General features: G+C 69.1%; 109 protein-coding genes and 4 pseudogenes. 74 read left to right on the top strand and 39 right to left on the bottom strand.

Annotated features, from left to right (window positions below):
- Window positions 1-317: 317 nt before the first annotated feature.
- From rplN to rplO, 10 genes are all read left to right on the top strand, one after another.
- On the top strand, window positions 318-686 hold the full coding sequence (gene rplN, locus JF781_RS15080; RefSeq protein ID WP_003403649.1) for a 50S ribosomal protein L14: 369 nt from the start codon (window positions 318-320) through the stop codon (window positions 684-686).
- A complete protein-coding gene (gene rplX / locus JF781_RS15075) occupies window positions 687-1,004 on the top strand; it encodes a 50S ribosomal protein L24 (RefSeq protein WP_008260626.1) in 318 nt (105 codons plus the stop codon).
- The gene (rplE, locus tag JF781_RS15070) at window positions 1,004-1,567 is read left to right on the top strand and encodes a 50S ribosomal protein L5 (protein ID WP_064937345.1); all 564 of its coding nucleotides are present in this window, start codon (window positions 1,004-1,006) and stop codon (window positions 1,565-1,567) included. The genes rplX and rplE overlap by 1 nt, the downstream gene beginning before the upstream one ends.
- A gap of 3 nt (window positions 1,568-1,570) precedes the next feature.
- Window positions 1,571-1,756, top strand: coding sequence for a type Z 30S ribosomal protein S14 (locus JF781_RS15065; RefSeq protein WP_003873499.1), 186 nt, complete (start codon window positions 1,571-1,573; stop codon window positions 1,754-1,756).
- A gap of 191 nt (window positions 1,757-1,947) precedes the next feature.
- Window positions 1,948-2,346 (top strand): 30S ribosomal protein S8, encoded by a 399-nt coding sequence (gene rpsH / locus JF781_RS15060; RefSeq protein WP_008260619.1) that lies wholly within the window; start codon window positions 1,948-1,950, stop codon window positions 2,344-2,346.
- Between the two features lie 11 nt (window positions 2,347-2,357).
- A complete protein-coding gene (rplF, locus tag JF781_RS15055) occupies window positions 2,358-2,897 on the top strand; it encodes a 50S ribosomal protein L6 (RefSeq protein ID WP_008260611.1) in 540 nt (179 codons plus the stop codon).
- 41 nt (window positions 2,898-2,938) lie between these two features.
- A complete protein-coding gene (rplR, locus tag JF781_RS15050; RefSeq protein ID WP_008260609.1) occupies window positions 2,939-3,307 on the top strand; it encodes a 50S ribosomal protein L18 in 369 nt (122 codons plus the stop codon).
- Between the two features lie 37 nt (window positions 3,308-3,344).
- The gene (rpsE, locus tag JF781_RS15045) at window positions 3,345-4,025 is read left to right on the top strand and encodes a 30S ribosomal protein S5 (RefSeq protein ID WP_225328661.1); all 681 of its coding nucleotides are present in this window, start codon (window positions 3,345-3,347) and stop codon (window positions 4,023-4,025) included.
- A complete protein-coding gene (gene rpmD / locus JF781_RS15040) occupies window positions 4,022-4,240 on the top strand; it encodes a 50S ribosomal protein L30 (protein WP_225328662.1) in 219 nt (72 codons plus the stop codon). The genes rpsE and rpmD overlap by 4 nt, the downstream gene beginning before the upstream one ends.
- Window positions 4,237-4,677, top strand: coding sequence for a 50S ribosomal protein L15 (rplO, locus tag JF781_RS15035; protein ID WP_225328663.1), 441 nt, complete (start codon window positions 4,237-4,239; stop codon window positions 4,675-4,677). Before rpmD ends, rplO begins: the two co-directional genes overlap by 4 nt.
- An 11-nt stretch (window positions 4,678-4,688) precedes the next feature.
- On the opposite strand, the gene JF781_RS15030 is transcribed toward rplO, so the two are convergent.
- A complete protein-coding gene (locus JF781_RS15030; protein WP_225328664.1) occupies window positions 4,689-5,627 on the bottom strand; it encodes an LLM class flavin-dependent oxidoreductase in 939 nt (312 codons plus the stop codon).
- A gap of 38 nt (window positions 5,628-5,665) precedes the next feature.
- Between JF781_RS15030 and sppA the strand changes: the two genes are divergently transcribed.
- On the top strand, window positions 5,666-7,465 hold the full coding sequence (gene sppA, locus JF781_RS15025) for a signal peptide peptidase SppA (RefSeq protein ID WP_225328665.1): 1,800 nt from the start codon (window positions 5,666-5,668) through the stop codon (window positions 7,463-7,465).
- Window positions 7,466-7,473: 8 nt separating this feature from the next.
- On the opposite strand, the gene JF781_RS15020 is transcribed toward sppA, so the two are convergent.
- From JF781_RS15020 to JF781_RS15010, 3 genes are read right to left on the bottom strand one after another with little or no spacing between them, the layout of a single operon-like run.
- Window positions 7,474-8,388: a class I SAM-dependent methyltransferase gene (locus JF781_RS15020; RefSeq protein ID WP_225328666.1), complete on the bottom strand. Its 915-nt coding sequence runs from the start codon at window positions 8,386-8,388 to the stop codon at window positions 7,474-7,476.
- Window positions 8,389-8,398: 10 nt separating this feature from the next.
- Entirely contained in the window at window positions 8,399-9,307 is a 909-nt protein-coding gene (locus tag JF781_RS15015; RefSeq protein ID WP_225328667.1) for a class I SAM-dependent methyltransferase, read from the bottom strand.
- Window positions 9,300-10,244 (bottom strand): class I SAM-dependent methyltransferase, encoded by a 945-nt coding sequence (locus JF781_RS15010; protein WP_225328668.1) that lies wholly within the window; start codon window positions 10,242-10,244, stop codon window positions 9,300-9,302. The genes JF781_RS15015 and JF781_RS15010 overlap by 8 nt, the downstream gene beginning before the upstream one ends.
- Before the next feature lie 97 nt (window positions 10,245-10,341).
- Between JF781_RS15010 and JF781_RS15005 the strand changes: the two genes are divergently transcribed.
- Complete coding sequence (locus JF781_RS15005) at window positions 10,342-11,118, top strand: SDR family oxidoreductase (RefSeq protein ID WP_225328669.1); 777 nt, start codon at window positions 10,342-10,344, stop codon at window positions 11,116-11,118.
- On the top strand, window positions 11,115-12,347 hold the full coding sequence (locus JF781_RS15000) for a zinc-binding dehydrogenase (protein ID WP_225328670.1): 1,233 nt from the start codon (window positions 11,115-11,117) through the stop codon (window positions 12,345-12,347). Before JF781_RS15005 ends, JF781_RS15000 begins: the two co-directional genes overlap by 4 nt.
- Here JF781_RS15000 and JF781_RS14995 read toward each other — a convergent pair.
- Window positions 12,344-13,006, bottom strand: coding sequence for an L-fuculose-phosphate aldolase (locus JF781_RS14995; RefSeq protein WP_225328671.1), 663 nt, complete (start codon window positions 13,004-13,006; stop codon window positions 12,344-12,346). The two genes, JF781_RS15000 and JF781_RS14995, sit on opposite strands and share 4 nt — an antisense overlap.
- The gene (locus JF781_RS14990) at window positions 13,003-13,983 is read right to left on the bottom strand and encodes an NAD(P)-dependent oxidoreductase (RefSeq protein ID WP_225328672.1); all 981 of its coding nucleotides are present in this window, start codon (window positions 13,981-13,983) and stop codon (window positions 13,003-13,005) included. The genes JF781_RS14995 and JF781_RS14990 overlap by 4 nt, the downstream gene beginning before the upstream one ends.
- 30 nt (window positions 13,984-14,013) lie before the next feature.
- Between JF781_RS14990 and JF781_RS14985 the strand changes: the two genes are divergently transcribed.
- A complete protein-coding gene (locus JF781_RS14985; protein ID WP_225328673.1) occupies window positions 14,014-15,384 on the top strand; it encodes an FGGY-family carbohydrate kinase in 1,371 nt (456 codons plus the stop codon).
- Window positions 15,385-15,687: 303 nt separating this feature from the next.
- On the opposite strand, the gene JF781_RS14980 is transcribed toward JF781_RS14985, so the two are convergent.
- On the bottom strand, window positions 15,688-16,737 hold the full coding sequence (locus JF781_RS14980; protein WP_308011564.1) for an IS110 family transposase: 1,050 nt from the start codon (window positions 16,735-16,737) through the stop codon (window positions 15,688-15,690).
- Between the two features lie 143 nt (window positions 16,738-16,880).
- Here JF781_RS14980 and JF781_RS14975 point away from each other — a divergent pair, with 143 nt between their 5' ends.
- Entirely contained in the window at window positions 16,881-17,555 is a 675-nt protein-coding gene (locus JF781_RS14975; protein ID WP_225328675.1) for a GNAT family N-acetyltransferase, read from the top strand.
- Window positions 17,556-17,569: 14 nt separating this feature from the next.
- Here the strand turns inward: JF781_RS14975 and JF781_RS14970 are convergent, their stop codons facing one another.
- A complete protein-coding gene (locus JF781_RS14970) occupies window positions 17,570-18,493 on the bottom strand; it encodes a class I SAM-dependent methyltransferase (RefSeq protein ID WP_225328676.1) in 924 nt (307 codons plus the stop codon).
- A 269-nt stretch (window positions 18,494-18,762) separates the two neighbouring features.
- On the opposite strand from JF781_RS14970, the gene secY reads away from it, so the two are divergent.
- The 8 genes from secY to JF781_RS14930 all read left to right on the top strand — a co-directional run bounded on the left by secY (window position 18,763) and on the right by JF781_RS14930 (window position 25,310).
- Entirely contained in the window at window positions 18,763-20,088 is a 1,326-nt protein-coding gene (gene secY, locus JF781_RS14965; protein ID WP_163712281.1) for a preprotein translocase subunit SecY, read from the top strand.
- On the top strand, window positions 20,085-20,630 hold the full coding sequence (locus tag JF781_RS14960) for an adenylate kinase (protein WP_225328677.1): 546 nt from the start codon (window positions 20,085-20,087) through the stop codon (window positions 20,628-20,630). Before secY ends, JF781_RS14960 begins: the two co-directional genes overlap by 4 nt.
- Before the next feature lie 2 nt (window positions 20,631-20,632).
- Window positions 20,633-21,436, top strand: a complete 804-nt coding sequence (map, locus tag JF781_RS14955) for a type I methionyl aminopeptidase (protein WP_225328678.1) — start codon at window positions 20,633-20,635, stop codon at window positions 21,434-21,436.
- A gap of 142 nt (window positions 21,437-21,578) precedes the next feature.
- Complete coding sequence (locus JF781_RS14950) at window positions 21,579-22,124, top strand: sigma-70 family RNA polymerase sigma factor (RefSeq protein WP_225328679.1); 546 nt, start codon at window positions 21,579-21,581, stop codon at window positions 22,122-22,124.
- A 30-nt stretch (window positions 22,125-22,154) separates the two neighbouring features.
- Window positions 22,155-22,874, top strand: coding sequence for an anti-sigma factor (locus JF781_RS14945; RefSeq protein WP_374109707.1), 720 nt, complete (start codon window positions 22,155-22,157; stop codon window positions 22,872-22,874).
- Between the two features lie 14 nt (window positions 22,875-22,888).
- A complete protein-coding gene (locus JF781_RS14940) occupies window positions 22,889-24,097 on the top strand; it encodes an NAD(P)/FAD-dependent oxidoreductase (protein WP_225328680.1) in 1,209 nt (402 codons plus the stop codon).
- 23 nt (window positions 24,098-24,120) lie between these two features.
- Window positions 24,121-24,687, top strand: a complete 567-nt coding sequence (locus tag JF781_RS14935) for a DUF4389 domain-containing protein (protein WP_225328681.1) — start codon at window positions 24,121-24,123, stop codon at window positions 24,685-24,687.
- On the top strand, window positions 24,684-25,310 hold the full coding sequence (locus JF781_RS14930) for a class I SAM-dependent methyltransferase (RefSeq protein ID WP_225328682.1): 627 nt from the start codon (window positions 24,684-24,686) through the stop codon (window positions 25,308-25,310). Before JF781_RS14935 ends, JF781_RS14930 begins: the two co-directional genes overlap by 4 nt.
- Here JF781_RS14930 and JF781_RS14925 read toward each other — a convergent pair.
- Together JF781_RS14925 and JF781_RS14920 are read right to left on the bottom strand one after the other, a co-directional pair.
- A complete protein-coding gene (locus tag JF781_RS14925; RefSeq protein WP_225328683.1) occupies window positions 25,297-27,813 on the bottom strand; it encodes an FtsX-like permease family protein in 2,517 nt (838 codons plus the stop codon). The two genes, JF781_RS14930 and JF781_RS14925, sit on opposite strands and share 14 nt — an antisense overlap.
- A complete protein-coding gene (locus JF781_RS14920; protein WP_225341278.1) occupies window positions 27,810-28,505 on the bottom strand; it encodes an ABC transporter ATP-binding protein in 696 nt (231 codons plus the stop codon). Before JF781_RS14920 ends, JF781_RS14925 begins: the two co-directional genes overlap by 4 nt.
- Window positions 28,506-28,595: 90 nt before the next feature.
- On the opposite strand from JF781_RS14920, the gene JF781_RS14915 reads away from it, so the two are divergent.
- The 5 genes from JF781_RS14915 to JF781_RS14895 are packed head-to-tail and all read left to right on the top strand — an operon-like array spanning window position 28,596 to window position 33,572.
- A complete protein-coding gene (locus JF781_RS14915; protein WP_225328685.1) occupies window positions 28,596-30,338 on the top strand; it encodes a thiamine pyrophosphate-binding protein in 1,743 nt (580 codons plus the stop codon).
- Window positions 30,319-30,966, top strand: a complete 648-nt coding sequence (locus JF781_RS14910; RefSeq protein WP_225328686.1) for an SRPBCC family protein — start codon at window positions 30,319-30,321, stop codon at window positions 30,964-30,966. Before JF781_RS14915 ends, JF781_RS14910 begins: the two co-directional genes overlap by 20 nt.
- Window positions 30,967-30,973: 7 nt before the next feature.
- Window positions 30,974-31,993: a 3-oxoacyl-ACP synthase III family protein gene (locus JF781_RS14905; RefSeq protein WP_225328687.1), complete on the top strand. Its 1,020-nt coding sequence runs from the start codon at window positions 30,974-30,976 to the stop codon at window positions 31,991-31,993.
- Window positions 31,993-33,057 (top strand): histidinol-phosphate transaminase, encoded by a 1,065-nt coding sequence (locus JF781_RS14900; RefSeq protein WP_225328688.1) that lies wholly within the window; start codon window positions 31,993-31,995, stop codon window positions 33,055-33,057. The genes JF781_RS14905 and JF781_RS14900 overlap by 1 nt, the downstream gene beginning before the upstream one ends.
- Before the next feature lie 8 nt (window positions 33,058-33,065).
- Window positions 33,066-33,572, top strand: coding sequence for a MarR family transcriptional regulator (locus JF781_RS14895; RefSeq protein WP_064942621.1), 507 nt, complete (start codon window positions 33,066-33,068; stop codon window positions 33,570-33,572).
- 82 nt (window positions 33,573-33,654) lie between these two features.
- Here the strand turns inward: JF781_RS14895 and mmsB are convergent, their stop codons facing one another.
- Genes mmsB through JF781_RS14880 form a run of 3 tightly spaced genes read right to left on the bottom strand, consistent with a single transcriptional unit; the run spans window position 33,655 to window position 37,244 of the window.
- On the bottom strand, window positions 33,655-34,533 hold the full coding sequence (gene mmsB, locus JF781_RS14890) for a 3-hydroxyisobutyrate dehydrogenase (protein WP_225328689.1): 879 nt from the start codon (window positions 34,531-34,533) through the stop codon (window positions 33,655-33,657).
- A 12-nt stretch (window positions 34,534-34,545) separates the two neighbouring features.
- A complete protein-coding gene (locus JF781_RS14885) occupies window positions 34,546-35,715 on the bottom strand; it encodes an acyl-CoA dehydrogenase family protein (protein ID WP_225328690.1) in 1,170 nt (389 codons plus the stop codon).
- A gap of 8 nt (window positions 35,716-35,723) precedes the next feature.
- Complete coding sequence (locus JF781_RS14880) at window positions 35,724-37,244, bottom strand: CoA-acylating methylmalonate-semialdehyde dehydrogenase (RefSeq protein WP_225328691.1); 1,521 nt, start codon at window positions 37,242-37,244, stop codon at window positions 35,724-35,726.
- 103 nt (window positions 37,245-37,347) lie between these two features.
- On the opposite strand from JF781_RS14880, the gene JF781_RS14875 reads away from it, so the two are divergent.
- Genes JF781_RS14875 through JF781_RS14850 form a run of 6 tightly spaced genes read left to right on the top strand, consistent with a single transcriptional unit; the run spans window position 37,348 to window position 41,807 of the window.
- On the top strand, window positions 37,348-38,772 hold the full coding sequence (locus JF781_RS14875) for an NAD(P)/FAD-dependent oxidoreductase (protein WP_225328692.1): 1,425 nt from the start codon (window positions 37,348-37,350) through the stop codon (window positions 38,770-38,772).
- Window positions 38,773-38,814: 42 nt separating this feature from the next.
- Window positions 38,815-39,366 (top strand): RNA polymerase sigma factor, encoded by a 552-nt coding sequence (locus JF781_RS14870; RefSeq protein ID WP_374109706.1) that lies wholly within the window; start codon window positions 38,815-38,817, stop codon window positions 39,364-39,366.
- Window positions 39,363-40,061: a Rieske (2Fe-2S) protein gene (locus tag JF781_RS14865; RefSeq protein WP_225328693.1), complete on the top strand. Its 699-nt coding sequence runs from the start codon at window positions 39,363-39,365 to the stop codon at window positions 40,059-40,061. The genes JF781_RS14870 and JF781_RS14865 overlap by 4 nt, the downstream gene beginning before the upstream one ends.
- Window positions 40,062-40,084: 23 nt before the next feature.
- Window positions 40,085-40,489: a cupredoxin family copper-binding protein gene (locus JF781_RS14860; protein WP_374109705.1), complete on the top strand. Its 405-nt coding sequence runs from the start codon at window positions 40,085-40,087 to the stop codon at window positions 40,487-40,489.
- Complete coding sequence (locus JF781_RS14855) at window positions 40,486-41,412, top strand: metallophosphoesterase (protein WP_225328695.1); 927 nt, start codon at window positions 40,486-40,488, stop codon at window positions 41,410-41,412. The genes JF781_RS14860 and JF781_RS14855 overlap by 4 nt, the downstream gene beginning before the upstream one ends.
- A complete protein-coding gene (locus tag JF781_RS14850; protein WP_225328696.1) occupies window positions 41,409-41,807 on the top strand; it encodes a hypothetical protein in 399 nt (132 codons plus the stop codon). Before JF781_RS14855 ends, JF781_RS14850 begins: the two co-directional genes overlap by 4 nt.
- Here the strand turns inward: JF781_RS14850 and JF781_RS14845 are convergent.
- The 9 genes and pseudogenes from JF781_RS14845 to JF781_RS14805 all read right to left on the bottom strand — a co-directional run bounded on the left by JF781_RS14845 (window position 41,728) and on the right by JF781_RS14805 (window position 51,775).
- Window positions 41,728-42,518 (bottom strand): annotated as a pseudogene (locus JF781_RS14845) (acyltransferase family protein). The gene JF781_RS14850 and the pseudogene JF781_RS14845 overlap by 80 nt on opposite strands.
- A gap of 58 nt (window positions 42,519-42,576) precedes the next feature.
- Window positions 42,577-43,713 (bottom strand): acyltransferase, encoded by a 1,137-nt coding sequence (locus tag JF781_RS14840; protein WP_225328697.1) that lies wholly within the window; start codon window positions 43,711-43,713, stop codon window positions 42,577-42,579.
- 125 nt (window positions 43,714-43,838) lie between these two features.
- Window positions 43,839-44,960 carry an acyltransferase gene (locus tag JF781_RS14835; RefSeq protein ID WP_225328698.1) on the bottom strand — a complete coding sequence of 374 codons (1,122 nt, stop codon included), beginning with the start codon at window positions 44,958-44,960 and terminating at the stop codon, window positions 43,839-43,841.
- Window positions 44,961-45,200: 240 nt separating this feature from the next.
- On the bottom strand, window positions 45,201-45,818 hold the full coding sequence (rfbC, locus tag JF781_RS14830) for a dTDP-4-dehydrorhamnose 3,5-epimerase (protein WP_225328699.1): 618 nt from the start codon (window positions 45,816-45,818) through the stop codon (window positions 45,201-45,203).
- A 1-nt stretch (window position 45,819) separates the two neighbouring features.
- Complete coding sequence (rfbB, locus tag JF781_RS14825) at window positions 45,820-46,815, bottom strand: dTDP-glucose 4,6-dehydratase (RefSeq protein ID WP_008260499.1); 996 nt, start codon at window positions 46,813-46,815, stop codon at window positions 45,820-45,822.
- 27 nt (window positions 46,816-46,842) lie between these two features.
- A complete protein-coding gene (locus tag JF781_RS14820; RefSeq protein ID WP_225328700.1) occupies window positions 46,843-47,709 on the bottom strand; it encodes an LLM class F420-dependent oxidoreductase in 867 nt (288 codons plus the stop codon).
- A gap of 20 nt (window positions 47,710-47,729) precedes the next feature.
- Entirely contained in the window at window positions 47,730-48,578 is an 849-nt protein-coding gene (locus JF781_RS14815; protein WP_225328701.1) for an LLM class F420-dependent oxidoreductase, read from the bottom strand.
- 36 nt (window positions 48,579-48,614) lie between these two features.
- Window positions 48,615-50,135, bottom strand: coding sequence for an ATP-binding protein (locus tag JF781_RS14810; RefSeq protein WP_225328702.1), 1,521 nt, complete (start codon window positions 50,133-50,135; stop codon window positions 48,615-48,617).
- A gap of 8 nt (window positions 50,136-50,143) precedes the next feature.
- Complete coding sequence (locus JF781_RS14805; RefSeq protein ID WP_225328711.1) at window positions 50,144-51,775, bottom strand: FAD-dependent oxidoreductase; 1,632 nt, start codon at window positions 51,773-51,775, stop codon at window positions 50,144-50,146.
- A gap of 305 nt (window positions 51,776-52,080) precedes the next feature.
- On the opposite strand from JF781_RS14805, the gene infA reads away from it, so the two are divergent.
- The 8 genes from infA (at window position 52,081) to truA (ending at window position 56,770) form a co-directional block, all read left to right on the top strand.
- Window positions 52,081-52,302 carry a translation initiation factor IF-1 gene (infA, locus tag JF781_RS14800; RefSeq protein WP_003418601.1) on the top strand — a complete coding sequence of 74 codons (222 nt, stop codon included), beginning with the start codon at window positions 52,081-52,083 and terminating at the stop codon, window positions 52,300-52,302.
- A 50-nt stretch (window positions 52,303-52,352) separates the two neighbouring features.
- Window positions 52,353-52,466 (top strand): 50S ribosomal protein L36, encoded by a 114-nt coding sequence (rpmJ, locus tag JF781_RS14795; protein ID WP_003879483.1) that lies wholly within the window; start codon window positions 52,353-52,355, stop codon window positions 52,464-52,466.
- Between the two features lie 174 nt (window positions 52,467-52,640).
- Window positions 52,641-53,015, top strand: a complete 375-nt coding sequence (gene rpsM, locus JF781_RS14790) for a 30S ribosomal protein S13 (RefSeq protein ID WP_066880444.1) — start codon at window positions 52,641-52,643, stop codon at window positions 53,013-53,015.
- Between the two features lie 6 nt (window positions 53,016-53,021).
- On the top strand, window positions 53,022-53,438 hold the full coding sequence (rpsK, locus tag JF781_RS14785) for a 30S ribosomal protein S11 (RefSeq protein WP_225328703.1): 417 nt from the start codon (window positions 53,022-53,024) through the stop codon (window positions 53,436-53,438).
- Between the two features lie 9 nt (window positions 53,439-53,447).
- Window positions 53,448-54,053, top strand: coding sequence for a 30S ribosomal protein S4 (rpsD, locus tag JF781_RS14780; RefSeq protein WP_067171969.1), 606 nt, complete (start codon window positions 53,448-53,450; stop codon window positions 54,051-54,053).
- A gap of 75 nt (window positions 54,054-54,128) precedes the next feature.
- Entirely contained in the window at window positions 54,129-55,172 is a 1,044-nt protein-coding gene (locus JF781_RS14775) for a DNA-directed RNA polymerase subunit alpha (protein WP_008260253.1), read from the top strand.
- 115 nt (window positions 55,173-55,287) lie between these two features.
- Complete coding sequence (gene rplQ, locus JF781_RS14770) at window positions 55,288-55,932, top strand: 50S ribosomal protein L17 (RefSeq protein ID WP_225328704.1); 645 nt, start codon at window positions 55,288-55,290, stop codon at window positions 55,930-55,932.
- Window positions 55,919-56,770 (top strand): tRNA pseudouridine(38-40) synthase TruA, encoded by an 852-nt coding sequence (gene truA, locus JF781_RS14765; RefSeq protein ID WP_225328712.1) that lies wholly within the window; start codon window positions 55,919-55,921, stop codon window positions 56,768-56,770. The genes rplQ and truA overlap by 14 nt, the downstream gene beginning before the upstream one ends.
- Here the strand turns inward: truA and JF781_RS14760 are convergent.
- Both JF781_RS14760 and JF781_RS14755 read right to left on the bottom strand, forming a co-directional pair.
- Window positions 56,767-57,393 carry a cutinase family protein gene (locus tag JF781_RS14760; protein WP_374109708.1) on the bottom strand — a complete coding sequence of 209 codons (627 nt, stop codon included), beginning with the start codon at window positions 57,391-57,393 and terminating at the stop codon, window positions 56,767-56,769. The genes truA and JF781_RS14760 overlap by 4 nt on opposite strands.
- 51 nt (window positions 57,394-57,444) lie before the next feature.
- A complete protein-coding gene (locus JF781_RS14755; RefSeq protein WP_225328705.1) occupies window positions 57,445-58,323 on the bottom strand; it encodes a cutinase family protein in 879 nt (292 codons plus the stop codon).
- A gap of 120 nt (window positions 58,324-58,443) precedes the next feature.
- On the opposite strand from JF781_RS14755, the gene eccB reads away from it, so the two are divergent.
- Window positions 58,444-59,814, top strand: a complete 1,371-nt coding sequence (gene eccB / locus JF781_RS14750; protein ID WP_225328706.1) for a type VII secretion protein EccB — start codon at window positions 58,444-58,446, stop codon at window positions 59,812-59,814.
- On the opposite strand, the gene mycP is transcribed toward eccB, so the two are convergent.
- The gene (gene mycP / locus JF781_RS14745) at window positions 59,782-61,092 is read right to left on the bottom strand and encodes a type VII secretion-associated serine protease mycosin (RefSeq protein WP_374109704.1); all 1,311 of its coding nucleotides are present in this window, start codon (window positions 61,090-61,092) and stop codon (window positions 59,782-59,784) included. The two genes, eccB and mycP, sit on opposite strands and share 33 nt — an antisense overlap.
- A complete protein-coding gene (gene eccD, locus JF781_RS14740; protein WP_304621381.1) occupies window positions 61,089-62,492 on the bottom strand; it encodes a type VII secretion integral membrane protein EccD in 1,404 nt (467 codons plus the stop codon). Before eccD ends, mycP begins: the two co-directional genes overlap by 4 nt.
- A 94-nt stretch (window positions 62,493-62,586) precedes the next feature.
- Between eccD and eccCa the strand changes: the two genes are divergently transcribed.
- The 9 genes from eccCa (at window position 62,587) to JF781_RS14695 (ending at window position 72,691) form a co-directional block, all read left to right on the top strand.
- Window positions 62,587-66,279 carry a type VII secretion protein EccCa gene (eccCa, locus tag JF781_RS14735; protein ID WP_225328708.1) on the top strand — a complete coding sequence of 1,231 codons (3,693 nt, stop codon included), beginning with the start codon at window positions 62,587-62,589 and terminating at the stop codon, window positions 66,277-66,279.
- Complete coding sequence (locus tag JF781_RS14730; protein WP_225341277.1) at window positions 66,276-67,517, top strand: type VII secretion-associated protein; 1,242 nt, start codon at window positions 66,276-66,278, stop codon at window positions 67,515-67,517. The genes eccCa and JF781_RS14730 overlap by 4 nt, the downstream gene beginning before the upstream one ends.
- 45 nt (window positions 67,518-67,562) lie before the next feature.
- Entirely contained in the window at window positions 67,563-67,880 is a 318-nt protein-coding gene (locus JF781_RS14725) for a WXG100 family type VII secretion target (RefSeq protein ID WP_225330420.1), read from the top strand.
- Between the two features lie 15 nt (window positions 67,881-67,895).
- Complete coding sequence (locus tag JF781_RS14720; RefSeq protein ID WP_225330421.1) at window positions 67,896-68,192, top strand: WXG100 family type VII secretion target; 297 nt, start codon at window positions 67,896-67,898, stop codon at window positions 68,190-68,192.
- Between the two features lie 262 nt (window positions 68,193-68,454).
- Entirely contained in the window at window positions 68,455-68,898 is a 444-nt protein-coding gene (gene rplM, locus JF781_RS14715) for a 50S ribosomal protein L13 (RefSeq protein ID WP_008260230.1), read from the top strand.
- A gap of 80 nt (window positions 68,899-68,978) precedes the next feature.
- Window positions 68,979-69,434, top strand: coding sequence for a 30S ribosomal protein S9 (gene rpsI / locus JF781_RS14710; protein WP_225330432.1), 456 nt, complete (start codon window positions 68,979-68,981; stop codon window positions 69,432-69,434).
- Between the two features lie 149 nt (window positions 69,435-69,583).
- Complete coding sequence (gene glmM / locus JF781_RS14705; protein ID WP_225330422.1) at window positions 69,584-70,918, top strand: phosphoglucosamine mutase; 1,335 nt, start codon at window positions 69,584-69,586, stop codon at window positions 70,916-70,918.
- Window positions 70,919-70,966: 48 nt separating this feature from the next.
- The gene (locus JF781_RS14700; protein WP_225330423.1) at window positions 70,967-71,293 is read left to right on the top strand and encodes a type VII secretion target; all 327 of its coding nucleotides are present in this window, start codon (window positions 70,967-70,969) and stop codon (window positions 71,291-71,293) included.
- Between the two features lie 3 nt (window positions 71,294-71,296).
- A complete protein-coding gene (locus JF781_RS14695) occupies window positions 71,297-72,691 on the top strand; it encodes a hypothetical protein (RefSeq protein WP_225330424.1) in 1,395 nt (464 codons plus the stop codon).
- 4 nt (window positions 72,692-72,695) lie between these two features.
- On the opposite strand, the gene JF781_RS14690 is transcribed toward JF781_RS14695, so the two are convergent.
- The 4 genes from JF781_RS14690 to JF781_RS14680 are packed head-to-tail and all read right to left on the bottom strand — an operon-like array spanning window position 72,696 to window position 74,991.
- Entirely contained in the window at window positions 72,696-73,736 is a 1,041-nt protein-coding gene (locus tag JF781_RS14690; protein WP_225330425.1) for an LLM class F420-dependent oxidoreductase, read from the bottom strand.
- Window positions 73,737-73,774: 38 nt separating this feature from the next.
- Window positions 73,775-73,900: a hypothetical protein gene (locus tag JF781_RS28445; protein ID WP_255641902.1), complete on the bottom strand. Its 126-nt coding sequence runs from the start codon at window positions 73,898-73,900 to the stop codon at window positions 73,775-73,777.
- 10 nt (window positions 73,901-73,910) lie between these two features.
- Entirely contained in the window at window positions 73,911-74,750 is an 840-nt protein-coding gene (locus JF781_RS14685) for a dienelactone hydrolase family protein (protein ID WP_225330426.1), read from the bottom strand.
- A 43-nt stretch (window positions 74,751-74,793) separates the two neighbouring features.
- Window positions 74,794-74,991, bottom strand: a complete 198-nt coding sequence (locus JF781_RS14680; RefSeq protein WP_225330427.1) for an Rv1535 family protein — start codon at window positions 74,989-74,991, stop codon at window positions 74,794-74,796.
- A gap of 444 nt (window positions 74,992-75,435) precedes the next feature.
- Here JF781_RS14680 and glmS point away from each other — a divergent pair, with 444 nt between their 5' ends.
- The 14 genes from glmS (at window position 75,436) to JF781_RS14610 (ending at window position 89,950) form a co-directional block, all read left to right on the top strand.
- Complete coding sequence (glmS, locus tag JF781_RS14675; RefSeq protein ID WP_225330428.1) at window positions 75,436-77,310, top strand: glutamine--fructose-6-phosphate transaminase (isomerizing); 1,875 nt, start codon at window positions 75,436-75,438, stop codon at window positions 77,308-77,310.
- Between the two features lie 113 nt (window positions 77,311-77,423).
- Window positions 77,424-78,317, top strand: a complete 894-nt coding sequence (locus tag JF781_RS14670) for a DUF4436 domain-containing protein (protein WP_225330429.1) — start codon at window positions 77,424-77,426, stop codon at window positions 78,315-78,317.
- Between the two features lie 65 nt (window positions 78,318-78,382).
- Window positions 78,383-79,102 (top strand): rhomboid-like protein, encoded by a 720-nt coding sequence (locus JF781_RS14665; protein ID WP_225330430.1) that lies wholly within the window; start codon window positions 78,383-78,385, stop codon window positions 79,100-79,102.
- 66 nt (window positions 79,103-79,168) lie between these two features.
- A complete protein-coding gene (locus tag JF781_RS14660; RefSeq protein WP_225341276.1) occupies window positions 79,169-80,590 on the top strand; it encodes an NAD(P)H-hydrate dehydratase in 1,422 nt (473 codons plus the stop codon).
- A 21-nt stretch (window positions 80,591-80,611) separates the two neighbouring features.
- Window positions 80,612-81,994 carry a glutamate decarboxylase gene (locus tag JF781_RS14655; protein ID WP_225330433.1) on the top strand — a complete coding sequence of 461 codons (1,383 nt, stop codon included), beginning with the start codon at window positions 80,612-80,614 and terminating at the stop codon, window positions 81,992-81,994.
- Window positions 81,995-82,097: 103 nt separating this feature from the next.
- A complete protein-coding gene (gene alr / locus JF781_RS14650) occupies window positions 82,098-83,273 on the top strand; it encodes an alanine racemase (RefSeq protein WP_225330434.1) in 1,176 nt (391 codons plus the stop codon).
- Between the two features lie 52 nt (window positions 83,274-83,325).
- Entirely contained in the window at window positions 83,326-84,381 is a 1,056-nt protein-coding gene (locus JF781_RS14645; RefSeq protein ID WP_225330444.1) for an alpha/beta fold hydrolase, read from the top strand.
- Window positions 84,368-84,880 (top strand): tRNA (adenosine(37)-N6)-threonylcarbamoyltransferase complex ATPase subunit type 1 TsaE, encoded by a 513-nt coding sequence (locus tag JF781_RS14640; protein ID WP_225330435.1) that lies wholly within the window; start codon window positions 84,368-84,370, stop codon window positions 84,878-84,880. Before JF781_RS14645 ends, JF781_RS14640 begins: the two co-directional genes overlap by 14 nt.
- Window positions 84,877-85,503: a tRNA (adenosine(37)-N6)-threonylcarbamoyltransferase complex dimerization subunit type 1 TsaB gene (tsaB, locus tag JF781_RS14635; RefSeq protein ID WP_225330436.1), complete on the top strand. Its 627-nt coding sequence runs from the start codon at window positions 84,877-84,879 to the stop codon at window positions 85,501-85,503. The genes JF781_RS14640 and tsaB overlap by 4 nt, the downstream gene beginning before the upstream one ends.
- Window positions 85,500-85,967, top strand: coding sequence for a ribosomal protein S18-alanine N-acetyltransferase (rimI, locus tag JF781_RS14630; RefSeq protein ID WP_225330437.1), 468 nt, complete (start codon window positions 85,500-85,502; stop codon window positions 85,965-85,967). The genes tsaB and rimI overlap by 4 nt, the downstream gene beginning before the upstream one ends.
- Window positions 85,964-86,989, top strand: a complete 1,026-nt coding sequence (gene tsaD / locus JF781_RS14625; RefSeq protein ID WP_225330438.1) for a tRNA (adenosine(37)-N6)-threonylcarbamoyltransferase complex transferase subunit TsaD — start codon at window positions 85,964-85,966, stop codon at window positions 86,987-86,989. Before rimI ends, tsaD begins: the two co-directional genes overlap by 4 nt.
- Window positions 86,990-87,227: 238 nt before the next feature.
- Window positions 87,228-87,530 (top strand): co-chaperone GroES, encoded by a 303-nt coding sequence (groES, locus tag JF781_RS14620; protein WP_007167930.1) that lies wholly within the window; start codon window positions 87,228-87,230, stop codon window positions 87,528-87,530.
- Between the two features lie 139 nt (window positions 87,531-87,669).
- Entirely contained in the window at window positions 87,670-89,289 is a 1,620-nt protein-coding gene (gene groL / locus JF781_RS14615; protein ID WP_225330439.1) for a chaperonin GroEL, read from the top strand.
- Between the two features lie 88 nt (window positions 89,290-89,377).
- Window positions 89,378-89,950: a carboxymuconolactone decarboxylase family protein gene (locus tag JF781_RS14610; RefSeq protein ID WP_225330440.1), complete on the top strand. Its 573-nt coding sequence runs from the start codon at window positions 89,378-89,380 to the stop codon at window positions 89,948-89,950.
- A gap of 132 nt (window positions 89,951-90,082) precedes the next feature.
- Here JF781_RS14610 and JF781_RS14605 read toward each other — a convergent pair whose 3' ends face one another.
- The 3 genes from JF781_RS14605 to JF781_RS14595 are packed head-to-tail and all read right to left on the bottom strand — an operon-like array spanning window position 90,083 to window position 91,975.
- A complete protein-coding gene (locus JF781_RS14605) occupies window positions 90,083-90,733 on the bottom strand; it encodes a DUF1345 domain-containing protein (protein ID WP_225330441.1) in 651 nt (216 codons plus the stop codon).
- A 54-nt stretch (window positions 90,734-90,787) separates the two neighbouring features.
- Entirely contained in the window at window positions 90,788-91,201 is a 414-nt protein-coding gene (locus tag JF781_RS14600) for a hydrogenase (protein ID WP_225330442.1), read from the bottom strand.
- 45 nt (window positions 91,202-91,246) lie between these two features.
- Window positions 91,247-91,975, bottom strand: a complete 729-nt coding sequence (locus tag JF781_RS14595; protein ID WP_225330443.1) for a superoxide dismutase family protein — start codon at window positions 91,973-91,975, stop codon at window positions 91,247-91,249.
- A 479-nt stretch (window positions 91,976-92,454) separates the two neighbouring features.
- Between JF781_RS14595 and JF781_RS14590 the strand changes: the two are divergent.
- Window positions 92,455-92,949, top strand: a pseudogene (locus tag JF781_RS14590) (GreA/GreB family elongation factor); the annotation flags it as partial.
- A gap of 101 nt (window positions 92,950-93,050) precedes the next feature.
- Here the strand turns inward: JF781_RS14590 and JF781_RS14585 are convergent.
- Complete coding sequence (locus tag JF781_RS14585; RefSeq protein WP_020823504.1) at window positions 93,051-93,353, bottom strand: WhiB family transcriptional regulator; 303 nt, start codon at window positions 93,351-93,353, stop codon at window positions 93,051-93,053.
- Window positions 93,354-93,716: 363 nt separating this feature from the next.
- Here JF781_RS14585 and JF781_RS14580 point away from each other — a divergent pair, with 363 nt between their 5' ends.
- From JF781_RS14580 to JF781_RS14570, 3 genes are all read left to right on the top strand, one after another.
- The gene (locus JF781_RS14580) at window positions 93,717-94,547 is read left to right on the top strand and encodes a hypothetical protein (protein ID WP_225341275.1); all 831 of its coding nucleotides are present in this window, start codon (window positions 93,717-93,719) and stop codon (window positions 94,545-94,547) included.
- A 90-nt stretch (window positions 94,548-94,637) separates the two neighbouring features.
- Window positions 94,638-95,216, top strand: a complete 579-nt coding sequence (locus tag JF781_RS14575; protein ID WP_225330464.1) for a sigma-70 family RNA polymerase sigma factor — start codon at window positions 94,638-94,640, stop codon at window positions 95,214-95,216.
- Window positions 95,203-95,832 (top strand): anti-sigma-D factor RsdA, encoded by a 630-nt coding sequence (locus tag JF781_RS14570; protein ID WP_308011604.1) that lies wholly within the window; start codon window positions 95,203-95,205, stop codon window positions 95,830-95,832. Before JF781_RS14575 ends, JF781_RS14570 begins: the two co-directional genes overlap by 14 nt.
- A 10-nt stretch (window positions 95,833-95,842) precedes the next feature.
- Here the strand turns inward: JF781_RS14570 and JF781_RS14565 are convergent, their stop codons facing one another.
- Window positions 95,843-96,256, bottom strand: coding sequence for a DUF5319 domain-containing protein (locus JF781_RS14565; RefSeq protein WP_007773416.1), 414 nt, complete (start codon window positions 96,254-96,256; stop codon window positions 95,843-95,845).
- 220 nt (window positions 96,257-96,476) lie between these two features.
- On the opposite strand from JF781_RS14565, the gene guaB reads away from it, so the two are divergent.
- From guaB to JF781_RS14550, 3 genes are read left to right on the top strand one after another with little or no spacing between them, the layout of a single operon-like run.
- Entirely contained in the window at window positions 96,477-98,072 is a 1,596-nt protein-coding gene (guaB, locus tag JF781_RS14560; protein WP_225330465.1) for an IMP dehydrogenase, read from the top strand.
- A 7-nt stretch (window positions 98,073-98,079) separates the two neighbouring features.
- Entirely contained in the window at window positions 98,080-99,207 is a 1,128-nt protein-coding gene (locus tag JF781_RS14555; RefSeq protein WP_225330466.1) for a GuaB3 family IMP dehydrogenase-related protein, read from the top strand.
- A 54-nt stretch (window positions 99,208-99,261) separates the two neighbouring features.
- Entirely contained in the window at window positions 99,262-100,998 is a 1,737-nt protein-coding gene (locus tag JF781_RS14550; RefSeq protein WP_225330467.1) for a GMC family oxidoreductase N-terminal domain-containing protein, read from the top strand.
- On the opposite strand, the gene JF781_RS14545 is transcribed toward JF781_RS14550, so the two are convergent.
- The gene (locus tag JF781_RS14545) at window positions 100,995-101,897 is read right to left on the bottom strand and encodes a TauD/TfdA family dioxygenase (protein WP_225330468.1); all 903 of its coding nucleotides are present in this window, start codon (window positions 101,895-101,897) and stop codon (window positions 100,995-100,997) included. The two genes, JF781_RS14550 and JF781_RS14545, sit on opposite strands and share 4 nt — an antisense overlap.
- 61 nt (window positions 101,898-101,958) lie before the next feature.
- Between JF781_RS14545 and JF781_RS14540 the strand changes: the two genes are divergently transcribed.
- The gene (locus JF781_RS14540; RefSeq protein ID WP_225330469.1) at window positions 101,959-102,534 is read left to right on the top strand and encodes a TetR/AcrR family transcriptional regulator; all 576 of its coding nucleotides are present in this window, start codon (window positions 101,959-101,961) and stop codon (window positions 102,532-102,534) included.
- On the opposite strand, the gene JF781_RS14535 is transcribed toward JF781_RS14540, so the two are convergent.
- From JF781_RS14535 to JF781_RS14525, 3 genes and pseudogenes are all read right to left on the bottom strand, one after another.
- Window positions 102,528-104,894: a glycoside hydrolase family 65 protein gene (locus tag JF781_RS14535; protein ID WP_225330470.1), complete on the bottom strand. Its 2,367-nt coding sequence runs from the start codon at window positions 104,892-104,894 to the stop codon at window positions 102,528-102,530. The two genes, JF781_RS14540 and JF781_RS14535, sit on opposite strands and share 7 nt — an antisense overlap.
- Window positions 104,891-105,713 (bottom strand): annotated as a pseudogene (locus JF781_RS14530) (beta-phosphoglucomutase family hydrolase). The gene JF781_RS14535 and the pseudogene JF781_RS14530 overlap by 4 nt, the downstream one beginning before the upstream one ends.
- A 12-nt stretch (window positions 105,714-105,725) precedes the next feature.
- A pseudogene (locus JF781_RS14525) lies at window positions 105,726-106,207 on the bottom strand (hypothetical protein); the annotation flags it as partial.

Here is a 106,207-nt window from a genome sequence, read left to right as displayed (position 1 = left end):
CGACGCGCGGTTGGCCCGGCGGCCCCCGTCGGCGACCTGCTCCTGGCCCGCCGTCTACGGTCCCGACGACGATCCGCCACCGTTTTAGGTGCGCAATCTCCTCATCTGCATCGCGTCCTGGCAGAATTTGGCTCTGAGCTGGTCGTCCCCTAGACTCTAGGGGTTGCCTTGGGCAGACCTCGGCCGGTGCGAATCGGCCCCGCGTGCCTTTCGGTGACAAAGACCGCGCACGTCAGGTTTTTTGGTGGGTCATGCCCGCCGAATGCCCACTCAGGTGGGTCTCCTGCCGTGCACACGCAACCAGGTCAGGAGATCGAGTGATTCAGCAGGAATCGCGGCTGAAGGTCGCCGACAACACCGGCGCCAAGGAGATCTTGTGCATCCGTGTGCTGGGCGGTTCGTCGCGACGCTACGCCGGCATCGGCGATGTCATCGTCGCCACCGTCAAGGACGCCATCCCCGGCGGCAACGTCAAGCGTGGGGATGTCGTCAAGGCCGTCGTGGTGCGCACGGTCAAGGAGCGCCGGCGTCCCGACGGCAGCTACATCAAATTCGACGAGAACGCCGCGGTGATCATCAAGCCCGACAACGACCCGCGCGGGACGCGCATCTTCGGGCCGGTCGGCCGCGAACTGCGCGAGAAGCGATTCATGAAGATCATCTCGCTGGCTCCGGAGGTTTTGTAGATGAAGGTCAAAAAGGACGACACCGTCCTGGTGATCGCGGGTAAGGACAAGGGCGCCAAGGGCAAGGTGCTCAAGGTCTACCCCGAGCGCAACCGGGTGCTGGTCGAGGGCGTCAACGCGATCAAGAAGCACACCGCGATTTCGACCAACCAGCGCGGAGCCCAGTCGGGCGGAATCGTCACCCAGGAAGCCCCGATCGACGCCTCCAACGTGATGGTCGTCGACTCGGACGGCAAGCCCACCCGTGTCGGCTACCGGGTCGACGAGGAGACCGGCAAGCGCGTCCGCATCTCCAAGCGCAACGGCAAGGACATCTGATGACTACTGCAGAAAAAGCGCAGCCGCGCCTGAAAGAGCGCTACCGCAACGAGATTCGCGATGCGTTGCACAAGGAGTTCGGCTACGGCAACGTCATGCAGATCCCGACGGTGACCAAGGTCGTCGTCAACATGGGTGTCGGCGACGCCGCGCGAGACGCGAAGCTGATCAACGGGGCCGTCAGCGACCTGGCGCTGATCACCGGGCAACGGCCCGAGATCCGTCGCGCCCGCAAGTCCATCGCGCAGTTCAAACTGCGTGAGGGCATGCCGATCGGCGCGCGGGTCACCCTGCGCGGGGACCGGATGTGGGAGTTCCTCGACCGCCTCACCTCGATCGCGCTGCCCCGTATCCGCGACTTCCGCGGCCTTTCGCCCAAGCAGTTCGACGGTGTCGGCAACTACACGTTCGGGCTGGCCGAGCAGTCGGTGTTCCACGAGATCGACGTGGACAAGATCGACCGGGTCCGCGGCATGGACATCAACGTCGTCACCTCGGCGACGACCGACGAAGAAGGACGGGCGCTGTTGCGGGCCCTCGGCTTTCCCTTCAAGGAGAACTAAGCGATGGCAAAGAAGGCACTGGTCAACAAGGCCGCACGCAAGCCGAAGTTCGCGGTCCGCGGCTACACGCGCTGCAACAAGTGCGGCCGGCCCCGCGCGGTCTTCCGCAAATTCGGCCTGTGCAGGATCTGCCTGCGCGAGATGGCGCACGCGGGCGAGCTGCCCGGCGTGCAAAAGAGCAGCTGGTAACAGCCGAAACCCCCAGACCAACTCAGAAAAAGTGCGCGACAGGCCCGGACCGGGAACCACCGCGAGGAAGGTGACAGACACTGTCATGACTGCGACATCGACGATGCAGAGCGCAGCGATGAAGAGGAGTGGCGCTCGATGACTGCGACAGCGACGATGCAGAGCGCAGCGATGAAGAGGAGTGGCGCTCGATGACTATGACGGACCCGATCGCAGACTTCTTGACCCGTCTGCGCAACGCCAATTCGGCGTATCACGACGAGGTGACGTTGCCGCACTCGAAGCTCAAGGCCAACATCGCCCAGATCCTCAAGAGCGAGGGCTACATCAGCGACTACCGCACCGAGGATGCTCGGGTCGGCAAGTCGCTGATCGTTCAGCTCAAGTACGGGCCGAGCCGGGAGCGCAGCATCGCCGGTTTGCGCCGCGTGTCCAAGCCCGGTCTGCGGGTGTACGCGAAATCCACCAATCTGCCGCGCGTGCTCGGCGGCCTGGGTGTGGCGATCATCTCCACGTCCTCGGGTCTGCTCACCGACCGCCAGGCAGCCCGGCAGGGCGTGGGCGGCGAAGTCCTCGCGTACGTGTGGTGAGGGGGTAAGAGATGTCGCGTATTGGTAAGCAACCGGTTCCGGTTCCCGCCGGAGTCGACGTAACGATCGATGGCCAGAAGGTCTCGGTGAAGGGGCCCAAGGGCACCCTGGATTTGACCGTGGCCGAGCCGATCACCGTGGCGCGCAACGACGATGGCGCGATCGTGGTCACCCGCCCCAACGACGAGCGGCGCAACCGCTCGCTGCACGGGCTCTCGCGCACCCTGGTGTCCAACCTGGTCACCGGCGTGACGCAGGGCTACACCACCAAGATGGAGATCTTCGGCGTCGGTTACCGCGTGCAGCTCAAGGGCTCCAACCTCGAGTTCGCGCTGGGCTACAGCCACCCCGTGGTGATCGAGGCGCCGGACGGCATCACGTTCGCCGTGCAGTCGCCGACGAAGTTCACCATCACCGGGATCGACAAGCAGAAGGTCGGCCAGATCTCGGCGAACATCCGCCGTCTGCGTCGCCCCGACCCCTACAAGGGCAAGGGCGTGCGCTACGAGGGTGAGCAGATCCGCCGCAAGGTCGGAAAGACAGGTAAGTAATCATGGCGCAATCACAAGCTGGCACCGCCGCGCGAAAGCCGGTGGGGCAGAGCGTATCCGCGACCCGGCGCGTCTCTCGGCTGCGCAGGCACGCCCGGCTGCGCAAGAAGATCGAGGGCACCCCGCAGCGTCCCCGGCTGGTGGTCAACCGGTCCGCGCGACACATTCACGTGCAACTGGTCAACGACGAGAACGGGACCACTGTGGCCGCCGCGTCGTCGATCGAGGACGACGTGCGCAGCCTGCAGGGGGACAAGAAAGCCCGCAGCGTGCGGGTGGGCCAGCTGATCGCCGAGCGCGCCAAGGCCGCCGGCATCGACAGCGTGGTCTTCGACCGTGGCGGATACACCTACGGCGGACGGATCGCGGCGCTGGCCGATGCCGCACGCGAGAACGGATTGCAATTCTGATGACTGAGAACGTGTACACGACTGGAAGGACCGCATAATGGCGGAGCAGCCGGCCGGCGGACAAGGCGCCGGCGACAGCCGTGACTCGCGCGGTGACCGCGACAGCCGCGGTCGGCGCGGCGAGGGCGGTCGTGGCCGCGACCGCGACGGCGACAAGAGTAACTACCTGGAGCGGGTCGTCGCGATCAACCGCGTCTCCAAGGTGGTCAAGGGTGGCCGGCGATTCAGCTTCACCGCGCTGGTGATCGTCGGTGACGGCAACGGCATGGTCGGGGTCGGCTACGGCAAGGCCAAGGAAGTCCCCGCGGCCATCGCCAAGGGCGTCGAGGAGGCCCGTAAGGGCTTCTTCCGGGTGCCGCTGATCCGCGGGACCATCACGCACCCGGTGCAGGGTGAGGCGGCCGCCGGAGTGGTGCTGCTGCGCCCGGCCAGCCCGGGTACCGGTGTGATCGCCGGCGGCGCGGCCCGCGCCGTGCTGGAATGCGCTGGCGTGCACGACATCCTGGCCAAGTCGCTGGGCAGCGACAACGCCATCAACGTGGTGCACGCGACCGTCGCCGCGCTCAAGCTGCTGCAGCGCCCCGAGGAGGTCGCGGCTCGTCGCGGCCTGCCCATCGAGGACGTTGCCCCGGCCGGAATGCTCAAGGCGCGACGGGAAAGCGAAGCGCTGGCCAGTGCCGCGGCACGTGAGGCGCAGATTTCGGGGACCCAACCATGAGCAGTCAACTGAAGATCACCCAGGTGCGCAGCACCATCGGGGCCCGCTGGAAGCAGCGTGAGTCCCTGCGCACCCTGGGTCTGCGACGGATCCGTCACTCGGTGATCCGCGAGGACAACCCACAGACCCGCGGCCTGATCGCGGTGGTCAGCCACCTCGTCGAGGTGGAGCCGGCCGAGGCGAAGGCCGCCGGCACCGGAGGTAGCAAGAAATGACGATCAAGCTGCACGATCTCAAGCCCGCGCGCGGGTCGAAGACGGCCCGCACCCGCGTCGGTCGCGGTGAAGGCTCCAAGGGCAAGACCGCCGGCCGCGGCACCAAGGGCACCAAGGCGCGCAAGAACGTGCCGGCCACCTTCGAGGGTGGACAGATGCCGATCCACATGCGGCTGCCCAAGCTCAAGGGGTTCCGCAACCGGTTCCGCACCGAGTACGAGATCGTCAACGTCGGCGACCTCAATCGGCTTTTCCCGCAGGGCGGTTCGATCGGCGTGGACGAGCTGGTGGCCAAGGGCGCCGTTCGGAAGAACTCTCTGGTCAAGGTCCTCGGCGACGGCAAGCTGACCGTCAAGGTCGAGGTGACCGCGCACAAGTTCAGCGGCAGCGCACGCGAGAAGATCACCGCCGCCGGCGGTTCGGCCACCGAGCTGTAGGCCTCGCGCAACTACGTCAGCCGCGGAATCACTTCGGCGGCAAGGCGTTCCATCTGCTCGCGGTTCTCGCCGACCCCGGTGCCGACGGGATTCAGTAACAGCATCTGCGCCCCGGCGTCGATGACCTCACGCAGCCCGCGGGCCACGTCGTCGGGGGTGCCCGATACCGGCACGTCCTGCACGCCCGGCATCGGCCCGTAGATGCGGTCCAGCCCGGCGAGCACACGCTCCCGGGCCCTGCTGGCGTCGTCGTCAACCGTCAGGTAGACCCGCTTGGCGATGGTGAACCCGGCGGCGTCCTTGCGCTGCGCGTCGAGCTCGCGGCGCACGACGCCGACGGCCCCGGCGAACGCCTCGGTGGTCGACGAGCCGGCGCCCAGGAACGAATCGCCGTGCCGCACGGCGCGGGCCAGCGCTTTGGGGGCCAGGCCCCCGAACCAGATCGGCGGGTGCGGCCGCTGCACCGGCTTGGGCGCAATGGGCAGGTCGTCGACCTCGCGGAACCGGCCGTGGAACGTCACCCGGGGCTCGTCGGACCAGGCGGCCTTCATCAGCTCCAGCCCTTCGGTGAAATACGAGATGAAGGTGTCCTTGTCCACGCCGAAGGCGGCGAATTTCCGCCGACCGCCACCGGGCGCGACACCCACGTCGAGGCGGCCGTGGCTGAGTCGGTCGACGGCCGTGATCGCCGAGGCCAACTGCAGCGGCTCGTGCAGCGACGTCACCAGCACGCCGACGCCCAGGCGCAGCCGCTCGGTGCAGGCGGCGCAATAGGCCAGCAGCTCGAGCGGGGCCAGCAGCGGCGCGGGTCCGATTATCTGTTCGAGCACCCAGCCGCCCTCGAAGCCGAGCTCCTCGGCGCGGGTGAGGAAGGACCGCAGGCCCGCGGCGTCGAAAGCCTCGCCGGAACCGTCGTAGTCGAACTGCGGAATGGCGATGGAAAACCTCACCGGACCACCGTACGGTGGCCGCTCGGTAGTCTGCAGGCATGTTCGCTTTCCTGCCCTCGATACCCGGCTTGTCAAAAGGGGCGGACGACCTCCGCGCGCTGGCCGACCGGGTCGACACCGCCCGTCATCACGGCGTCCCCAACGGCTGCGTGCTCGAATTGGATTTGCGCTCGGTGCCGCCGGAGACGACGGGCTTCGACCCGCTGGCGATGATCACCGGGGGGAGCCGACAGGTATCGCTGCGCGACACGGTGTCCGCGATCTACCGGGCGGCCGAGGATCCGCGGGTCGCCGGGCTGATCGCCCGCGTGCAACTGACGGCATCGCCGTCGGCCGCGGTGCAGGAGCTGCGTGAGGCCATCGTCGCGTTCACCGCCGCCAAGCCGTCACTGGCCTGGGCCGAGACCTACCCGGGCACGCTCGGGTACTACCTGGCCTCGGCCTTCGGCGAGGTCTGGATGCAGCCCGCGGGAAGCGTCGCGCTGATCGGCTTCGCCAGCAACGCCACCTTTTTGCGCGACGCGTTCGACAAGGCCGGCATCGAGGCCGAAGTCGTCGCGCGCGGCGAATACAAGTCGGCGGCAAACCGTTTCACCGAGCACGGCTTCACCGAGGCCCACCGCGAGGCCGTCACCCGGATGCTCGAGAGCATCCGCGAACAGGTGTGGCAGGCGGTCGCGCAATCACGCAAGCTCGACGCTGCTGCCCTGGACGCCCTGGCCGACCGCGCGCCGCTGTTGCGCGAGGAGGCCGTGTCCTCGGGGCTGGTCGACCGGATCGGATTCCGTGACGAGGCCTACGCCCGTATCGCGGAACTGGTTGGGCCGCAAGACCATTCAGGAGACGATCCCGACGAGGACGAGCCACCCCGGCTCTATCTGTCGCGCTACGCCGGTGCGGCCCGGCCGCGGTTGATCCCGTCGGTGCCGTCGGTACCGGGTCGCCGATCCAAGCCGACGGTCGCCGTCATCAACGTCGACGGCACGATCGTCGACGGGCGTGGGGGACCCCAGTTCCTGCCGTTCGGCTCCTCCACCGTCGGCAGCGACACTATCGCGCCCGCGCTGCGGGAAGCCGCCGCCGACGATTCGGTGTCCGCGATCGTGGTGCGGGTCAACAGCCCCGGCGGCTCGGTCACCGCGTCGGAAACCCTGTGGCGCGAGGTGAAAAGGGCCCGCAAGCGCGGCAAGCCGGTGGTGGCGTCGATGGGGGCGGTCGCCGCCTCGGGCGGCTACTACATCGCGGTGGCGGCCGACGCGATCGTCGCCAGCCCGGCGACGATCACCGGGTCGATCGGCGTGCTCACCGGCAAGCTGGTGATCCGTGATCTGCTGGGGCGGTTGGGCGTCGGCTCGGACACCGTGCGCACCAACGCCAATGCCGACGCCTGGGCGATCGACACACCGTTCACGCCGGAGCAGCGCGCCCACCGGGAGGCCGAGGCCGACCTGCTCTACGCCGACTTCGTGGAGCGCGTCGCCGACGGCCGCAACCTGACCAGAGATGCCGTAGACCGGGTGGCGCGGGGCCGGGTCTGGACCGGCGCCGACGCGCTGGAGCGGGGCCTGGTCGACGAATTGGGCGGGTTCCGAACAGCGCTGCGTCGCGCGAAAATCCTTGCCGGACTGGACGAGGACGCCGACGTGCGCATCGTCACCTACCCGGGCGGCTCGCTGCTGGACATGCTTCGCCCCCGGGCCTCCTCGCAACCGGCCGCCGCGTCGCTGCCCGACGCGCTGGGCGCGCTGCTGGGCCGCACCATCGGCGGCATCGTGGACAACGTCGATCGGTCCTTCAGCGGCGCCAACGCTTTGTGGGTGGGGCCCTGGCGGCTCTAGGGTTTCAGCTAGCCGGCGAGCTTGCCGCTGATGAAGACGATTTCACCGAGCGGGTCGTCGTTCTCCGGGGCGGGCACGTCGAAGCCGCCGCGCTGGAAGAGCTCGGTGCGGGTGACGCCCTCGGCCCGCCACCCGGTGCTCGACAGGTAGTCGACGACGTGGTTGCGTTCGCCGGCGTAGACCAGTGACGCCATGTCGATGTCGACGCCGTGGTCCCGGAACGAGCCGGACATCTCCCGCACCTTCTCGGCGTCGAAATCCACGATGCCGGGCACGAATTCGGTGGCAATGGTGCTGCCGGGCGCGCTGAGCGCGGTGATGTTGTCGAACAGCCGGTCCTGGGCGTCCGGCGGCAGGTAGATCAGCAGGCCCTCGGCCAACCACGCCGTCGGTGCCGCCGTATCGAAGCCGGCGTCCTTCAGCGCGGTGGGCCAGTCCGCCCGCAGGTCGATGCCGACGGTGCGCCGATCGGCGGTCGGTTCGGCGCCGATGCCGGCCAGCGTCGTCGTCTTGAACTCGATCACCTGCGGCTGGTCGATCTCGTAGACCACCGTGCCGTCCGGCCACGGCAACCGGTAGGCGCGCGCGTCCAGGCCGGAAGCCAGGATCACCACCTGACGCACCCCGGTGCCGACGGCGTCCATGAAGTAGTCGTCGAAGTACTTGGTGCGCACCGTCATTCCGTCGATCATCGCCTGAATCCGCACCGTCGAAGCGTTCTCGATCGCATCGATGTCGAGCTCGCCGTCCATCATCTTGGTGAAGAAATCCACGCCGACCGCGCGCACCAGTGGTTCGGCGAACGGATCGTTGATCAAACCCCGCGGATCCTTCGTCGCCATCGCGCGCCCGGCCGCGACCATGGTCGCGGTGGCGCCGACGCTGGACGCCAGATCCCAGTTGTCGTCGTGAGTGCGTGGCATGCAAAGAACCTTACTTGAGCGTCGCGGCGACGTAGCTCAGGTCGCCGAAGGTGGCCGCCATCTCGTCTTCGGGATACTCAAACCCGTTGCGGGCGTACAGCTCCCGGGCGGGATGCACGCTCACCTGCCAGCCGTGGCCGTTCAGGTAGTCGACGACGACGTTGCGCTCGCCCCGGTAGAACAGGTCGGCCGCGTTCAGGTTGAAGCCGAAGCGCTGCCACCGCTCGGAGATGCGGCGCAGGCGCTCGTCGGAGAACGCGTTGGCGTCGGGCACGTGTTCGGTCGCCACCCGGCTGCCCGGCGCGGACAGCGCGGTGACGTTGTCGAACAGCCGGTCCTGGGCTTCGGGCGGCAGGTAGGGCAGCAGCCCCTCGGCGCTCCACGCGGTCGGTTGGGTGACGTCAAAACCGCCCTCGCGCAAGGCCGCCGGCCAGTCGTCGCGCAGGTCGATGCTGATCGTGCGGCGCTGCGCGGTGGGGGCGGCGCCGAGGCCGGCCAGCGTGTCGGTCTTGAAGGCGATGACGTCGGGCTGGTCGATCTCGTAGACCACCGTGCCCGCCGGCCACCGCAGGCGGTAGGCCCTGGTGTCCAGGCCGGAAGCCAGGATCACCGCCTGCCTGATGCCCGCGTTCGTCGCGTCCAGGAAGAAGTCGTCGAAAAACCTGGTGCGCACCGTGATCTGCTCGGCCCGGGCCCTGCGGTTGAACAGCGGATCGTCCTCGAAGTCGATCTCCCCGTCGATGATCCGGATGAAGGGATCCAGCCCGACGGCGCGGACCAACGGCTCGGCCAGCGGATCGTCGAGCAGCGCATCGGGTCCCTTCGACGCCACCGCGCGGGAGGCGGCGACCATGGTTGCCGTCGCCCCCACGCTGTGTGCCGGTCCCCAGCTGTCGCCCTCGGCGCGCCCCTCACTCATAGGTGCCGCTCGTGTAGAGCATCTCGCCCATCCGCATGTCGTCGTCGCTGAGCGGGTCAAGCCCGTTGGCGGCGAACAGATCCCGGATGCTGGCGCTGTTCAGGCGCCACCCGTGCGCGGCCAGGTAGGGGGCCGCCTCGTTGCGCTCGCCGAAGTAGACCAGTCCCGCCATGTCGAGGTCGAAGCCGTGCGCACGCCAGCGTTCGGAGATCGCCTGCATGCGCTCCTTGAGCTTCTCGTCGTCGCCGGGCTGCGGGTTGGGCGCGCTCTCGGTGGCCAGCCGGCTGCCCGGCGCGGACAGCTCGGTGATGGTGTCCAACAGGCGATCCTGGGCGTCCGGCGGCAGGTAGCCGAGCAGGCCCTCGGCGCTCCACGCCGTCGGCTGGGCCGGGTCGAATCCGGCATCTTTCAGCGCCGCGGGCCAGTCGTCGCGCAGGTCGATGGCCACCACGCGCCGCTCGGCGGTGGGGGCGGCGCCCAGCTCGGCCAGCGAGCGGGTCTTGAATTCGATGACCTGCGGCTGGTCCACCTCGTAGACCACCGTCCCGGCCGGCCAGGCGAGGCGGTAGGCGCGCGCGTCCAGCCCGGAGGCCAAAATCACCGCCTGCTTGATCCCGCCGTTCGTGGCGTCCAGAAAGAACTCGTCGAAGAACTTGGTGCGCACGGCCATGTTGTCGGCCATCCGCGACATCGCCCCGGCCGATCCCACAGTGCCGTCGTGGACGTCGTTCAGCTCGGCCGGGTCGAGCTCGCCGCTCGCCAGCCGGGAGAGCAGGTCGACCCCGACCAACTTGACCAGCGGCTCGGCGAACGGGTCGTTGATCAGCGGGCGCTCGGCGCGGGTCGCCATCGCGCGGGCCGCCGCGACCATGGTGGCGGTCACGCCGACGCTGGAGGCGAGGTCCCAGGTGTCGCCCTCGTACCTGGTGGAAGTCATGGTTGTGCCCCTATCGGAGGTAGTCAATCTAATACTTAGCCGATATAACAAGCTTCCCCCACTGTACGCTTCCCGGGATTCGCGGCAACCTTTACTGATGGCGTACGAGCCGGCGGGCAAGCGGGTGTTGATCACGGGCGCCTCGTCGGGATTGGGCGCGGCCCTGGCCCGGCGGCTGGCCGGCGGGGGCGCGGTGGTCGGGCTGATCGCGCGCCGCCGGGATCGGCTGGCCGAGGTCCTGGCCGACTGCCGCCGCGCCGCCCCGGGGTCGGCGATGTGGGTGGCCGACCTGGCTGAGGCCTCCGCGCTGCGCGACCTGGCGGCGGCCGCCTGGGCCGAGCTCGGCGGCATCGACGTGCTGATCAACAACGCGGCCACCCCGAAGCGGCGGCCGGTCACCGCGCTCGATCCCGACGAGGTCGAAGACGTCATGCGGGTCAACTTCTTCGCCCCGGTGCGCCTGACGCTGGCCCTGTTGCCGCGGATGCGCGAGCGCGGCACGGGCATGATCGTCAACGTGTCCAGCGTGGGCGGCCGGCTCGGAATAATCCACGAAAGCGCCTACTGCGCAGGCAAATTCGCGCTATGTGGGTGGAGCGAGGCGATGGCCGTGGACCTGCACGGTTCCGCGATCTCGGTGAAGCTGATCGAGCCGGGCCCGGTGGACACCGAGATCTGGGATCACCCGGGCAGCGAGGAACCCCTCTACCGGGGGCCCAAGGTCGCCGCCGAGGAGGTGGCCGACGGGATCATCGCGGCCCTGGGCGACGAGAAGTTCGAGCACTACCTTCCCGACATGAAGGCGGTCGTCGACGCCAAGAACGCCGACCTCGACGCGTTCATCGCCGGAGCGGCCGGGATGGCTGCGCCATGAGGGCACTGGTCTACGGCGTGCCGCCGGAGCCCTTCGAGGTCCCCGAGCGCGCCAACGCGCTGACCCAGAATCTCGCCCGCACTCCGACCGCGCTGCGCGTGGTGCCGGATCCGCATCTGCCGCACGGGGATTGGGTGCTCACCCGGCCGCGGCTGACCGGCATCTGCGGGTCGGATTCCAAGCAGATCCTGATGGACTTCGGCGAAGGCGACGCCGACAACGCCATGTCCGCGTTCTGTTCGTTCCCGCAAGTCATGGGCCACGAGGTGGTCGCCGACGTCGTGGCGCTGGGCCCGAGGGCGCGCGGCCTGCAGGTGGGGCAGCGGGTGGTGCTCAACCCGTGGCTGTCCTGCGGGCCGCGCGGCATCGCGCCGCCCTGCCCGGCGTGCGAGGCCGGCGACTACAGCCTGTGCTGGAGCTTCACCGACGGCGACATCAAGCCCGGCATCCACACCGGCGTCTCGGCCGACGTGACGGGCGGCTACGCCGAATTGATGCCCGCCCACGACAGCATGCTGTTCGCCGTGCCGGACTCGATTCCCGACGAGATGGCGGTGTTCGCCGACCCGTTCTCGGTGTCCCTGCACGCGATCACCCGCCACCCGCCGCCCGACACGGGCTCGGTGCTGGTGTACGGGGCCGGTTCGCTGGGGTTGTGCGCGGTGGCGATCCTGCGGGCGCTGTATCCCGGTGTGGCCGTTGCCGTGGTGGCCCGCTTCGGCGCACAGGCCGAGTTGGCGCGCCGGTTCGGCGCCGCCAAAGTCCTTGCGCACGAGCCGCGTTCGGACCTCATCGAAGAGCTCGTGGCGTGGGGCGGCGGTCGGTTGCGCCGGCCGCTGCTGGGTCTGCCGATGGCCCACCCCGGCGCGGTCGATGTCGTCTACGACACGGTCGGCAAGCCCGAGACCTTCGAGGTGGGCGTCCGGGTCCTGCGCTCGCGAGGGACCCTGGTGAAGGCCGGCGTCCACGCGCCCGGCCGCTGGGAGGACAGCCCGCTCTACTTCAAAGAGATCTCCCTGGTGGGCTCGAACGCCTTCGGCGTCGAGGAGGTCGACGGGCAGCGCAAGCACGCCATCGCCCACTACCTCGACCTGGCCGGCGCCGGACGCATCGACCTGCGCCCGATGCTCACCCACACCTTCGCGTTAGAGCGTTGGCGCGACGCGTTTTTGGCGATCGCCGATCAGGGCGAGAGCGGCGCGGTGAAGGTCGGGATCGATCAGCGCTAGGCGTTGGCGCGCAGATAGCCGTAGACCGCGGCGAAGTTGCGGTTGACGTCCTCGGGGATCGGCACCGGGCCGCCGAGAGCGCGTGCGCCCCAAACGATTTGGGCGGTACGCTCCACCAGCGCGGTGACGTGCAGGACCTTGTCCGGCCGGGGTCCGACGGCCACCAGCCCGTGGTTCGCGATCAGCGCGGCGGCGCGGCCCTCGAGTGCGGAGACCGCGTTGGTCCCGACGTCGGGGGTCCCCGACGCGGCGTATTCGGTGCACCGGACGTCCCCGCCGCAGTACACCGCGAACTCGTCGATGCAGGCCGGGATCGGCTCGTGGGCGATGGCGAACATGGTGGCCCACACCGGATGACTGTGAATGACGCTGCCGATGTCGTCGAAGGCCCGGTAGCAGGCCAGGTGCAGCTGCATCTCCGAGGACGGCGACCGGCCCTCGGCCGCCTGCAGCACGGAGCCGCCGGGGTCGACCAGCACGAGGTCGTCGAGCTGCATGTCGCGGTAGTCGACCGACGACGGGGTGATGACGATGTTGCCGTCGGCGCGGCGCGCCGAGATGTTGCCTGCGGTGCCCTCCACCAGGCCCCGGCGCAGCATGTCCTTGGCCGCGTCCAGCACCGCGGTCTCCGCATTGTCGACGCATTTCACGGACGTCATCGCCTCAGCACCTCCGGGTTGACGATATGGGCGGGCGCGTCGCCGCTCAACAGCGCTTCGAGGTCGTCGGCCACCATCTGCGCCTGCCGGGCCTCGGTGTTCCAGGTGGCGCCGCCGATGTGCGGTGTCAGCACGACGTTTGCCATCCCCACCAGTGGATGGTCGGCCGGCAGCCATTCGCCGACGAAGTGATCCAGGCCCGCGGCGGCCACCTTGCCCGCGACCAGGGCGTCGACGAGCGCGTCGGTGTCGTGCAGCTGGGCGCGCGCGGTGTTGAGGAAGACCACGCCGTCGCGCATGGCCGCGAACTGGGCGGCGCCGATCATGCCGGCGGTGTCGTCGGTGACCGGCGCGTGCAGGGACACGATGTCGGCCTCGGCCAGCAGCTCGTCGAGGCCGTGGCGCGCGTCGGGGTTGTACGGGTCGTGCGCGATGACCCGTAGGCCCAGCCCGGACAGCCGCCACTGCGTGGCGCGGCCGACGGCCCCCAGGCCCACCAGCCCCGCGGTGAGTCCCGCGATCTCGCCGCCGCGGAAACGCTGATAGGGGATGCTGCCGTCGCGAAAGATGTTGCCGCTGCGCACATCCGCGTCCGCCGGCAGCACGTGGCGGGTGGCGGCCAGCAGCAGGGCCACCGTCATCTCGGCGACGGCGTCGGCGTTGCGGGCCGGGGTGTTCAGCACCGGGATACCGGCAGCGGTGGCCCCGGCGACGTCGACGTTGTTGGGGTCGCCGCGGGTGGAGGCGATCGCGCGCAACCCCTGGGCGAACACCGGGCCGCGCACCGAATCGCTTTCCACCACCACGATTTCGGCGCCCTCGCTCGCGATCCGTTCGGCCAGCTGCTCGGCGCTGTAGATGCGCAGCGGGGTCTGTTCGATCCAGGGGTCATAGATCACGTCGGCCAGCTCCCGGAGCTTGGCGAAGCCCGGCCCCCGCAGCGGCGCCGTGACCAAGGCGCGCGGTTTAGACGTCACGAGTGCCAATGCTGGCGTACGGTGACGCGCGTGTCACGTAAAGACGTCACAATCGGCATCGACGTCGGCAGCACCGCGGTCAAGGCGATAGCCGCCGACGCCGACGGCAACGTGACGGCGCGGGTGCGCATTCCCCACGAGCTGCGGGTCCCGGCGGCCGACCGGCTCGAGCACGACGCCGACGAGGCGTGGCGGCGGGGGCCGTCGGCGGCCCTGAACGAACTGGCCCACCGGACCGATGCCGCGGCGGTGGCCGTCTCGGCGATGGTGCCGTCGATGACCGCCGTCGACGCCGCGGGCACGCCGATCACGCCGGGGCTGCTGTACGGCGACGGCCGGGGCCGTACCCCCGGCGGCCCGGGCCCACAAGCACAGCCGCTGCCCGCGCTGGGCGAGGCCGCCGAGTTCTTGCGCTGGACGGCCGCCCAGGCGCCCGAGGCCGCCGGCTACTGGCCCGCGCCGGCGGTGGCCAACCACGCGCTGGCGGGCCAGGCCGTGATCGACATCGCCACCGCCGCCACGGCGTTCCCCTTGTTCGACGGGACCGGCTGGGACCCCGCCGCGTGCGCCGAGCGGGGCGCGCGCGCCGAGCAGCTGCCGCGGGTGGAAAGCATGGGAGCCGTCGTCGGGCAGGTGCGCGGCACCGGCGCCGCGCTGGCCACCGGCGCCATCGACGCGCTGTGCGAACAGATCGTGGCCGGCGCCGACCGCGACGGCGACGTGCTGGTGATGTGCGGCACCACGCTGATCGTGTGGACGACCATTTCCGAGGCCCGGCAGATGCCCGGCCTGTGGACCATTCCCCACACCACGCCCGGCAAAAGTCAGATCGGCGGAGCGAGCAACGCCGGCGGGCTGTTCCTCGGCTGGGTGGATCGCGTTGTGGCACAAGCGGATCCGACGGCCGTCGAACCCGGCCGCATCCCGGTGTGGGCGCCTTACCTGCGGGGTGAGCGCAGCCCGTTCCACGACCCGGACCGCCGCGGCATGCTCGAGGCGCTGGATCTGACCCACGACGCGGCCGCGGTGCGGCGGGCCGCCTACGAGGCCTCGGGCTTCGTGGTACGCCAGCTGATCGAACTGAGCGCCGCGCCGGTGTCGCGCATCGTCGCGACCGGCGGCGGCACCCGGGTCGGGCCGTGGCTGCAGGCCATCGCCGACGCCACCGGGCGCCCCGTCGAGGTGTCCGCGGTGGCGGAGGGGGCCGCGCTGGGGGCGGCCTTCCTGGCGCGCATGGCGGCCGGCCTGGAGACGACGATCGCCGATGCGGCCCGGTGGGTGCGCACCGAGCGCATCGTCGAGCCCGATCCCGCCTGGGCGGCCGCCGTCGAGGACCGCTACCAGCGGTTCCTGCAGATGGCAGACCGCCGGTGTAGCGCGGTGGCACCACCGCCGTTCTGATATGGGGTGTTGCTTTGTCAAGTGGCAGGGTGAAGCGGCGGCCACGACCGTCGTCGCGGCCGCCGCTTCGTTGGCCCGATAGAGTTTGACGCGGCGTCGTGTCGACGCTGGGTCAGTCTGATATGCGCGGGTTGGTTACCGCAGGACGGGACTTTCGGCATGAGCGGTTCGCTGGTCTAGGGTCGAGGGTCTAGGGTCGAGGGTAGATGCGTTGCGCTGCAATGTATCTCCTCATAGAACTGACGCGTGTCGCTCAGTCAAACGCTTTGCCTGCGTCGTCTCTGTCGGGACAATTGTGGTTACTTAGCCGTCGAGAACGGCCACCGACCAGCACCAGCCGGCCAGTTCACGAGCGATCGCGGCGTTGGCGATCACTGGCCGTTTGTGACGCTGATCGAAGCGGACCCAGCGGGTATGCAGGCGTCGATTGGCGGCGTGACTGCGCGCCCGCAGGGCAGGTGTGGCCGTGGCCCAGCGGCGTCGCAGACGTTGGCTGGGCCGATAGGGCTTGCGGTGATGCCAAGCCGACTCGATCAGCAATCGACGGACATGACCATTGCCGGTCTTGGTCAGCCCGCCCTGAGCGCGTGTATCGCCAGAGGAATACTCCGTAGGGACCAGGCCGACGTAGGCGCCGATCGTACGGCCGGTGAAGCGGGTCCAGTCACCAATCTCGACGGCCAAACCGAATGCAGTCAGTGTGGAGATTCCTCGCAGGCACTGCAGGCGGCCGGCGACGCCGGTGAACTCCGAGTCGGCGGCCATCTCGGCGATCGCGTGATCGAGCCTGTCGCGGCGATCAACGGTGGCCAGCATCGCATCGAATGCGGCGTCAAACGCCGCCTGCTGGCCGACATTGCCGAACTGCTGTTGACGTAACCATTGTTCGTGTTTACTCGTCCAGGCTTCACCGCCGTGGTAGATAATCCCTTGCCGCAGAAGCAGTTTCGATATCCGGTGGCGCGCGCTCATCAGATCGCCGCGGCAATCCTCGCGAGCACGGACCAGATCTCGGGCAGACTCTTGGGCCGGCGAGGGAATCGCCACGCACACCACTTCGCCCAGATGAAGGAGCCGGGCCAAGTGCCGCGCATCACGCGCATCGGTCTTGACCCGATCGCCAGCGGGCCGGATCAGCTTCGAGGGCGCCAACACCGGGCAGTCGATCCCGGCCGCGAGCAAAGCCCGCGCCAACCCAAATCCCGTCGGTCCCGCCTCATACACCGCATTGACCGGCCCCGGCAACGACCGAGCCCACTCGAGGATCTCCCCGTGGTGCGGAGTCATCCGGCGCTCGATCACCTCGCCGGTCTCACCATCCAACGCACACCCGAACACCGATCGTGCGTGCACATCCAAGCCAACACTCGTACGCTGACGTATCACTGGGGCCTCCCAAATCTGTGGCTCTACCGGCCAGGACCCACTTCCTGACGGCAACCCACGATCACATTTGAGCGAGGCCCCAGCCCACCCATACCGTCTAGGCTGGTGCAATGACCGACCACGACCGCAAAGCCACCCGCCGAGAAATCGCCGACGCCCTGTCGAAAGCCGTGGAGCGGCGGCACGAAATCGCCGACGCCATCGTGGAATCAGAGAACAGGGCGGCCGCGGTCGAGGCGATCGTCCGGTTGCTCGACACGTCCCACCTGGCCGCCGAGGCGGTGATGGGCATGTCGTTCGATCAGCTCACCATCGACTCGCGGCGCAAGATCCTCGCCGAACTCGAAGACCTGAACAAGCAGCTGAGCTTCACCCTGGGCGAGCGCCCGGCGAGCTCGGGGGAGACCCTGGAGCTGCGGCCCTTCTCCGCCGCGACCGACCGCGACATCTTCGCCGTGCGCACCGAGGAGATCGGCGCGGCCGGCGACGGCTCCGGTGGGCCGGCGGGCAACGTGGACGACGAGATCCGCGCGGCCTTAGGACGCGTTGACGACGAGGAGGCCGCGTGGTTCGTGGCCGTCGACTCGGGCCAGAAGGTCGGCATGGTGTTCGGCGAACTGGTCCGCGGCGAGGTCAACGTGCGGATCTGGATTCACCCCGATTACCGCAAGCGGGGCTACGGCACCGCCGCGCTGCGCAAGTCGCGGTCGGAGATGGCGTGGTGTTTTCCCGCGGTCCCGATGGTCGTGCGCGCGCCCGCGGCCAAACCCCCCGCCGAGCGCTAGGCGCGGGATCGCGGTTACGAGCCCAGCGTCGCTGTGACCGAAACGATGTTGGGGTGCTGCGCCGTCTCGTCGTCGTCGGGAAATTTCAGGCCGTAGTCGCCGAACAGGTCCCGGCGCGGCCGGGTGGTCACCTGCCACCCGCGGCCGGTGAGATAGTCGACGACGTTGCTGCGCTCGCCGTCGAAGAACAACCCCGAAAGGTCGATGTCGCAGCCGACTCTGGCCCACCTGTCGTTGAACTCCCGCGCGCGTTGCGACATCGCCGTCCCGTTGTCGGGGTGATATTCGGTGGCCAGCTTGCTCCCGGGCGCGCTGAGCGCCGTGATGTTGTCGAAGAGCCGGTCCTGCGCGTCGGGCGGCAGGTACATCAGCAGGCCCTCGGCGCTCCACGCCGTCGGTCGGGTCGCGTCAAAACCGCTGCCGCGCAACGCCGCCGGCCAGTCCTCGCGCAGGTCGACGCTGACGGTCCGCCGGTCCGCGGTGGGGGAGGCGCCCAGGCTGGCCAGGGTCGCGCTCTTGAACTCGACGACCTTGGGCTGATCGACCTCGTACACCACGCTGCCGGGCGGCCAGCCCAGCCGGTAGGCGCGAGCGTCGAGGCCGGCGGCCAGGATCACCGACTGGCGGATCCCGTCGCGGGCGGCATTGAGGAAGAAGTCATCGAAGAAGCGGGTGCGCACCGCCATCGAATCGGTCTCCAGCGCCAGGTCCTTCGCGCCGCCTCCGGACGCCTCGTCGGCCTCGGACTCGGTGACCTCACCGTCGACCAGGCGGCGGAAGAAATCCAGGCCGACCGCCCGCACCAACGGCGCGGCAAACGGGTCGTTGATGATCGGATTGGTCCCCCCGCTGGCCAGCGCGCGGGCCGCGGCGACCATCGTGGCCGTGGCGCCGACGCTCGAGGCCAAGTCCCAGCTGTCTTGGTCAGCGCGTGTCATACTGCTCCCGAGTTACTTAGCAAGTGCAACGAGCCAGACGCACTCTACGCCCATCGCCTGACGGGTTGCTGTGCTTTTTCCTGCGTCCCGCGGCCGTCGCAACCGATGCCCGGTCGGAGCCTTTCCAGCCGCCGCCGGAAAGGCCCTGACCGGACCTGACCGGACCAGCTGTTAGTCTCGTACACGGTTCGACGCGCGACGCCGTACGTCCTGGCCTGCGGGAGTTGGGCGCGTGATGCAGGAAACCCCCGGCTGCGCAGGAGGAAGAGTTGCTTTCCGCTTTCATCTCATCGCTGCGGACAGTCGACCTGAGACGGAAGATCCTCTTCACGCTTGGCATCGTCGTCTTGTACCGGGTCGGCGCCGCGCTGCCGTCCCCGGGCGTCAACTATCCGAACGTCCAGCAGTGCATCAAAGAGGCCAGCGGCGGCGCGGCCGGACAGATCTACTCGCTGATCAACCTGTTCTCCGGCGGCGCGCTGCTCAAACTCACCGTGTTCGCGGTGGGGGTGATGCCGTACATCACCGCCAGCATCATCGTGCAGTTGCTCACGGTGGTCATCCCGCGGTTCGAGGAGCTGCGCAAGGAAGGCCAGTCCGGCCAGGCCAAGATGACGCAGTACACCCGCTACCTGGCGATCGCGCTGGCCGTCCTGCAGGCCACCAGCATCGTGGCGCTGGCCGCCAACGGGGGGCTGCTGCAGGGCTGCTCGCTCGACATCATCGCCGACCAGAGCATCTTGACGCTGGTCGTCATCGTGTTGGTGATGACCGGCGGCGCGGCGCTGGTGATGTGGATGGGTGAGCTGATCACCGAGCGCGGCATCGGTAACGGCATGTCGCTGCTGATCTTCGTCGGCATCGCGGCCCGCATCCCGGCCGAGGGCAAAACCATCCTGGACAGCCGCGGCGGGATGATCTTCACCGCCGTGCTCGTCGCCGCGCTGATCATCATCGTCGGCGTGGTGTTCGTCGAGCAGGGCCAGCGCCGCATCCCGGTGCAGTACGCCAAGCGCATGGTCGGCCGGCGGATGTACGGCGGCACCTCGACGTATCTGCCGCTCAAGGTCAACCAGGCCGGTGTTATCCCGGTGATCTTCGCGTCCTCGCTCATCTATATCCCGCACCTGATCACCCAGCTGATCCGCAGCGGCAGCGGCGGTGTCGGCAACAGCTGGTGGGACAAGTTCGTCGGCAGCTACCTGTCCGACCCCAGCGACCCGGTCTACATCGGCATCTATTTCGGGCTGATCATCTTCTTCACGTACTTCTACGTGTCGATCACCTTCAACCCCGACGAGCGCGCCGACGAGATGAAGAAGTTCGGCGGGTTCATTCCCGGCATCCGGCCGGGCAAGCCGACCGCCGATTACCTGCGGTTCGTGCTGAGCCGGATCACCCTGCCGGGCTCGATCTACCTCGGCGCGATCTCGGTGCTACCCAACCTGTTCTTGCAGATCGGCAATGGCGGGGCGGTTCAGAATCTGCCGTTCGGCGGCACCGCGGTTTTGATCATGATTGGCGTGGGCTTGGATACGGTCAAGCAGATCGAGAGCCAGCTCATGCAGCGCAACTATGAAGGGTTCCTCAAGTGAGAGTGGTTTTGCTGGGGCCGCCGGGAGCGGGCAAGGGAACGCAGGCGCAGAAGCTCTCCGAGAAGCTGGGGATCCCGCAGATCTCCACCGGTGAGCTGTTCCGCAGCAACATCGAAAACGGCACCAAACTCGGCCTGGAGGCCAAGCGCTACCTGGACGCCGGTGACCTGGTGCCCTCGGAGCTGACCAACCAGCTCGTCGAGGACCGGTTGAGCGATCCGGACGCGGCCAACGGCTTCATCCTGGACGGGTTTCCGCGGTCGCTGCAGCAGGCCAAGGCGCTGCACGAGATGCTCGAACGCCGCGGCACCGACATCGACGCGGTGCTGGAGTTCCGGGTCTCCCAGGACGAGCTGCTGGCGCGACTCAAGTCGCGTGGCCGCGCCGACGACACCGACGACGTCATCCTGAACCGGATGAAGGTCTACCGGGACGAGACCGCGCCGCTGCTGGACTACTACCGCGACGAGCTCAAGACCGTCGACGCCATCGGCACCATGGACGAAGTGTTCGCCCGCGCGCTGCAGGCGCTGGGCAAGTAACAATGACCCCGCTGGCGCGGCTGCGGAGTCGCAAGGTGGTGCCGCAGCGCAGCGCGGGCGAACTCGACGCGATGGCCGCGGCGGGCGCGGTCGTGGCGGCCGCGCTGCAGGCCGTCCGCGCCGCCGCGGTTTCGGGAGTGTCGACGCTGAGCCTGGACGAGATCGCCGAATCGGTGATCCGGGACGCCGGAGCGGTGCCGTCGTTCCTGGGCTATCACGGCTATCCCGCGTCGATCTGCGCGTCGGTCAACGAGCGGGTGGTCCACGGAATCCCCTCGGCCGCAGAGGTTTTGGCGCCCGGAGACCTGGTATCGATCGACTGCGGCGCCGTGCTGGACGGCTGGCATGGCGACGCCGCGATCACCTTCGGGATCGGGATCCTGGATGCGGCCGACGACGCGCTGTCGCAGGCCACCAAGGAATCGCTGGAGGCCGGGATCGCGGCGATGGTGCCCGGCAACCGGTTGACCGACGTCTCGCACGCCATCGAGATGGGCACGCACGCGGCCGAGGCCCGCCACTCGCGGGCCTTCGGGATCGTCGAGGGCTACGGCGGCCACGGCATCGGCCGGCAGATGCACATGGACCCGTTCCTGCCCAACGAGGGTTCACCCGGGCGCGGCCCGCTGCTGGCCCCCGGGTCGGTGCTGGCCATCGAACCGATGCTGACGCTCGGAACCGGCAAGACCGCGGTGCTCGACGACCAGTGGACGGTCGTCACCACCGACGGCTCGCGCGCGGCCCACTGGGAGCACACCGTCGCGGTCACCGAGTCCGGGCCGCGCATCCTGACGCTGGGGGCCTGAACGAGCCGCGATCGCAAGCGCGTAGGGGTTGGGGGCCGTTGAACCTCGCCGCGATCGCAAGCGCGGCGAAGCCGGGCGCGGCGGGTCGCGGCCGTTGAACCCAGCGCCTGGTCGGCTCGTTTAGTCGGCAGGAGGTGATCGAGTGGCTCGTGTGGCTGGCATTCGGGGTGCGTCAGCGGCTGCCGAAGCCGCTCTGATGAAGGCGCTCTACGACGAACACGCCGCGGTTCTGTGGCGGTACGCGCTGCGCCTGACGGGGGACACGAGCCAGTCCGAGGATGTGGTCCAGGAGACGCTGCTGCGGGCGTGGCAGCATCCCGAGGTCGTCGGGGACACCGAACGCTCGGCGCGGGCGTGGTTGTTCACCGTCGCCCGCAACATGATCATCGACGATCGGCGCAGCGCGCGGTTCCGCAACGTCGTCGGTTCGACCGACGTCTCGGGGGCGCCCGAACAGTCCACGCCGGACGAGGTCAACGCGGCGCTGGACCGGTTGCTGATAGCGGACGCGATGGCCCAGCTGTCCGCCGATCACCGCGCCGTGATCGAACGGTCCTACTACCGCGGTTGGACCACCACACAGATCGCTGCAGACCTCGGCATCGCCGAGGGAACGGTGAAGTCGCGACTACACTATGCGGTGCGGGCGTTGCGACTCACTCTGCAGGAACTTGGAGTTACCCGATGAGGGGCTCCGAATGCTTGAGGGGTGAAGGACATGGATGAAATGAACACGCCGGTGGCCGATATCGGCCCTCCCGAAGACCGCTACGCGATGTGGGATGCCGCATACGTGCTGGGATCGCTGTCGGCCGCGCAACGCCGCGAATTCGAGACGCACATGGCGCACTGCCCGGCCTGCCGGGCGGCGGTCGCCGACCTCAGTGGTGTGCCGGCCCTGCTGTCGCAACTGGGCCGCGACGACGTGGCCGCGATCGACGAGTCCGGCCCGGCGCCGGAGATGTCCGAGGAGTTGCTGCCGTCGTTGCTGGCCGCGGTGCGGTGGCGCCGGCGCCGCACCCGGGTGGTGACCTGGGTGGCCTCCGCCGCCGCGGCCGCGGTGCTGGCGATCGGGGTGTTCGTCGGCCTGCAGGCGTGGTCGTCGACTCCGGCCCAGCAGGTGACCGTGTCGGCCGAGCCGATGGCGCAGGTCGGCACCTCGCTGCTGACCTCCAGCGTCCAGGTCAGCGGCCAGCACTGGGGGACGTCCATCACGCTGCGGTGCGTGTGCCTGGCCCCGCTGAACGCGCACCATGACACGCTGGCGATGGTCGTGGTGGGCCGCGACGGCAGCCAAACCCGGCTGGCGACATGGGTGGCCGTGCCCGGCCACACCGCGACGCCCGCGGGAGCGATCTCGACCCCGGTCGACCAGATCGCCGCCGTGCAAGTGGTCGCCGCCGACAGCGGCAAGGTGTTGTTGCAGCGTTCGCTGTAGAGATCGGAGCCAGCGTGTTCGGGCGTCCGCTTCGGGTGCTGGTGGTGGGCGCCGGCGTGGCCGGCATCTCCGTTGCCCGCGGCTTGATGAGGGACGGACATGACGTCACCGTTTTCGAGCGGCGGCCCGACGTGCGGGCGGCCGGCGGTGCGGTGACGATCTGGTCCAACGGCGAGACGGTACTGAACCAGCTGGGTGTCGACATGGACGGCGCCGGTCGGCTGCTGGCCATCGTGCGGGCCGTGACGTCACGGGGTCGCCCGCTCGCCACGCTCGACGTGACCGCGATGGTGCGGCGGCTGGGCGCGCCCGTGCGGATGGTTCCGCGCCGAGTATTGCTGGAACGCCTTCTCGACGGGTTTGACGCCGAGCGCATTCGGTGCGGCTCGCGGGTGATCGCGGTGAGCAGTACGGACGTCGGCGTCTGCGTGGAGTTCGGCGACGGCACGGTGGCGGATGCGGACGTGGTGATCGGTGCCGACGGTCTGCACTCGATGGTGCGCAATTACGTTGGCGCGCAAGACGCGAAGCCGACCGGCTGGTGCAGTTGGCAGGGCCTGGCCACTGCCCCGGAGATCGCGGATTCCGATGCCGCACTCATGATCATCGGTGCGCGCGGAAACCTCGGCCTGTGGCCCGCCGGCGGGTCGGAGGTGCAATGGTGGTTCGATCTGCCGTGGTCGCATGACTTCGTCAGGCCGCCACGCCCGATCGAAATGATCCGCAGCCATTTCGCCGGATGGTCCGACTCGGTCGACCGGGTGCTCACGACATTGAGCGACGACGACTTGGCCGGCTCGCCGTTCCCGCATTTCCGCCATCCGATTCCGGGCCCGGGCCACGGCCCGGTGACGTTGCTCGGCGACGCCGCGCACGCGATGCCGCCCACCCTGGCGCAGGGGACCAACCAGGCGCTGCTCGACACGATGGTTTTATGCAAGGCGCTCAGGGATTTTCGCAGCGGGACCAACGGCGGCGCCGATGTCTCGGCGGCGCTGCGGTGGTATGAGAGGACCCGTCGGCGCAAAGTCATGGCCGTGTCCTGGGTGGCGTCGCTGCCGGTGTCGCATGGTGAGTTCGTGCTGCGACCGGCCGCGCTGATCTCCGACCGGCTGCAGGCCCGCGCGCTGACGACGTTTCTGCGCCTCACGAGTCACCGCCGGATGTCCGCTGAAATCAGCCGAAACTTGGGGGTAGCGGCGACGGTCCCGTCAAGCCCGTGAACAGCCCGGCCGATTCCGTAAGAGTGCGAGGCGATTTCGACGCGCCTTCCCGCTGGCTCTGGCTGGTGAAGTGGTGCGTGCTGGCCGTGCCGCACTACCCGATACTGATACTGCTCTACCTGACATATCCGTTCACGACGGTGGCCGCCGGCGTGGTCATCTTGTGCACCGGGCGATATCCACGGCCCCTCTTCGATTTCAACGTCGGCGTGCTGCGCTGGTCGTGGCGGGTGATGAACTACCGCTTCCCGATGAACAGCACCGACAGGTACCCGCCTTTCACGCTGGCGTCGCGGCCCGACTATCCCGGTGATCTTGCGGTCGACTATCCCGAGCGGCTGAAAAACGGGACGGTGCTGGTGAAGTGGCTGCTCGCGATCCCTCAGATTCTGCTGTGCTGGTCGATGGAGGCCCCGCTGCAGGTGCTGTGTGTCGTCGCCGCGCTGACGCTGTTGTTCACCGGGACGATCCCGCAGGGCATGTTCGATCTGCTGATGGGCATCGTTCGCTGGCGATACCGGGTGGCGGTGTACGTGTCGTTGATGCGCGACGAATATCCGCCGTTCCGAATGGATTTGGGCGGACGATGACCCTCCGAAATGTGGTGTTCGCCTACGTGTACCGATTCGGCCAGCCGGTTTTCGACCGGCTCTTCTACCACCGGTACCGACGGGCGGCGCTGAGCAACGCGACCGGCCGGCTGTTGATGCTCGGACTGGGGCCGGGCACCGACTTGATGTTTCTGCCCGACACGGTGACGTCGGTCGCCGCCGTGGAACCCCAGGCGCCCTTCCGGCGGATGGCCGCCAGGCTCGCCGGGCGCCGCGGCATCGCGGTCGACGTCGTCGAGGGCACGGGTGAGTCGATTCCCTTCCCGGACAACTCTTTCGATTCCGTCCACGTCGGGCTCGTGTTGTGCTCGATCGACGATGTGGCCGCAACCCTCGGCGAGATCCGGCGGGTGCTGGTGCCCGGGGGCAGGCTCGTGGTCCTCGAGCACGTGCGCGGTGACGGCGCGACGGGCCGGCTCCAGGATCTGATCGCCAGGCCGTGGTCGTGGCTGGCCGGCGGTTGCGAGCCGAACCGGCGCACCCTCGAGGCCATCGCCGCGGCCGGATTCGACACCGCCGCGCTGCGCAGCATTCCGCGGACGCCGGTGCCCTTCCCGTGCAAACCCCATCTGCAGGGATACGCCACCGTCACTCGACGCTGACCGCCTCGATGATGGACAGGCGCGCCGCGCGCCGCGCCGGTGGCACCGAGCCGAGCAGGCTGATCGCCAGCGCCCCGAGCGTGAAGGCAAGCGCCAGCGGGCTCAGGTGAAAGCCGACTTCGAAATTCATGATGTCCCCGCTGATGCGGCTGAACAACCACTGGTCGGTCAGACCGAGCGCCAGCCCCAAAACGCCGCCGACGACGCCGATTCCGGCCGCCTCGGCCAGCACCATCCGCAACGCGAAGCGCCTGCTTGATCCCATGGCGCGCAGCACGCCGATCTCGCGGCGGCGTTCGGTCACCGAGAGCGTCAGCGTGTTGAGCAGCGCGACCGCGGCCACCGCCACGACGATGACCCACACCGCGTTGGCGATGAACATGCTCTGACGCAGCGGGGCCTGCAGCCCCGCCAGCGCGGTGGGACCGTCGTACACGTGGTTGGGGGGCGGCGCCGCCTCGCGGACGCTGGCCAGCAGTCGCTGCCGATCCACCCCTGGGGCGGCGGCGATTTGCAGCGTCGTCGCCGCCGGGCGGTCGAACCAGGCCCGCATGTGATCGAGGTCGATTCCGACGGTGCCGATCACGGTCGCGAAGAACGGCACCAGGGCCAGCACGGCCACCGACCGCGGGCCGTGCGGCGTTTGCAGCCGCAGTTGGTCGCCGGCCCGGACGTGCAGGATGGTGCCCAGGTTCTGCGTGAGCACCACGCCGCGGCCGGCGAGCGCCTCGGCGCGCACGCGTTCGTCGAGCGCACGGAAGAGCGCGTCGTGGCTGCCGGGGGAGAACCCGTCGAGCAGGACGCGGGTGCCCCCGACGACGGCGAACCCGAATGCGCCCTCGGTCACCCGTGCCACGCCGGGCGCAGCGGCGACCTTCGCGGAAAGCCCCTGCGGCAGAACGTCGGTGGGGTAGCTGTCGGGCGCGTCCGCGCTCACCCACACGTCGGTATCGGTGACCGGGGCAAAGATGTCCCGCGCGGATCGGATCATGTCGGCGTTCGTGCCCGTGATCACGATGGTGGTGAGCACCCCGATGAGCACCGTCATCACGGTCGCCCACACCCGGCGCGGCGCACGCTGGATCGTCGCCGCCGCCAGCGCCCCCGACGATCCGAACAGTCGCGCCGTCGCCGCCGCGGCTTGGACGAGGGGCGCGGTGAGCGCGAAGCCCAGGGCGATCTCGGCGCCCAACACCGCGGCCATCGCCACGACGGCGTAGCTGCCGCGCTGGCCGGTGACGACCAATGTCGAGGCCGCGAACACCGCCGCGGCGCCAAGCCCACTCGCGATGCGCAGCCATCGGGGAACACCGTCGGCCGCCGAGGCCCCGACCGGCGCCAGCGCCTCGATCGGCGAGACCTTGTACACCTGCCGTGCCGCCATCGCCGAGGCCGCCGCGCTGGTGAGCGCCGTCGCCGCGACCGCCAGCGGTATCGCATAGCCGGGCAGCCAATACTGCACGCGGGCCTCGAGACCTTGCGTCATCGCCGGGGGCAATCGGCCAATCGCGATGTGGCCCGCCACAATTCCCATGCCGGACCCGATGGCTCCGCCGATCAGGCCGAGAATCGCCGCCTCCGCCAGCATGTCGCCGACGATGGTGGCGCGCCGCCCGCCAATCGCGCGCAACATCGAGATGACCGGCCGGCGCGCGGTGATCGCCATCGTCATCGTGGTGTAGATCAAAAACGCGCCGACCACCAGTGCGACCGCGGCGCCCAGCAGGGCCATGTAGTTCATCAGCTTGACGCCGTCGCCGGCCCTGGCCGTCCGAAAGCTCGGGGCCGCGACGATCGCACGGCCGTGCACGGCCGCGGTGACCGCGGAGCGGACTGCGCCGAGGTCGGCGCCCGGCTTCGTGGTGATCAGTATCGAGTCGAGTTGGCCGGTGCGGCCGGTGGCGTTCTGCGCCAAGGCAAGTGGCGCAAGCACGTAGTGCCCGCCATTGAGGTCCGCGTATCGCTTGCCCGCGAGCACGTCGGTCACCGTGACCGATGCCGAACCCAGTTGAAACGCCTGGCCTTTCGCGTAGCCGACACGGGGTCCGACCTGGACGCCGGACGGCGTCGAGGACAGCGCCTGCACGGGCCGGGCGACCACGTCTTTGAGGGCACCACCCAGGGCGGCGGTGCTGGCGTCGGCGCCCAGCAGCAGCACCGGCCCCGACGGCGTGGAGGCCGACGTCCGGATCATCGGCGCGGCGGTGGCGACGCCGGGTACGGCGGCCACGTCGGCCAGTATCGAGTCGGGGAATCCGGCGTCGGTGATGCCGGACACCTCGAGCGCGGCGACGCCGGCGATCCCGTCGGCCAGCCGGCCGACCGATCCGGTGATCGACCCGAAGATGCCGAAGATCGCCACCAAATACATTGCCGAGACCGCCATTACGGCGATCGACGCGAGCGTGCGGCGCCGATGCACGGCCAGCTCACGCAGGCTGAACACGCGCAGCCTGCTCGCCGTAGCGGTGATCGTAAAGCCGCGCCGCGCCCCGGGTTTCACCCCGCGACCGCCATGACGTCCGAACCGACCCGACCGTCCTGCAGCGTGATCACCCGGTCGGTGGCCGCGGCCGCGTCGGCGTTGTGGGTCACCATCACGACCAGCCGGCCCCCACCGTCCTCGTGCGCCACCTCGGCCAGCAGCGCCAAAATGGACGCGCCCGTCGCCGAGTCCAGGTTTCCGGTCGGCTCGTCGGCGAGGATCAGCGGCGGATTCATCATCAAGGCGCGCGCCACCGCGACCCGCTGCATTTGGCCGCCGGACAGTTCCGCCGGCCGGTGCCGGGTTCGGTTGCCGAGCCCGACCCGGTCCAGCAGCCGGATGGCATCCGGCTTGGCCCGGCCCAGCCGGACTCCGTCGAGCAGCTTGGGGATCGCCACGTTCTCCCAGGCCGACAGCGTCGGCAACAGGTTGAAGAACTGAAAGATGAAACCCACCCGCTGATGGCGGAACCGCGACTGCTGTTCGTCGCCGAGGCGGCCGATCTCCTCACCGTCGAAGGCGATCGACCCGGCATCGGGGGAATCCAACGCGCCGAGCAGGTGCAGCAACGTGCTCTTGCCCGCCCCGGAGGGCCCGACGACCGACACGAACTGCTCGTCCGCCAGCCGCAGGCTGACGCCGTCGAGTGCCCGCACCGTTTGACCGCCGACCCGGTACCGGCGCATCACGTTGCGAAGTTCGATGGTCATTCAGACATCACGATGACCGCCGGTGAACGGTTCATGTACCGGGCGTAGACGACGATGAACCGACCGCGGGGCTACCTCGTTTCTTCAGGCATGCTTGGCAGGTGCCGGGTGGTCGACCACATCGTCGGGCACCTCGCGGCGATCGGAGTCGATCACATCTTCGGTGTGGACGGCGCCAACATCGAGGACGTGTACGACGCCGCGCACCTTTGCCCCGACATCGACGCGGTGCTGGCCAAGCACGAGTTCTCCGCGGCCACCATGGCCGACGGGTACAGCCGTAGCGGGGCCGGCGTGGGCGTGGTGGCGGCGACCTCGGGTGGGGGCGCGCTGAACCTCGTTGCGGGTCTGGGCGAGTCGCTGGCGAGCCGGGTTCCGGTGCTGGCGTTGGTCGGCCAGCCGGCCAGCACGATGGACGGCCGCGGCAGCTTCCAGGACACCAGCGGCGCGAACGGATCGTTGAACGCCGAGGCGTTGTTCTCGGCGGTGTCGGTGTTCTGCGAGCGGCTGCTCGCGCCGGGTGACATCGTCTCGCTGCTGCCCCGGGCCATCGCGGCGGCGCGTGCCGGGGGGCCGGCGGTTTTGTTGCTGCCCAAGGACATTCAGCAGGCGATTCTGGAATGCGGCCAGAACGGGAGGCCGGTCGATGGCCTGCGTCCCATCGGCAACCCGGACTCGATCGCCGAAATGCTGCGCGACGCCAGCGGCCCGGTGACCATCATCGTCGGCGAGCAGGTCGCCCGCGACGACGCCCGCGTCGAGCTCGAAGCCCTTCGGGCGGTGTTGCGGGCGCGGGTGGCCACCGTGCCCGACGCCAAAGACGTCGCCGGCACACCCGGTCTCGGATCGTCGTCCGCGCTCGGGGTGACCGGCGTCATGGGTCACCCGGGTGTGGCTGAAGCGGTGGCCGGCAGCGCCGTGTGCCTGGTCGTGGGCACGCGCCTGTCGGTCACCGCGCGCACCGGGCTGGACGACGCTCTGGCGGCGGTGCCGACGGTCTCGCTCGGGTCGGCGCCGCCGTATGTTCCATGCCCGCACGTGCACACCGACGACCTGCGCGGCTCGCTGCGCATGCTGATCCAGGCGCTGTCCGGTCCGGGACGGCCCGCCAAGGTGCGGGTGCCGGGCACGTTGCGGCGCACCGAATTGAAGCCCCCGCCCTTCTCCGGGCCGGGCGTGCGGTACCGCGACGCCATGGCGGTGCTGGACGATGTCGTGCCCGACGGGTCCGACATCGTGGTGGACGCCGGCAACACCGGCGCCGCGGCGATCCACTATCTCCCGGTGCGTTGCGGCGGCAGGTTCGCCGTCGCGCTCGGCATGGGCGGCATGGGCTACAGCTTCGGCGCCGGGATCGGAATGACGTTGGGGCGCGCCAACACTGGCCGGCCCGCCGGCCGCACCGTGGTGATCGCCGGCGACGGGGCGTTCTTTATGCACGGCATGGAGGTGCACACGGCCGTGCAGTACCGGCTACCGATGACGTTCGTGCTATTCAACAACAACGCGCACGCCATGTGCGTGACCCGCGAGCAGCTGTTCTACGGCGACCTGTACAGCTACAACCGGTTTCGTCCCAGCCGGCTGGGTGCCGGTCTGGCGACCATGTTCCCGGGCCTGGCGGCGGTGGACGCCAGCGACGTCGACGGGTTCGCCGCGGCCATGGGTGCGGCGCTCGACATCGACGGTCCGGCCGTGGTCAGCGTCGAGTGTGCCGCCGACGAGATCCCGCCGTTCGCACCATTTCTTACCGCCGCGCCCGCCAAAGACGCTGCCGTGGACCAGATTTCATTTTCTAAGGAGAACCGCACCGATGTCGCTGCCAGCGCTTGAAGATATCCCCGACCTCATCGATGGGGTCACCCGCATCGAAACCAGCCCCAGGGAGAAGGTCACGCCGATCATCATGGACATGATGCGGTCGGTGTACCCGCACGACCAGGTCTTTGGGCAGTACTGCACCGTCAACGATTACGTCGACTGCCCACCCGACGAGTTGTACGAGTACATGGCCGACACCCGCAGCCTGGAGGAGTGGACGTACAGCCTGCGCGGGTTCACCCCCACCGACGAACCCGGATTATGGCTGGCGCACGACAGGCTCGGCTCGGAAACCGAGATCTACACGCGCACCGTCGTCAACGCGCAGGCGCGGACCGTGGACTATCACTGCGCCTGGGATCAGGGCAAGCATCTGTGGATGATCTACCTGATGCGTGTCGTCGACGCCCAGGCCGTCCTCGACAAGCCGGGATCGGTTGTGCTGTGGACGAATTGCCATCACCCGTTCTACGACCACAACCCGTACCCGGAGACCGCTCCGGCTGCCCGGCCCGTATGGGTCGGCGACTTCTGGGACATGTTCGCCGCCGGCCATCTGCTGGAGTTGCGCAATCTCAAGGCGATCGCCGAGTACCGCCACCGCAACGGCCTGCCGGTGACGCCGCTATGGATGAGATGAGCAGGCCATGGGTAAGCCGAGCGTCAGCCTGATCGACGTTTCCACGTATCTGCCGGGCGACCCGATCCCCGCCGAGTACTACGCGCGATTCGCCGAATCCGACGGCCTGCGCGACAACGTGATGTTCCGCGCCCCGAAGTTTCGCCATCACGTCGGCGCGGACGAGAGCTCCGTCGACATGATCGAACGTGCCGCCCACGGCCTGATCGAACGGCACGGCCGTGACGTCGTCGAGGGGGCCGACGTGCTGATCACCCACACTCAGGTGCCCGACATGGCGTTCTACGGCCAAGGTGGCAGCATCGCGCATCGGCTGGGCATGCGGCCGTCCTGGGTGCTCGACCTGAACAACGGCGGCTGCGCCGCATTCGTGTTGGCGCTCAACGTGGCCCGTACCTTGTTGTCGGCGGGCGCGGGGCGCACGGCCCTCATCGCCATCGCACAGAACGCGGCCGGGCAATTCTTCGATCAACCGACCATCCGCCGCAAGGCGCAGTCGGCGGTGCCCGGCGACGGGGCCGCGGTGGGACTGGTCGCCCTGAGCGAACAGTCGCCCATCCTGGACGTCGAATGCCGCACCTACGGTGAGTATGCCGGCGAAATGACGCTGTCCTACGACCCGCCGCGCAAGTGGTGGCAGGCCGGCCCCGGCGAGGGCAGCATCGGTTTCACCGAGAGCAAGGTCACCAAGGTGCTGGCCCGCGGCAACCGGCAGGTTCCGGAAGTGGCGCTGGCGGTCTGCGACCGAATCGGGTTGGCCGCCAAGGACATCGACCTGCTGGTCACCAACCAGCCGAACAGGGTGTTTCTGCGCAATTGGCGTGACGCGCTCGAGTTGCCCCCGCAACGCCATCGGGACACCTTCGACGAGTGCGGCAACCTGTTCGGTGCCGGGATCCCGATCAATCTGGACCGCGCGATCGCCGACGGCCAGCTGGGCGCCGGGCACGTGGTCATGATGGCGGCCTTCGCGCATGCCGGCGACTTCGCCGGCGCCGCCGCGGTGCGCTGGGGCGGGCGAGGCTGATGCACGCCGCCCCGGCCGCGGTCGTTGGCCCGATCTGCGATGGTCTGCCCGACGCGGTGGATCCGTTCGCCCTGTCGCTCAACGAGAATCCGTTTCCACCGCTACCGGCGGTACGTTCGGCGTTGATCCGGTCCGTTTCCGCGGCGAACCGGTATCCGGACTTCCTGCCGGAGCGGTTGCGCGGCTTGATCGCCGGCCATATCGGCGTGCCCGCCGACCGGGTGGTGCTGGGCGCCGGGGCGACGGGCGTCGTGTTGCAAGCGCTGCAGGCACTGACCGCGCCGGGCGACACGATCGTGATGGCGTCGCCGACGTTCGACGGTTATCCGATCGTCGCGCAACTGGCACGGCTGAACTCGTCGCTCGTTGCGCTGGACGCACACGGCCACAACGACCTCGACGCGCTGGCCGACGCGGCCGCCACCGCCCGCGCGGTGGTGGTGTGCCGGCCGCATAATCCGACCGGCACGCTGGAGCCCGCGGCCGCCGTTTTCCGGTTCCTCCGCCGGGTGCCGCGCGACACCGTCGTGCTGCTCGACGAGGCGTATATCGAGTTCACCGCTGCCGAGCACCGATTCGACGTCGCGGCATTGGTCACGCGTTTCCCCAACGTGGTGGTGGTGCGAACCTTTTCCAAGGCCTACGGCCTGGCGGGGCTGCGGATCGGTTATGCGGTGGCGTCCCGCGAGCTGGCGCCGACGCTGTGGACCCAGCAGGTGCCGTTCGGCATCGCCATCACCGGCTTGCTCGCGGTCGCGGCGTCGTACGACGCGGAAGGCGAACTGCTGCGGCGGATCCGAATGATCACCGCCGAACGCCGCTACCTCCGGATGCGCCTGAGCGCACTGGGGATATACACGCCCGACGCGCACGCGAATTTCATGTATCTGCCTTCCGAACCGGGTGGGCGGTATCCGCCGTGGCGCGACGTTTTCGGCGACGATGCTCCACGCGTGCGGTATTACCCGGACGGCGCCGCTCGGATCACCGTGGGCGGCCGGGCATCGACGACGGCGGTGCTGTCGGCGCTGGGAATGGCCACGCTCGGGCTCCAAGTGCGGTAAGAAGGGGCGTGGCCGACTCACGACCCGACAAACGTGATCCGATCGCCGCGGCGCGGGCCAACTGGGAGCGCGCCGGGTGGGGTGACGTGGCGCCGGGCATGGTCGCGGTGACGTCGGTGATGCGCGCGCACCAGATCCTGCTGGCCCGCGTGGAGACGGCGCTGCGGCCCTACGACCTGAGCTTCTCCCGGTACGAATTGCTGCGGCTGCTCGCGTTCAGCCGTTCCGGGGCGCTCCCCATCACCAAGGCCTCCGACCGCCTGCAGGTCCATGTCACCAGCGTGACCCACGCCATCCGCCGGCTGGAGGCCGACGGGCTGGTGCAGCGGGTTCCGCATCCCACCGACGGGCGCACCACGCTGGTGCAGATCACCGACCTGGGCCGCTCCACGGTCGAGGACGCCACCGTCACGCTCAACAAGCAGGTGTTCGCCGATCTCGGGATGTCCGACGCCGAATCGCAGGACCTCGCGTCGTCGATCGAGACGCTGCGCCGCAACGCCGGCGACTTCTGAGCTCGTCTTCCAGCGCGCCGAACGTGGAGTTGTTGCGGCGAATCGGCTTATTTCCCACCACAAGTCGACGTTCGGCGCACGGTCAACGCAGCGTCTCGATGATCGCGCTGAAGTCCTTGTCGCCGTGATCGGCAGCGAATTTCGCATAGATCTCGGCGGCGTGGCGGCCCAGCGGGGCGGCCGAACCGGTGGAGGACACCGCGTCCATCGCCAGGTGAAGGTCCTTGTTCATCAGCGCGGTCGCAAACCCCGGCTTGAAGTCGTCGTTGGCCGGCGAGGTCGGGACCGGGCCCGGCACAGGGCAATTGGTGTGCACGGCCCAGCAGTTCCCGGTCGCGCCGGTGATCACGTCGAACAGGGACTGTGCCGACAGCCCGAGCTTTTCGGCCAGGACGAACGCCTCGCCGATCGCGATCTGCTGCACCGCCAGCACCATGTTGTTGCACACCTTGGCGGCCTGCCCGGCCCCGGCCGCCCCGCAGTGGATGATCTTGCCCGCCATGGGTTCCAGCACCGGCCGCGCCCGTTGCAGGGCCGCCTCGTCACCGCCCACCATGAACGCCAGCGTCCCCGCGACCGCACCCTTCACCCCGCCCGACACGGGCGCGTCCAGCTGGGCAACCCCGCGCGATTCCGCCAGCGCATGCACCTCGCGGGCATCGTCGACCGAGATCGTGGAGCTGTCGATGAACAGCGCACCGGGTCGCGCCGCGGGCAAAATCTCCGCGTAGCAGCGTTTCACCGACTCGCCGTTGGGCAGCATGGTGATGACGACGTCCGCCCCGGCCACCGCGTCACCGGCGCTGTCGAAGCCGGCGACGCCGGCCGCGGCCGCCGCGGACAGCGCGGCGGGCACCGGATCGAAGCCGCGCACCGCATGGTTGGCCGCAACGAGGTTCGACGCCATGGGCCCGCCCATGTGGCCCAACCCCAGGAAAGCCACGGTCAAGTGCTCGGTCATCTGAAGACCCTTCTATGCGGTTGCTGGAGAAGCTCTGAACCGTGCGGCTTCTGCCCGACCGATGACCACTCGCATGATTTCGTTGGTGCCTTCCAGGATTCGGTGCACCCGCAGGTCGCGCACGATCTTTTCCAGACCATACTCGCGCAGGTAGCCGTAGCCGCCGTGCAGTTGCAAAGCCTTGTCGGCGACCTCGAAGCAGGTGTCGGTGACGTAGCGCTTGGCCATCGCGCACAACTCGACCTTGTCGGAGTCGCCGGTGTCCAGCGCATTGGCCGCCCGCCACAACATCATTCGCGACGTCTCGAGGCCGGTCGCCATGTCGGCCAGGGTGAACCGGATGGTCGGTTCGTCGAGCAGGGACTTGCCGAACGCCTGCCGATCGCGAACATAGGCTCCGGCCTTGTCGGCGGCGGCCTGGGCGCCGCCGAGCGAACACGCGGCGATGTTGAGCCGGCCGCCGTTGAGGCCGTTCATCGCGATGCCGAATCCGGCGCCCTCGCCGTCTGCGCCGCCCAGCATCGCCTCGGCGGGCACCCGAACCCCCTCCAGGATCACCTGCGCGGTGGGCTGGGCGTGCCAGCCCATCTTCTCCTCCAGCGCACCGAAACTCAGCCCGGGAGTTCCCTTTTCGACGACGAACGCCGAGATGCCGCGCGGGCCCTCGCTGCCGGTCCGGGCCATCACCACGTAGACGTCCGACGCGCCCGCGCCCGAGATGAACTGTTTGACGCCGTCGAGCACATAGTCCGAGCCCTCCTTGACCGCACGGGTGCTCAACGCGCTGGCGTCGGAGCCGGCGCCCGGCTCGGTGAGGCAGTAGCTGGCGATGACGTCCATCGACGCCAGCCGCGGGACCCACTCCTTGCGCTGTTCGGCGGTGCCGAACGTGTCGATCATCCACGCGCACATGTTGTGGATCGACAGGAACGCGGCGGTGGTGGGGTCGGCGATGGCCAGCTGCTCGAAGATGCGGACCCCGTCGAGCCGGCGCAGCCCGCTGCCGCCGACGTCGTCGCGGCAGTAGATCGCGGCCATGCCGAGCTCGGCCGATTCGCGCAGCACGTCGGTCGGAAAGTGTTTGGCCGCATCCCATTCCAGGGCGTGCGGGGCCAGGCGCTTGGCGGCGAACGCGGCCGCCGTCTCGGTGATCACCCGTTCGTCGTCGTCGAGGGTAAACATGCGCGACCCTAATCCATTGTGGGAATGACGAATTCGGCGCCGTCCTTGATGCCGGACGGCCACCGCGACGTCACCGTCTTGGTCTTGGTGTAGAAGAGGATCGACGACGGCCCGTGCTGGTTGAGGTCGCCGAAGCCGGAGCGCTTCCAGCCGCCGAAGGTGTGGTAGGCCACCGGCACCGGGATCGGCACGTTGACACCGACCATGCCGACCTGCACGCGGGAGACGAAGTCGCGGGCGGCGTCGCCGTCGCGGGTGAAGATGGCCACGCCGTTGCCGTACTCGTGCTCGGACGGCAGCCGCAGGGCCTCCTCGTAGTCGTGGGCGCGCACGATGCACAGCACCGGCCCGAAGATCTCGTCGGTGTAGATCGACATGTCCGGGGTGACGTGGTCGAACAGCGTCGGCCCGATGAAGAACCCGCCCTCGAGGTTGGCGTCACCGAAAGTCAGGTCGTCGCTGGCGCGTTCGCGACCGTCGATGACCAGTTCGGCGCCTGCGTCGACACCCTGGCCGATGTAGTCGCGCACCCGCGCCACCGCGGCCTCGGTCACCAGCGGGCCGTAGTCGGCCTTGGGGTCCAGGCTGTGGCCCACGCGCAGGTTGTTGATCCGCTCGATGAGGCGGGCCCGCAGCCGGTCCGCGGTCTGGTCGCCGACCGGGACCGCGACGCTGATCGCCATGCAGCGCTCACCGGCGCTGCCGTACCCGGCGCCGATCAGCGCGTCGACGGCCTGGTCCAGGTCGGCGTCGGGCATCACGATCATGTGGTTCTTGGCGCCGCCGAAGCACTGCGAGCGCTTGCCGGTGGCCGCGGCCCCGGCGTAGATGTACTGGGCGATGTCGGAGCTGCCGACGAACCCGACCGCCTGGATGTCGGGGTGGTTCAGGATCGCGTCGACGGCCTCCTTGTCGCCGTGCACGACCTGGAACACGCCCGGCGGCAGGCCCGCCTCGACGAAGAGTTCGGCGAGGCGCACCGGCACCGACGGGTCGCGCTCGCTGGGCTTGAGCACGAACGCGTTGCCGCAGGCCAGCGCCGGGCCGGCCTTCCACAGCGGGATCATGGCCGGGAAGTTGAACGGGGTGATGCCCGCGACCACGCCGAGCGGCTGGCGCAGCGAGTAGACGTCGATGCCCGGTCCGGCGCCCTCGCTGTACTCGCCCTTGAGCAGGTGCGGGATGCCGATGGAGAACTCGATGACCTCGATGCCGCGCTGGATGTCGCCCTTGGCGTCGGCCAGGGTCTTGCCGTGCTCGCGCGACAGCAGCTCGGCCAGCTCGTCGTTGTGTTTGTTGACCAGCTCGATGAATCGCATCATCACCCGCGCGCGGCGCTGCGGATTCGTTGCGGCCCAACCTTTTTGGGCCTCGAGAGCCGAGGCCACCGCGGCGTCGATGTCGGCCTGGCCGGCCATCGGCACCTGCGCCTGGACACCCCCGGTGCTGGGGTCGAAGACGTTGGCGGTGCGGCCGGACTGGCCGGCGGTGCGCCGACCGTCGATGAAGTGGGGAATCTGTGTGGTCATGGGGCCCTCGGATGTGGTTGACGCGCTTAAGCGGATACTTGCATATCCTAGTAACCCGGTTCGGGCCTTGGCAAGGCGGGTGGCGGGCTAGCCTGACAGCGGTATGCACACCATCGAGGCCGACTACCTGGTGGTCGGGGCGGGCGCCATGGCCATGGCGTTCATCGACGCGCTGGTCACCGAGGCCTCAGCGGCGGAGGCCCGCGTCGTGGTGGTGGACCGCAACCACGCGCCCGGCGGGCACTGGACCATGGCCTACCCGTTCGTGCGGCTGCACCAGCCCTCGGCGTTCTACGGCGTCAACTCGCTGCCGCTGGGCGCCGACACCATCGACCAAGTCGGTTGGAACCAGGGCCTTTACGAACTGGCGACCGCCGGCGAGATCTGCGCCTACTACGACCACATCATGCGAGGGCGGCTGCTGCCGACCGGGCGGGTCAGCTACTTCCCGATGAGCGAATACCTCGGGGACGGCCGGTTCCGCACGCTCGCCGGCGCCGACTACACCGTCCGGGTGGCGCGCCGCATCGTCGACGCCACCTACATGCGGGTCACCGTCCCCGCGATGCGCCCGCCGCCCTATCGGGTCGCACCCGGCGTCGACTGCGTCCCGCCCGGCGACCTGCCCCGGCGCGGCGCCTACGAGCGCTACGTCATCGTCGGGGCGGGCAAGACCGGCATCGACACCTGCCTATGGCTACTGGGCCACGGCGTCAAGCCCGACCGGCTCACCTGGATCATGCCCCGCGATTCCTGGCTGTTGGACCGCGAGACCATGCAGCCCGGTGCGTTGTTCGCCGAGAAGATCAAGGCCAGCTTCACCGCGCAGCTGCGCGCCATCAACGACGCCGCGTCGGTGCCGGATCTGTTCGCCCGCCTTGAGGAGGCCGGCGTGCTGCTGCGGATCGATCCGGCGATCCGTCCCGCGATGTACCGCTGCGCCACCGTCACCCGGCTCGAACTCGAGCAGCTGCGACGGATCACCGACGTGGTGCGCATGGGCCACCTGCTGTCCATCGAGGCCGACAAGATGGTCCTCGACCGGGGCGCCGTGGCGGTCAGCGGCCGCGAGCTCTACCTCGACTGCACCGCCGACGGCGCCGAAAAGCGGGCCGCCACACCGATTTTCGATCCCGGTCGCATCACCCTGCAAAGCGTGCGCGGCTGCCAGCAGATCTTCAGCGCCGCGCTGATCGCTCACGTCGAGGCCGCGTACCGCGACGACCCGCTGAAAAACGAGCTCTGTGTGCCCCTGCCGCATCCGGACACCGACGTCGACTGGTTACGGCTGGCCTTGGCCGATTACAGCAACCAGCTGCGCTGGTTCGACGACCCGGACCTGATGTCGTGGTTGTCGACAGCGCGCCTCGACCTCTTCGGTCACCTGATCGGCCACCTGCTGCCGTCGGCGTCGGCGAAGCCGCGGGTCCGCGAGCGGATCCTGGGCATCGCCAAGTCCGTATTTTCCGCCACCGCCACCAAGCTCGACCGGTTGATGGCCACCGAAGCCGCGCTCGCCGCGCGCTGACCCGTGTAACCCGAGCCGGTATTTATCGGGTGAAGGAGGCATGTGGCGGCAAGAAACGAGCCCGTCGGGCCGCGACCCCTGCGCGCGGTGCCCGGCGGTGGCCATGAGGCCGGCTACCCGGACTGGGAAGCCGTGTACTCCGACAACGTCGGGTGGGTGTACCGCACGCTGTTCGCGCGCGTCGGCAACAGGACCGACGCCGAAGACCTCACCGCCGAGGTGTTCCTCGCCGCGCTGCGTCCGCTGCGCCTGACCGTGAGCGTGGCCGAGGTTCGCGCCTACCTGCGGACCACGGCCAGGACGGTGCTGGCCGCACACTGGCGCGAGACCCTGGGACGGGAGATAACCTCGATCGAGGACATCGAACAACCAGCCGACAGCGAGGAGGCGATCAGCACCGCACCGCAGCGCGTGGCCCGCGTCCTGGACAGCCTGCCGGAACGCTATCGCCAGATCTTGGAATCGCGCTTTCTGCACGGCAATTCGATCAAGGAGTCCGCCGCGGAACTCGGAATCAGCGTGCCCAACGCCAAAGTGCTCCAGCACCGCGCCCTGCGGCTGGCGGCGCAGGTCAACGACGGGGACAAGCAATGAATGCGCGAGGGCTGCGACGCTATGTCGACGATCTGTTGCGGGGGCGCCGTCCCAGGCCGTTCGCGCCCGACGACTTCGAGGCGGCGCAGCTCCGCACGGCCATCGAGCTGCGGGCCGCCCGCGGCGGGGACGACGCGCCCCGCCCCGAATTCCTCTCCGATCTGCACCGCCGCATCGGCGAGCAGATGTCAGGCACGCCAACGGAAACGGCGCCCGTGCGCGCCAGCACGCGCCGCCAGGTCATCGTCGGAACCTCGGCCGCGGCCACGGCCGCGGTTGCCGCGGTTTCCCTCGATCGCGCCGTGACCGCCTCCCGACACGGGCAACCGCGTGCCCCGGATAGCGCGGCCGGTCAACTCACCCCCAACGACGGAAGCTGGCAGCGCGTCGCGTCGAGCTCGGACGTGCCCGACGGGGTCATGCACGCCTTCGATCTGGGTTCGGTGACCGGATTCGTCCGGCGCATCGACGGCAAGGTGCAAGCGATCTCGGGGGTGTGCACCCATCAAGGGTGCAAGCTGTGGTTCGACGCGCCGGATGACACGTTGCGCTGCCCCTGCCACACCACGTCGTTCTCGCCCAGCGGTCAGGTGCTCACCCACCAGTTGCCGATCGCGCCAAAGCCGTTGCCCGAGCTGATGGTTCGTGAGGTCGGCGGGGTGATCGAGGTGTTCGCCCCGGTGCGCCCGACCTGATGGTGTAACCCGCCGCCCTATCTGTGGGCATGGATATCGCCATGCCTCGAAGGCTTTGGGTGGCCGCGCTGGCCGCGGGTGTGCTGTTGTCTGCCGGTTGTGGCCGGTCGCGGCCCGCGGCGACCATCCCCGCGCCCACCACCGAGATGTCGATCACCGCGCCGCTGCCGCCCGCGGGTGCCAACCAGGTCACGATCGACGGCTTCGCATTCGCGCCGCCCACCCTGACGGTGCCCGCCGGGACCACCGTCACGTGGACCAACCGCGACGAGGAACCCCATACGGTGGCCGCCAGTGACGGCTCATTCCACTCACCCGGCATGGGAACGGGAGCCACCTTCACCCATACCTTCTCCGCCCCTGGGACTTTCGATTATGTCTGCTCGATTCACCCGATGATGCGCGGCACCGTGGTGGTGACGGCATGACCCGCGACGATGCCATGACCCGGCGCCAGCTGCTGCGGCATACGGCGTGGTTCGGGGCGGCGGTCGGGTTGACCGTGGCCGGGGGCGAGGTCATCTCGCACGTCGCCGGGGAAGCGGCAGCTGTGCGCCCGCCCATCCAGCCCACACTGCGCTTCGCCCAAATCAGCGACAGCCATCTCGGTTTCACCGGTGCGCCCAATCCGGGCGTCGCCGCTACCTTCAGCGAAGCGATCGACAAGGTCAACAACCTCGGCTACACACCGGATTTCGTCATCCACACCGGCGACCTCACCCACCTTTCCAGCCCCGAACAGTTCGACCAGGCCAAGCAGATGATGAGTGACCTGAAGACGCCGCACGCGTTCACCGTCCCCGGCGAGCACGACTCCGTCGACGACGCGGGACAGAAGTACCGAAACGCCTTCGGCGCGGGCACGGTTGGTGACGGTTGGTACAGCCTCGACGTCGCCGGCGTGCACTTGATCGCGCTGGTCAACACGTTGAACCTGCGCAAGCTCGGTCATCTGGGGGTGGATCAGTTGCAGTTCGTCAAGAAGGACGTCGCCCGTCTCTCGAGTGATACTCCGATCATCGTGTTCAGCCACGTCCCCCTGTTCGCGATGTACCCGCAATGGGGCTGGGGCACCGACGATGCCGCCCAGGCGCTGAGTTACCTCCGCCGGTTCTCCTCCGTCACGTGCCTCAACGGCCATGTCCACCAGCTGTTTTCCAAAACGGAAGACAATGTGACTTTTCACAGCGGGACGACCACCGCCTACCCGCTGCCGCGCCCCGGTGACGGACCGGCGCCCAAGCCGGTGACGCTGCCGGCCGGCAAGCTGCGACACGCGTTGGGGATCCGCGAGGTCAGCTACGCCAGGGGAGAGACCGCTCTGGCTCTGAAGGAGCGGACGTTGCAGTGATCGGCATCTTTGTCCGCCTCGGCCTCGCCGCATCGTTGGCCATCAGCGCCGTCGCCCACGGCTACCTGTATACCCATGGCTACCAACACATTCCGACCATCGGCGCCGGATTCCTGATACAGGCCACTGTCTCGTCGGCGCTCGCCCTGCTGATTGCGGCCGGCGGACCCGGGTGGCTGCGCTGGGCCGGTGCGGCAATGGCCGCCGGATCCCTGGTCGCCTTCGCGCTGTCGCGGACCGTGGGGCTTTGCGGCTTCGCCGAAACGGGCTGGGAGCCGTCGCCTTACGCGGCGATCAGCACCGTCGCTGAGCTGTTCACCCTGGCGCTGTGGTGGACGGACCGTCGCCTCCGGCTTCGGCGGAGACCGACCACTTCTCTTTCAGCCGGCGCTTGAGTGCCATCGACGGCTTTTCGATGAGGAACCAGCTTGCCGCGGCCAGCGGCAGCGTGGCCACCGCGGCGACGACGAACAGCACCATCGGCTGCAGACGTGCGAGCCCGCACACGGCCAGCAGCTGCTGGGTCGGGAACGCGTAGATGTAGACGCCGTAGGACAAGTCGGTGCGCAGCACCGGGCGGCGGTCCTTGAGCAGGGAGCCGGACGCGATGATCGCGTAGGCCAGCGGGAGAGCGGCGACCAGGGACCACAGCGAACCGTTCCAGAGCCCGGAATGTGGTACACCCCTTGGTGTTCCGCCGATATCGAGATGGACGTAAGCCACCCCGATGTTTTTCAGGACGTATTCGAGCGGCGCGCCGGAAGACACGAGCTTGCTCACCGAACCGCCCTGGATCGCCACGCTGAGCGGGGCGAAGACGAACGCCGTCATGATCAGGCAGACGTAGTAGCCGGGCAGGATGCGCAGGGCGCGGGAGGTCAGGTAGTCACGTATGTGCGGGTCGTCGAGCCAACTCCTGGTGATGAGGAACCCCGAGATCGCGAAGAACCCGTCTACCCCTATCGAGAAGAGAAGTTGCAGTGTCGCTGCGGGCGGCAAGCGATCCGTGACGGGCAGCAGTGCCAGAGCATCACCTCGGCAGCCAGCAGCAGCCGCCACGCATTCAGCGCGTTACATCGCGCATCGAATACTTGCCCGAGGGTCATTGGCCTCCGCCTATCGTTTCACCCCGCGGCATCGAACGGGATACCGATCGCTATCGGGTCAGGCGTTGCCCGGGGCCTCCGGAGCCGGCCCCTCGGCCATGACATCGGCCGTGCTGACGGGGAGGGCTTCGTCGGCGCTGGACGCGACCGGGGCGGACCACTTGCGCCGAAGGCGCCGTTTCAGGGACATCGAGGGCTTCTCGATGAGGAACCAGCTCGCCGCGGCCAGCGGCAGCGTGGCCACCACCGAGACGACAAAGAACAGAGGCGGATACAAACGCGTCGCGAGACCACAGACGGCCAGCAATTGCTGGGTCGGGAATGCGTAGATATAGACGCCGTAGGACAGGTCGGTGCGCAGCCTCAACCGTTCGCTCTTGAGCAAGGAGCCCGAGACGACGACGGCGTAGGCGAGCGGCAGGGCGCCGACCACCCGGTAGTCGGGCAAGAACCCGGCCGCCGCCACGATGACGACGCAGACCGCGACGAGCGACCAGCGGGCGGGGATCACGTCTCGCCATTGATACATGACGGCTCCGGCCGAAAACATGATGGCCGCGCGCACGGCAAGCTGCGGAATGGTCCATATCCCGGGAAATGTCAGGGGCGGCAAGACCAACGCTCCCAGTGTCGCCACCGCCAAAACCGCCGGCGATACCCAGCGACGATTGCCCAGTCCCGCCAGGCCGATAGCGGCAACGAACAAGTAGCACAGCAATTCCCAGACCAACGACCACATCGAGCCGTTCCAGGTATTTCCACCCGGTAGATCGTGCAGTGTTCCGTCGATCGTCGGCTGCAGATAGGCGATCGCACTATTTTTCAGGACGTACTCGAGCGGCGCGGCGGACCCCAGCAGCTTGGCGGCCGACCCGCCTTGAATCGCCATACTGAGCGGGGCGAAAACGAACGCGGTCACGATCAGGCAGACATAGAAACCGGGCAGAATGCGAAGGGCGCGGGCGGTCAGGTAGTCACGCAGGCGCGGGTCGGTAAGCCAACTCCGGGTGATCAGGAACCCCGAGATCGCGAAAAACCCGTCCACACCCACCGAGAAGAAAAGCTGCAGAGTCGACTTCGGGGGCATGTGTCCCGTGATCGGCCACGAATGAAACAGCATCACCTCTGCCGCCAGCGCCAGCCGAAGCGCGTTGAGCGCGTTCCTTCGCGGATCGAATACCTGTCCGAGCTTCATCTGCCTCCGGCCCTCGTTACGCCACGCGCCACGGCGCCATCGTATCGGCCAGAGGTCGGTGGTCGGTGACAACCGGTAAAGCCGGTGGAGCCGTCACGTGAGTCCGTGGGCGGTAGCGACCGAACTCACGCGGCGCCCGTGGCCTCCGGCGGCAGCACCATCGCTGCTTCGGGGGCACCCGCAGCTTTTCGTTTGAGCCGCGCCTTCAGCGACCTCGCCGGCTTTTCGACGAGGAACCAGCTCGCCGCGGCCAGCGGCAGGGTCGCCGCCGCCACGGCGAGACAGAACACGAACGGATTGAGGCTGAGCAAGCCGAGGACGGCCAAAAGCTGTTGCGTCGGGTACGCATAGATGTACATGCCGTAGGACACGTCCGTGCGTAATCTCAAGCGCTTGTGGTGCAGCAGGGAGCCGGAGACGACGACGGCGTACGCCAGGGGGACGGCGGCGACCACCCGGTAATCGGGCAGCTGTCCGGCCAGCAGCACGATGACCACGCTCACCGCGACCAGCGACCACCGCGCGGGAATGACATCGCGCCATTGATACAGCAGCGCTCCCGCCGCGAACATGATCGCGGCGCGGCACGCGAGGAAGATGATGACGGCTCCCACGTTGCCGGTCGGCCGATTGAACACCTCGGGAAAGGTGACGGGCGGCATCATCGACGCCCCGATCGCCGCCACCACCAAAATCGTCGGGGAAACCCACCGGCGGTTGGCGAGTCCGGCCACACCGATGAGGGCAACGACCAGATAGCACATCACTTCCCAGAACAACGACCACAGCGAGGCGTTCCAGATACCCGCGTTGGGAATGTCGTGCGGGGTGCCGCCGACGTCGGGCTTGAGCCACATCACCGCGATGTTCTTCAGGACGTATTCGAACGGGGCGAACGAGAACAGCAGCCTGGCCGCCGATCCGCCCTGGATCGCCACGCTCAGCGGGGCGAAGACGAACGCGGTCACGATCATGCAGACGTAGAAGCCGGGCAGGATGCGAAGGGCGCGGGCGGCCAGGTACGCGCGCAGCCGCGGGTTACTGATCCAACTTGCCGTGATGAGGAAGCCCGAGATCGCGAAGAACCCGTCCACGCCGACGCAGAGCAGCAGCTGCAGAACGGCCCGCACCGAAGGGAGATGACCCCGGATCGGGTAGGTGTGCCAAAAGATGACCTCGCCCGCGAGCGCCAACCGCCACGCGTTGAGCGCATTGCTTCGCGGATCGAACACCTGCCCAAGCTTCATCGGCGGCTCCCGCCAATCAAACAGGGCGTCCTCGGCATCATCGGCGCAATCCTAGCGCCACGGAACGCCGAACATTGCCGCTTTACGGCACCGGTCCAATTCGGCGGACGCAATGGAAACGTTAATAGATATACGTCTAATAGGCAGGTCAGGCGGCGAAAACAATTTCACGCGCCGCGAGCACGAAGAATGGTGCGGGATAACGCACGTCGCCGCAATGGGCGGCGCCGATCACCCGCGTCAATTCGTGGGCTCCGTCCGCAAACCGTCGATGAACGCCTGCGTCTCCTCCCAGGTGGGAAGCAGGCCGGAGGCGCACACTTCGTCGAAGCTGGGGGCCGCGGCATCGCGGTCGGACAGGTTCGGCGGTGCGCCGCCCACCAGTGGCCAATCGATTCCCAGCGCCGGATCGGTTGCGCAAATCGTGTGTTCGCGTTGCGGGTTGTATTCCGCCGAGCACAGATACATCACCGTCGAATCGTCTTGCAATGCCAGGAATCCGTGTCCGAGGCCTTCGGAGAGGTAAATCGTCCTGTGCTCGGTGTCGTCGAGCAGCACCGAGTCCCACTGTCCGAATGTCGGTGAGCCCACCCGGATGTCGACGACGACGTCGAATACCGCGCCGCGCACGCAGGTCACGTACTTGGCCTGGCTCGGCGGTACCTCGGCGAAATGCAGTCCGCGCAGTACGCCCGCCGATGACACCGAGCAATTGGCCTGCCGGACGTCCAGCCGGTGACCGGCGAAGGAGCTGAATCCCTTGTCGGTGAGCCATTCGAAGAAATGGCCGCGCGAATCGCCATGAACGGCGGGGGTGATCTCCCAGGCCCCGGGGATCTTCAGTTCGCGAACTTTCACGTCACTGCCCACGCTCTTCGTAGCGGGCTTCCGAGGCGTCTTTCAACGGACGCCACCACGATTCGTTCGCGCGATACCAGTCGATGGTCTCACGCAGCCCCTCCTCGAAATCGGTATGCTTTGGCGCCCAACACAATTCGTCGTACAGCGTCGACGGGTCGATGGCGTAGCGCAGGTCGTGGCCGGCGCGATCGGTGACGTGGTCGAAATCGTCGGGTTCGCGGCCCATCATCTGCAGCAGCGTCCGCAAGACGGTCAGGTTGTCGCGCTCGCCCTCGGAGCTGATCAAATACGTGCGACCGATCTCGCCCTTTTCGAGGATGCGCCGCACCGCGCTGTTGTGGTCGTCGACGTGGATCCAGTCGCGGACGTTGGCGCCGGCGCCGTACAGCTTGGGCCGCCGCCCGGTGAGCACGTTGGTGATCTGTCGCGGAATGAACTTCTCGACGTGCTGATACGGCCCGTAGTTGTTGGAGCAGTTCGAGATCGTCGCGCGCACCCCGTACGACCGCACCCAGGCCCGCACCAGCATGTCGGCGGCGGCCTTGGTCGCCGAATACGGGCTGGACGGGTTGTACGGCGTCGCCTCGGTGAACCGCTGGGGGTCGTCGAGCTCCAGGTCGCCGTAGACCTCGTCGGTCGAGATGTGGTGCAGCCGCACACCGTAACGTCGCACCGCTTCGAGGATGGTGAAGGTGCCGACCACGTTGGTGTGCAGGAACGGCTCCGGGCCCTCGAGCGCATTGTCGACGTGGCTCTCCGCGGCGAAATGCACCACGGCGTCGGATTCGGCGACCAGCCGCGACACCAGTTCGGCGTCGGTGATGTCGCCGACGACCAGCTCGATGGCGTCCTCGACGCCGGCCAGCGACTCGCGCCGGCCCGCGTAGGTCAGGGCATCGAGCACGGTCACGGAGTCCTCGGGATGCTCGCGAACGGTGCTGTGCACGAAATTGGCGCCGATGAAACCAGCGCCGCCGGTGACCAGTAACCGCATGCCCCAAACCCTAACCGAGCCGATCGGTCAGTTTGTGGCAGTTAGCCCCAGAGCGCCGGCCAATTCGGTCAGCGCAGGTAGCAGCGTTTCTTCGGAATAGCCGCCCAGGACCTGGATGGCCACGTGGTCGGCCCCGGCGTCCAGATGCTCGCGCAGCCGGGCCGCGATCGCCTCGGGGGTGCCGTGGGCGACCACCGCGTCGATCAGTCTGTCGCTGCCGGGCGTGCGCACGTCGGCCTCGGTGAACCCCAGCCGCAGCCAATTGTTCACGTAGTTGCTCAGGCCCAGGTAATGCTCGACGGTCTGGCGGCCGACCTCGCGGGCGCGCTCGGCGTCCGTGCTCAGCACCACCTTGTGCTCGGGCGCCAAAAACACTGCCCCGCCGAGCAATTCGCGCGCCTTGGCCGTGTGCTCCGGGGTGGTCAGGTAGGGGTGCGCGCCCGCGCTGCGCTGCGCTGCGAGGCGCAGCACCCGCGGCCCGAGGGCAGCGACCACCCGACGGCTGGTCGGCACCAGGGCCGCGTCGAGCTCGTCGAGATAGGAGACCAGGGCGTCGTACGGCTTGACGTACTCCTGGGTGTGCTCGGGGTGGCCGACGCCGACGCCGAGCAAAAACCTTCCCGGGTGGCCGGTTTCGATGCGGTGGAACGCCTCGGCGACCGCCGGGGCCGGTGCCGACCAGATGTTGACGATTCCGGTGGCCAGGTGCAGCGACGTCGTCCGCGCCAGCGCCGGATCGGCCCAGGACAGGCCCGCATCCGGCGAGCCGCCGATCCAGGCGGCGCCGTAGCCCAGCGATTCGATCCCCGCGGCCAGCTGGGGGGTGATGGATCGGGTCGGCAGCCACACGCCGAACTGGCCCAGGTCGGGCTTGAGCGAAACTCCCTCGGTCATTCAGCTCCCCCTACGAGTCGTCAGGACGGATTCAATCCCAGTGGGCCCGCCAGTTCGGCCAGCGCCGAGACGAGGTTTTCATCCTTCGTCAGGACCTGCACGGGGACGTGATCGGCGCCGGCCTCGAGATGCTCGGAGAGCCGCGCCGCGATCTGGTCCGCGGTGCCATAGGCCACGACCGCGTCCACCAGCCGGTCGCTGCCCGGCCGGGTGACCTCGTCTTCGCCGAAACCCAGCCGCTTCCAGTTGTTTCGGTAGTTGGCGAGATTGAAATAGACGTCGAGCGCCTTGCGGCCGACCGCCCGGGCCTTGTCGGCGTCGGTGGTCAGAATCGCCTTGTGCTCGGGGGCGAGGAAAGCCGACGGGCCGATGATCTCGCGGGCCCGCGCGGTGTGTTCCGGCGTGGTCAGGTAGGGGTGCGCCCCGGCGGAGCGCTCCGCGGACAACTTGAGGACGCGCGGGCCGAGCGCGGCGACGACCCGGCGGTTGGCGGGCACCCCGTAGTCATCGAGCTGCTTCAGGTAGTCCGCCAGGGCGTCGTAGGGCTTGCGGTACTCGGTGTGGGCCTCGGGATGGCCGACGCCGATGCCGAGCAGGAAGCGTCCCGGGTAGGCCGCCTCGATGCGGTGGAAGGATTCGGCCACCGGCTTGGCGGCCGCGGTCCAGATGTTGACGATGCCGGTGCCCACCTGCAGCGTCGTCGTCGCTTCCAGGAGGGGTTCGACCCAGGCCAGCTCGGCGGGCGGCGAACCGCCGACCCACACGGCCCCGTAGCCCAGCGCCTCGATGTCCTTGGCCTGCTGGGGTGTGACGCCGCGTCCGAACGATCCGAACCGGCCGAGATCGGGCTTGCTTGGTGCATCGGTCATGGTGTTCCCAACCGGGCGCGGTGCGGCCCTATTCCACTATTCCGGCGCTGCGATGTCCTCATCGAGGTCGGCGACGGCGACGCCGGCGGCGGGCGGCTCCAGCGGCAGCAGCACGATGAATCGGGTGTCGCCGGGCGCCGATTCCACCCGCAGGTCCCCGCGGTGCTTCTTGACCACGATGTTGAACGCCAGGTCCAGGCCCAACCCGGTGCCTTCGCCGAACGGTTTGGTGGTGAAGAACGGCTCGAAGATGTGCTCGCGCACGTCCTCGGGGATGCCGGGCCCGGTGTCGCAGATCTCGATGCGGGCCAGGCTGTCGCCTTCCCGGCAGGTGCGGATGGTCAGAGTGCCGCCGGTGTCGCGCATCGCGGCGATCGCGTTGTCGATGATGTTGGTCCACACCTGGTTGAGATCGCCCGGATAGCACGGGATTTCGGGAAGCGACTGGTCGAAATCCTTGACCACGGTGACGGCGTGCGAGTTTTTGGTGCCGTCCTTGGTCAACCGGTCGGCGAACATCACCAGCGTGCTGCGCAGCAGATCGTGCACGTTGGTCACCTGGAACGGGGCCCGATCCATCTGCGAATACTGCTTGGCGTCGGCGACCAGCGCCGAAATCCGTTTGCTGGCTTCCAGAATCTGATTCATCAGCAGCTCGCTCTCGATGGTGTAGTTGATCCATCGGATCGCCTGCTCCGCCGATGTCGACGCGAGCTCCTCGCTCACCGCGGAGATCCGCTCCAGCCAATCGGTGTCGATGCCGCCCTCCACGAACGTCGGCGCGATGTCCCAGCCGCCGTCGATGCCGTGCTCTTCGAGCCAGTCGCCGACGGCGTCCTCGCGGTCGGAGGTCTCGAGCGCGCTCAAATGCTGCGAGGCGGACTTGGCGACCTGCTCGGCGACCCGCTCCTGCAGCCGCACCAGGGCGCTGAGCGCCTCGGGGGAGACGGTGCCGTCGGCGAGCATCGCCAGCTTGTGCCGCATGCTGGCCACCCGTTCGCGCAGATCCGACGCGGCCCGCGCGATTGCCGCCGCCGGGTTGTTGAGCTGATGGGTCAGCCCGGCCGACAACCGGCCCAGCGCCAACAGCTTCTCCCGGTTGTCGATGATCCGGCGGGTCCGGTCGGTGCCGACGGCGATGCCGTCGAGCAGGTGGACGGCCATCGGGAACTGGTCCTTCATGAACCGGGCGAAGACCGGCGCGTCCATCACGAAGAACCGCGACGGCCGGGTGACGTGCACCGAGGCGTCGTAACTCTTCTGCTTCCCGCCGGTGAACGCCCGCCAGGCCCCGCAGTACACGCCGCGCTGCGAGGTGCGGTTGGTTTCGATGTCCTGGCCGCCGGAGAGCTTGGACATCATCAGCTCGCCCTCGATCAGCACGTAGAAGCAGGTGGCGGGTTCGCCCTCGACGCAGATCGGGCCCGGTTCGTAGTTTTCGATGTGGCCCGCCGCGCACAACACCGCAAGCTGCTCGTCGGTGAGCGCCTCGAACAAAAACAGGCTGCGCAGCTCGTCGGGCTCGCAGGGGACCTTGATGGATTCGGCGCCGGCCATCGCCCCTCCTAGCTCTCGGCCAGGTAGCGGTGGACCAGCATCACGGCCATCGACCCTTCACCGACGGCGGCCGCGACCCGCTTGGCCGACGTCGAGCGGACGTCGCCGGTGGCGAACACCCCCGGCACGCTGGTCTCCAGGTGGTGCGGCGGACGGTCCAGCGTCCAGCCGCACACGTTGCGCAGGTCCGGGCCGGTCAGGATGAAGCCGTGGTCGTCGCGGGCCAGCACCCCGTCCAGCCAGTCGGTGCGCGGGGCGGCCCCGATGAAGATGAACATCCGGCCGCAGGTGACGTCCTCGGTTTCGCCGGTCCGGTTGTTGACCAGGCTCAGCTGCTCGAGGTGGCCGTCGCCGGTGGCGCGCTGCACCTCGGTGCAGGTCAGCACGTTGATCTTGGGGTTGGCCTCGATCTGCTGGATCAGGTAGTGGGACATCGACGCCTCCAGCGAGGGCGCGCGCACCACGATGTTGACCGACTTGGCCGTCCGCGACAGGTACATGGCGGCCTGCCCGGCCGAGTTGGCCCCGCCGATCACGTAGACCTCTTCGCCTTCGCACTCCGAGGCGATGGAGACCGCCGCCCCGTAGTGGACGCCGCAGCCGGTCAGCTCCGCGCATCCCTCGGCGTCCAGCTGGCGATAGGCGACGCCGGTGGCCAGGATGACCGCGTGCGCGTCGATCGAGCCGCCGTCGGCGAGGCGCACGGTGCGCTTGGACCCGTTCACCTCGAGGGCGGTGGCCTTGCGGGCGGTGATCAGTTCGGCGCCGAACTTTTCGGCCTGCCGGCGGGCCCGGTCTGCCAGCTGGCCGCCCGAAACCCCGTCCGGGAAGCCCAGGTAGTTCTCGATGCGCGAGCTCTGCCCGGCCTGACCGCCCGTCGCGGTGTGCTCGATGAGCACGGTGCGCAGCCCCTCGGAGGCGCCGTACACGGCGGCGGCCAGGCCCGCGGGCCCGCCGCCGACCACGATCAGGTCGTAGAACTCCTGCGACGGTGTGGTGGTCAGGCCCAGGGTCTCGGCCAGCTGCGCGTCGGTGGGCTCGACGAGGGTGTCGCCGCGCTGGGTGACGACCACCGGCAGCCGCAGGCCGTCCTCGCCGGCGGCGCCCAGCAGCCGCTCGCCGGCGGGCTCGTCGGCCATGAACCAGCTGTAGTAGAGGCCGTTGCGGGCCAGGAAGTCGCGCACCTGCCAGGACCGCGCCGACCAGCGGTGCCCGATCACCTTGGTGTGCGGGATGGGGTGCTCGGGCGCGGCCCGCCAGGCGTCCAGCAGCCCGTCGATGACGGGGTAGAACTTCTCCTCCGGCGGGTCCCACGGTTTGAGCAGGTAGTGGTCCAGGTCGACGACGTTGATCGCATCGATGGCCGCGTGGGTGTCGGCGTAGGCGGTGAGCAGCACCCGGCGCGCCGCCGGATACAGGTCCATCGCCTGCTCGAGGAACTCGATGCCGCTCATCTGCGGCATCCGGTAGTCCGCGATGAGCAGCGCCACCGTCTCGCCGCGCAGTTTGAGCTCCTTGAGGGTGCCGAGCGCGTCGGGCCCCGACTCCGCGCGCACGATCCGGTGGTCCTCGCCGTAGTGGCGACGCAGATCGCGCGCGACGGCCCGCGAAACCGACGGATCGTCGTCGACGGTGAGCATGACGGGCTTGCGCTGCGGTGCGGTGTCTGCGGGGCGTGCGGGTGTATTCACTGGCGTTAAGTATGCGCTCGTCAGCGGGCGTGTGGGAGGTCGAGCGGGCGGCCCCGCGTTCCACCCACAGCGATTTTGGTGGTGGCCGATGACCAGGTATCGTGGAACGACGGTGCGACCTCCGCGCCGACTTTTTGTGTGTCCAGTCCTAGGAATGTCCTGTCACCGGCTCACGTTGCAAGTCGGTGTGCCATGTCGCGCCGGTCTGGGCGCAGACGACAACGAGACTAAATGACGAGGATTCTTAACTAGTTATGGCCAAGAAAGACGGCGCCATCGAGGTCGAAGGCCGCGTGGTCGAGCCGCTGCCCAATGCGATGTTTCGCATTGAGCTGGAGAACGGTCACAAGGTGCTTGCCCACATCAGCGGCAAGATGCGGCAGCACTACATCCGCATCCTGCCGGAGGACCGGGTGGTGGTGGAGTTGTCTCCCTACGACCTGTCCCGGGGCCGCATCGTGTACCGGTACAAGTAACAAGCCCGATCAGAACAACCTACGAATAGACAGAACAGGATCGAACAGCCGTGAAGGTGAACCCGAGCGTCAAGCCAATCTGTGACAAGTGCAGGGTGATCCGTCGGCACGGGCGGGTCATGGTGATCTGCTCCGATCCGCGCCACAAGCAGCGTCAGGGCTGATGCCGCCGCGCCGTTGAGGCGCCCCGCGCTACCAACACCACAACTGAATGCAGACCTCCCAGTACCACTGAGCGAATACGTCGCTCACTCACGCCCGGACGGAGGCCGGGCCCCGGATAGATCGGGAACGGACTGGGATCAGACCTCCGCCTAGAAAAAGAGGAAACGCCACCTATGGCTCGACTAGTAGGCGTCGATCTGCCGCGTGACAAGCGGATGGAGATCGCGCTGACTTACATTTTCGGCGTCGGCCGGACCCGTTCGAACGAGATTCTGGAAGCGACGGGGATCGACAGGAACCTGCGCACCAGGGACCTCACCGACGACCAGCTGACCCACCTGCGTGACTACATCGAAGCCAACCTGAAGGTGGAGGGTGACCTGCGCCGCGAGGTCCAGGCCGACATCCGCCGCAAGATCGAGATCGGCTGCTACCAGGGCCTGCGGCACCGCCGTGGCCTGCCGGTGCGCGGCCAGCGGACCAAGACCAACGCGCGCACCCGCAAGGGGCCCAAGCGCACCATCGCCGGCAAGAAGAAGGCCAGGTAATCAGCCATGCCACCAGCCAAGAAGGCAGCGTCCGCCCCCAAGAAGGGGCAGAAGACCCGTCGCCGGGAAAAGAAGAACGTCCCGCACGGCGCGGCGCACATCAAGAGCACCTTCAACAACACGATCGTGACGATCACCGACCTGCAGGGCAACGTCATCGCCTGGGCGTCGTCGGGCCACGTCGGGTTCAAGGGCTCGCGGAAGTCGACGCCGTTCGCCGCGCAGCTGGCCGCCGAGAACGCCGCGCGCAAGGCGCAGGAGCACGGCGTCAAGAAGGTCGACGTGTTCGTCAAGGGCCCGGGCTCGGGCCGGGAGACGGCGATCCGGTCGCTGCAGGCCGCCGGTCTGGAGGTCGGCGCGATCTCCGACGTCACTCCCCAGCCGCACAACGGCGTTCGCCCCCCGAAGCGCAGAAGGGTCTAGGAGATACTCATGGCTCGTTACACCGGACCCATCACCCGCAAGTCGCGCCGGCTGCGCACCGACCTCGTCGGTGGCGACCAGGCGTTCGAGAAGCGTCCCTACCCGCCCGGCCAGCACGGCCGCGCGCGGATCAAGGAAAGCGAATACCTGCTGCAGCTGCAGGAGAAGCAGAAGGCCCGCTTCACCTATGGCGTGATGGAAAAGCAGTTCCGTCGCTACTACGAAGAGGCCGTGCGGCAATCCGGCAAGACCGGTGAAGAGCTGCTGCGGATCCTGGAAAGCCGGCTCGACAACGTCGTGTACCGCGCCGGGCTGGCGCGTACCCGCCGGATGGCCCGCCAGCTGGTCAGCCACGGCCACTTCAGCGTCAACGGCGTGCACGTGAACGTCCCCAGCTACCGGGTGTCGCAGTACGACATCATCGACGTGCGGGACTCCTCGCTGAACACCGTGCCGTTCCAGATCGCGCGGGAGACGGCGGGCGACCGGCCGATCCCGAGCTGGCTGCAGGTCGTGGGGGAGCGTCAGCGCATCCTCGTCCACCAGCTGCCCGAGCGGGCCCAGATCGACGTGCCGCTCACCGAGCAGCTCATCGTCGAGTTCTACTCGAAGTAAGTGACTTTCGGGCCGGCCGGCCCGAAAACCTAACGGCATCAAATAGCGGGTGCCGAGAAGGAGAAGAAGAACACCATGCTGATCTCTCAGCGACCCACACTGTCAGAGGAAGTCCTCACCGACAACCGCTCCCAGTTCGTCATCGAGCCGCTGGAGCCGGGATTCGGTTACACCCTGGGCAATTCGCTGCGGCGGACGCTGCTGTCCTCGATTCCGGGCGCGGCCGTCACCAGCATCCGCATCGACGGCGTGCTGCACGAGTTCACCACTGTGCCCGGCGTCAAAGAAGACGTCACCGCCATCATCTTGAACCTCAAGAGCCTGGTGGTGTCCTCCGAGGAGGACGAGCCCGTCACGATGTACCTGCGCAAGCAGGGCCCGGGTGAGGTCACCGCGGGCGACATCGTGCCCCCGGCCGGCGTGACGGTGCACAACCCCGACCTGCACATCGCGACGCTGAACGACAAGGGCAAGCTCGAGGTCGAGCTGGTCGTCGAGCGTGGCCGTGGCTACGTGCCGGCCGTTCAGAACCGGGCATCGGGCGCCGAAATCGGCCGCATCCCAGTCGATTCCATCTACTCGCCGGTGCTCAAGGTCACCTACAAGGTGGACGCCACCCGTGTCGAGCAGCGCACCGACTTCGACAAGCTGATCCTCGACGTCGAGACCAAGAGCTCGATCAATCCCCGCGATGCGCTGGCGTCGGCGGGTAAGACCCTGGTCGAATTGTTCGGTCTGGCACGCGAACTCAACGTCGAGGCCGAGGGCATCGAGATCGGGCCGTCGCCGGCGGAGGCCGACCACATCGCGTCGTTCGCGCTGCCGATCGACGACCTGGACCTGACGGTGCGGTCCTACAACTGCCTCAAGCGCGAGGGTGTGCACACCGTCGGCGAGCTGGTGTCGCGCACCGAGTCCGACCTGCTGGACATCCGCAACTTCGGTCAGAAGTCCATCGACGAGGTGAAGGTCAAGCTGCACCAGCTGGGCCTGTCGCTCAAGGACAGCCCGGCGAGCTTCGACCCCTCGCAGGTCGCGGGCTACGACGTCGCCACGGGCACCTGGTCTACCGAGGCCGCCTACGACGACCAGGACTACGCGGAAACCGAACAGCTGTAAGGCCGTCCGGTGACGATGCGGCCGTGCGGCGGCCGCTGAGGAACCGGACACCGATAACAGAAGCCGTCCCGGTCCTACCTGATACGGGGACCGGCCCCAATTAGGAGAAGTCGCAATGCCCAAGCCCACCAAGGGTCCTCGCCTCGGCGGGTCGTCATCGCACCAGAAGGCGCTTCTGGCCAACCTGGCGACATCGCTGTTCGAGCACGGCCGGATCAAGACGACCGAGCCCAAGGCGCGTGCGCTGCGGCCGTATGCGGAAAAGCTGATCACGCACGCGAAAAAGGGTGCGCTGCACAACCGTCGAGAGGTTCTGAAGAAGATCCGCGACAAGGACGTGGTGCACACCCTCTTCGAGGAGATCGGGCCGTTCTTCGCCGACCGCAATGGCGGCTACACCCGGATCATCAAGGTCGAGCCGCGCAAGGGCGACAACGCGCCCATGGCCGTGATCGAGTTGGTGCGGGAGAAGACGGTCACCTCCGAGGCCGATCGGGCTCGGCGGGCGAAGGCCTCCAAGAAGACTGACGCTCCTGTCGCGGCAGCGGCGGCGCCTCAGGCGGCCGTCGAGCCGGAGGAAGCCGTCGGCCCGACGGCCGGGGAAGCCACGGCCGAGGCCGAGGAAACCAACGCCCAAGAGGCCTCCGACGAGCCGACCAAGGCCCAGGCCGAAGCCGAAGACAAGGCCGACAAGGCCGTCGCCGCAAGAGCCGAAGCCGAGGCCGCCGAGAAGGCGAACGACGAGGCTGACGAGAGTTAGCGAGGACGTCCGTCTGCGGCTCGATATCGCCTACGACGGAACAGGTTTCGCAGGCTGGGCAGCTCAGACCGGCCAGCGTACCGTGGCCGGGGTTCTCGACGAGGCGCTGACGACCGTCTTTCGCACGCCGGTGCGGCTGCGCGCGGCGGGTCGCACGGATGCGGGGGTCCACGCCACCGGGCAGGTGGCCCACGTCGATGTGCCGGCCGCGGCGCTGCCGAACGCGTATTCGCGTACGCCACACGCCGGTGAGGCCGAGTTTCTGCCGTTGCTGCGCCGGCTCGGCCGCTTCTTGCCCACCGACGTCCGGGTGATCGAGATCGCCCGCGCCCCCGCGGGTTTCGACGCCCGGTTCTCCGCGCTGCGACGTCACTATGTGTACCGGCTGTCGACGGCGCCGTGGGGCGTGCAGCCGCAGCAGGCCCGCTACGTCACCGCCTGGCCGCGCCCCCTGGACGTCGAGGCGATGACCGCCGCCTCGCGGGACCTGTTGGGATTGCACGACTTCGCCGCGTTCTGCCGGCACCGCGAGAATGCCACCACCATCCGCGACCTGCAGCGGCTGGAGTGGACGTGCGACGGTGACTCGATCACCGCGCGGGTCAGCGCCGACGCGTTCTGCTGGTCGATGGTGCGCTCACTGGTCGGAGCGCTGCTGGCCGTCGGCGAACACCGGCGTCCCGTCTCCTGGTGCCGCGAACTGCTCGGCGCCACAGCACGATCCAGCGACTACGCGACCGCCCCGGCGCACGGGCTGACGCTGGTCGGCGTCGACTACCCGCCCGATGACCAGCTGGCCGCGCGCAACCTCATCACCAGGGACGTGCGCTCGCGCTAGACCCTCGCCGCGGCGAAACTCGCGGCCTTGTTGGTCAGTCCGGGCACGTAGCTCAGATGCGACGCCCACCGCAGGCCGCCCGAACAGATCGGGTCGCCCGGGTTGCACAGGTCGATGGTCTTGCCGTCGAAATTGGGGCTCAGCGCGCTCATCAGGTTGCCCGCCCGGCCCGACGGATTCCCGAAGAGGGCGACGGCGGCGACGTGATCGGCGGCCGCGGGCGGCAGCGGCTTGCGAAACCCGAGGCCGGACACCGGTGCGGCCGTGACGATGTCGATGACGGCGGCGCCCTGCGAGTATCCGCCCAGCACCAGCTTGGTGTTGGGGCAGTTCACCGCCATGCGCTGGATGTGGCTGCTGGCGTCATTGGCGCCGTCCGCGGCGGCCAGGAAGTCTTTGTCGGCCGGGTAGTTCACGCCATATGCGCCAACGCTTTTGCGGGTCTGCTCGCGCAACGAGCTGACGAACGCCCCGCCCACCTTCCCGACACCGGGCGCCTCATCCGTTCCGCGGGCAAAGACCACTTCTACGCCGGGGCAGGACGCCGATGCGCGGGGAACCAATTGCGGGGCAACAAATAACGCTGCCCCCGCGAGCAATCCGACGCCCAGCCCTAAAGGGATAAGCCTCACACAGAGATGTTAAGCGCGCGTTGATAACCCGCCGGTAACGATTTAGACGAGAGGTGCTTGCGGTACGGTCGTGGCCGGCCCGGGCGCCAGCGGCGCGGGGGCCGGGGCGGTGCCGGTGCCGCCGTGGATCGAGGGGCCCGACCCGGGCGGGGTCTGCCCGTACACCGGTGTCTGCTGGCCGTAGCCGGGCTGGCCCGGGACCTGCGGGCCGGCACCCGGGAAGGACGGGCCATAGCCGGGCACCGACTGGCCGGCGCCCACGAGCTTGGACGCGACGAACGCCGCGGCCTGGGTGGTGTAGACGGGGACGTAGCCCTCGGTGTGCCCGCTCCACTCGTTGCCGGGGCCGGCGTGGCAGATCGGGTCGTTGGGGTTGCACAGGTCGATGGCCTTGGAGCCCAGCAGCGCGCTCTGGCTGGGCAGCGTGCCGCCGGCGCGGTCGGCCACGTCGCCGAAGGTGGCGACGGCCGCGATGTTGTTAGCGTACTGCGGCGGCAGCGAGCTGCCCCAGTTGATGCCGCCGATGGGGACGCCGGCCACGATGTCCATCACCGACGCGCCCTGCGAGTAGCCGCCGAGCACGATCTTGGTGCTCGGGCACTTCTCCACGCTCTTCTTCACGCGATCGATGGTGTCGTTGGCGCCGTCACCGCCGTGCAGCTGCAGCTTGCTGGCGGCGTAGTTCACCCCGTACGGCAGGATGTTCAAGTTGGTCTGCTGGCGCAGCGAGTCCACGAAGGCATCGCCGACCCGGCCCAGCCCGGGGGGCTCGTTGGTGCCGCGGGCGAAGATGACCTCGACGTCCGGGCAGTCATCGGCGGAGGCCACCGGGAGCGCGACCGGCGTGGCGAGCAGGCCTGCGGCGGTGACCAGGGCGGAAGCGCCCAAGCCGATGAGGCGAGCGGCGCGGTGAGTTTTCACCGGGCAATTTTACCCAATTTCCGCCGCGGCGAAACTCCTGCGACCTGTGGATAAGCGCTGCGACGCGGCCGACCGGCGGCCTACCGTGAGCCCAACGGATTTCGCAGGGTGGGGGGATCAGTGCCGCGTCAGCCGACCACGTGGCTGCGCGTCAGCGCTCACCGGTATCTGCTGCGCCGCCTCGAATGCGCGTTGCTGGGCGAGACGATGTCTGCGGGCGGTCCTCGACCGCGGATGGCGTCGGCATCGCTGGCAGCCGGCGGTGTGCTGACGGTCCTGGCGCTGGCCGGCTCCGCGCTTCTGGGTTTGCTGAGACCGCACGTTGCGCTCGATCGGGCGCAGGTCGTGATGGCCCGGGAATCGGGTGCGCTGTTCGTTCGAGTGAACGACGTCTGGCATCCGGTACCGAATTTGGCGTCCGCGCGGCTCATCGCGGGGACGGCCGCCACCCCGCAGCCGGTTCGCCAGGCCGACCTGGAGGGTGGTAAACGCGGTCCGCTGCTGGGCATTCCGGGCGCACCGCAATTCGTCGGCAGGCCGCTGTCCGCGCAGGACCTGGCCTTCTCGATTTGCGATAGCGCCGGTGCCAGCGGCACGACGGTCATCGTCGGCCACGTCGCCGGCAACGCAGTCGCCCGCTTGCCGTCCGGGCAGGCCGTCCTGGTGGCTCCCGCCTCGGGTTCGCCGGCCTACCTGCTCTACGACGGGCACCGGGCCATCGTGGACCTGGCCGATGCCGCGGTCGTGCGCGCGCTGCGGCTCGAGGGCCGCGCGCCTCAACTCGTCTCGCAAGCGTTGCTGAACGCCGTCCCCGAGGCGCCGCCGATCTCGGCCCCCCGGATCCGCGGCCTGGGCGGCGCCGCGCCCGGGCTGCCGGGATTTCGCGTCGGCAGCGTGCTGCGCGTCACACGCGCCGACGGTGACGAGTATTACGCGGTGCTGGCCGCCGGCGTGCAGCGGATCGGCCAGGTGGCGGCCGACTTGATGCGCTTCGGCGGCTCCCAGGGGCCGGTCAATCCCGTCACCGTCGCGCCCGAGGCGATCCGGGCCGCTCCTGTCGCGGCCGAGTTGCCCGTCGCCGGTTTCCCCGACCGGGCGCCGACGCTGCCCGAGTCCGCCGGCACGTTATGCGCCAGCTGGGAGGGCGGGCGAGCGGGGGTGGCTTTGCTGGCGGGTAACCGGCCACCGGTGCCGCCCGGTCAGACGACGGTGACGCTGGCGCAGGCCGACGGCCCCGGCCCCGCGCTGGACAACGTGTCCGTGCCGCCCGGGCGCAGCGCCTACGTGCGGGCGGGTGACAACTCCGGGACCCGGTACCTCATCGTCGACACCGGGGTTCGATTCGCCATCCGCGACGACGACGCCGCGCACGCCCTCGGCCTCGCCGAGGCGACCGCGGCGCCCTGGCCGGTTCTCACGCTGCTGCCGGCCGGACCGGAGCTGAGCAGACGCGGCGCCTCAATCGCCCGCGACGTCGCGGGTTCCCCGTAGCCGACCCCTGACCGCGCCGGCGGCCAGGGCGACCGCCAGCGCGGCGAGACAGATCGCGGCCCCGCGCACCGCGGTGTCCCGGGCGCGGCTATCGCGCGGTGGGATCGTCGCCGGCGACCCCGCGAGCGGCGGCGCGGCCGGCGGCTTATGGGCATTGGCCGGCGCACCCGTCCCGGTGCTGACCGCGGCGAGCGGATCGATGGTGCCGTTGCCGACGAGCGGATCCCATCCGGCGGGCGGATGATGCGCCGTCGACTCGATGCGCTGCATCACCTGGCGCGCGGTCAATGCCGGGAAGCGGGCCCGAATCAGCGCGGCCAGACCGCTCACCACCGGGGCGGCGTAACTCGTGCCCGACACCGGATCGGGCGCGAGGGAGGTCACCGCCTCGCCGGGCGCGGCGACATCGACCCACGGCCCGGCAAGGCTGAAGGCCGACGGTGCTCCATCGGCGTTCACCGAGCCGACGGTCAGCACATAGTCGTCGTACCACGCGGGACTGACCACGACCGTGATGGTCTGCCAGGTCGCATCCGGCCGCTGCGGCGGGCACTGCGCGCCGCCGCCGGTATTCCCCGCCGCCGCGACGACGACGGCATTTTTGACATCGACGGCGTAGGCCAGCGCGGCACCCAGCGCACGGTCGTCGAGTGCGGCGGCCACCGGCACGCACGCAACCGAGGAAATGTTGATCACCGACGCGCCGAGATCCGCGGCGGTCCGAACCGCTTTCGCCATGGTGTCGACGTCACCCACCCCGGCGCGGGACCGGTCGCTAGCGGGCGCGAACTTCGCGCTGGACTGCCGGATGCTGATCAAGGTGGCTTCCGGCGCGATCCCGCTGAAGCCATCGGACTTGGAATCGGCTGTGGCCGCGATGATTCCCGCCACCAGCGTGCCGTGCGCGTCGCAGTCCTGTGTGCCGTCGCCGGTGGACACGTAGTCGCCGCCGGGCACCACGCCGGGCAGCCGTCGGTGCCGCGCGATTCCGGTGTCGACGACCGCGATCCGTTGTCCGGCGCCGCGGGTGAGGTGCCACACGTCCGAAAGGTCGAACGCCCCCGGCGGCTGGTTGCGGCCCGGCGCCGAATCGACGGTCAGCGCCGCGCAGACCTCGCGCTGCACCGTCGGCCGTGGCGGCGCCGGCAAGGTGGGCTTGGGCAACCACTTGTCGTCGACGCCGGGGGGCGAAACCGCCTGCGCCGGTGGCGTTCCGAACGCGGGGAGCATCGCCAGCGCCGACACCGCCAGCACGCGCCCGACGTGCGAGGACCTCACGGGAGATTCAATCCCCGGACCGCGCCGTAGAGTCCGCCTATCCAACACGCCAGCGGGACCAGTGCCGCCCACGCCAGCCACTCCAGCATTTCGACGCATCGGAGCACGACGGGCGAGGTTGGTTTTGCGGCGAAGCCGAGGTACATCGCGGCGGCGACCAGCGCCGTTGCCGCAGCGAGCTTCGGACCGTGCAGCTGGAAGCGCAGGGCGGTGACAGCGAATATCGTTGCCGCGGTTACGAGTCCACCGGCAGCGAAGCCCAGCATCCTTGCGCGTTCGCCGGACCGGGAGCGCAGCAGCAACAGCGCGGCGGTGGCGGTCCCGAACGCCAAGCAGGACAGGCGCGGTGCACCGGCGAGCACGGTGACGACCGCGCCGGCACCGGCGGCTGACGACAGCCCGGCATACAGGCTCACCAACCACCGGTCGGCGCTAAGCGCTTGCTCGGGCACCCACGCGTCGCTAGGGTCGACGACGTCCGGCGTCGCCCATCGGGGCGATAGCCGCGCCAGCGCGATGGATACGCGCGGTGCCGCCCCGAGCAGCCCGAGGGATACCGCCCCCGCCGCCGAAGCGATGACATGGCAAGGCGCGCCGGTGATCGCACCCGCCAGCGCCGCCGCGGCGATGACCGCCGCGAAGCACGCGGTCGCCGTCAACGCGACGACACCACAGCCCGACAACCGCATCGCCAGCACGGAGGTGACGCCCGCCGCCGCCGCGGCCAGCAATACGTGGGAAACGCTTGGAGCGCCGGGCACTGCCACAAACCCGGCCACCGCCGCGAACTCGGTGGCGATCACGCTCAGCGCCAGTCCGGCGATCGGATCTCGATAGGCCCGATGCGTGATCGCCGCTAGCCCCAGCCCGACGAGGACGGCACATGCCAACACGGCGACCGTTGCGCGACTGTCTCGGGTGTGGTTGGCGCTGAAGGCGGTTCGCACCAAGGTCCCCCCGCCCACCGCGGTCAGCAAGACGGCCGCCGCCGCGCCGGCGAGCCGGGCGGCTCGCCGGTCCCCGTCATCGCTGCGCGTCCCGGCGTCCCCCGCTAGCGTGTCCGACACGGCCTGCGCGACATCGAGGTAACGAGGTGCGGGCAGCGGCGCGTCGGGCCGGCTCAGCACCAGGACCGCGCCATCGCCGATGCGGTTCTGCGCCAAGGTCATCGACGGGACCAGTGCGGGTGCGCCGGGGATCGACAACTGGTAGCGCACCGCCTCCCGGTCGGGGTGACGAACCTCGAGGGCGTCGACGACCGACGGAATCAACACCGCGACAGGAACTCCGGCGGGCAGCGCCAGATCGGCGACGGTGGTGCCCCAATGGACGCGGACACGGCACAGCCCGGTTTCGGATGCAGCCAATGACGAACCCTTCGGTCGGATCCTGGGGAACATAGCCGGGTTTCGACGGCCCCGGTATCCGGCTGTCCACAGGTGACTTGTCGCCGTTTTCGGTGCTCCTTACCGTCGTCGAACTGGAGGCGATGAGATGACCCAGGTTTCGGTGCCCGCGGTGCAACGGCCGCCGATTGTGGTCGAGGCTCCACCGGACCTGCAGCCGCCGGCGGCGCCTGGCCTGCTGCCCCGCCTGCTGCCGGCTGCGCTGTCCGTGGCGAGCATGGGCATCATGGCGGCGGCGTTCGCGTCGGGGACGGCCATGGCCCGTCAGCCGATGTTTCTGGCGTTTCCGCTGATGATGCTGGTTTCGGCGCTGGCGTCCGGACTGACCGGCCGTGCCCGCCGGCGCGGCGGTGGCATCGATGCCGATCGCGGACGGTACCTCGGATACCTGGATCAGCTGAGCCAATCCGTGTCCGAGGTCGCTACGACGCAGCGCGCCTCGGCCATTCGAAGCCATCCCCATCCCGACACGCTGTGGACGTTGGTCGGCGGCGCTCGCATGTGGCAGCGCAGACCGGGCGACGCGGATTTCTGCCTCGTGCGGGTCGGCATGGGGACGCAGCCCCTCGCGCGCCGCTTGGTGGCGCCGGAGCTTCCCGCCGAGGAGCTTCGCGATCCGGTCACCGAGACGGCGTTGCGTCGTTTCCTGCGCGCATATTCGACGATCGTCGGGCCGGTGACGATCGCCTTGCGTGACGAGTCGCTTGTGACGATCGACGGCGAGGCGAGCGCCGCGCGTGGGTTGCTACGGGCGATGATCTGCCAGCTCGCCGTGTTGCATGCGCCCGATCAGGTGCGGATCGCCGCAGCGATCAGCGATCCGCATCGCGCGCACTGGGAATGGCTGAAATGGTTGCCGCACAACGCACATCCCGGCCAGGACGACGCGGCGGGTCCGGTGCGGATGGTCTATTCGAGCGCCGTGCAGGCGCAGCGGGCCCTCGCGGGCGTGCGGGCGGCACGGGTGGTGGTGGTCACCGAACTGGCCGGGGACGCCGCCGCGATCATCGGCGCCACCACGATCGCGATCGGCGCCGGCCATGACGGTGCGCCGCTGGCGATCCGGCGGTCCGACGAGTCGGCACCCATTTCGTGCCCCGACCGGATGGAGCCCGTCGACGCGCTGGTGTGCGCCCTCCGACTGGCCGGGCATCGGGGGAGCGTAGGGGGCGGTGATCCCGGTTGGCCCGGATTGGTCGGCCTGCACGATCCGCAACGCTTCGACCCGGCGACGCTCTGGCGCCGCCGGGGACGCGGCGACCGGCTTCGCGTCCCCATCGGAACCACCGTGCAGGGCGCTCCCCTCGAGCTGGATATCAAAGAGCCGGCCGAGAACGGGATGGGCCCGCACGGACTCTGCATCGGCGCCACCGGGTCGGGCAAGTCGGAGCTGCTGCGCACCATCGCGCTGGGCATGATGGTCCGCAACTCGCCGCAAGAACTCAACCTTTTGCTCATCGACTTCAAAGGTGGCGCAACATTTCTCGACTATGCGCGAGCGCCGCACGTGGCCGCCGTGATCACCAACCTTGCCGACGACGCGCCGCTGGTAAGCCGCATGCGCGACGCCCTGGCCGGTGAGATGAACCGTCGCCAGCAACTGCTGCGGACAGCGGGCTGCGTCAGCGTCGAGGCCTACGAACGCGCGCGCCGGGCAGGCGACCCGCCGGCTGCGCTGCCGCCCCTGCCCGCGCTGTTCATCATCGTCGACGAGTTCTCCGAATTGCTCAGCCAGCAACCCGATTTCGCCGATACGTTCGTGGCGATCGGCCGTCTTGGCCGATCCCTGGGCCTGCACCTACTGCTGGCCAGCCAGCGCCTCGATGAGGGTCGGCTGCGCGGGCTCGACGCCCACCTCTCCTACCGGCTGTGCCTGAAGACCCTGTCCGCCGCCGAATCCCGCACGGTGCTGGGCAATCTCGACGCCTACGAACTGCCCACCGCGCCCGGTGCCGGCGTCTTGCGGATCAGCGGCGGCGAACTGGTTCGCTTTCAGGCCGCCTCGGTGTCGGGACCGCTGCCGACGGACGCTGCACCGGGTGCGCCCGCCGCGCCTGCGCGCCCGGTCCAGGTGTTCACCACCCGGGTCACCGGAGCGGTCCGTCGCACCCCGGAGGCGAGCGCGACATCCGCACCGGCCATTTCGCGTGCGGTCCTGGACCGGCTGCGCGGGCACGGGCCGCCCGCGCACCGGGTGTGGCTGCCCCCGCTGGGGCGGCCTCCGGAGCTGCGCACCCTGCTCGGCGGCGCGGTGCCCACGCCCGCCGGCCTGACCGCCGTGCCCGTCGGCCTGGTCGACCGCCCCTATGAGCAGCGCCGCACGCCACTGATGATCGATTTGTCCGGCGCCGCGGGCAACGTGGCGATCGTCGGTGGACCGCAATCGGGCAAGTCGACGGCGTTGCACACGCTCATCACCGCCCTCGCGGCCACGCATGACCCGAGCGAAGTGCAGTTCTACTGCCTGGATTTCGGCGGCGGGACGCTGTCGTCGGCGCGGACGCTTCCGCACGTTGGCGCGGTCGCCGGCAGGGCCGAGCCGCGGCTCGTCGGGCGGATCGTCGCCGAATGCGAGTCGGTCGTGCGACGGCGCGAGACCACGTTCGGTGCGCACGCGATCGGCTCGATCGCCGACTATCGCCGGCGACGCAACACGTCGGGCGGCGCGATCGATGATCCGTTCGGCGACGTCTTTCTCGTCATCGACGGCTGGGCAACCGTGCGCCAGGAATTCGAGACGCTGGAGGCTTCGATCACTGCCCTGGCGTCCCACGGGCTTTCGTTCGGTGTGCACGTGGTCTTGACGGCGTCGCGCTGGGCCGACGTCAGGCCGTCGCTGCGGGATCAGCTCGGCACCCGTGTCGAGTTACGGCTCGGCGATCCCGCCGACTCCGAACTGGACCGCAAGGCCGCTGCGCACGTCCCGCACGACAGCCCTGGCCGTGGCCTGTCCCGTGACGGGCTGCACATGGTGATCGCAACGCCCGTCGCCGAGGTGCCCGCCGGTGACTCGGTGGCGCCGCCGATACCGCTCTTGCCCGATCGCGTAGATCGTGAGGCCTTGGTGCGGCAGGCGGGAAGCGAGCTTGGTGCCCGGGTGTTGCTCGGCGTTCGGGAGCGCGACCTGCGGCCGGTGACAATCGATTTCGACGAGAAGCCGCATCTGGTGATCGTCGGCGACAGTGACTGCGGGAAGACCGCGGCGCTGCGGACCTTGTGCCGGGAGCTTGTCCGGACGAAGACCGCCGCGCAAGCTCAACTGCTGATCGTCGACTTCCGGCGCGCGCTGCTCGGGGTCGTCGAGTCGGACCATCTCCGCGGGTACGCGATGTCGCCGGCCGCGTTGGCCGCGGCGCTGCCCGACCTGCTCGATCTTCTGCGCGCACGAATGCCGCCGCCCGACGCGAGCCAGGCCCAGTTGCGCACCGGCTCGTGGTGGTCTGGGCCGGACCTGTATGTCGTGGTCGACGACTACGACCTGGTCGCCTCCCCGGCGGGCAATGGGCTGGCGCCGATTATCGAATTCCTGCCCTATGCACAAGATTTGGGATTGCATCTCGTCGTCGCCCGGCGCGGCGGGGGAGCCGAGCGCGCCATGTTCGAGCCGGTGCTCGCGGGCCTGCGTGACCTCGGTTGCCTGTCCCTGATGATGAGCGGTTCTCCCGCCGACGGCCCGCCGTTCGGCCCCACGCGGCCGGTGCAATTGCCGCCGGGCCGCGGCATCCTGACCGGCCCTAACGGCGACGAGGACCTCGTCCAGGTGGCCTGGAGCCCACCGTGACCGAACACCGTCCCGTCATCGAAGCCGGGCCGGGCACCGTCCGCCGATTATGTTGCGGTACAGGAACAATCGACGAGGGCGAGACGGCCGACGCCATACGATCGGCCCTCGACGCGATCGACGACCGCGTCGCGCTGGTGGGGGAGCGGCCGATAACCGTCGATGCGCTGTGGGAAGCCGCGCTGCGGTCGGCAAGCTGCACATCGTCCGACGGTATGGTCGTCGTCCACCCGTCCTGGTGGTCCTCCTCGCGCGTGGGTGTGCTGACCGCGGCCGCCGCCAGGGTGGCCGGTGAGGTGCGCACGCGCCCGCGATCGTGGTTGCTGGCGCAGGCATTTCGCGCGCAACGACCGGTGACGGTTGAGATCACCGAGCGGTTCGTGGTGATCACGGCGACGGAGGTGACCGCCGTGCCGCGCAACGCCGACCCGCAAGCCGTCGGCGAAGCCGTCGCGGATGTCATCGCCGACGCGGCCCCCGCGGCCGTGGTGATCGACACGCCGAGCACGGTCGCCGGGGCGTCGGCACTGGCGGCGTTGATCGCCGACGCGGTACGCGGAAGCGGCGGGACAACCCGAGATGTTCTGCAAATCAACGACCTTCGGCTCACCCGGCTGGCGCGGGCGGCCTTCCCGGCACGCTCGGCACCGCCGGGGCCGGGCTCCGCCGCACGCGCCACCGCCCGCCCATCGCGCGTGCGGACGCTGGGCGGACTGGGTGCCGCCGCCATCGTCGTCGCCGCGGCGGCGCCGGCCGCGATGTCGCCGAGCCGGCCCGGCGAGGCGCCCCCGAAGCGGGTCGACGCCGCGTCCACAACGTATTTGGTGGAAGGCCGAGTGGCGCTGTCGGTGCCGGCGACATGGCCGACGCGACGGGTGGTCACCGGGCCGGGCTCGGCGCGGGTGCAGGTCACGTCTCCGGCGGACCCCGAGGTCGCGCTGCACATCACCCAGTCGCCGGTGGCCGCGGAGACGCTGAGCGGCACCGCCGAACGGCTCAAACGCGCGATCGACGCCGAGCCCGCCGGGCTGTTTGTCGACTTCAACCCGTCCGGCACCAGCGCCGGCCGGCCGGCGGTGACCTACCGCGAGGTCCGCGCGGGTCATCACGTGCGCTGGACGGTGCTGCTGGACGGCCCCGTGCGAATCAGCGTCGGATGTCAGAGCCGGCCGGACGACGAGGACGCCGTCCGCGATGCCTGCGAGCAGGCGGTCAGAACCGCCCACGCGATCGGATGACAAATTTCGTGGAACCGAACGACCCCCGTCGCGGTCGTAATGGGTATGGCTGCACCAAACCCACTGAGCACCGACCTCGACCTGATGCGGTCGGTGGCGGGCACCACCGACGCCCGCAACGAGGAAATCAGGGCGATGCTGCAGGCGTTCATCGGCCGGATGAGCGGCGTGCCGTCGTCGGCGTGGGGCGGGCTCGCGGCCACTCGCTTCAAAGGCGTGATCGATCGCTGGAACGCGGAGTCGGTGCGGCTCTACCACGCCCTGCACGCCATCGCCGACACCATTCGGCACAACGCGGCCACCCTGCAGGAGGCCGGCCAGAGCCATGCCGACCGCATCGCCGCCGCCGGCGGAAACCTGTGAGGAGAGAGGATCCCCGTGGGTTCGGTGTTGTCCTACAACTTCGGTGAAATCGAGTACTCGGTCCGCCAGGAGATTCACTCGACGTCGGCCCGTTTCAATGCCGCGCTCGACGAGCTCAGAGCGCGCATCGCGCCATTGCAGCAGCTGTGGACCAGCGAAGCGGCCGCCGCCTACCAGACTGAGCAGCTGAAATGGCACCAGTCGGCGACCGCGCTCAACGAGATGCTGGTCGAGCTCGGAAATGCGGTCCGCGACGGCGCGGACGAGGTGGCCAACGCCGACCGCCGGGCGGCTGGCGTGTGGTCGCGGTAGCGGCCGACGAGACACCGCGCGGTTCGCGCCGCGCGTGAGACTGTGTGGTCCTGACGGGGGAGAGCCGTCGGGACCACACAGTCATTTTGACCTGCGGGGATGGCGGTCGGTAAGCTGCTCCGTTGGCGTGCGGTACGCCAGGGCCTCGGGTCAACGTCGGTCGCCGAGACCAGCCCCCGCCGCGAACGCCTGACCGGCACCCGGTCACACCGGGATCCACAGCCTCGGAACAGAGGCTCGCAGAGAAAGAGTGGTAAGCGCTGTGCCTACGTACACGCCAAAGGCGGGTGACACCACTAGGTCGTGGCACGTCATCGACGCCACGGACGTGGTGCTTGGCCGCCTTGCCGTCGCGGCAGCCAACCTGCTGCGCGGCAAGCACAAGCCGACGTTCACCCCCAACGTCGACGGCGGTGACTTCGTCATCGTCATCAACGCCGACAAGGTCGCCTTCAGCGGCCAGAAGCTGGACAAGAAGCTGGCGTACCGCCACTCGGGGTATCCCGGCGGTCTGAGCAGCCGCACCATTCGCGAGCTGATGGCCAAGCACCCCGACCGTGTCGTGGAGGACGCGATCGTCGGCATGCTGCCCAAGAACAAGCTCGCCCGGCAGATCGCGCGCAAGCTGCACGTCTACGCCGGCCCGACGCACCCCCACGTCGCACAGCAGCCCGTTCCGTACGAGATCAAGCAGGTGGCCCAGTGACCGAAACGACCGAGGCCCTGGAGAACCCAGAAAACCCGGACAACCCCGAGACCGCAGAGGAAACAGTGGCCGTCGCCGAGGTGACCGAAGCGCCGGTTGAGGCGTCGGAGACCGCCGCGGTCGCCGCGCCCGCCGAGTCCTACGTGTTCGAGCGGCCCATCCAGACCGTCGGCCGCCGCAAGGAGGCCGTGGTGCGGGTGCGCCTGGTGCCCGGCACCGGCAAGTTCAACCTGAATGGCCGCAGCCTGGAGGGCTACTTCCCCAACAAGGTGCACCAGCAGCTCATCAAGGCCCCGCTGGTCACCGTGGACCGGGTGGAGAGCTTCGACATCTATGCCCACCTGCACGGCGGCGGCCCCTCGGGGCAGGCCGGCGCGCTGCGCCTGGGCATCGCGCGGGCGCTCATCGTGGCCTCGCCGGACGACCGTCCCGCACTGAAGAAGGCCGGCTTCCTCACCCGTGACCCGCGCGCCACCGAGCGCAAGAAGTACGGCCTGAAGAAGGCCCGCAAGGCGCCTCAGTACAGCAAGCGCTGATCAGCGGTCGCTTTCCGGCCACAACTTGGCATCGTGCTCCACAAGTTGTGGCCGGTTGCGGCGTGTCTGCACCCACCCGCGCCCGGTTTCGGCCACAAAGGAACGGGCACGTTAGGTGCTAGCCCGACAACTGTGAGAGGTTTGTTCGCATGGGTCGACTATTCGGCACCGACGGTGTCCGTGGGGTCGCCAATCGCGAGTTGACCGCCGAGCTGGCGCTGGCGCTGGGTTCCGCGGCCGCGCGGCAGCTGGCGAGCGCGGCGGCGCCGGGCCGCCGGGTGGCGGTGATCGGCCGCGATCCGCGGGCCAGCGGCGAAATGCTGGAGGCCGCGGTGATCGCCGGGCTGACCAGCCAGGGGGTCGACGCGCTGCGGGTCGGGGTGCTGCCCACCCCCGCGGTGGCCTACCTGACCGGCGCCTACGACGCCGACTTCGGGGTGATGATCTCCGCCTCGCACAACCCGATGCCCGACAACGGCATCAAGATCTTCGGGCCCGGCGGCCGCAAGCTCGACGACGGCACCGAGGACCGGATCGAAGCCTTGGTCGGGGAACCGGGGCTGCGCCCGGTCGGCGCCGGGATCGGCCGGGTCCTCGACGCCGAGGACGCGGCCGACCGCTACCTGCGTCACCTGAGCAAGGCCAGCACGCTGCGGCTCGACGGGTTGACCGTGGTGGTGGACTGCGCCCACGGCGCGGCGTCGGCGGTGGCCCCACGCGCCTACCGCGCGGCCGGCGCGCGGGTGATCGCGATCAACGCCGACCCCAACGGTCTCAACATCAACGACAACTGCGGCTCCACGCACCTGGATTCGCTGCGCTCGGCGGTCGTCGCGCACCGCGCCGACCTGGGCCTGGCGCACGACGGGGACGCCGACCGGTGCCTGGCCATCGACGCCGACGGCAATCTCGTCGACGGCGACCACATCATGGTGGTGCTCGCGCTGGCCATGCACGAGGCCGACGAACTGGCCTCCAGGACGTTGGTGACCACCGTGATGAGCAACCTGGGGTTGCATCTGGCCATGCGCTCGGCCGGAATCACGGTGCGCACCACCGGCGTTGGGGATCGCTACGTCGTGGAAGAGCTGCGGGCCGGCGACTACAGCCTCGGCGGCGAGCAATCCGGGCACATCGTGATGCCCGCGCTGGGCTCGACCGGGGACGGCATCGTCACCGGGCTGCGGCTGATGAACCGGATGGCGCAGACCGGCTCGTCGCTGGCCGACCTGGCCTCGGCGATGCAGACGCTGCCTCAAGTGTTGATCAACGTCACGGTCGCCGACAAGGCCACGGCCGCCGCGGCGCCGGCGGTGCGGTCCGCCGTCGGGCAGGCCGAGGCCGAGCTGGGCGACACCGGCCGAATCCTGTTGCGCCCGTCGGGAACCGAGCCCATGATCCGCGTGATGGTGGAGGCCCCCGAGGAGGACATCGCTGCGCGGATCGCCACCCGGGTCGCCGAAGCGGTCAGCGCCGCGCACTGATCCCGCGACGCCCGGAACCCCGACGCGCCTACCGGCGTCGGATTAGGCATGAAATTCGTTGGGGGAACACGGCCTGTCGCCGCCCGCACCCAGATCGACGCGTCGGCCACGCACCGGGTCGCTAACCAATTCGCCATGGCGGCGGAATTTCTCGACCGCGCGGTCAGCGATCACCTTGCCAGGCTGGCTTTCAGCGGCGCCTGCGCCGGGCGGGCGCACGCCGCGCGCGGCGACGCGCTGCGCGCCGAGTTGGGGCGCCTGACGGAGCAGGTGTCGCAGTGGTCGCGCGCGTCCACCGAGATCGCCGCCGCCCTGCGGTCCAGCGCCGAGCGCTACGCCGACGCCGAACTGTATGCCGCCGCGCGGATCGCGTAGCTCGTGGCCGACCGGTTGGATGTGGACGCGCGCCTCGCCGAGGGCCGGGTCGCCGTCGAGCACACCCAGACCTACGTGCAGGCCTGCCACGCGCTCGGGTACCAACATCCCGACCTGACAGCGCATCCCGCGCAGATCCGCGAATGGTATGCGAGCGAGGACGGACTCGACCTGCGCGCGCTCGACCGTGACTGCGCCGAGCTGCGGGCGGCCGGCGTGGTGGCCTCCGAAGCGCTGCGCATGCAGCGCGCCCAGGTGGCCGAGCTGGCCGCGGCGTGGACGGGCGCGGGCGGGGACGCCGCGGTGCAGCTGTTGCAGCGGCATTGCGACACCGCGGACGCGGTCGCCGCCGAACTGCGCGCGGCGGCCCAGCGGTGCGAGTCGCTGCGCGACAACCTGTGGCATCTGATCGATTCGAAAGTGGCGACGGCCATCGCCGTCGACGACCGCGCACAGACGCAGCGGCCGGCCTGGCTGGCCGCCGCCGCCACGGTCGCGGCCGCGGACCCGCGGGGCGCCGAGGATGTGGTGCGCCGGCAGGTGATTCCCTACGTGGACAACGACATTCGTGACGACTGGCTGAACGCGATGCGCTCCACCTCGGACGGGGTCCAGACGTCCTACGCAATGGTGATCGACAAGGCGGCCGCCGCCCCGGCGGCGCGGTTCGAGTTTCCCGGCGATCTCGGGACGAGCGTTGTCCCGGCGCAACTCGCCCCGCCGGTGGCAGCTGTGCCACCGCGGCTGGATGACCCGGCGGCGACGGTGGCGGCTGCGGCGCCGGCGCCGGTCGCCCCCACGCCGGTGCCGCCGGTGCCGCCACCGGACTGGGGAAGCGGACTCGGTGGGGCGTCGGGGGTGCCCGCCGGGGCTTTGGGCGACCTGGGCGGGCTCGGTAGTGGGCTCGGTAGTGGGCTCGGTGGCGGTGGGCTCGGTGGTGGGCTCGGCAGCGGGGGCGGCGGCGGGCTTCTCGGGCTGGCCGGCAGGATCGTCGATGCGATGGGCGATCTGCTCGGGTCGGCGGGCGACGGGGCGGACGTGTTCGGCGATTCGCCGGGCGGAAACGCCTTTGACGAGAACCCTTTTCACGCCGAGGATCCCGTCAACGCCGAGGACACCGGCGACGTCGCCGAGGACGAAGCCGCCGCCGAACCCGAGGGGGCCGACCCGGCGCAACCCGTCGGCGACGCGGGCCAACCCGAGGCCACTGGGCCCGATCAGCAAGCCCAACCGGTCGAGGCGCCGCCGGCCGACCCGACACCGGCCGAGACACCGGCCGAGCCTCCGGTTGAGCCGGCGCCCGCGGCCGCGCCCGCCGCCGATCCCGCGCCCCCCGCGGGCGAGGGGTCGACGCCGTGCGAGATTGCCGCGGACCAGCTTCCGCAGGCCGGGCAATGACGGCTCAGGGCTGCAGCCGCAGGGCTTCCTCGACGAAGCGCAGGGACTCGTCGCGGTCGGTGGCCTGCGGGCTCAACAACAGCGTGGTCACCCCGGCTTCGGCGAAGGCGGCCATGCGCTCGGCCACATACCCGGGCGGGCCGATCAGCGACATCCCCCGCACCAGCTCGTCGGGCACGGCGTCGATGGCCTCCTGCTTGCGGCCGGACAGATACAGCTCCTGGATCCGATCCGCGACCTCGCCGTACCCGTAGCGCGTCGCCAGATTGTGGTAGAAATTGCGGCCTTTGGCGCCCATCCCACCGATGTAGAGCCCGAGCTGCGGCTTGACCCAGGCCAGCCGCTCGTCGACGTCGTCCCCGATGGCCAGCGACGCGTGCACCATGACGTCGAGCGGACCCAGCGCGGGATCACGCTTGGCGGCGCCGGCGGCCAGCGCCTCACCCCAGATCCACGCGGCCTTCTCCGGAAGATAGAAGACCGGCTGCCAACCCTCGGCGATCTCGGCGGTGAGCTCGACATTCTTGGGGCCCAGCGCGGCGATGCTGATTGGAATACGTTCGCGCACAGGATGATTGATGAGTTGTAGCGGCTTGCCCAAACCCGTTCCGCGGTCGGCGGGCAGCGGTAACTGGTAGTGCTTGCCGGCGTACTGCACGCGTTCGCGGCGCCACACCTTGCGGCAGATCTCCACGATCTCGCGGGTACGGCCCAGCGGGGCGTCGAACGGAACCCCGTGAAAGCCCTCGATCACCTGCGGCCCGGAGGTGCCGATGCCGAGGCGGAATCGCCCGTCGGACACGAAATCCAGCCCCGCGGCCGTCATCGCCAGCAGCGACGGCGTGCGGATGTAGAGGGGAAGGACCCCCGACGCCAGTTCGACGGTGTTGGTCTTGGCGGCCAGGTATCCCAGCTGGCTGATGGCGTCGAACGAATACGCCTCGGCCACCACCGCAACCTCGATGCCGGACTTCTCGAGTTCGACGACGCGGTCCACGGCCTCGTGAAAGCCGCTCGAATAATTGAGAGCGATCCCGATTCGCATCCATGACACTTACCACGCGCCCGCGCGGGCCCGGACGCTCAGCCCGCCGAAGTACCCGTCCAGTACTCGGCGGCCAGGCGGATGTCGTTGCCGGTGCACGAGACTAACCGTCCGTTCCAGAGTTCGGCGATCCAGCGGGCGTACAGCGCGTGCGCGCTTGCCACGAACTACCCGTCACTTCAGCAGGGCGACGATCTTTTCTTCCAGCGGAATTGCCTCGGCCTCGGGATCGAGGGCATCCGTCCCGGGCAGCTGCACGTCCGGGTCGGCGAACTCGCGATACTTTTTGTCGCCGCCGAGGGTGTAGAGCAGGTATCCGGTCAGCAGCGCCCGAACCGACCGCTGGGTGCGCCGGTGCGGGCCGGGCAGGCCGAGCACCGTGGCCAGCCGCCGGCGCTCGACCAGCCCACCGGGCTCGGCCTTGCTGACGATGCGCAGCGTCGCCGGCTCCCACGCCTCGGCAAGCGCCAGCGCGTTGGAAATCAGCGTCGCCCGGTCGCCCGGCGCGGTGAAGATCACTCCCGGCACCTTCAGCGTCGCGGCCGGCTGCTGGGCCGGCGGGCTGGTGACGCTGGGGAAAAGCGCCGCCACCGCCGCGGGCTTGGCGGGCATTCCGGCGGCGGCGAATACCGCGGCCGAGCCGCCGAAACCGTGACCGACCACGCCCAGCTTGGCGGGATGCACGCTGATCTTGCCCGGCCCGAGGCGCACACCCGACACGATGTCCAGGGCGGTGCCGAGATCGAAGGCGAAGTTCAGCACCGACGGGGCCACGCCCCGCTGGGTGTCCGGAGCGCCGGCCACGATGCCCCACGACGCCAAGTGCTCGAGCAGGTTCGAATACCGCGCGGCGCCGGCGAGCCAATCGTGGCCGAACGCCACCCCGGGCAGATTCAGGCCCTCCTCCGGGGTGTACACCACTCCCGGCAGACCGGCAAAAGCCAGGTCACCCCGCAAAACCCGGTGCGGACCACGGCGGTGCAGAGCGGCGACAAGCTTGCGGATGCGGGCCACGCGTCGACGTTAGCGCATCACAATCGCACGCCCGCGAAGATGACTAGGCCGTGACCTCGATGACCCCCGCCCGCCACAGCGCCGCGTAGAGCTGGTGCAGCGTGGCGGTGAGCACGTGGGTGGTCATGTCCATCAAGGCGTTTCCGGAGCCCGTCGACGGCTGCCGGCGCGGCTTGGTGGCTTGTCGGGACGCCGGCGCCAGCGGGGCGGGCGTCACATCGTCGTACCGAACTGCGGTCATGATTGCCTCCCCATGGCGCACGGTGGTCGGTCGGAGCAAGTTACGCATTTCAATGCGACCCGCTGCACAATTCCCGGTGAACAACCATCGACGACGGAATTCATGCGTCGGCGATAACGGGAAATCGAGGTAGCCAGAGCGTCCGGGCAGGCCTCACGCAGCTCGTCCTTCGGTCGGTGACGATCTTTGCTGACAATTCGAATACTAGGGGTGTTCATCGCGGCGGCGATGACGCGAACAAAAACGTCGCGCGCACATCAGGTGAAAGAATTCCCGGCGGTGATGACGGTGACGTGAATGGCGGGGGGCTGGGCAGGTTGGTCCGGGACGTCCCCTTCAGGCCGTCCCAATAGCGGTGCCCGCGTCCCTTTCGGCGCAGGTGGGCGGCCTAACCATGGCGCCGGATTGCGGGTTCGGTGTCCCGCCTGCACTACCCTGGTCAGAATGTGCGGAATCGTCGGCTATGTCGGGCAGCGGCCCGCCTGTGACGTCGTCATGGCCGCGCTGCGCCGGATGGAGTACCGCGGGTACGACTCGTCGGGCATCGCGCTGGCGAACGGTGACGGCACCCTGACCGTGAGCCGCCGCGCCGGCCGGCTGGCCAACCTGGAAGACGCGGTCGCCCAGATGCCGCCGTCGTCCCTGACCGGCACCACCGGCCTGGGCCACACCCGGTGGGCCACCCACGGGCGCCCCACCGACCGCAACGCGCACCCCCACCGCGACGCCGCCGGCAAGGTCGCGGTGGTCCACAACGGCATCATCGAGAATTACGCGAACCTGCGCCACGAGCTCGAGGCCCAGGGCGTGGAGTTCGCCAGCGACACCGACACCGAGGTCGCGGTGCACCTGGTGGCGCAGGCCTACCGCCACGGCGAGACCGCCGGCGATTTCCCCGCGTCGGTGCTCGCGGTGCTGCGCCGCCTCGACGGCCACTTCACACTGGTGTTCGCCAACGCCGACGACCCCGGCACCATCGTCGCCGCCCGTCGCTCCACCCCGCTGGTGCTCGGCATCGGCGACGGCGAGATGTTCGTCGGCTCCGACGTGGCGGCCTTCATCCCGCACACCCGCAACGCCATCGAACTCGGCCAGGACCAGGCCGTCGTGATCACCGCCAACGGCTACCGGATCACCGACTTCGACGGCAACGACGACCTGGGGCCCGGGGCATACCGCGAGTTCCACATCGATTGGGATCTGGCCGCCGCCGAAAAGGGTGGCTACGAGTACTTCATGCTCAAGGAGATCGCCGAGCAGCCCGCCGCCGTCGCCGACACCCTGCTGGGCCATTTCGTGGACGGCCGGATCGTGCTCGACGAGCAGCGTCTGAGCGATCAGGAACTCCGCGAGATCGACAAGGTGTTCGTGGTGGCCTGCGGCACCGCGTATCACTCCGGGCTGCTGGCGAAATACGCGATCGAGCACTGGACGCGGCTGCCGGTCGAGGTGGAGCTGTCCAGCGAATTCCGTTACCGTGACCCGGTTTTGGACCGCAGCACCCTGGTGGTCGCCATCTCGCAGTCCGGCGAGACCGCCGACACGCTCGAAGCCGTGCGCCACGCCAAGGAGCAGAAGGCCAAGGTGTTGGCCATCTGCAACACCAACGGCTCACAGATTCCGCGCGAGTGCGACGCGGTGCTCTATACCCGCGCCGGCCCGGAGATCGGGGTGGCGTCGACGAAGACGTTCCTGGCGCAGATCACCGCCAACTATCTCGTCGGCCTGGCGCTGGCGCAGGCCCGTGGCACCAAGTACCCCGACGAGGTCGCGCGGGAATACCACGAGCTGGAGGCCATGCCGGACCTGGTCGCGCGGGTCCTCGCGACGATCAAGCCGGTGGCCGCGTTGGCCTATCAATTCGCCCAGTCGCCGACGGTGCTGTTCCTGGGTCGCCACGTCGGGTACCCGGTGGCGCTGGAAGGCGCGCTCAAACTCAAGGAATTGGCGTACATGCACGCCGAGGGCTTCGCCGCCGGCGAACTCAAGCACGGCCCCATCGCGCTGATCGAGGATGATCTGCCCGTCATCGTCGTCATGCCGTCCCCCAAGGGGTCCGCGGTGCTGCACGCCAAGCTGCTGTCCAACATCCGCGAAATCCAGGCCCGCGGGGCGATCACCATCGTGATCGCCGAAGAAGGCGATGACACCGTGCGGCCCTACGCCGACCACTTGATCGAAATCCCCTCCGTGTCAACGCTTCTGCAGCCCCTGCTGTCGACGATCCCGCTTCAGGTGTTCGCCGCGTCCGTGGCCCAGGCGCGCGGTTATGACGTGGACAAGCCGCGCAACCTGGCCAAGTCCGTCACCGTCGAGTAGGTAGCTCGCACCGCTTCGCGCGTATCGGCGACGGACCCGCGGTCGATCCATTACATTGCCCTGGGAAAGCCTTTCGGCCAGGAGGTCGAGGCTGCGTCCGTGCGGGAGGAAGTATGCGATCGGGCGGCATCAGATTCGGCGTCGTAGGTGTTGTCGTGCTCGTCCTCGCGGTCTACGCCGGGTCGATTTTGACGTACGCCCAAAGCGATACGGTCCGGCGACTGGATGGATCAACCCCGGTGGTGAGCAGCGACCAGCCGTCGGCGACGATCAACGTGGAAGAGATGCAGTCGAACAACAGCGTGCTCGCCGTCAACCTCGCCTTCAATCCCGGATCGGCGTTGCTGGATCCGAAAACCCACCACCTCAAGGAGGATCTCAGCCTTCGGGTCAGATCCTCGGCGATGCCGTCGCGGCACACCTGGACCAAGGGCATGCTTCCCGGGCTCATGGCGATCCCGCTGACCATCGCCGGTCAGATCGAGCGCTGGCCCTTCGACCAATACCGCTCGGGGCTGATCGAAGTCGAGATCTTCTACGGCCCCGATACCGACCGGGCGCCCGACCACGTGCCCGTCACCTTCATCGACCACCTCTCGGGGTGGCAACTCACCGCGACCAGGTCCCAGGCGGACGGCCCGTACCGGCTGCACGTGCGGCGGTCGCTGAGCACCGCGGCGTTCGCGATCGTCATCCTCGGCGTGCTGATCACGATCGCCAGTCTGGCTCTGTTCGTTGCGATTCAGACCGCGCGGGACCGGCGGCCGTTCCAGCCGCCGATGACGACGTGGTACGCGGCGATGCTGTTCGCGGTGGTGCCGCTGAGAAACGCGCTACCCGGCTCACCACCCTTCGGCAGCTGGGTCGACATCACCGTCGTGATCTGGGTCCTGCTCGCGTTGGCGGTCTCGATGGTGCTCTACATCGGTTGCTGGTGGCGACATCTCAATCCGCCGGTGCTCGCTGCGGCGCCGGCGCCCGCGGAGCCCGCACCGTCGAGTAGCTGAGGGCGGCGGCGTGTTAGCCGCCGAAGTCGTACGGGCGCGGCGCCCCGCGTGCGAAGGTTGATGTCGTGGCGCATGCATCGGTTCGGGCACGAGTGCGCAGCATGACGCTGACGGTGTGGCATTTCGTCAGCACTGCGCCGCTGACCTACGGCTGGCTGTTGGTGCTGATGGTCACGACGATCATCCAGAACCACCTCACCGGCCGCCAGTTGCATTCGGTATTGCTGCACCGCTCCACCAACATTCACGAGTTGGGCAAAAACCCGCTCGACGTATTGTTCTCCAGCCTGCTGTGGATTGACGGGAAGAACTTCGAGCCCTACCTGCTGCTGTTCACCCTGTTTCTCGCGCCGGCCGAACATTGGCTCGGCCAGCTGCGCTGGCTCACTGTGGGTTTGAGCTCTCACATCCTCGCCACCTACATCAGCGAGGGCATCCTCTACTTCGCGATCGAGGAACGCGATGCGTCGCAACGGCTCGTGCACGCGCGCGACATCGGGGTCAGCTATTTCCTGGTCGGCGTGATGGCCGTGCTGGCCTACCACATCGCGAGGCCCTGGCGCTGGGGCTATCTCGGGGTGCTGTTCGTCATCTTCGGTTTCCCGTTGATCACCATGGACCGCGTCGAGCTGGACTTCACCGCGATCGGGCATTTCGCCTCGATCCTCATCGGCCTGTGCTTCTACCCGATGACCCGCACACGCTCCAAACGCAGCCGGCAACTGAGTCCCGCGCGCCTCAAGGCCATGGCGCGCCGCAGCATCCCCCCGGCGGACCCCGGCTGATGTCGGGCCGCAGCGAAAGCTGGTGGGCGCCAAGCCCCCGCGATGGCGACACGTAATCTGGCTCTGATGCGGCATTACTACTCCGTAGATGCGATCCGCCAGGCCGAGGCGCCGCTGCTGGCCAGCCTGCCTGACGGCGCCCTGATGCGGCGCGCCGCCTACGGGCTGGCCACCGAGATCGTCGGCGAGTTGGCGGCCCGCACCGGCGGGGTGGCCGGGCGGCGGGTCTGCGCGGTCGTCGGCTCCGGAGACAACGGCGGCGACGCGCTGTGGGCGGCCACCTTCGTGCGGTGTCGCGGCGCGGCCGCCGACGCGATTTTGCTCAACCCGGAGCGCACGCACCGCAAGGGGCTGGCGGCGTTCCGCAGGGCGGGCGGCCGGATCGTCGAAAGTGTCTCGCCCGCAACCGATCTCGTCATCGACGGGGTGGTGGGCATCTCCGGCTCCGGAGCCCTGCGGCCCGCCGCGGCCGAGGTGTTCGCCGCCGTCGATGACGCGAGGATCCCCGTGGTCGCCGTCGACATCCCCAGTGGCGTCGACGCGGCGACCGGGACCACCAGCGGTCCCGCGGTGCGCGCCGTGCTGACCGTCACCTTCGGCGGGCTCAAACCCGTGCACGCGCTCGGCGACTGCGGGCGGGTGCGGTTGATCGACATCGGCCTGGACCTGCCGGACACGGACGTGCTGGGCTTCGAGGCCGCCGACGTGGCGGCACGCTGGCCGGTGCCGGGTCCCCACGACGACAAGTACACGCAGGGCGTCACGGGCGTGATGGCCGGCTCGTCGACGTATCCGGGCGCCGCCGTGCTGTGCACCGGCGCCGCGGTCGCGGCGACCTCCGGGATGGTCCGCTACGCCGGCAGCGCGCACCGCGAGGTGCTCGCGCACTGGCCTGAGGTGATCGCCTCGCCCAGCCCCGGGTCGGCGGGGCGGGTGCAGTCCTGGGTGGTCGGGCCGGGGTTGGGCACCGACGACGCCGGGGCGGCGGCGCTGTGGTTCGCGCTCGAAAGCGACCTGCCGGTGATCGTGGACGCCGACGGCCTGACGATCCTGGCGGCCCATCCCCAGTTGGTGGCCGATCGCACCGCGCCGACGGTGCTGACTCCGCACGCCGGTGAATTCGCGCGCCTAGCGGGTAGTCCCCCCGGGGATGACCGGGTGGGTGCGTGCCGCAAGCTGGCCGAGGCGTTCGGCGCCACGGTGCTGCTCAAGGGGAACGTCACGGTCGTCGCCGATCCGGGCGGTCCGGTCTATCTCAGTCCGGCCGGGCAGTCGTGGGCGGCCACCGCCGGCTCCGGCGACGTGTTGTCCGGCATGATCGGCGCGCTGCTGGCGGCGGGCCTGCCGCCGGGCGAGGCGGCCGCGGCGGCGGCCTTCGTCCACGCCGACGCGGCGGCGCGCTCGGCCGCCGACCCGGGCCCCGGCGACGCGCCCACCTCCGCGTCACGCATGGTGCCGCACATCCGAGCCGCCCTGGCCGCCCTGTAGACCTATCGAGAGGATTCCCCAGTGCCACAACACCCTTCACTGCCCGCGCACTCCATCGCCCCCGCCTACACCGGCCGGCTGTTCACGGCCCCGGTCCCGGCGCTGCGGATGCCCGACGAATCGATGGACCCCGACGCCGCCTACCGCTTCATCCACGACGAGCTGATGCTCGACGGGAGCTCGCGGCTGAACCTGGCCACCTTCGTCACCACCTGGATGGACCCCGAGGCCGGGAAGCTGATGGCCGAGACGTTCGACAAGAACATGATCGACAAGGACGAGTACCCGGCGACCGCGGCCATCGAGCAGCGCTGCGTGTGCATGGTGGCCGACCTGTTCCACGCCGACGGCCTGAACGACGCCGACCCCTACAGCGCGTGCGGGGTGTCCACGATCGGCTCCAGCGAGGCGGTGATGCTGGGCGGCCTGGCGATGAAGTGGCGCTGGCGCCAGAAGATCGGCAAAGACTGGAAGGGCCGCACCCCGAACCTGGTGATGGGGTCCAACGTCCAGGTCGTCTGGGAGAAGTTCTGCCGCTACTTCGACGTCGAGCCCCGCTACCTGCCGATGGAGGAGGGGCGCTACGTCATCACCCCGGAACAGGTGGTCGACGCCGTCGACGAGAACACCATCGGCGTGGTGGCGATCCTGGGCACCACCTACACCGGTGAGCTGGAGCCCGTCGCCGACATCTGCGGCGCGCTGGACAAGGTGGCGGCCGGCGGCGGTGTGGACGTCCCGGTGCACGTCGACGCCGCCAGCGGCGGGTTCGTGGTGCCGTTCCTGCACCCCGAGCTCAAGTGGGATTTCCGGCTGCCCCGGGTGGTGTCGATCAACGTCAGCGGCCACAAGTACGGGCTGACCTATCCCGGCGTCGGGTTCGTGGTGTGGCGCAGCAAAGAATACCTGCCCGACGACCTGGTGTTTCGGGTCAACTATCTCGGCGGCGACATGCCGACCTTCACCCTGAACTTCTCGCGCCCCGGAAACCAGGTGGTCGGCCAGTACTACAACTTCCTGCGGCTCGGTCGGGAGGGCTACACCAAGGTCATGCAGGCGCTGTCCGGGACGGCGCGCTGGCTGGGGGAGCAGCTGCGGGTCAGCGAGCACTGCGAACTGGTCTCCGACGGCTCCGCGATCCCTGTGGTCGCCTTTCGGCTGTCCAAGGACCGCGGCTACACCGAGTTCGATGTCTCCCACGAGCTGCGGACCTACGGCTGGCAGGTGCCCGCCTACACCATGCCGGACAATGCCACCAATGTCTCGGTGCTGCGCATCGTGGTGCGCGAGGGGCTCTCGGCCGACCTGGCCCGGGCGCTGCACGACGATGCCGTCTCGACGCTCAGCTCGCTGGACAAGCTCAGGCCCGGCGGCCACTACGCGGATCAGCACTTCGCGCACTGAGGCCGCCGCGCCGAGCGTCGAGTTGTGGCGCCGATCACGCCGAAATCGCGCCGACAAGTCCACGCTCGGCGGCGTGCTGCGCGGTTCTGGGACAATGGCGGCCATGACCGGGCGGGCCGCTGCGCCGATATCCCTGACACCGGGCCTCCTCGCCGAGGCCCTGGTCGACCTGGGCGCGATCGAGCACAACGTGCGGCTACTGTGCGAGCAGGCCGGCGGCGCGCAGGTGATGGCCGTCGTCAAGGCCGACGGTTACGGCCACGGGGCCGGCCGGACGGCACGCGCCGCGCTGGCCGCGGGGGCCGCCGAGTTGGGTGTCGCCACCGTCGACGAGGCATTGGCGCTGCGCGCCGACGGCGTCACCGCGCCGGTGCTGGCCTGGCTGCACCCGCCCGGCGTCGACTTCGGGCCCGCGCTGCTGGCCGACATCCAGATCGCCGTGTCGTCGGAGCGCCAGCTCGACGAGCTGCTGGACGCGGTGCGCCGCACCGGCCGGACCGCGACGGTGACCGTCAAGGTCGACACCGGGCTGAATCGCAATGGCGTACCGCCGGCGCACTATCGGTCGATGCTGACCGCGCTGCGCCGCGCCGTCGCCGAGGACGCCGTCGTGCTGCGCGGGCTGATGTCCCACATGGTGTACGCCGATCAACCCGCCAACCCGGTCAATGACCTTCAGGCCCAACGGTTTACCGACATGCTGGCCCAGGCGCGCGATGAGGGGGTGCGCTACGAGGTGGCGCACCTGTCGAACTCGTCGGCCACGATGTCGCGTCCCGACCTGGCCTTCGACATGGTGCGCCCCGGCATCGCGGTATACGGGCTGAGCCCGGTGCCCGAGCTCGGCGACATGGGTCTGATCCCGGCCATGACGGTGAAATGCCCTGTGGCACTGGTGAAATCGATACGTGCGGGCGAGAGCGTGTCCTACGGGCACACCTGGACCGCGCAGCGCGACACCACCCTGGCGCTGCTGCCGGTCGGCTACGCCGACGGCATCTTCCGGTCCCTGGGCAACCGGCTGGAGGTGTTGATCAACGGCCGGCGCCGACCGGGGGTCGGACGGATCTGCATGGATCAATTCGTCGTCGACCTGGGCCCCGGCCCCACCGATGTCGCCGAGGGCGACGAGGCGATCCTGTTCGGGCCCGGTCGCAATGGCGAACCCACCGCACAGGACTGGGCCGATCTGCTCGGCACCATCCACTACGAAGTGGTGACCAGCCCCCGCGGCCGGATCACCAGGACCTACCGCGAGGCGCACACCGTTGCGCCCTGAGGGATCCCGCAAGCGCTACAAGGGCAGGGCATGGCTTGCGGGGGGTGCGGGGCTGACGGCCATCGCCACCATCATCGGAGCCTCGGCCCGCCGGTCGATCACCCAGCGCGCCACGGTCGAAGATCCTTACGCCCATGAGGATTTCAACAGGCTCGAGGACGACCACAGCCTGGTGGTGACCACGCCCGACGGCGTGCCGCTCGCGGTCCGCGAAGCCGGCCCGGCCGACGCGCCGTTGACCCTGGTGTTCGTGCACGGATTCTGCCTGCAGATGGGCGCCTTCCACTTTCAGCGGACCCGGCTGCCCGAGCAGTTGGGCCCCGACGTGCGGATGGTCTTCTACGACCAGCGTGGGCACGGCCGATCCGGCGAGGCCGCGCCCGAGACCTACACGCTGACCCAACTCGGCAAGGATCTGCAAACCGTGCTGAACGCGGTGGTGCCGCGCGGAATGATCGTGTTGGTGGGCCACTCGATGGGCGGCATGACGGTGTTGTCGCACGCGCGCCAGTTCCCCGAAGAGTACGGGCGCCGAATCGTGGGCGCGGCGCTGATTTCCTCGGCGGCCGAAGGGGTCGCGCGGTCCCCGCTGGGTGAGATCCTGAAAAACCCTGCGCTGGAAGCGGTCCGGGTCGCCGCGCGGTCCGCGCCGAACCTGATGCATCGCGGCCGCAATGTATCCCGCTCGCTGATCGGCCCGGTGCTGCGGGCCGCCTCCTACAGCGACCTGCAGGTCAGCCGGAGCCTGGACGCGTTCTCGCAGCGGATGATGAACAGCACGCCCATACCCACCATGGTGGGATTCCTGGACGCGTTGGAAGAACATGACGAAACCGCCGGGCTGTGGACACTGCTGCGGATCCCCACCCTGATCGCCTGCGGCGACCACGACCTGCTCACCCCGGACGAGTATTCGCGAAAGATGGCCGCCGGCCTGCCGCAGTCCGAGCTGGTCATCGTCGTCGGCGCGAGTCACCTGGCGCTGCTGGACAAGCCGGAAGCCATCAACGGCGGCCTGGTGCGGCTGGTCAGGCGCGCCACCCCGACCAAGGCGGCGCTGAGGCTGCGGCGGATACGAGAAAGGCTGCGGCGCCGTGGGTCAATGTGATGGCGGTGAGGGCATCGCGACCTGTGAGCGCGTCGAGGACACGATCGCGTTGGGGGCCCGGCTCGGTGAGCGGCTGCGGGCGGGTGACGTGGTGGTGCTCTCCGGTCCGCTCGGCGCGGGAAAGACGGTGCTGGCCAAGGGGATTGCGGCGGCGATGGACGTCGACGGCCCGATCACCTCGCCGTCCTACGTGTTGGCGCGGGTGCACCCGCCGCGGCGGCCTGGCGCCCCGACCATGATTCACGTCGACACGTACCGGCTGCTCGACCACACCGACCACCAAGGCGCCGACCTGCTCGCGGAGCTCGATTCGCTGGACTTGGACAGCGATCTCGACGACGCTGTCGTCGTGGTGGAATGGGGTGAAGGGCTGGTCGAGCGCCTCGCGGAACGGCACCTGGACATCCGGCTGGAGCGCATCAGCGGATCCGACGTGCGGATCGCGACCTGGCGGTGGGCCACCAGGGCCGGCAGCGCCACGAGCGGGGCGGACTCATGAGCATCCTCGTGCTGACCCTCGACACCTCCACCCCGGCGGTGACGGCCGGCATCGTGCGGCGCGAGGACCTGTCCGTGCCGGCGCAGCGGGTCACCGTCGACGCCCGGGCCCACGCCGAACGGCTCACCCCGAATGTGGTTGCCGCCCTGGCGGATGCGGGGCTGACGATGGCCGACCTCGACGCCGTCGTGGTGGGCTGCGGCCCGGGGCCGTTCACCGGTCTGCGGGCCGGGATGGCGACCGCCGCCGCCTACGGGCATGCGCTGGGCATCCCGGTGTACGGCGTGTGCAGCCTGGACGCCATCGGCGTGCAAACCACCGGGGACGCGCTGGTGGTCACCGACGCCCGTCGGCGCGAGGTCTACTGGGCCCGCTACCGCGACGGCATACGGACCGGCGGGCCGGGGGTTGATGCCCCCGCCGACGTCGACCCCGGCAACGCGCAGACGGTGGCCGGCTCGCCCGAACACGCGGCCATATTCGGCCTGCCGGTGTGCGAGCCCGCGTACCCGACGCCGGCCGGACTTGTTGCCGCGGTGGGGGATTGGTCCGATGACCCGGCTCCGCTGGTTGCCCTGTACCTGCGTCGTCCCGACGCCAAACCCCTGGCGGCGCGGCAATGATCGCCGAGCCCGTGACCGTCGGCGCGTTGACGCGGGCCGACGCGCAGCGCTGCGCCGAGCTGGAGGCGCAGCTCTTCGACGGCGACGACCCGTGGCCCGCGGCGGCGTTCAACCGGGAATTGGCAAGCGCCCACAACCATTACGTGGGCGCGCGCGTCGGCGAAACGCTCGTCGGCTACGCCGGCATCTCACGGTTGGGCCGCACGCCGCCCTTCGAGCACGAGGTCCACACCCTCGGCGTGGACCCCGCCTACCAGGGGCAGGGCATCGGCCGCCGGTTGCTCGACGAGCTGTTGACGTTCGCCGACGGCGGTGTCGTGTACCTGGAAGTGCGCACCGACAACGAGCCGGCCATCGGGCTGTATCGCAGCGTCGGGTTCGAGCAGGTCGGCCTGCGCCGCCGCTACTACCGCGTCAGCGGCGCGGACGCGTACACCATGCGGAGGGAGGCGCGGCGCACATGACGACCATCTTGGCCATCGAAACCTCGTGCGACGAAACGGGAGTCGGCATCGCGCGGCTGGGCGCCGACGGCACCGTCACCCTGCTGGCCGACGAGGTGGCGTCCAGCGTCGACGAACACGTGCGGTTCGGCGGCGTGGTCCCCGAGATCGCCTCCCGCGCACACCTGGAGGCGCTGGGGCCCGCCATGCGCCGCGCGCTGTCGACCGCCGGCCTGGACAAGCCCGACATCGTCGCGGCCACCATCGGGCCCGGGCTGGCCGGCGCCCTGTTGGTGGGAGTCGCTGCGGCCAAAGCCTATTCGGCCGCATGGGACGTCCCGTTCTATGCGGTGAACCATCTGGGCGGGCACCTGGCCGCCGACGTCTACGAGCACGGGCCGCTGCCCGAGTGCGTGGCGCTGCTGGTCTCGGGCGGCCACACCCACCTGTTGCATGTGCGGTCGCTCGGCGAGCCGATCGTCGAGCTGGGCAGCACCGTCGACGACGCGGCCGGCGAGGCCTACGACAAGGTGGCGCGGCTGCTGGGGCTGGGCTACCCGGGCGGCAGGGTGCTCGACGAGTTGGCCCGCACCGGTGACCGCGACGCGATCGCCTTCCCGCGCGGCATGACCGGGCCGCGCGACGACCCCTACGCGTTCAGCTTCTCCGGCCTCAAGACGGCCGTGGCACGGCACCTGGAAAGCCACCCGGACGCGGTGAACGCCGATGTCGCGGCTGGCTTCCAGGAGGCCGTGGCCGACGTGCTGACCCGCAAGGCCGTGCGCGCCGCGACGGACCTCGGCGTCTCGACACTGCTGATCGCGGGGGGAGTGGCCGCGAATTCGCGCTTGCGGGAACTGGCGGAGCAGCGCTGCGCGGCGGCCGGGCTGACGCTGCGCATCCCCAGGCCGCGGCTGTGCACGGACAACGGGGCGATGATCGCCGCCTTCGCCGCGCATCTGGTGGCGGCCGGGGCGCCGCAATCCCCGCTGGACGCGCCTAGCGACCCCGGCCTGCCGGTGGTGAAGGCGCAGGTCAGCTGATCGCTGACGGCGAACATGCGGGAAGCAGCAGGGTGCCCTTGAGTGCTAGCACTCCCGTGTATAGAGTGCTAGGTGGCAATCGGCCAAGCCCTGTGTCGGCACCCGCGACGACGGCGCTCGGGCCTGGACGAATGCCGAACACCTGATAATTCGGCAGGTTCGGGCGAGCCCCGGACCGGCCATCAACTCCGGTCCGGGCGCGTCCCGGACCCGACCCAAACACTGGAGGGCTCCAATCGTGGCGAAGGTGAACATCAAGCCACTCGAGGACAAGATTCTCGTGCAGGCCAACGAGGCCGAGACCACGACCGCGTCCGGTCTGGTCATTCCCGACACCGCCAAGGAGAAGCCGCAGGAAGGCACCGTCGTCGCAGTCGGCCCCGGCCGGTGGGACGAAGACGGCGAGAAGCGCATCCCGCTGGACGTCTCGGAGGGCGACACCGTCATCTACAGCAAGTACGGCGGCACCGAGATCAAGTACAACGGCGAGGAGTACCTGATCCTGTCGGCACGCGACGTGCTGGCTGTCGTCTCCAAGTAAGGACCGTGTCCCGCCCCGGCGATCCCCGCGTCCGCGCGGGTGATTTCCGGGGCGGCATGCGTTTTGGCTGGTTTGAATTGCCCGGCTCCGCAGCAGGACGGTTTCCCGTCGTGCGTCGTCGCCGGACGGAAGGAGACTGATGAGCAAGATTATTGAGTACGACGAAACAGCGCGCCGCGCCATCGAGGCGGGCGTGAACACGCTCGCCGACGCGGTACGGGTGACATTGGGGCCCCGCGGCCGGCATGTGGTGCTGGCCAAGGCATTCGGCGGTCCCGCGGTCACCAACGACGGCGTCACCGTCGCGCGTGAGATCGACCTGGAAGACCCGTTCGAGAACCTGGGCGCCCAGCTGGTGAAGTCGGTGGCGACCAAGACCAACGACGTCGCCGGCGACGGCACCACCACGGCCACCGTGCTGGCCCAGGCGTTGGTCAAGGGTGGCCTGCGCCTCGTTGCTGCCGGCGCCAATCCCATCGAACTCGGGGCGGGAATTTCCAAGGCCGCCGACGCGGTGTCCGAGGCGCTGCTGGCGTCGGCCACCCCGGTCTCCGGCAAGGACTCGATCGCCCAGGTGGCGACCGTGTCGTCGCGCGACCAGCTCCTCGGTGAGCTCGTCGGCGAGGCGATGACCAAGGTCGGCACCGACGGCGTGGTCAGCGTCGAGGAATCCTCCACGCTGAGCACCGAGCTCGAGTTCACCGAGGGCGTCGGGTTCGACAAGGGCTTCCTGTCGGCATATTTCGTCACCGACTTCGACGCGCAGCAGGCCGTGCTGGACGACCCGGTGATCCTGTTGCACCAGGACAAGATCAGCTCGCTGCCCGACCTGCTGCCCATGCTGGAAAAGGTCGCCGAATCGGGCAAGCCGCTGCTGATCATCGCCGAGGACATCGAGGGTGAGCCGCTCGCGACCCTCGTCGTGAACTCCATCCGCAAGACGCTCAAGGCCGTCGCGGTCAAGGCGCCGTTCTTCGGCGACCGCCGCAAGGCGTTCCTCGAGGACCTGGCGATCGTGACGGGCGGTCAGGTGATCAACCCCGACGCCGGCCTGCTGCTGCGCGAGGTCGGCACGGACGTGCTGGGCTCGGCGCGGCGCGTGGTGGTCAGCAAGGACGACACCGTCATCGTCGACGGCGGCGGCGCCAAGGACGCGGTGGCCAACCGCATCAAGCAGCTGCGCGCCGAGATCGAGTCCACCGACTCCGACTGGGACCGCGAGAAGCTGCAGGAGCGGCTGGCCAAGCTGGCCGGCGGCGTCGCCGTGATCCAGGTGGGCGCCGCCACCGAGACCGCGCTCAAGGAACGCAAGGAAAGCGTCGAGGATGCCGTCGCGGCCGCCAAGGCCGCCGTCGAGGAGGGCATCGTCGCGGGCGGCGGCTCGGCGCTGCTGCAGACCCGCAAGGCGCTTCAGGAGCTGCGCGGCTCGCTGTCCGGCGATCAGGCGCTCGGCGTCGACGTCTTCTCCGAGGCGCTGGCGGCCCCGCTGTACTGGATCGCCACCAACGCCGGGCTCGACGGCGCGGTCGCGGTGCACAAGGTGACCGAGCTGCCCAACGGGCACGGGCTGAACGCGGACAAGCTCACCTACGGTGACTTGATCGCCGACGGCGTCATCGACCCGGTCAAGGTCACCCGCTCGGCGGTGCTCAACGCGGCGTCGGTGGCCCGGATGGTGCTGACCACCGAGACGGCGATCGTCGAAAAGCCGGCCGAGGAAGCCGATGACCACGGTCACGGCCATCACCACCATCACTGAGTAGCAACGGAATACCCCCGGGTCGAGCGCCCGGGGGTATTTTCGTTCCGAAGTCCGTACGACGGAACGACCCGAAGAGGACAACCTCATGGGAAAGCCCACGCCATATCAATATTCCGTTGTTGTCCCGCTTCCCGAGGAAGACGAGATCGCCCGCGTGGTCGGTGACGGGTATGACCCTGATACGGCACTCAATGTGATGAAGATGATGAGCGGCACCGGAGACTTCTTCCCGGCGCTCGCCGGCATGGTGAATGCCGTCTTCAGTGAGCGCGACATCGACGCCAAGCACCGAGAGGTCATCATTTTGCGCGCGGCCTCGGTACTCAACTGCCCCTACGAGTGGCAGGCGAACGAACAGATGGCTCGCAACGCGGGCCTCACGACGTCCGAGATCGAATCGATCGCCGAGGATGGCGAGCAGGAAAACCTCGATGCCGAATATCGGCTGTTGATCGCGGCCACCGACGAGCTCCTCAAGTCCGGGACGCTCAGCGATGGGACTCTGCAAGCTCTGCTCGACACGTTCGGGGCCACAACCACGCGCAAGTACGTCGCCACGATCGGGTGGTTCAGCATGCTGAGTCTGTTCCTCAACGGCACCAGAGTCCCCATGGAGACAACCGACAAGATCGGCCAGCGCACCTCACCCCTCGGATGAGGATGCGGCTGCGGTCAACCACCACCGAGACGACGGTGGTCGACAAGCCGAGCGTGGGGCTAATGCACGAAATCCCAACGGTTTTCGTGCACAGGCCCCACCGTCGGCGCAATTTCGCCGCCGCGGCGCGCTTTAGAACTTGGAACCCAATCCCGCGATCAGGTTGATGGTGACCGCCAGGACGACCGCGCCGAGCAGGTAGGACAGCAGCGCCTGGCGCAGCACCGTCGCCCTGATCGATGCCAACCCGATCTCGGTGTCTGACACCTGATAGGTCATGCCGACGGTGAAGGCCACATACGCGAAGTCGCGAAAGCAGGGTCGCTCCGGGTCGTGGAAGTTGATTCCGCCCGGCTCGTCCGAGTAATACAGCCGCGCGTAGTGCACGGTGAACAGCGTGTGCACGGCAAACCAGGATGCCGCGACCGTCAGGACGCCGAGGACGGCGGCTTCCACGGCGCCGGGGCCCGAGCGCGACGCCGCGGCCACCACGTAACCGACCCCGCCCAGGCTCGCGACGCTGGCCGACACGATGACCGCGTCGGCGACCCAGCGGGTGGGGTCCTCCTTCGTCACGTATCTGCAGGTTTGATCGGCATCCATCCCGCCGAGAAGCAGCCGCGTCCACACCACATAGACTCCGGCGGTCACGATCCAGCCGGCCAGCGCGAATCGCCAGCCGACCGTGTTGCCCACCACGAGGGCGACGGCGACTCCGAGCACGGCCGCCACCGCTATCCGAGCCGCGACCGTGTCGCGAAAGAACTCAGCGAGGGATTTCACAATCCCGACCTAAGCACGAGCGCTGGCCATCCGGTACCGCGATGACGTCGGTCGTCATGGCCCGACGATGACCCCGACGATGACGATGACCACGCCGACCAAGACCGCCAGCGACAGCGTTATCAACAGAAAGCTGACAACGCCTTCCTTGGCCGCCGAGGCCTGGTGGTCGCCCGCCGCGATGGGCGCGAATCTGCGACCGGCGCCCCACACCGCCGCGAGCAGAGTGGCCAACCAGTTCGCGTAGCCAGCATACACGATCAGCGCGACCGCCGCGATTCCCCACGCGTGGGGCACGTGGACGTGTGGCCAGAGCAGACCGAGCAACACGAGGAACATGCCGTTGAGCAAAGCCTCGAGGTGGCTCGACAGCGCCATGCGCGCGTTCTTCATCGCGGGCGCGGCGAGCCCGGTGAGCAGCCCGAGCAGGAACAGCACCAGGCCCAAGGTGAACAGCGCGGTCTGCATCTCAGAACGGTAATCCGGCCGCCGCGGGGGCGCGGGTGTTTCGGCTCAGCGGGTGCCCGGCGGCAGGCTGGGCGGGGTCGTCACGGTCGTGGTCGTCGTGGAGGTGGTGGCCGGGGTGCTGGTGACCGTGACGGTGCTCGTGCTGGTGCTCGTCGACGGCGGTGGCACGACGACGGTGGCGGTGCTGGTGGTGACGCTGGTCGTCGACGAGGTCGTCGTCGCCGACGCCGCGGCGATCACACCGCAGGCGATGCGCTTGCTCGACTCGGCGGTGGGGCCGCTGCCCAAGTTGTCGGCGCTCTGGTGCAGGATCAGCGCGCTGCCCGAGCTGTTTCGCAGGTCCGCGGCGGTGAACGAGTTGCTGGTGGTGACCAGTTTCGCCGAGCCGTCGGAACGCACCTGCAGCGCGGTCAGGTCGCCGCTGGCGGGATAACCCGTGTGGTTCGCCGCCTGGTAGACGCTTCCCGCGGAGTCGAAGTCACCCTCGCACTTGCCGACCGAGTGGATTTGCAGCCCATGGAAACCGGGGCTCAGCACCTGATTGGGGCCGGCTTCCACGGTCACCGTCGCGTAGCCGTTGGCGAACTCGAAGGTGGCGTTGGCGACCGGGCTCCCGTCGGCGGTCTTGAGCTGGGTGGTCAGCCTCTCGGTGCCGGGGGCCGGGCTGGTCAGCGGCGACGTATTGGGTTGGCTGCTCTGCTGGTTCGCGCAGGCGGCCAGCGGTGCGATGGTCGCGGCAAGCGCCGCGGCCGCGAGGACTACGCCGTTATTCATGGGCGGTGCTTACCCGATTCGCCGATTTCAAAACGAGTATCACGCGGCTCACAGCGAACTCAGCAGGGCGGCGCGACCGCGCACGCGGAGCCTGTTGAGCGTCGACTGACGCAACCGGGCGATGCGCTCGACCATTCGGTTTCCGAGGCGCTAGAGCATCTCCTCACTCAAATCTATTGGGGCCGGGCACAAGTCGCGCTCCTCTTCGCTGGCGTGGGCGTCGAGGACCGTGACGAACGAGTGCCACGGACGGCGGCCGGAAATCGTTCATTCGACGGATCGCGCCGATGACGTTGTCGGGGCCCGACAACGAGGCGGTGCGCCGTTGTCCGGTTCGCGCAAGCCCGCCCGCGGCCGCGCACGCGAGCATGGAATCAGCAGCCGACGAAGACTTCGCCCCAGGGCGACCCGAGTCGTCAGGGGCGGTGCACCGCCCGCCCCTGGCGACAACCCCTCGACACGAAAGGGCGTCACGCGCCATGACCGCCATTCAACCCCTCCGGATGACGCCGCATGATTACACCCGATTGCACGAGGAACTCGCCGGCCTGCGTTCGCGGCGCGGCGTCGAAGTTCCCGACGACCTCATGGACGACAACCCGAAACTCCGTGCGCGCCAATCGGTGCGACAAGCGCGCATCTGCCAGATCGAGGGCCTGCTGTCGAACGCGGTGGTCGTCGGCGAGGCGGCCGCCTTCGACCCCGTCGCCAAAGCGGGCATGGTGTTGACCATCGGCTACGACGACACCGGCGAAACCGAAACGTTTCTGCTCGGCAGGCCTTGTCCCGAGGACACCGACCTCAAGGCCTACTCGATGGCGTCCCCGCTGGGCCGCGTCATCGCCGGCGCCCGTCCCGGCGAACGACGCTTCTACGCAATCCCCGACGGGGCAGGGCGGTTCGTGACGCTGCTGAAGGCCCTGCCCTACGGGATGCACGTGGCGAAAAGCCGTCGGCCACAGGTGGTCTTGCGGCACGATGTGTCACGCGTCCCGGACAAACAGATCCACCGATGGGAAGGCGAGGGCGGCGCTTCGGTCCGCCAATCCGATTGTGGCCGAACAGGTTCGACCAATCAGGCGCTGCGCCGGATGCCCCTGCCGATGTCGCCCTTGAGGAGGAGGTCGCGCTCGGATTCCGACAGGCCACCCCAAACCCCGTAGGGCTCACCGACTTCGAGGGCGTGCGAACGGCATTCCTGGATCACCGGGCACTGCCGGCACATTTCCTTGGCGCGCTGCTCGCGTTGCATGCGGGCGCGGCCGCGCTCGCCGTCGGGGTGGAAAAACACCGCTGAGTCAACGCCGCGGCACAAGCCCTGCAGTTGCCAATTCCAGATGTCGGCGTTGGGTCCAGGTAGCTGCTCCGGCTGTGGCATTGGTTCGTTCCCTCTCTGCACGGCCCGCCAAGGGAGGTCAGGTTCGCGAAAGCGATTTGTGTGCAACTTAAATTAAGTGGAGCGGAGTCCCCGATGACTACCCGTCATGCGTAGACGTTAGGGGCGACGGTGAATTTCCGTCAATAGCCACTTAGCCCGGCAAAGTATGTATCCCTTGGTGCAAAATTAACTTTGCGTTCATCTCGAATGAAATTGCGACGCCGACGCCTCGCTACCAGGCAGTTGACCGAAAGGAGATTCCCCAGCTCAGCGGCGGCAGGAGCGGCGAGCCGAATTTATCCATGCGCTATAGTGATTAACCGTTCGGTAACAGGAAGACCACAAACTGTTTACTACATCATTGTGATTGAAACTCGTCACACTTCCTCGATTGAGCGGCAGTTGGCCGACGCCGCGTTCGGAGACCGGCCCGGTGCCTGGCCGCTGCCGTCGGCGACGACGCCCGCGCAACTGTGGCTGCGCGCCGTCGCGGCCGGGGGCCAGGGCCGCTACGGCGCCGCGCAGCGCGACCTCGCGGTGCTGCGCCGCGATGCCCCGGCCGGACGGCTGGCCTCGCTGGGCATGAGCACGCAGGGATCGTTCCTGCGCCAGCTCGGCTGGCACACCGTGGCGCGCGGCTGGGACGGGCGCGCCCTGGCGCTGGCCGGCGACGACCCCGAGGCGGGCGCCGACGCCCTGATCGGGCTGGCGGCCGACGCGCTGGGTGTCGGGCGCTTCGCGGCCGCGGCGACGCTGCTGGCGCGCGCCGACCCGCTGCTGTCATCCCCGGACCCCAAAACGGCCGTGCCCGAGCGGCTCCCGGTGCGCCGCCGGTGGGTGGCCGCCGAGCTCGCGATGGCCCGCGGCGAGGGCGACGCCGCCGTCCGCCATGCCGGCGAGGCGGTCGAGCTGGCGGCGGCCATGGCCGTCCCCTCGGCGCGGCACCACGTCAAAAGCGAGGTGGTGCTGGCCGCCGCCCTGTGCAGCGCGGGAAACATCGAGCGCGCCCGCGCGGTCGCGGACGCCGCGCTGCAGACCACCGGCCGGTTGGGTCTGCTTCCGCTTCGTTGGGCGTTGGCGTGCTTGCTGATCGATATCGAAAGTGTCACTTTTTCGGCACGGCAACTGCACGAAATCCGCGATGTCTGCGCAGGCCAGGTGCGGCACGCCGGTGGAACGTGGCGTTCCGCTTGAAACGGCCTCCCGCCCGTTATTGTCAGTTCGTTAGTTAGCCCAGTTGGCCCGCGATGTGTCCGGTTCGTAACGTTAGGGATATCACCGTCGATGACAATTCCAGCAGGGGAACGTCTCGATGCTGTGGTCGCCAAGGCCGTCACCGGAGACCACGGTGCATTGAGGGAGGTGCTGGAGACCATCCGCCCGATCGTCGTGCGATATTGCCGGGCGCGCGTCGGCACCGCGGAGCGGGGTGGCCTGTCAGCGGATGACGTGGCGCAGGAGGTGTGCTTGGCGACCATCACGGCGCTGCCCCGCTATCGCGATCGCGGACGCCCCTTTCTGGCTTTCCTGTATGGCATCGCGGCCCACAAGGTCGCCGACGCCCATCGGGCCGCCGGTCGCGATCTCGCCTATCCCACCGAATCGGTTCCCGAACGTTGGTCGCCCGACGCGGGGCCCGAACAGCTTGCCATCGAAGCCGATTCGGTGAGCCGGATGAGCGAGCTGCTCGAAATCCTGCCCGCCAAGCAGCGCGAGATCTTGATCCTGCGCGTCGTCGTCGGCCTGTCCGCCGAGGAGACCGCGGCCGCGGTCGGCAGTACCACGGGTGCGGTCCGAGTTGCCCAGCACCGCGCCTTGTCGCGGTTGAAGTCCGAGATGATTGCGGCAGGTGACTGTGCCTGACTCACTGGATGAATTCGCCCGCACCGATCTGCTCCTCGATGCGCTGGCCCAGCGCCGGCCGGTGATCGTCGAGGACCGAGACGTCGACGTGCTGACCACCATGCTCGAGGACTGGCGCGACAACCTGAGATGGCCCCCGGCCAGCGCGCTGGTGACGCCCGAGGAGGCGGTCAACGCGTTGCGCACCGGGCTGGCCGAGCGCCGTCGGGGCCGCCGCGGACTGACCGCCGTCGGCTCGGTGGCCGCGGCGCTGATCGCGCTCAGTGGGTTCGGGGCCATGGTGGTCGAGGCCCGTCCCGGCACCCCGCTGCACGGGCTGCACGCGATGTTCTTCGACCAACCGCGGGTCAACGAGAAGCAGGAAATGCTGGCGGCCAAGGCCGACCTGGCGAAGGTGCAGGAATCGATCGACCGTGGCGAGTGGGAGCAGGCCAAAAATCAGCTGACCGACGTGAGCAGTCTGGTGCAGTCGATCGACGACCCCGCCGTCAGGCAGGACCTGATGAACCAGCTGAAGCTGTTGAACGCCAAGGTCGAATCGCGCAACCCGAACGCCACAGTGCCGACCCCGTCAGCCACGCCGAAGGCGGCCATCCCGTTGCCGGGGCCGTCCTAAAGGGTGGGACTCAGTGACGCCGGTGGAAACCGTCGGCGTCTGACGTCGCCTCGTTGAGCGAGGCGTCGGCGTAGCCCCGGCAGTAATCCCACGTGACGTAGGCGTCCGGCTCGGGGTCATAGGCGGGCTCGTGCGGGCGCACCGTGCCGTCGATCAACAGCTGCAGCAGGTTGGCGCGCAGCATGTCCCAGTCGTGATAGTGATCCTGCTGGCACTCGTCGCAGCAGACCACGAGCCCGCGAATACCTTTGTGCGCCAGCAACGCTTCGTACACCGCCAGATCGGCGAGATCGGCCTCGACGGCCATCCGCTCTTGCTGATCGAGGGGCTGGCCTGGCTCGACGGCTTCCAGCGCCGCCGACGGATCGCAGGGGTCGTCGGCGAAAGGATCGGGCGGCAAACCCGGTGGGAGGTGGTCGCGCACGCCTCTAGCCTACGCAGCCCGGTCGCGATAACGCCAGCAGGGAGCCACCCGCCGTTCTCTGTTCCGGTTGGTGCGCGCGGCGCGCCACGAGCAAGCGAACTCCAGGCTGTGCCCGATCGGCCGGCTTCCTCCACGCGCCGTCCCGGCGCGCATCGTCACCCGGCGAACGGGAGCCGATAGGATGGGTTTCTCACGCCGCATCGTATGGAGGACCCCACTGATGACCCGTGGCACGTCCCACCTGGAAGAAAGCTCTGACCTCGTCGGCAGTCCGTATGTGCGGGTCGGTGGCCTGGTCGATGACCCGGTGCCCACGGGCGGCGACAACCCGCACAAGATCGCGATGCTGGGGCTGACGTTCGACGACGTCCTGTTGCTGCCCGCGGCCTCCGATGTGGTCCCCGCCACGGCCGACACCTCCAGCCAGCTCACCAAGAAGATCAGGCTCAAGGTGCCGCTCGTGAGCTCGGCGATGGACACCGTCACCGAGTCGCGGATGGCGATCGCGATGGCGCGCGCCGGCGGCATGGGTGTGCTGCACCGCAACCTGCCCGTCGCCGAACAGGCCGGCCAGGTCGAGATGGTGAAGCGCTCCGAGGCCGGCATGGTCACCGATCCGGTCACCTGCCGCCCGGACAACACGCTGGCCCAGGTCGACGCGCTGTGCGCGCGGTTCCGGATCTCCGGCCTTCCGGTGGTCGACGAGGCGGGCTCCCTCGTCGGCATCATCACCAACCGCGACATGCGCTTCGAGGTCGACCAGAGCAAGAAGGTCGCCGAGGTGATGACCAAGGCCCCGCTGATCACCGCGCAGGAGGGCGTGTCCGCCGACGCGGCGCTGGGCCTGTTGCGGCGCCACAAGATCGAGAAGCTGCCCATCGTCGACGGCCACGGCAGGCTGACCGGGTTGATCACCGTCAAGGACTTCGTCAAGACCGAACAGCACCCGCTGGCCACCAAGGACAGCGACGGCCGGCTGCTGGTCGGCGCCGCCGTCGGCGTCGGCGGCGACGCCTGGGTGCGCGCCATGATGCTGGTCGACGCCGGGGTGGACGTGCTGATCGTGGACACCGCGCACGCGCACAACCGCCTGGTGCTCGACATGGTCGGCAAACTCAAGGCCGAGGCGGGCGACCGCGTGGAGGTGATCGGCGGCAACGTCGCCACCCGCTCGGCCGCCGCCGCGCTCGTCGCCGCCGGCGCCGACGCCGTGAAGGTGGGCGTGGGACCGGGGTCGATCTGCACCACGCGTGTGGTGGCCGGCGTCGGCGCGCCGCAGATCACCGCGATCCTGGAAGCCGTCGCCGCCTGCGGGCCGGCCGGGGTGCCGGTGATCGCCGACGGCGGGCTGCAGTATTCCGGCGACATCGCCAAGGCGCTGGCCGCCGGGGCGTCGACCGCCATGCTGGGCTCGCTGCTCGCGGGCACCGCCGAGGCGCCCGGCGAGCTGATCTTCGTCAACGGCAAGCAGTTCAAGAGCTACCGCGGCATGGGATCGCTGGCGGCCATGGCCGGCCGGGGCTCCGGGAGCGGAAAGTCCTACTCCAAGGACCGCTACTTCGCCGACGACGCGCTCTCCGAGGACAAGTTGGTCCCGGAGGGGATCGAGGGCCGGGTGCCGTTCCGCGGCCCGCTGTCCTCGGTGATCCACCAGCTGACCGGCGGTCTGCGCGCGGCGATGGGATACACCGGCTCGTCGACCATCGAGGAACTGCAACAGGCCCAGTTCGTCCGCATCACGGCGGCCGGGCTGCGGGAAAGCCACCCGCACGACGTCGCGATGACGGTCGAAGCCCCCAACTACTACGCGCGCTGAGGCCCAGATGGTCGAGATCGGGATGGGCCGCATCGCCCGTCGCAGCTATGAACTGAGCGAAGTCAGCATCGTCCCCTCCCGGCGCACCCGCTCGTCGCAGGATGTGTCGACCGCCTGGCAGCTCGACGCCTACCGGTTCGAGATCCCGGTGCTGGCGCATCCGACCGATGCGCTGGTGTCGCCGGAGTTCGCGATCGAGTTGGGCCGCCTCGGCGGCCTGGGCGTGCTCAACGGCGAGGGGCTGATCGGCCGGCACGCCGATGTCGAGGCGAAGATCGCTCAGCTGGTCGAGGCGGCCAGCAAGGAGCCCGAGCCCTCGGCGGCGATCCGGCTGCTGCAGGAATTCCATGCCGCGCCGCTGAACCCGGACCTGCTGGGCGCCGCCGTCGCCCGCATCCGGGAGGCCGGCGTCACCACCGCGGTGCGGGTCAGCCCGCAAAACGCCCAGGCGCTCACCCCGGTGTTGCTGCAGGCCGGCATCGACCTGCTGGTCATCCAGGGCACCATCGTTTCCGCCGAAAGAGTGGCCAGCGATGGGGAACCGCTGAACCTCAAGACCTTCATCTCCGAGCTCGACGTGCCGGTGGTCGCCGGCGGCGTGCAGGACCATCGCACCGCGCTGCACCTGATGCGCACCGGCGCCGCTGGCGTGATCGTCGGCTACGGCTCCACCCGGGGCGTGACCACCAGCGACGAGGTGCTGGGCATCAGCGTGCCGATGGCCACCGCGATCGCCGACGCCGCCGCCGCGCGCCGCGAGTACCTCGACGAGACCGGCGGCCGCTACGTGCACGTGCTGGCCGACGGGGACATCCACGCCTCGGGGGAGTTGGCGAAGGCGATCGCCTGCGGCGCCGACGCCGTGATGCTGGGCACGCCGCTCGCCGAGTCCGCCGAGGCGCTCGGCGAGGGATGGTTCTGGCCGGCCGCGGCTGCGCACCCGTCGTTGCCGCGCGGGGCGCTGCTGCAGATCGCCGTCGGTGAGCGCCCGCCGCTGCAGCAGGTGCTCAACGGGCCGTCCGACGACCCCTTCGGCACCCTCAACCTGGTCGGCGGCCTCCGCCGGTCGATGGCCAAGGCCGGCTATTGCGACCTCAAGGAGTTCCAGAAGGTCGGCCTGACCGTCGGTAGCTAGCGCATCGACAGAGGCTCGTTGGTTGTTACCGGCGGGTAAGGCCATACTGGTGCGATGGAGCCGGATTACGACGTCCTGATCATCGGTTCGGGTTTCGGGGGCAGCGTCAGCGCGTTGCGGCTGACGGAAAAGGGCTACCGCGTCGGCGTCCTCGAGGCCGGACGCCGGTTCGCCGACGAGGATTTCGCCGAGACGTCCTGGGACCTGCGTAAGTTCTTGTGGGCGCCGAAGCTCGGTTGCTACGGCATCCAGCGCATCCACCCGCTGCGCAACGTGATGATCCTGGCGGGCGCCGGGGTGGGCGGCGGCTCGCTGAACTACGCCAACACGCTGTATGTGCCGCCGGAGCCGTTCTTCAAGGACCAGCAGTGGGCGCACATCACCGACTGGCGCGACGAGCTGATGCCGCACTACGACCAGGCGCGGCGGATGCTGGGCGTGGTCGAGAACCCGACCTTCACCGACGCCGACCGCATCGTCAAACAGGTCGCCGACGAGATGGGCTGCGGCGACACGTTCGTGCCGACCCCGGTCGGCGTGTTCTTCGGTCCCGACGGCACCAAGGCGCCGGGCAAAACCGTGCCGGACCCCTTCTTCGGCGGCGCGGGACCCGAACGCACCGGCTGCCTGGAGTGCGGTTGCTGCATGACCGGGTGCCGCTACGGCGCCAAGAACACCCTGCTGAAGAACTACCTCGCCCTCGCGGAATCGGGTGGGGCGCAAGTCATTCCGATGACGACGGTGAAGCGATTCGAGCAGCGCCCCGACGGGCTGTGGGAGGTCCGCACGGTGCGCACCGGCAGCTGGCTGCGCCGCGACCGCCGCACCTACACCGCCAGGCACCTGATCCTGGCCGCCGGGACGTGGGGCACCCAGCACCTGCTGTTCAAGATGCGCGACGAGGGCCGGCTGCCCCGGCTCTCCAAGCGCCTCGGCGTGCTGACCCGCACCAACTCCGAGTCCATCGTCGGCGCCGGGCGCCTGGAGGTCTCCCCGGACCTGGACCTGACCCACGGGGTGGCGATCACGTCGTCGATCCACCCGACGCCGGACACCCACATCGAGCCGGTCCGCTACGGCAAGGGCTCCAACGCGATGGGGCTGCTGCAGACGTTGATGACCGACGGGCCCGGGCCCGAAGGCACCGACGTGCCCCGCTGGAAGCAATTGCTCGACACCGCCCGGGAGGATCCGCGCGGCATGCTGCGGCTGCTCAACGCCCGCCAGTGGAGCGAGCGCACGATGATCGCGCTGGTGATGCAGCACCTGGACAACTCGATCACCACCTTCACCAAACGCGGGAAGCTCGGCATCCGCTGGTACACCAGCAAGCAGGGCCACGGCGAGCCGAACCCGACGTGGATTCCGGTGGGCAATGAGGTCACCCGCCGCATCGCCGCCAAGATCGACGGCGTGGCCGGCGGCACCTGGGGCGAGCTGTTCAACATCCCGCTGACCGCGCATTTCCTCGGCGGCGCCGTGATCGGCGACAACGCCGACCACGGGGTCATCGACCCCTATCACCGGGTCTACGGCTACCCGACGCTTTTTGTGGTGGACGGGGCCGCCATCTCGGCGAACCTGGGCGTGAACCCGTCGTTGTCCATCACCGCCCAGGCCGAGCGGGCCGCGTCGCTGTGGCCCAACAACGGCGAAAACGACCGGCGCCCGGCGCAGGGCGAGCCGTATCGCCGGCTGGACCCGATAGCGCCGGCGCATCCGCGGGTGCCCCTCTTCGCCCCGGGCGCGCTGCGCTGGTCACCGGTCGATCCGGTCAGCTCGGTGGGTTAACTCGCCAGTACCTCGAGCGGTGTGCCGCTGACCACCCGGCTGCGCTCGCCGCGCACGTTGACCGGCACATCGCCCATCAACGTGATGCGGTGCATGAGCCGGGGCTGGTCGTCGTAGTCGTCGATCGCCCGGTGCTGGGTCGCGCGGTTGTCCCACATGGCGACGTCGCCCGGCGCCCAGCTCCAGCGAACGGTGTTCTCGGGCATGGTGATTCGTCGTTGCAGCAGCTCCAGCAGGACGCTCGACTCGTGGCTGTCCAGGCCGACGAAGCCGCGCACGAAATCGCCGGCCAGCAGGGCGCGTTCACCGGTCTCCGGGTGCACCCGCACCACGGGATGCTCGGTGCGGAAGTCCGGCTTCTCGAAGGCTTGCCGAAACGCCCGCTGCGCGTCGTTCATCGACATGACCGCTTCGGTGGACACGTAGTCGTGGCGGTTGGTGTGCAGCGCCCAGAGGTTTTCCGCCAGGTGCTTCAGCGGCTCGGGCAGATGCTGGTAGGCCGCCACGGTCGAGGCCCACAGCGTCGAGCCGCCATAGCTGGGCAGGGTGACCGCCCGCAGGATCGAGGCCGCCGGGTAGTTGGCGGCGAACGTGACGTCGGTGTGCCAGCGGGTCGCCTTGCCGTACTCGGAGTCGATCGGCGTGATCACCGGCATGTGCTTGGCGGCCAGGGCGGACGCGGCCGGGTGGCCGATGGGAGTGCCCAGCAGGCGGGCGAAGTCGAGCTGATGCGCGTCGTCGAGGTGGTGCTGGTGGCGAAAGAAGACGACCTTGTGCGTCAACAGCGCCCGGCGGATCGTCTCGACCGCGCCGTCATCCAAGTGGCCGCCGAGGCTCACGCCGTCGACCCGGGCCCCGATGCGGCTTCCCAGCTTGGTGACGGTTATCTGACTTGTCATGGTCGTCTTCCTCGAGTCAAAACGGGTGTAGTCAAGCGACTACATTTGGTAGTGTAGTCAGATGACTACAACTTCCGCAACGGGCCGCGGGAAAGTGCCGACGGGGCGTGCGGAAGTGGCCGCGGCGATCTTGGAGGCCGCCACCGATCTGTTCGCCGAGCGCGGCCCGGCCGCGACCTCCATCCGCGACGTCGCCGCGCGGGCAGGCGTCAATCACGGGCTGGTGTTCCGGCACTTCGGCACCAAGGAACAACTCGTCGGCGCCGTGCTCGACCACCTGGGCGCCGACCTGAGCGCCCTGCTGGAGACCGACACACCCCCGGACGTGGTGCAGCGGTCCCTGGACCGCCAGATGCGGGTGATGGCCCGCACCGTGCTCGACGGGTATCCGGCGGGGCAACTGCAGAAGCGCTTTCCCAACATCGCGACCCTGCTCGACGGGGTGCGGCCGCTCTACGACGACGAGGTCAAGGCGCGGCTCGCGGTCGCCAATGCCCTTGCGCTGCAGTTCGGTTGGCGGTTGTTCGCGCCGGTGCTGCGCTCGGCGACCGGGATCGAGGAGCTGACGGACGCCGAACTGCGCGCCGCGGTGGGCGCCGAAGTCGAGCGGATTCTCGGGCCCGCCGACGCTCAGTGAGGCCGGGAGAGCACCCGCCGGTGCATGGGTTCGCGCCCCGGTGGCTGGCGCGGCGGCGGCATGTGCGGCTTGCGCATACGCACGGCGACGGTCGTCGGTGATTCGGTGCTCAACTCGAGGTCCTCGCCGGCGTGCCGGATGGTCAGCTCACCGCCGGGCCCGTCGCGCAGCGTGTACGTGACGTCGACGTGGTTGACGTCGATGGTGACCCGGAAGTCGCGCCACCGCAGCCGGAATCGCAACCGCGAAATGCCGTCCGGCAGAGCAGGATCCAGCGACAGCACGCCCTCGTCGTCGCGCAGGCCCCCGAACCCGGCCACCAGCGCGGTCCAGGCGCCGGCGAGCGAGGCCATGTGCAGACCGTCGCGGGTGTTGTGGTGCAGATCCCGCAGGTCGATCAGCGCGGCCTCGTAGGCGTAGTCGTGCGCCAGCTCCATATGCCCGACCTCGGCGCACATCACCGCCTGGGTGCAGGCCGACAGCGACGAGTCCCGCACCATGCGCGGCTCGTAGTAGTCGACGTTGCGGGCCTTCTGTTCGGGGGTGAACGCGTGGCTCTGCCAGTGCATCGCCAGCACCAGGTCGGCCTGCTTGATCACCTGCGCGGGGTAGAGCCGCACGTAGGCCTCGTGCAGCAGCAGCGGGTAGGTGGTGTTCTTCTCGAAGTCCCATTCGGCGTAGGTGGTGAACCCCTCGCACTGCTGATGGACGCCCAGGCCGGGGTCGAAGGGGATGTGGGCGGCGTCGGCGGCATCGCGCCAGGCCGCCGCCTCCTCGGTGGTGACCCCCAGCGCCTTGGCCGCGTCGGGATGGCGGTTGCACGCGTCGGCGGCGGTGTGCAGGTTGTGCGCGGCCATCAGGTTGGTGAAGGCGTTGTCGCGGACCACCGCGGTGTACTCGTCGGGGCCGGTGACGCCGTCGAGGTGCCAGACGCCGTGCCGGTCGTGATGGCCGAGCGAGAGCCAGAGCCGGGCGGTCTCGACCAGCACCTCCAGGCCGCAATCGGCCTCCAGGTCGTTGTCCCCGGTGACGATCCGGTAGCGCTCGAAGGCCATCGCGATGTCGGCGTTGATGTGCCAGGCCGCCGTGCCGGCCGGCCAGTACGCCGAGCACTCCTGCCCCCGGATGGTCCGCCAGGGGAAGGCGGCGCCCTCGAGGCCCAGTTCGGCCGCCCGCTCCTTGGCCAGATCCAGGGTGGACGCCCGCCACCGCAGCGCGTCGGCCACCGTGTGCGGCGCGGTGTAGGTCAGGACCGGCAGCACGTAACCCTCCGTGTCCCAAAAGGCGTGCCCGTCATAGCCGGTTCCGGTGAGCCCCTTGGCGGCGATGGCGCGGCGTTCGGCGCGGGCGCTGGCCTGCAGCAGGTGGAAGAGCCCGAAGCGCACCGCCTGCTGGGATTCGGGGTCGCCCTCGACCTCGACGTCCGCGCAATCCCAGAAATCGTCCAGATACTTCCGCTGCGAATCCAGCAGGCCCTGCCACCCGCTGTAGCGGCCGCCGTGCAGCGCGGCCGCGACCTGGTCGCGCAGCGCCGGACGCGAGCGCATGCTCGACCAGCCGTAGGCCAGGTACTTGACGATGCGCAGCTTCTGCCCCTCGCGCAGCCCGCAGATCACGGTGGTGCGGGCCAAATCCGCGCGCGCGTCGGTGCTGACCTCGACGCGGCCGGGCACCTCGACCTCGTGATCCATCCCGGCGGCCATCATCAGCGCGCTGCTGCGGGTGCGGTGCATGAGAACCGCTCCGGTATCGGTGTTTTCGTGGGCGACCTCTTCGAGCGGGTTCTCCAGGATGGCCGACACGCGCGGGTCGCCGGAGGTCTGGGGCTGGTCCTCGTTGGTGACCAGTTCGGACTGGACCGTGACCCGCACGAAATCGCCGACCGCTTCCACGACGTACTCGATGGCGGCCAGGCCGCGGTGCGGCAGGGAGACGAGCCGGGTGGAGACGACGTTGACCTCTTTGCCCGCGGGCGAGCGCCAGTGCGCGGTTCTTTTCAGCGTTCCGGCGCGCAGGTCGAGATCGCGCTCGTGGGAGATCAGTTCGCCGTAGCGCACGTCGAAGGGCTCGTCCTCGACCAGCAACCGGATGATCTTGCCGTTGGTGACGTCGACGAGCGTCTGGCCGGCTTCCGGGTAGCCGTAGCCGGCTTCGGCGTAGGGCAGCGGCCGGATCTCGTAGAAGGAGTTCAGGTAAGTGCCCGGCAGGCCGTAGGGCTCGCCCTCGTCGAGGTTGCCGCGCAGCCCGATGTGCCCGTTGGACAGGGTGAACAGGGATTCCGACTGGGCCAGCAGGTTGAGGTCAAGCTGGGTTTCGCGAACGTGCCATGGGTCAACGGGAAACGCTTCGTCGGTGATCATGACTGCAGCAACTCGGCGAGGTCGCTGACCACCACGTCCGCGCCGTTGCGGCGTAAGTCCTCGGCTTGGCCCACTCGGTCGACACCTATCACGAAACCGAAGTTACCGGCCCGGCCGGCCGCCACTCCCGACAAGGCGTCTTCGAACACGGCCGCCTCCTCGGCGGAAACGTCGAGCAATTCCGCCCCCCGCAGGTAGGAGTCGGGTGCCGGCTTGCCGGCGATGTGCTCCTGGCGCAGGGTGATGCCGTCCACCCGCTGCTGCACGAACCGATCCAGGCCGGTGACCTCGAGGACGTCGCGGGTGTTGGCGCTCGACGACACGACCGCGATGCCCAGGCCCGCGGCCGACGCCGCCTCGAGGTAGCGCCGCGACCCGTCGAACACCTTGACGCCGTCTTGCTTGAGGACCTTCTGGAACATGTCGTTCTTGCGGTTACCCAGGCCGTAGACCGTCTCGGCGTCATCGGGGTCGTCGGGGCTGCCGTCGGGCAGCTCGATGCCACGGCTTTCCAGAAACGACCGGACCCCGTCCTCGCGCTTCTTGCCGTCCACGTATTCGCGGTAGTCCGCGGCCGCGTCGAAGGGCACGAACTCGTCGCCGGTGCGCTTGGCCCGGTCGGACAGGTACGCGTCGAACATGGCCTTCCAGGCCTTGGTGTGCACACTGGCGGTGTCGGTGAGCACGCCGTCGAGGTCGAACAGGCAGGCGCGCACTTTCTCTGGCAGACCCAGCACGGGTACTCACTCTCGGGTATCGGGGTTGGGCGCTATCTACTCCACCATGCCGACGTGCATGTCGCCAGGGATGACCGGGTATTGCGCCGGGACCTCAATCCTCGCTCGGGTGCGCCCCATTGCCGTCGTCCGGGGTCCAGGTGCCCGGGATCATCGGCACGCGGGGTCCGTCGCCGAATTCGTCGCCGACCATCGTGGTCAGCCCGGCCGCGGCGACGGGTTCCTTGCGTGCCGTGCCGGCGAAGCCCAGGGGTGCGGCGCCGCGTTGCGACGCCGTCGTCGCCGGCTCGTCCCAGTCGGGATCGACGTCGACGTTCATGTCCATGAACTCGTCGCCGTGACCTCGTTGCCGCCCCCGCTGGCGCCGGCGGGCCCGCGCCGCTCCCGGGCGGCCGCCGCGGCGACCGTTGCGGCCGAATCAGGCTCGGGCGCCTTTCTTTTCGCGCCGGCGGCGGCGCCCGCACTCATGCCCGAACCGAACCCGATGCCGGGAGGCGCGAGGGCGTAGGGAGGCACGAATGGGGCAGCGCCCGGGGCCGGCGGCGCGGGCGGTGCCGGGCTGGCCACGGTGCTGAC

The sequence above is a fragment of the Mycobacterium sp. WUMAC-067 genome, from assembly GCF_020217485.1.
GTDB lineage: Bacteria > Actinomycetota > Actinomycetes > Mycobacteriales > Mycobacteriaceae > Mycobacterium.
The sequence above is the reverse complement of the archived record's forward strand: the minus strand, read 5'-3'. Positions and strand labels throughout refer to the sequence as shown.

What these genes read in the sequence shown, in the direction of transcription:
- rplX (WP_008260626.1), top strand. Translation starts at nt 687, where the DNA reads ATGAAGGTCAAAAAGGACGACACCGTCCTGGTGATCGCGGGTAAGGAC.
- rplE (WP_064937345.1), top strand. Translation starts at nt 1,004, where the DNA reads ATGACTACTGCAGAAAAAGCGCAGCCGCGCCTGAAAGAGCGCTACCGC.
- JF781_RS15065 (WP_003873499.1), top strand. Translation starts at nt 1,571, where the DNA reads ATGGCAAAGAAGGCACTGGTCAACAAGGCCGCACGCAAGCCGAAGTTC.
- rpsH (WP_008260619.1), top strand. Translation starts at nt 1,948, where the DNA reads ATGACTATGACGGACCCGATCGCAGACTTCTTGACCCGTCTGCGCAAC.
- rplF (WP_008260611.1), top strand. Translation starts at nt 2,358, where the DNA reads ATGTCGCGTATTGGTAAGCAACCGGTTCCGGTTCCCGCCGGAGTCGAC.
- rpsE (WP_225328661.1), top strand. Translation starts at nt 3,345, where the DNA reads ATGGCGGAGCAGCCGGCCGGCGGACAAGGCGCCGGCGACAGCCGTGAC.
- rpmD (WP_225328662.1), top strand. Translation starts at nt 4,022, where the DNA reads ATGAGCAGTCAACTGAAGATCACCCAGGTGCGCAGCACCATCGGGGCC.
- rplO (WP_225328663.1), top strand. Translation starts at nt 4,237, where the DNA reads ATGACGATCAAGCTGCACGATCTCAAGCCCGCGCGCGGGTCGAAGACG.
- sppA (WP_225328665.1), top strand. Translation starts at nt 5,666, where the DNA reads ATGTTCGCTTTCCTGCCCTCGATACCCGGCTTGTCAAAAGGGGCGGAC.
- JF781_RS15020 (WP_225328666.1), bottom strand. Translation starts at nt 8,388, where the DNA reads ATGCCACGCACTCACGACGACAACTGGGATCTGGCGTCCAGCGTCGGC.
- JF781_RS15015 (WP_225328667.1), bottom strand. Translation starts at nt 9,307, where the DNA reads ATGAGTGAGGGGCGCGCCGAGGGCGACAGCTGGGGACCGGCACACAGC.
- JF781_RS15010 (WP_225328668.1), bottom strand. Translation starts at nt 10,244, where the DNA reads ATGACTTCCACCAGGTACGAGGGCGACACCTGGGACCTCGCCTCCAGC.
- JF781_RS15005 (WP_225328669.1), top strand. Translation starts at nt 10,342, where the DNA reads ATGGCGTACGAGCCGGCGGGCAAGCGGGTGTTGATCACGGGCGCCTCG.
- JF781_RS15000 (WP_225328670.1), top strand. Translation starts at nt 11,115, where the DNA reads ATGAGGGCACTGGTCTACGGCGTGCCGCCGGAGCCCTTCGAGGTCCCC.
- JF781_RS14995 (WP_225328671.1), bottom strand. Translation starts at nt 13,006, where the DNA reads ATGACGTCCGTGAAATGCGTCGACAATGCGGAGACCGCGGTGCTGGAC.
- JF781_RS14975 (WP_225328675.1), top strand. Translation starts at nt 16,881, where the DNA reads ATGACCGACCACGACCGCAAAGCCACCCGCCGAGAAATCGCCGACGCC.
- JF781_RS14970 (WP_225328676.1), bottom strand. Translation starts at nt 18,493, where the DNA reads ATGACACGCGCTGACCAAGACAGCTGGGACTTGGCCTCGAGCGTCGGC.
- map (WP_225328678.1), top strand. Translation starts at nt 20,633, where the DNA reads ATGACCCCGCTGGCGCGGCTGCGGAGTCGCAAGGTGGTGCCGCAGCGC.
- JF781_RS14945 (WP_374109707.1), top strand. Translation starts at nt 22,155, where the DNA reads ATGGATGAAATGAACACGCCGGTGGCCGATATCGGCCCTCCCGAAGAC.
- JF781_RS14930 (WP_225328682.1), top strand. Translation starts at nt 24,684, where the DNA reads ATGACCCTCCGAAATGTGGTGTTCGCCTACGTGTACCGATTCGGCCAG.
- JF781_RS14920 (WP_225341278.1), bottom strand. Translation starts at nt 28,505, where the DNA reads ATGACCATCGAACTTCGCAACGTGATGCGCCGGTACCGGGTCGGCGGT.
- JF781_RS14915 (WP_225328685.1), top strand. Translation starts at nt 28,596, where the DNA reads ATGCTTGGCAGGTGCCGGGTGGTCGACCACATCGTCGGGCACCTCGCG.
- JF781_RS14910 (WP_225328686.1), top strand. Translation starts at nt 30,319, where the DNA reads ATGTCGCTGCCAGCGCTTGAAGATATCCCCGACCTCATCGATGGGGTC.
- JF781_RS14905 (WP_225328687.1), top strand. Translation starts at nt 30,974, where the DNA reads ATGGGTAAGCCGAGCGTCAGCCTGATCGACGTTTCCACGTATCTGCCG.
- JF781_RS14900 (WP_225328688.1), top strand. Translation starts at nt 31,993, where the DNA reads ATGCACGCCGCCCCGGCCGCGGTCGTTGGCCCGATCTGCGATGGTCTG.
- mmsB (WP_225328689.1), bottom strand. Translation starts at nt 34,533, where the DNA reads ATGACCGAGCACTTGACCGTGGCTTTCCTGGGGTTGGGCCACATGGGC.
- JF781_RS14885 (WP_225328690.1), bottom strand. Translation starts at nt 35,715, where the DNA reads ATGTTTACCCTCGACGACGACGAACGGGTGATCACCGAGACGGCGGCC.
- JF781_RS14880 (WP_225328691.1), bottom strand. Translation starts at nt 37,244, where the DNA reads ATGACCACACAGATTCCCCACTTCATCGACGGTCGGCGCACCGCCGGC.
- JF781_RS14875 (WP_225328692.1), top strand. Translation starts at nt 37,348, where the DNA reads ATGCACACCATCGAGGCCGACTACCTGGTGGTCGGGGCGGGCGCCATG.
- JF781_RS14865 (WP_225328693.1), top strand. Translation starts at nt 39,363, where the DNA reads ATGAATGCGCGAGGGCTGCGACGCTATGTCGACGATCTGTTGCGGGGG.
- JF781_RS14855 (WP_225328695.1), top strand. Translation starts at nt 40,486, where the DNA reads ATGACCCGCGACGATGCCATGACCCGGCGCCAGCTGCTGCGGCATACG.
- JF781_RS14840 (WP_225328697.1), bottom strand. Translation starts at nt 43,713, where the DNA reads ATGAAGCTCGGACAGGTATTCGATCCGCGAAGGAACGCGCTCAACGCG.
- JF781_RS14835 (WP_225328698.1), bottom strand. Translation starts at nt 44,960, where the DNA reads ATGAAGCTTGGGCAGGTGTTCGATCCGCGAAGCAATGCGCTCAACGCG.
- rfbB (WP_008260499.1), bottom strand. Translation starts at nt 46,815, where the DNA reads ATGCGGTTACTGGTCACCGGCGGCGCTGGTTTCATCGGCGCCAATTTC.
- JF781_RS14820 (WP_225328700.1), bottom strand. Translation starts at nt 47,709, where the DNA reads ATGACCGAGGGAGTTTCGCTCAAGCCCGACCTGGGCCAGTTCGGCGTG.
- JF781_RS14815 (WP_225328701.1), bottom strand. Translation starts at nt 48,578, where the DNA reads ATGACCGATGCACCAAGCAAGCCCGATCTCGGCCGGTTCGGATCGTTC.
- JF781_RS14810 (WP_225328702.1), bottom strand. Translation starts at nt 50,135, where the DNA reads ATGGCCGGCGCCGAATCCATCAAGGTCCCCTGCGAGCCCGACGAGCTG.
- JF781_RS14805 (WP_225328711.1), bottom strand. Translation starts at nt 51,775, where the DNA reads ATGCTCACCGTCGACGACGATCCGTCGGTTTCGCGGGCCGTCGCGCGC.
- infA (WP_003418601.1), top strand. Translation starts at nt 52,081, where the DNA reads ATGGCCAAGAAAGACGGCGCCATCGAGGTCGAAGGCCGCGTGGTCGAG.
- rpsM (WP_066880444.1), top strand. Translation starts at nt 52,641, where the DNA reads ATGGCTCGACTAGTAGGCGTCGATCTGCCGCGTGACAAGCGGATGGAG.
- rpsK (WP_225328703.1), top strand. Translation starts at nt 53,022, where the DNA reads ATGCCACCAGCCAAGAAGGCAGCGTCCGCCCCCAAGAAGGGGCAGAAG.
- rpsD (WP_067171969.1), top strand. Translation starts at nt 53,448, where the DNA reads ATGGCTCGTTACACCGGACCCATCACCCGCAAGTCGCGCCGGCTGCGC.
- JF781_RS14775 (WP_008260253.1), top strand. Translation starts at nt 54,129, where the DNA reads ATGCTGATCTCTCAGCGACCCACACTGTCAGAGGAAGTCCTCACCGAC.
- rplQ (WP_225328704.1), top strand. Translation starts at nt 55,288, where the DNA reads ATGCCCAAGCCCACCAAGGGTCCTCGCCTCGGCGGGTCGTCATCGCAC.
- eccD (WP_304621381.1), bottom strand. Translation starts at nt 62,492, where the DNA reads ATGTTCCCCAGGATCCGACCGAAGGGTTCGTCATTGGCTGCATCCGAA.
- eccCa (WP_225328708.1), top strand. Translation starts at nt 62,587, where the DNA reads ATGACCCAGGTTTCGGTGCCCGCGGTGCAACGGCCGCCGATTGTGGTC.
- JF781_RS14725 (WP_225330420.1), top strand. Translation starts at nt 67,563, where the DNA reads ATGGCTGCACCAAACCCACTGAGCACCGACCTCGACCTGATGCGGTCG.
- glmM (WP_225330422.1), top strand. Translation starts at nt 69,584, where the DNA reads ATGGGTCGACTATTCGGCACCGACGGTGTCCGTGGGGTCGCCAATCGC.
- JF781_RS14700 (WP_225330423.1), top strand. Translation starts at nt 70,967, where the DNA reads ATGAAATTCGTTGGGGGAACACGGCCTGTCGCCGCCCGCACCCAGATC.
- JF781_RS14690 (WP_225330425.1), bottom strand. Translation starts at nt 73,736, where the DNA reads ATGCGAATCGGGATCGCTCTCAATTATTCGAGCGGCTTTCACGAGGCC.
- JF781_RS14680 (WP_225330427.1), bottom strand. Translation starts at nt 74,991, where the DNA reads ATGACCGCAGTTCGGTACGACGATGTGACGCCCGCCCCGCTGGCGCCG.
- glmS (WP_225330428.1), top strand. Translation starts at nt 75,436, where the DNA reads ATGTGCGGAATCGTCGGCTATGTCGGGCAGCGGCCCGCCTGTGACGTC.
- JF781_RS14670 (WP_225330429.1), top strand. Translation starts at nt 77,424, where the DNA reads ATGCGATCGGGCGGCATCAGATTCGGCGTCGTAGGTGTTGTCGTGCTC.
- JF781_RS14660 (WP_225341276.1), top strand. Translation starts at nt 79,169, where the DNA reads ATGCGGCATTACTACTCCGTAGATGCGATCCGCCAGGCCGAGGCGCCG.
- alr (WP_225330434.1), top strand. Translation starts at nt 82,098, where the DNA reads ATGACCGGGCGGGCCGCTGCGCCGATATCCCTGACACCGGGCCTCCTC.
- tsaB (WP_225330436.1), top strand. Translation starts at nt 84,877, where the DNA reads ATGAGCATCCTCGTGCTGACCCTCGACACCTCCACCCCGGCGGTGACG.
- rimI (WP_225330437.1), top strand. Translation starts at nt 85,500, where the DNA reads ATGATCGCCGAGCCCGTGACCGTCGGCGCGTTGACGCGGGCCGACGCG.
- tsaD (WP_225330438.1), top strand. Translation starts at nt 85,964, where the DNA reads ATGACGACCATCTTGGCCATCGAAACCTCGTGCGACGAAACGGGAGTC.
- groL (WP_225330439.1), top strand. Translation starts at nt 87,670, where the DNA reads ATGAGCAAGATTATTGAGTACGACGAAACAGCGCGCCGCGCCATCGAG.
- JF781_RS14610 (WP_225330440.1), top strand. Translation starts at nt 89,378, where the DNA reads ATGGGAAAGCCCACGCCATATCAATATTCCGTTGTTGTCCCGCTTCCC.
- JF781_RS14600 (WP_225330442.1), bottom strand. Translation starts at nt 91,201, where the DNA reads ATGCAGACCGCGCTGTTCACCTTGGGCCTGGTGCTGTTCCTGCTCGGG.
- JF781_RS14595 (WP_225330443.1), bottom strand. Translation starts at nt 91,975, where the DNA reads ATGAATAACGGCGTAGTCCTCGCGGCCGCGGCGCTTGCCGCGACCATC.
- JF781_RS14585 (WP_020823504.1), bottom strand. Translation starts at nt 93,353, where the DNA reads ATGCCACAGCCGGAGCAGCTACCTGGACCCAACGCCGACATCTGGAAT.
- JF781_RS14575 (WP_225330464.1), top strand. Translation starts at nt 94,638, where the DNA reads ATGACAATTCCAGCAGGGGAACGTCTCGATGCTGTGGTCGCCAAGGCC.
- guaB (WP_225330465.1), top strand. Translation starts at nt 96,477, where the DNA reads ATGACCCGTGGCACGTCCCACCTGGAAGAAAGCTCTGACCTCGTCGGC.
- JF781_RS14555 (WP_225330466.1), top strand. Translation starts at nt 98,080, where the DNA reads ATGGTCGAGATCGGGATGGGCCGCATCGCCCGTCGCAGCTATGAACTG.
- JF781_RS14550 (WP_225330467.1), top strand. Translation starts at nt 99,262, where the DNA reads ATGGAGCCGGATTACGACGTCCTGATCATCGGTTCGGGTTTCGGGGGC.
- JF781_RS14545 (WP_225330468.1), bottom strand. Translation starts at nt 101,897, where the DNA reads ATGACAAGTCAGATAACCGTCACCAAGCTGGGAAGCCGCATCGGGGCC.
- JF781_RS14540 (WP_225330469.1), top strand. Translation starts at nt 101,959, where the DNA reads ATGACTACAACTTCCGCAACGGGCCGCGGGAAAGTGCCGACGGGGCGT.
- JF781_RS14535 (WP_225330470.1), bottom strand. Translation starts at nt 104,894, where the DNA reads ATGATCACCGACGAAGCGTTTCCCGTTGACCCATGGCACGTTCGCGAA.